This window comes from Bradyrhizobium sp. SZCCHNS2022 (genome assembly GCF_032377575.1).
In the GTDB taxonomy this organism is placed as follows: Bacteria; Pseudomonadota; Alphaproteobacteria; order Rhizobiales; family Xanthobacteraceae; genus Bradyrhizobium; species Bradyrhizobium aeschynomenes.
The window spans coordinates 911669-1022609 of sequence record NZ_JAUHHZ010000001.1; the positions used below are offsets into that span (position 1 = coordinate 911669).

The window sequence follows — 110941 nt, forward strand, 5'->3', positions numbered from 1 at the left end:
TCAAGGCCGTGGTCGACCGCGCGACCACGAAGCTCTACACCAGCCCGGAGATCGCGACGCTCTACGCGAAATGGTTCATGACCCCGGTGCCGCCGAAGGGCGTCAACTTCAACTTCCCGATGACGGCGGTGCTGCAGAAGGCGTTCGCCAACCCGAGCGATAGCGGGGATCCGAAGGCGTATTGAAGCTAACCGGAATCCGGGATGGCGTCGGGTGCTTCGCCCGGTGCCGTTCGACTTCAAGTGCAACGGAGACCCGGTCAGTCAGTCGGAAAGCGGCTGTCGGTCGCTCTGATGTGGCGCTCTTGCGTCGTTGGGGCGGCGTCGTAGATGTACAGCGTCACGGGACAACGTTGTTGGTTGGCCCAGTTGATCGCGTCACGAAGCGAAATGCTGCGCCTGATGTCGTAGTCGACGACCAGGTGCGGAGGTGCCTCGTCGGCCCAATCGGAGTCGCGACAACTGTTGTCGTGCTCGGTAGCTTCAACGATCGCGTCTACGCATTTCCAGCGGTAAGGATGCTGCCGCCGATCAATGATATTCCAGATCATCGGATTGGACCGGCATGGCGGCCGGTCGAAAGCTTGGAGGCAGAATGAACTCATTCTGCCTCCAGTCGTGATACACGTTTTGCCGCCCGCAACCAATACTCAAACCGTGGCGCCTCACTCCTTGACGATGCGCACCGCGCCCTTGGCGGCGCTGGACGCAAATGCCGCATAGGCCTTCAGCGCGGTCGAGACCTTGCGGGCGCGCGTCTTCGGTTTCCAGGCCTGGTCGCCTTTGGCCTCCATCGCCGCGCGGCGCTGGGCGAGCTCGGCATCCGACACCGCGAGATGGATGGTGCGGTTGGGGATGTCGATCTCGATCCGGTCGCCGTCCTGCACCAGGCCGATCAGGCCGCCTTCGGCGGCTTCCGGCGAGACGTGGCCGATCGACAGGCCCGACGTGCCGCCCGAGAAGCGGCCGTCGGTGATCAGCGCGCAGGCCTTGCCGAGGCCCTTCGACTTCAGATAGCTCGTCGGATAGAGCATCTCCTGCATGCCGGGGCCGCCGCGCGGGCCTTCATAGATGATGACGACGATGTCGCCTTCCTTGATCTTGTTGGTCAGGATGGCCTCGACCGCGGCATCCTGGCTCTCCATGACGCGGGCGGGGCCGGCGAATTTCAGGATCGAGGCATCGACGCCGGCCGTCTTCACGATACAGCCGTCCAGCGCGATGTTGCCGGTCAGCACCGCGAGGCCGCCGTCCTTGGAATAGGCGTGGTCGATGTCGCGGATGCAGCCCTTCTCGCGATCGAGATCGAGCTCCTGGTAACGGCGGTCCTGGCTGAAGGCGACCTGGGTCGGCACGCCGCCGGGCGCGGCCATGTAGAAGTTCTTGACGCTCTCGCTGGCCGTGCTGCGGATGTCCCAGCGCTCCAGCGCCGATGCCAGCGAGGCTGAATGCACGCTCGGCAATTCGGTATGCAGCAGGCCGGCGCGGGCGAGCTCGCCGAGGATGCCCATCACGCCGCCGGCGCGATGCACGTCCTCCATGTGCACGTCGGCCACCGCCGGCGCGACCTTGCACAGGCAGGGCACCTTGCGCGACAGGCGGTCGATGTCGGTCATCGTGAACGGGATCTCGCCCTCATGCGCCGCGGCGAGCAGATGCAGCACGGTGTTGGTCGAGCCGCCCATCGCGATGTCCATGCTCATCGCGTTCTCGAACGCCTTGAAGTTGGCGATGCTGCGCGGGAGCACCGACGCGTCGTCCTGCTCGTAGTAGCGGCGGGCGAGATCGACGATCAGATGGCCGGCCTCGACGAACAGGCCCTTGCGGTCGGCATGCGTCGCCAGCACCGAACCGTTGCCGGGCAGCGACAGGCCGAGCGCCTCGGTCAGGCAGTTCATCGAGTTCGCGGTGAACATGCCCGAGCAGGAGCCGCAGGTCGGGCAGGCCGAGCGTTCCATCACCTCGACGTCGGCGTCCGAGACCTTGTCGTCGGCGGCCGTGATCATGGCGTCGATCAGGTCGACCTTGCGCAGCTTGCCTTGAATGTTGACCTTGCCGGCCTCCATCGGCCCGCCCGAGACGAACACGGCCGGGATGTTGAGCCGCATCGCGGCCATCAGCATGCCCGGGGTGATCTTGTCGCAGTTGGAGATGCAGACCATGGCGTCGGCGCAATGCGCGTTGACCATGTATTCCGTGCTGTCGGCGATCAGCTCGCGCGACGGCAGGCTGTACAGCATGCCGTCATGGCCCATCGCGATGCCGTCGTCGACCGCGATGGTGTTGAACTCCTTGGCGACGCCGCCGGCCTTCTCGATCTCGCGCGCCACCAGCTGGCCGAGGTCCTTAAGGTGGACATGGCCCGGCACGAACTGGGTGAAGGAGTTGACGACGGCGATGATCGGCTTGCCGAAATCCTCGTTGGTCATGCCGGTGGCCCGCCACAGGCCGCGGGCGCCGGCCATGTTGCGGCCGTGGGTGGAGGTGCGGGAGCGATAGGCGGGCATCGGCGGTTCCTCGGGACTGGCAATGTTGGTCCGGCAGGCGGGGCGGCTGGCCGCGGCGGCCGGACGGGCGGCAAAAGATGCCGGAGGCATACAGCGAAGTCCTTGATGATTCGACCCTAAATTTTGCTGTTCCGGGATGCCGTGGGGGCAGGGCCGGGGGCCTCGTCGCGCTGCCGGAGGTGCCGCTTGGCCGGCGTCTTCTTCATGCTGATCGCAGTGCTGGCGCTAATCAAGCGCTTCAGCTGGGGCCGCTGCTATTCCTGGTGATGGCCGCGTCCGCGCATCTGCGCGCTGAGGAGGTTGGGGCTAGCAGCGCGTGGCTAACAACTCTTGCCGCCGGGCCACTCGATCTCGAGATGCTCGTTGTTGAAGGCAGGGTCTTCCTCCGAGCCCCGACGCCAGCAGGTCATCCCGGCCGGCAGCGTGCTCATGCGGATCTCCTGGCCGTCGGGCACCAGGCCGCCGAAGGCCAGCAGGTCGATGAAGCGGTTGACGAGGTCGATGATGGCGGCGCGGTGCTCGGCGCGGACGCTGTGGATGCTGACGTCCGGACGGCCGAACTTGCGCATGCCGCGGGTGTGAAACCACGCGCTGCCGTCCTGCTCCGGCGAGACGAAGGTGACGACGTGCTGCCGCGGCTCGCAATGTCCGACGCCGAACGCCCGCGCCCGCCACTCTGCCGGGCTCCACCATTTCAGGATCTGCGGGTCGTAGATCGCGACCCCGCCGGCATCCAGGCAGAAGGTCAGGAGACCGATGACGTCGCGGAAATAGCTCAGCGTCGGCGGATCGGTGACGTCGCCCCTGACGACGAGGCAGAAGTCCTGGGCGGCGACGACCGCGGCCAGATCAGGATCCTGTGCGACGAGCCTGCCCCAGGCGTAGCCGGTGCGAAAGCGCGACACCACCATGGGCTGGACGGTCGGGCCGTAGCCCATGAGATCGAGGCCCTCGGGGAGGCCGCGCGATCGATAGGTCCCCCGTGAGAACGGGCGATCGATGTCGACCCAGCCATAGACGACATAGCAGAGGAAGGCATTGGGGCCGCCCGCAACGTAATGCGGACGCGGCCAGTCGGTGAGCGGCGACGTCATCAGCCCCCCTCCGTGGCTTGCGGCGGGAGCGAGGCGCATAGGGTCGCCGGACCTGGGACATGCGCGCGTGCTCTTCCGGCGAGGCGCGGTCCCATTCGCTCACTCCTTGCGCAGGAAGACGTAGTCGGCGGCGTAGGCGATGCTGCGGAGCTGTCCGGCGGTCTCGCAGGCGCCCTCGAGCTTGCCGCCCGAGGTGTTGATCCGCTGCACCGCGGTGATCTCGGACAGGACGCCCTTGCCGCCGCGATGCGAGACCACGGCGAGCTTCAGCCAGTGGATGTCGTTGTCGCTGGCGCCGACCGCGGTCCCTACCACACGGCCGCCGATCATCGAGCCGTCCTGATGCTCCCAGCTCGGGCCGGCGTAATGGCGGCCGACGGTCTTGCCGTCCTCGAACAGGGTGGCGATCGGCTCGCGGAAGGCCCAGGCGAGCTTGCCGTCCTGGCCGGTCTTGCATTCGTAGACCTGGGCACCCTCGGCGTGCAGCGTCAGCGCCGGCTTCTCGCCAGCCGCGATCAGGGCATCGGGGATCGCAGTTTCGGCCGCCTGGGCAGCGCCGCCCAGGGCGCAAAGCAGCAACAACAGCGATACCGTCGGGATCTCGCGCATGGTGAATTCCCTCAAAGACAATCAAAAACGGAAACGGGTCGTGCTTATGGCACGGCCTCGCTGATCGTTGGTGATCGCGAAGGCGGAAGTGAGATCACGCGCGTGTACGTGGGTAAAATGTCCCCATACCCGCGGTGACGATGGCCGCTGTTGATTGTGGCAATCTCGGTCAGCAAGCGCGCTGCAACCTCCCGCCCTTTGCGGTGTGAAGAACGGGGAGAGGGGGAGCACTGCCGCCGGGGCTTGGACTGCATGGCACGTCCTCGGGGCCTGCACATGAAAACGGGCCGCGCTTGTGGCGCGGCCCGTGGCAAATTGGTGAAACCGAAACGCGAAAGTGGCGAAACTTACGCCGCCATCGCCTTGGTCAGGTTCTCGGCGATCTTGTCGAGGAAGCCGGTGGTCGACAGCCAGCGCTGGTCGGCGCCGACCAGGAGCGCGAGGTCCTTGGTCATGTAGCCGGACTCGACGGTGTCGACGCAGACCTTCTCCAGGGTGGTCGCGAACTTCGCGAGCTCGGCATTGTTGTCGAGCTTGGCACGGTGCGACAGGCCGCGGGTCCAGGCGAAGATCGAGGCGATCGAGTTGGTCGAGGTCTCCTTGCCCTTCTGATGCTCGCGGAAGTGGCGGGTCACGGTGCCGTGGGCGGCCTCGGCCTCGACGGTCTGGCCGTCCGGCGTCATCAGCACCGAGGTCATCAGGCCGAGCGAGCCGTAGCCCTGCGCCACGGTGTCGGACTGCACGTCGCCGTCATAGTTCTTGCAGGCCCAGACATAGCCGCCCGACCACTTCAGCGCCGCGGCGACCATGTCGTCGATCAGGCGGTGCTCGTAGGTGATCTTCTTGGCCTCGAACTTGTCCTTGAACTCCTTGTCGTACACTTCCTGGAAGATGTCCTTGAAGCGGCCGTCATAGACCTTCAGGATCGTGTTCTTGGTCGACAGATAGACCGAATAGTTCTTGGCGAGGCCCATGTTGAGCGAGGCGCGGGCGAAGTCGTAGATCGACTCGTCGAGGTTGTACATCTCCATCGCCACGCCGGCGCCGGGCGCCTTGAAAACTTCCTTCTCGATCACGGTGCCGTCGTCGCCAACGAACTTCATCGTCAGCACGCCCTTGCCCGGGAATTTGAAGTCGGTGGCGCGGTACTGGTCGCCATAGGCGTGGCGGCCGATGATGATCGGCTTGGTCCAGCCGGGGACCAGGCGCGGCACGTTCTTGCAGATGATCGGTTCGCGGAACACGACGCCGCCGAGGATGTTGCGGATGGTGCCGTTCGGCGACTTCCACATCTCCTTGAGGCCGAACTCCTTCACGCGGGCTTCGTCCGGGGTGATGGTGGCGCACTTCACGCCGACGCCGACCTTCTTGATCGCGTTGGCGGCATCGATCGTGATCTGGTCGTTGGTCTTGTCGCGGCTCTCCATCCCCAGGTCGAAATACTGCAGATCGATGTCAAGGAAGGGGTTGATCAGCTTGTCCTTGATGTACTGCCAGATGATCCGGGTCATCTCGTCGCCGTCGAGCTCGACGACCGGGTTGGTCACCTTGATTTTTGCCATGATCGATGGGGCCTTCTTGGGAACAGCGCGCCAGGAATGGAAAGCGCTTGTGAAATCAAGCGCGTCATAGCACTGCTGCATCGCGGGCGGAAGCCGAGCCGGTAGGCGCCCGGTGCCGATTTTCGTAGCCCTGCCATGCCATCGACGCCTCGCCCCCTCCCGTTTCGCGCAAACCGTAGAATTCTTGGCTAAGCCAGTTATTTTACTTGAGAATTCCCGCCAGCCGGGCCAACGGATCGGGCAGGGCGCAGCGTCGGCGCTGTTAACGTGACGTGGAAGTTGAGGGGCAATCGTGTCGGGCACCGACAAGACGAAGGTGGGACTTGAGATCGCAGGCCCGGTGGTGGTCCTGGTCGAGCCGCAGCTCGGCGAGAACATCGGCATGGCCGCGCGCGCCATGGGCAATTTCGCGCTGTCCGAGCTGCGCCTGGTCAATCCCCGCGACGGCTGGCCCAACATCGCCGCCCAGCGGGCGGCGGCGGGCGCCGACCACATCATCGATCATGTCCGGCTGTTCGACACCCTGCCGGAGGCGATCGCCGATCTCGATCTGGTATTCGCGACCACGGCGCGCTCCCACGATCAGGCCAAGCCGGTGATGGGGCCGGAGGCGGCCGCGCGGGAGATGCAGGGCCAGATCGTGGCCGGCGGCCGGGCCGGCATCCTGTTCGGCCGCGAGCGGGCGGGCCTGACCAACGAGGAGGTCGCTCGCGCCAACCGCATCGTCACCTATCCGGTCAATCCGGGCTTCGCCTCGCTCAACCTCGCCCAGGCGGTACTGCTGATGGGTTACGAATGGTTCAAGCTGGTGACCGCGGGCGCGCTGCCGTTCGCGATGCCCGAACGCTCCGAGCGCTCCAGCCAGGGGCAGATGGAGGCGTTCTTCGAGAACCTGGTGCGTGAGCTCGACCGGGTCGAATTCCTGCGGCCGGCCGAGAAGCGCGAGACCATGCTGGTCAATCTGCGCAACATCTTCTTCCGCATGGAGCCGAGCCGGCAGGACATCCACACGCTGCACGGTGTGATCATGGCGATCGCCGAGGGGCGCAAGGGGCCGGCCAAGGGCGGCGTGCTCGACAGCGAGCAGGCGACCCGCTTGCGGGCGCTGATCGCCGAGCAGGGCACGGTCGCCAACCTGCCGGATTCGCGCGGCTCGCTGCGCGGGCTCGCCCGGCTGCTCCGCCGCAACCCGACCGACGCCGAGCGCGCGTTGTGGCACGCGCTGTCGCGCGACCGCCGCTTCGCCGGCCAGTTCAAGCGCCAGACCCCTGTCGGCCGCCACATCCCCGACTTCGTCTCCTTCATCCACCGCCTCGCCATCGAGCTCGTCGGCCCCGACGAGAGCGAGGGCGTGGTCGCCGACCGCAGCGCAAGACAGGCGTGGCTGGAAAGCCGCAACTATCGGGTCACCGAGGTGAAGGCGGCTGATGTAGAGAGCAATCTGGAAGCCGAGCTGGTGAGGCTGCAGGGGCTGATCGCCGAAACCAAGTAGCCGAGCCGCTCATCGCGAGCCGCGTGGCGGCGACCAAGGGCTCCGCGCGTCCGTCCATCACGCGCAATCGTCGATTGAGTTGTCGCGTGGCTCACACGGCCCCGGCAACTTCATCCCGCGCCCGCATGCCCGAGTCTGCGATCCCGTTTACACGGGCTGAACGATGTTTGGTGAACGCAATTGCAGATTGTGGCTCATCCGATCGGTTCTGATTAGATCGCAGCACAAAGAGCAAGATCTAAGGGGGCATTCATGGCTAAGCGACGATGGCATTCGTTTTTGTGTTGTGCGTTGATCGTCGGTTCGGTCTTCGGCTTGTCGGCAGGCACCCACGCAGCGGCCGCGAAGCGTTGCACGACCGCGGCCGATCTCGGCGCCGACGAGCGCATTGCCGGCTGCACCGTCGTGATCGAGCACGGCAAGCCGGCGACGCCGCAGGTGATCGAAGCCCGTTTCGCGCGTGCCGGCGCCTACTTCAGCAAGGGAGATGTCGAGCATGCGATCGACGACTACAAGATCGTCATCGAGCAGTCCTCGGCCGGTCTTCTTGCCGCATTCGATCGCGCGGCTCCTGATCTGCGCGAGAGCGAGCCGCAGCCGGGGTCGGGTTTCGGGCGGGCATTCGGCCGCAACGGCTACCGGGCGAAGGCCTATCGCGCGCTGGGCATCGCAAGCTTCCAGGCAGGTCTCCTCGAGCAGTCGCAGGACGACTTCAGATGGCTCAGCGAGATCGATCCCAACAATGCCGAGGCGGCCCTGTGGCTGGATCTGGCCCGCCGCCGCGCTGGCCTGCCGAGCGAGCTCGCCGACCACGCGAAGCGGCTCGACATGAGCAAATGGCCGGCACCGATCGTCCGTCTCTTCCTCGGGCAGGAGACGGTAGAGGCCGTGCTTGCAGCGGCAGATCGCGGTGCTCCTGGCAGGCGCAAGGCACGGCGTTGCGAGGCGAGCTTCTTCGCCGGCGAACTGATGCTCGACCAGAGTCGCGAGCGTGACGCCATGCAATTGATCGACCGGGCTGTCGCCGAATGTCCTTGGACGTCGCGCGAACGGTCGGTCGCCGAGGCGGAGACGCGCGCGCTCCGTGTCATGCCGTAAGCGTCATGCGTCGCTCGCGCGGGAAGAACAATAGGCCCGGCAAATCCCGCGGCGACCTGATTGCCGGCCGCATGCTTAACGCGCGCGTGCGCATTTGAGTGAAAATGCCCGGTCAAATCCGCACGCCGCGGGTTACGGAACGCTCGGGTTCGAACGGTATGATCTGCGCATTGCCCTTCCATCTTTGCAGCGGTGCGGCCTTTCATCATGAACGAAACCAGATCGGTGTTGCGGGACCTCGAGGATGCGATCGCGCGGGGGACCGCCGACAGCCGGGAGCGCGCGCTCTGGCATGCGACCGACCTGCTGATCGCGGGACGGTACTGCGAGGAGGAGATCGCCACCTTCGGCGAGGTCATCGGCCGGCTGGCCGACGAGATCGAGGTCGAAGCGCGTGCCAAACTCGCTGATCGTCTCGCCAAGATCGAATATTCACCGGCCAGCGTCATCCGCAAGCTCGCCTTCGATGACGAGATCTGGGTCGCCGGCCCGGTGCTGCGCGAATCCGAACGTCTCGACGATGCCACGCTGGTCGAGAACGCCAGCACCAAGAGCCAGGAGCATCTGCTCGCCATCGCCGAGCGCAAGACGCTGAGCCCGGCGGTCACCGACGTGCTGGCCACGCGCGGCAATCGGGACGTCGCCACGGCGGTGGCGCGCAATCACGGCGCACAGTTTTCCGGTGCCGGTTTCCTGCACATGGTCCAACGGGCAGAGAACGATTCGATCCTCGCCGAGCACCTCGGCCGGCGGCTCGACATCCCGCGTCACCTGTTCCAGCAACTGATCGCCAAGGCCTCGGACGACGTCGGCAAGCGGCTGGCAGGGGAGCGGCCGGAGCTGCTCGGCGAGATCCACAGCTCGGTGGCCAACATCGCGGGCGACCTGCAATCGAAATTCGGCCCGGGTTCACGCAACTACTTCGTCGCCAAGCGCACCGTCTCGATCCAGCATCGCCTCGGCAATCTGCACGAGAGCAGCATTGCCGGCTATGCGACCGCGCACAAGGTCGAGGAGGTGACGATCGGCCTCGCGCTGCTGTCGGGCCTTCCGGTCGACGTCGTCGAGCGGGCTCTGTTCGACCGCAACCGCGAGATGCTGCTGATGCTGGCCAAGGCGTTGCATTTCGGCTGGGACACGACGATGGCGCTCGCCTTTCTCGGCGCGCGCGATCACCGCATCACGGCGGGCGAGCTGCAGGATCTGGAGCGAGACTATGCGCGGCTCGACGTGCAGGCGTCGCGCAGCGTCATCGATTTCTATCAGTCGCGCAAGAACTCCGCCAAGGGCGGACGCGAGCAGCGCGCGCTCGCGCATTGACCGGGAAGCCAAGCACGAGGTGTCGCGGATGAATGGCATGGGACTCCAACCTCGCGGTGGGCGAGGGCTCGTTCGTCGCGAAGCGCCTGCGGACCGCGCGGCGGTCGATGCGGCCTGGCATGTGCTCGAAGCGGCCAATGAGCTCGGCGATGAGGCAACCGTCGCAGCCTGCCGGCGCGTGATCGACGCAAGCCTGAATGGCGCCGTCGCGGACCACGCCGACCAGAAGCTGGTGATCGACTACTTCCGCTAGCGCGACGATGAAATAGGCAGATGAAATAGGCAGGAGCAAGTCTGCTCAGACGGCGGCGAGTTGCGAATCCGTCTTGCTGCCGCGCTTCCCCGTCTTCAGCTTCGCGGGCTCGAACAGCGCACTGGCGGCGAGGCCCGCCGTGTCGGCGACCTCCGGATTGCGCGATACCATCGCCGCGACGATCGCGCCATCGATCAGCAGCGCCAATTGATGGGCGAAGCTCTCGGGCTCCACGGCTCCCATGTCCCGGGCAAGCTTCTCGATATGCGCCAGGACCACCTTCTTGTGACGCATCGCGATGGTGCGGAACTGCTTCTGGTCCTTGTCATGCTCGCCGACCGCATTGATGAAGGGGCAGCCGTAGAAGCGTTCCTCGCTGAACCAGCTCTTCAGCGCCGGGAAGATGCGCGCCAGCTTTTTCTCGGCATCGCCGCCGCCGCTCTCCATCTCGGCAATGAACCACTCGCGCCACTGCTTGCCCTCGCTTTCGAGCACGGCGGTGACGAGCGCGGTCTTCGATCCGAACAGCTTGTAGAGCGTGGTCTTCGCCGTGCCCGCCTCGCTGATGATGGCATCGATGCCGGTGGCGTTGATGCCGTTCTTGCAGAACAGCCGCGTCGCTGCACCGAGCAACCGGCCCCGCGCGGATTCGTCATCGCCGGCGGAGATCGTCCGCGCGATCGCCTGCTTCTTGCCGGTTTGTTTGCCCGCAGCTGACTTGCCCATGTGCGCAAGCTTAGTCGCTGTGCGCGTGAGTCAGCAAGACTGCTGATGCCGTCGAGGCAGCGTTGCGCGCAATTTGATCGCGGCCGGCAGCATTCTGCATCGCACTTGGGCAGGCGCGGGGTGGGCGCTTTTCACCACGATTGCCTAAGCCGCGAGGATCATTCCGCCTTTTGAATTCCTGGGGTGCTGGCACGCTTCGTGCAGGAAACAGACCGTTCGGTATCCTCGATCCCAGGGAGAGAAATGAGATGACGGCTGTGGTTCAGAAGACGGCCCTGACGGGTTGCCTCGCACCCATCGACAAGAACGGGCTCGAACAGCTCATCGTCAACGGCAAGGCCAACCCCAAGGTCATCAAGACCCTTAAGTGCAAGACCGTGGCGGAGGGCAAGTTCCGCCACGCCAACTACATCCGCAACCTCGCACCCTACATCGTCGACGAGCCGCCGGGGCTGCTCGGGGACGACACCGCGCCGAACCCGTCGGAGGCGTCGCTCGCCGCGCTCGGTTCGTGCCTCGCCGTGGGCCTGCACGCCAATGCCGTGCATCGCGGCTGGATCGTCAACAAGCTCGAGCTGGAGCTCGAGGGCGATCTCAACATCACCGCGGTCTGGGGCACCGGCGACGTCAGCGAGAAGCCGGTCGGCTTCACCGATGTCCGCGTCAAGGTCGACATGGAATGCGAGGGCATCCCGCAGGAGGAGGTCAAGGCGCTGATCGATCACGTCAAGAAGTGGTCGCCGGTCGCCAACACCTTCACGCGTCCGGTCAATCTCGAGGTCGGGATCTGATCTCGGCTTGAACGCCCGAGCAGCGGAGGACGTCATGGGTTCACTCGGACAGCATCTGGCGGTCGATGGAGCGGGCGTGATGCCCGTGCCGTCGACCGTGGAGCAGGTGGCGGCGATCGCGCGCAACGAGCTCGCGCCGCTCGCCTCTGGCATCGACGCCGGGACGGTGTATCCGGCCGACGTGCTCCGCCGCTTCGGCGAGGTCGGGGCGTGGAGCAGCCATTTGCCCGATGGCGGCAAGGCGGATCTCAACAGCGCGATCGCCTCGATCGCGGCGATCGGCGAAGTCTGCGGCGCCTCCGCCTTCATGGCGTGGTGCCAGAACACGCTGGTCTGGTACATCGCCAATTCCGGCAACAAGGCGCTGGTCGATCGGCTGCTCGACGATGCCGCGAGCGGCAAGCTGCTCGGCGGCACCGGGCTCTCGAATCCGATGAAGAGCTTCTTCGGCATTGAGAAGCTCAAGCTCAGGGGACGCAAGGTCGAAGGCGGCTATGTCGTGCGCGGCGTGCTGCCCTGGGTCTCCAATCTCGGCCCGGACCACATGTTCGGCACGATCTTCGAGCGTGAAGATGCGCCCGGCGAGATCGTGATGTTCATGGCCGACTGCGCCGATGCGGCGGTCACGTTGCAGCCGTGCCAGCCGTTCCTGGCGATGGACGGCACCGGCACCTACGGCATCCAGTTCCGCGACCTGTTCGTGCCGGACGAATTGATCCTCGCCGATCCCGCGGGGCCCTTCGTCAGGAAGATCCGTGCCGGCTTCATCCTGCTGCAGGCCGGCATGGCGCTCGGGCTGATCAAGGACTGCATCAAGATCATGCAGGAGGTCGAGGCGCCGCTCGGCCACGTCAACCGCTATCTGCCACAGCAGCCGGTCGACTTTCATGCGCTCGCCGATGAGCTCGCAAAGGAGACTTCCGCGCTCGCCAGCGATCCGTTCAACACCGACGAGATCTATTGGCGCAAGGTCGTCGCGCTGCGCCTGCGTGCCGGCGAGGCCAGCGTCGCTGCGGCTCATGCCGCGATGCTCCATTGCGGAGCACGCGGCTATCTCAAGGGCAATCGCGCCGAACGCCGCCTGCGCGAGGCCTATTTCGTCGCGATCGTAACTCCCGCGACCAAGCAGCTCCGCAAGATGCTCGCCGACGGCTGACGCCGGCGAGAACGGCAAACCAACAAATCCCAACCAGGAGAGGCCTGCCATGACGGACGTTCTGATTACTGCCGGCGAACTCGCCGAGTTCATCAAGACCGAGCCGAGTGTCGTGATCGACACCCGCAATCCCGATGCCTACGCTGCGGGACATCTTCCCGGCGCCGTGAACGTCCACGAGATCTTCACCTATCTGGCCACGTCGACGCCGGAAGGCGTCGCGGAGCTGAAGACGAAATTCGCGGACGCCTTCGGCGCTGCCGGACTGTCGGGCGCCGAGACCGCGGTCGTCTACGAGCAGTCGATGAACTCCGGCTTCGGCCAGTCCTGCCGCGGCTACTTCCTGCTCACGATGCTCGGCTATCCCAAGGTGAAGGTGCTGCATGGCGGCTACGACGCCTGGGTCGGCGCCGGCATGCCCGTCACCACCGACGTGCCGTCGCCGGCCAAGGCGTCGTTCGCGATCGTGCCGGAGGCGGGCAGCATCCTGATCGATGCCAAGGCGATGTTGGCCGCGGTCGGCAATCCCGCGATCGCGATCCTCGACGTCCGCGACGTCGACGAGTGGATCGGCGATTCGTCCTCGCCGTATGGCAAGGACTTCTGCCCGCGCAAAGGTCGCATTCCCGGTGCGGTGTGGCTCGAGTGGTACCGCATGATGAAGCCGACCGCCGAAGGCCCGCGCTTCAAGTCGAAGGACGAGATCCTCGCCGAATGCGCCACCGTCGGCATCACGGTCGACACGCCTGTCTATCTCTACTGCTTCAAGGGCGCACGGGCCTCGAACACCTTCCTGGCGTTGAAGAACGCCGGCGTCAAGGATGTGCGGATGTATTTCGGCTCGTGGAACGAGTGGTCGCGCGACCCGTCGCTGCCGATCGAGGAAGGTCTCCCGATGCCGGCGATGACCAGCAAAGCGGCATAGAAGCTGCATGAGATGCGCGTCCGGCCGCTGAAAAATGCGGCCGGATGAGCAGTTCGGAGGCGCTGACAGCGCAGGTGTGACAAAGGGGCGCAGCACATGTCGATTTTCGATGATCCGTTCGATGCCGATTCACGGGTGAATGCCGGTTGTATTTGCGGCGAGCATCGCAGCCCGGCCGAACACGAGCACGCCATGCTGGCGTTGCGCTGCGAGCCGGTCGCGGACTCCCAGGAGAAGCGCTACGAGAACGTCGTCGCATCGGCCGTGCTGCGCGCGGTGTTTCCGGAAGCCGCCACGCGGCGCGCGTTCCTGAAGACGGTCGGCGCCGCCACGGCGCTGGCTGCGGTCTCGCAGTTCTTCCCGCTGAAGACCGCGACGGAAGCGTTCGCAGAGGCCGGCACACCGGAGAAGAAGGATCTCAAGGTCGGCTTCATCCCGATCACCTGCGCGACCCCGATCATCATGGCGGCTCCGCTCGGCTTCTATGCCAAGGCCGGGCTGAACGTCGAGGTCGTCAAGACCGCCGGCTGGGCCGTGATCCGCGACAAGACGATCAACAAGGAATACGACGCCGCCCACATGCTGGCGCCGATGCCGATCGCGATCTCGCTGGGCCTCGGCGCTCAGCCGATCCCGTTCACCGTGCCCGCCATCGAGAACATCAACGGGCAGGGCATCGTGCTGTCGATGAAGCACAAGGACAAGCGCGATCCGAAGGACTGGAAGGGCATGAAGTTCGCCATTCCGTTCGACTACTCGATGCACAATTATCTGCTGCGCTATTATCTGGCCGAGCACGGCATCGATCCCGACACCGACGTGCAGCTGCGCTCGGTGCCGCCGCCGGAAATGGTGGCGAACCTGCGGGCCGACAACATCGACGGCTTCCTCGCGCCCGACAACATCTGCCAGCGCGCGATCTATGATGGCGTCGGCTATCTCCACATCCTGTCGAAGGAGATCTGGGACGGTCATCCCTGCTGCAGCTTCGCTGCCAGCCGCGAGTTCATCACCACGGCGCCGAACAGCTTCGCTGCGCTGACACGCGCCATCGTCGATGCCACCGCCTATGCGTCCAAGGCCGAGAACCGCAAGCAGATCGCCGAAGCGATCGCGCCGGCCAACTACATCAACGCGCCGGTGACCGTGCTGGAGCAGGTGCTGACCGGCACCTATGCCGACGGCCTCGGCGGTGTGAAGACCGATCCGAAGCGCGTCGATTTCGATCCGTTCCCGTGGCAGTCCTTCGCGGTGTGGATGCTGACGCAAATGAAGCGCTGGGGCCAGATCAAGGGCGACGTCGACTACAAGGCCGTGGCCGAGCAGATCTATCTCGCGACCGACACCCGCAAGGTCATGACCGACATGGGGCTCTCGCCCCCGAAGGACTCCTACAAGTCGTTCTCGGTGATGGGCAAGAGCTTCGATCCGACCAAGCCGGACGACTATGTCGCCAGCTTCAAGATCAAGAAGGCGTCGTGATGGGGATGATGGACGCGACCCTGCTGACCACGCCACCGGTGTCGTCCCGGCGAACGCCGGGACCCATACGCCGTGACCTCGCCTGGGGCTGGGATGGCAGCGGCAATCTTATCCATCCACTGAATTCGGTGGTTATGGATGCTGGCCTTCGCCGGGATGACGGCGGTGGGCGGGGCTGCTGATGAGCACATCACTCCGTCTGCGCGCCGCTGTCGTCTCGATCGTGCTGCTCGCCGTCTTCCTCGGCGCCTGGCACATCGCCACGCGCAGCACCGGGACGGCCGCCAACATGAGCCCGGAATACGCCAAGCTGATGGGCATGACGGCGACCCAGGGCAAGTCGGCGATGCCTGGACCGCTCGATATCGGCGCCAAGCTGTGGGAGCATCTGCGGCGACCGTTCTACGACAATGGCCCGAACGACAAGGGGCTCGGCATCCAGCTTGCCTTCTCGCTCGGGCGGGTCATGCTCGGCTATCTCATTGCGGTCGCCATCGCGATTCCGCTGGGCTTCCTGATCGGCATGTCGCCCTTGATGAGCAAGGCGCTCGATCCGTTCATCCAGATCCTCAAGCCGATCTCGCCGCTCGCCTGGATGCCGCTGGCACTCTACACCATCAAGGATTCCGGCCTGTCGGCGATCTTCGTGATCTTCATCTGCTCGGTGTGGCCGATGCTGATCAACACCGCTTTCGGGGTCGCCAGCGTGCGCAAGGAGTGGATCAACGTCGCGCGCACGCTCGAGGTCGGGAATTTCCGACGTGCCTTCACGGTGATCCTGCCGGCGGCGGCGCCGACGATCCTCACCGGCATGCGAATCTCGATCGGGATCGCATGGCTGGTCATCGTCGCGGCCGAGATGCTCGTCGGCGGCACCGGCATCGGCTACTTCGTCTGGAACGAGTGGAACAACCTCTCGATCACCAACGTGATCATCGCGATCCTGCTGATCGGCGTCGTCGGCATGGTGCTGGACCAGCTCCTCGCCCGCGTGTCGCGGCTCGTGACGTTTCCGGAGTAGGGCGTGCCATGACCGACAAGTTCATCTCCATCGAGGGGGTCGCCAAGCGCTACGACGGGGCGCGGAGCACGACGATCTTCGAGAACCTCTGGCTCGCGATGGCGCGCGGCGAGTTCGTCTGCGTGATCGGGCATTCCGGCTGCGGCAAGACCACGGTGCTCAATATTCTCGCCGGGCTCGACGCGCCGAGCGAGGGCGCGGTCATCGTCGACGGCCAGGCCATCGAAGGCCCCAGCCTCGACCGCGCGGTCATCTTCCAGAGCCATGCGTTGCTGCCGTGGCGGACGGTGCTCGGCAACGTCGCCTATGCGGTCTCCTCGAAATGGCGCAAATGGGATCGCGCCAAGGTCAAGGCGCATGCGCTCAAATATATCGAGCTGGTCGGCCTCGCCGGCTCCGAGCACAAGCGTCCCTCCGAGCTCTCCGGCGGCATGAAGCAGCGCGTCGGTATCGCTCGCGCATTGTCGATCACGCCGAAGATCATGCTGATGGACGAGCCATTCTCCGCGCTCGACGCACTGACCCGCGGCACCCTGCAGGACGAGGTCCGGCGCATCTGCGTCGAGACCGGGCAGACCGTGTTCATGATCACGCACGACGTGGACGAGGCCATCTATCTTGCCGACAAGATCGTGCTGATGACCAACGGACCCGGCGCGGTGCTGGCCGAGATCGTCGAGAACCCGCTGCCGAAGGACCGGCTGCGCGGCGATCTGCATCGCCACCCGCTGTATTATTCGTTGCGCAACCACATCATCGATTTCCTGGTCAGCCGCAGCAAGACCTTCACCGCGGAGACGCCGGACCACGATCCGCGCAAGGTGCCGGTGGTGAAGATCGGCCGGACCGAGCCGACGATCGTGGCGTCCAAGGCGGCCGACAGCGACGCACCGCAGGCGGTGGCGCGCTGACGCTCAGAAGAAACCCATCAACGAAGGCCCATCAAGGGAGACCAAGCATGAAGCGATCCGACCTCACCGAGAAGCTGCTCGACATCAAGCGCGAGAAGGGCTGGAGCTGGAAATACATCTGCGAAAAGATCGGCGGCTATTCCGAGGTGCTGATCGTCGGCGCCATTCTCGGCCAGATGAAGCTGACCAAGCCGCAGGCCGCCAATGCCGGCGAGCTGTTCGGTCTCTCCACGAGCGAAATCTCGATGTTGAACGAGACGCCGATGCGCGGCGAGGGCATTCAAATGCCGCCGACCGATCCCTTGATCTACCGCTTCTACGAGCTCGTGATGATCAACGGTCCGGCCTGGAAGGAGCTGATCCAGGAGGAGTTCGGCGACGGCATCATGTCGGCGATCGATTTCGACATGGTGATGGAGCGCCTGCCGAACGCCAAGGGCGACCGCGTCAAGATCACGATGTCGGGCAAGTTCCTGCCGTACAAATACTATGGCGCGAGCGGCAACGTGCCGGAATACGGATTCAAGGAAGAGTAGGAGAGGGGCGAGTAGCGAATAGGGAGTAGCGAATAGGGGTTCTCCACTATTCGCTACTCGCCCATTCGCTATTCGCCTGCTTTCACTGTCCCGCCTTGACCTGGGCCACGGCAGTCGCCAGCAGCTCGCTCATCTTCGCGCGCACATCCGCCTCGGTGACGGCCGCGCCCTTGGCGGTGAGATCGCCCAGCACCTTGCGCAGCACGTCGGCGTCGCCGGCCTCCTCGAAATCGGACGCGACGACCTCCTTGGCGTAGGCATCGGCGTCAGCGCCGGACTTGCCGAGCTTTTCGGCAGCCCACAGGCCGAGGAGCTTGTTGCGGCGGGCTTCCGCCTTGAACTTCAATTCCTCGTCATGGGCGAATTGCTTCTCGAACGCGTCCTCGCGCTTGTCGAACGTGGTCATGGTCGGAACTTCCAGTGTTGCCGAAAAGGGTTAACCGCGGAGGCGGTTGCGGGGCGGTGGCCGCACGCCTAAATAATTGGAACACCTTGTCAATACAACGGGCACGAGGCCGCAGGGAAGGGCGGTAAAACTCCTCCTCCGGGGTCTGGATCGATTGTGCTCGGGACACCAATGGGATAGGTTTCCCACAGGCCCGGTTCTTGTTCTGTTTCCTATGGATCCAGGCCCTCGCGGCAGCTCCGTCGTGGTCCTGTCCAAAGTCATCCGGAGCCCACCAATTTCATGGATTTCAACAAAACACGGTACATCCCAATGAGCCGTCGGCGTCGCATTTATGAAGGCAAGGCCAAGGTCCTTTACGAAGGTCCCGAGCCGGGCACCCTGATCCAGCACTTCAAGGACGACGCCACCGCCTTCAATGCCAAGAAACACCAGGTGATCGAAGGCAAGGGCGTCCTCAACAACCGGATCTCGGAGTACCTGTTTCAGCACCTCAACGACATCGGGGTGCCGACCCACTTCATCCGCCGTCTCAACATGCGCGAGCAGTTGATTCGCGAGGTCGAGATCGTTCCGCTCGAGGTCGTGGTGCGCAACGTGGCGGCGGGCTCGCTGTCGCAGCGCCTCGGCATCGAGGAAGGCACCCAGCTGCCGCGTTCGATCATCGAATTCTATTACAAGAACGACCAGCTCAACGACCCCATGGTGTCGGAAGAGCACATCACTGCGTTCGGCTGGGCGACGCCCCAGGAGATCGACGACATCATGGCGCTCGCCATCCGCGTCAACGACTTCCTGACCGGTCTCTTCCTCGGCATTGGCATCCGCCTGGTCGACTTCAAGATGGAATGCGGCCGGCTGTTCGAGAACGAGATGATGCGGATCATCGTCGCCGACGAGATTTCCCCCGATTCGTGCCGGTTGTGGGACATCAAGTCGAACGAGAAGCTCGACAAGGACCGCTTCCGTCGTGATCTTGGCGGCCTTCTGGAGGCCTATACCGAGGTCGCCAAGCGGCTCGGCATCCTCATGGAGAACGAGCGCCCGGCGGGCTCCGGCCCGGTTCTGGTCAAGAGCTAAAGGAATCAGAGACGTGAAAGCGCGTGTCACGGTGACACTGAAATCCGGCATCCTCGATCCCCAGGGAAAGGCGATCGAGGGCGCCCTCAAATCGCTCGGTGTCGACGGCGTCGCCAGCGTGCGCCAGGGCAAGGTGTTCGACATCGAGCTCGCCGGCGCCGACAAGGCCAAGGCGGAGGCGGCGTTGAAGGCCGCCGCCGACAAGCTGCTCGCCAACACGGTGATCGAGAATTACCGGGTGGAGCTGCTCGGGTAGGGGAACTCTCGGGGTAGGCAATGACTGCGGTCACCAACGAGCTGATGTACGAAGTCTTGAAGTCGATCCAGGCGCGGCTCGCGCAGGTCGACGGAAAGATCGACGAGCTGAAGTTGGCTGAACAGGCGTCGCGTACTGCCCAGATCGCTCTTCGTCAGGAGATCACTGGCATTCACCAGGAGCTCTCCGGGATTCATGCCACTTTGGTTCGCCACGAGGGCCGTCTCGATCGTATCGAGCGGCGCCTCGAACTCAACGATGTGCCGACGCTATGAAATCCGCCGTTCTCGTCTTCCCCGGCATCAACCGCGAACGCGACATGGCGCGCGCGCTGCGCATGATCTCCGGCCATGAGCCGGCGATGGTCTGGCACGCCGAGACCTCGCTGCCCAAGGGCACCGATCTCGTGGTGGTCCCCGGCGGCTTCTCCTATGGTGATTATCTGCGCTGTGGTGCGATCGCGGCCCGCGCCCCGGTGATGGACGCCGTGCGCGATCACGTCGCCAAGGGTGGCCTCGTGCTCGGCGTCTGCAACGGCTTCCAGATCCTGTGCGAATCCGGCCTGCTGCCGGGCGTGCTGATGCGCAACGACCGGCTGAAGTTCATCTGCAAGGACGTGCACCTGCGCGTCGAGCGCTCGGATTCGCCGTTCACCCGCGGCTACAATGCCGGCCAGGTCATCCGCGTGCCGGTCGCCCATGGCGAGGGCAACTATGCGGCGGACGAGGAGACCTTGAAGCGGCTCAATGGCGACGGGCGCGTGCTCTACCGCTATTGCTCGGCCGATGGTGAGGTCGGTGACCTCAGCAACATCAACGGCGCGGCGCATTCCATCGCCGGAATCGTCAACGAGAACGGGAATGTGCTCGGCATGATGCCGCATCCCGAGAATCACGTCGAGGACATCATGGGCTGCACCGACGGCCGCGGGCTGTTCGCCGGCCTCGTCGCGCATCTCGACCGCGCCGCCTGATCACCTCGCAACGCCGTCACGTGTCGTTCGGCCGCTCGCCGGCCGGACCCACAAACGACCGATTGGTGATCGAGGTTGCGGGACGTTCCTCCATCTCCCAGACGTCCTTGACGTCCGCCCCTGCCTCGATCCCGACGGTGCCCTGATGTCGACGCTGCCCCTCACTTGGCGCGCCTTGCGCTGGCTGCTCTTGTCCGCGTTGCTCTCGGTTGTCCCCGGCATCGGCGCGGCTCGGGCTGAGACACCGGCGGCAGCGCCCTCGGCCGCCGCGGCGCCGTTCGCGGTGAGCGGCTGGAAACCGCAGCGGCCGAACGGCGCCGACGTGACCTTCTTCCTGTGCGAGGACGCCAAATGCGGCCCCGGCTCGAAGGTGAGCTATCGACTCTACCCGCCCAACACGACCATGACGATCGAGCAATTCCGCGCGTCTCAGGAGCAGACCATCAAGCTGCTCGACCGGCGCGTGCCCGGCCAGACCACCACGATTCTCGGCGTCGATGGCGACAAGGGCACCGGTGTGCCGCGGGTGTTTCGTGTCAGGCGCCTGAAGGTGGCACCTGACGGGACCCGGGAATATCAGGTCAGCGGCGTGCTGTTCGGGGTGAAGGGCAGTGCGAGCCTGATCAGCTCGGCAGATAGCGAGAAAGGCAGCACCACCAACTTTGCGCAGTTTGCCATTCCCGTCCTGGTTCTGCTCGGGCTGCCGCCGCGGCAGTGACTGTAAGCGCGGCGGTTCGCGGAGCGGCGCTTCGCATCTTTGCCGATGCGGTCCTCGGCGCTCGGTGAAGGCGCCGTTCATCGAAATCGTTCCGCGCGATTTTTCTGAGCCGCCCGGCAACGCCGAGCGGCTGTTCGCGTTGTCCGCCCGCGAATGGGGCAGGGAACCAAGGAGGTTCTCTCATGACGACGAAACATTGGCTGGGAACGGCCGCAATCATTCTGGCGATCGGCACGGCATCCGGTGCTGCATCGGCCCAATCCGAGATGAAGCGCGAGGGCGGCCCCGCCGCTTCGTCGGCGCGCGAGGCGACGCGTCCGGCCGCGGAGGCGAAGGGCGAGGCCAAGGGTGAGGTGAAGAGTGGCGCTGCGGCCGCCGAGCGCGCAGGGTTCGAGGCGAAGCAGAGCGCGCAGGAGCAGCGCCGCGGCGAGCCTTCGCCGGCTGCAGGACGCGAGCAGGCGCAGGAACGATCGTCCGAGCGTTCGGCGCATGACGCCAAGCAAAGCGCCGAGAGCAAGGGCGGTGCAGCCGCCGAGCGCGCCCGCGATGCCAAGGACAGCGCCGAGTCGAAGTCGGCCACCGACAGCAAGCAGGCCGACAAGCAAGCAGACGGCAAGACCAAGGCCGAATCCAAGGCAGAGTCCAAGGCAGAGTCCAAGGCGCAGCAGGACCGTGCTGCGGAATCCAAGGCGGGCGGCAAGTCCGACCGCGAAGCGGATCGCAGCGACCGTAACGGCCCCGACAAGGACAAGACCCGGCAGAGCCAGGACGAACGCAAGACCGGCACGTCCGACAAGGCTGCGGACAAGACCGTCGACAAGCCGGACAACGACCGCAACAAGCAGGCCAATCAGCCCGGTGGCGCGGACACCAAGAGCTCGACTGCGCAACAGAACCCGCAGACTGGTCCGGGCGGCGCTGCTCCGCAGACCGGAGAGGCCAACAATCAGGCCCAGCCGAACGGCAACCGCACCAACGCCCAGGTTCAGGTCAACGACCAGCAGCGAACGCAGGTCGTCGATCGGTTGCGCCGTGATCGCGATCTCGACCGCGCGCGCACCGACATCAACATCCGCATCAATGTCGGCGAGCGCCTGCCGGAGCGCGTGCGGCCCCGTCCGCTTCCGACCGACATCATCGCGATCGTGCCGGAATATCGCGGCTACGAGTACACCGTCGTGCATGATGAGATCGCGATCGTCGATCCGCGCAGCCGCGAGATCGTCGATGTGATTCCGCAGAACGGCGTGCGTGCCGACCGGGGCTATGACCGCGGCGGCTATGGCGTGAGCTCGACCCGTATCGTGCTATCGGATGATCAGCGCCAGATCCTGCGTCGCGCGGCCACCGAGACGGGCACCGTGGGCTCGACGACATCGTCGTCTTCCACCTCGTCCGGCTCGAGCTGCCTGAGCCTGCGCCGCGTGCCGGACGAACTCGCCCGGGCCAATCCGGAGCTCGCGAACTATCAGTATCTGGCGATCGGCGAGCAGGTCATTCTGGTCGACCCGCGGGATCAGAAGGTGGTGCAGGTCATCGACCAGCAGCAGTAACACCCCGCGGCGAGTCCGCGGGTTCGAGGGCGGGAGCGCGACGCGCTTCCGCCCTTTTTTGATACAAAGGATGGCGTTCCGTACGACCATCGAACGTGCCGCGCGTCCTTGGTTTGAACCCTCTGTTGTCCGGACGCGTCAAACTGGCATCGTCGATCGGATCGGCGCGGAGGGCGGGATTGTCGGCCGCGCGCGGCCACGCTATCAACGTCGGCGTGTAAAGCCGTGAGTGGGGGATCTGCCGTGCCCGTCGCACTTGTCGTACTGCTGCTCGACATTTCGCTGATCTACCATGCATCGCGCACCGGGCGCATGCAGCCCTGGGCCTTCATCATCCTGATGGTGCCGATGATCGGCGCGCTGGCCTACATCGTGGTCGAGCTGATCCCCGAATGGCTCGGCAGTCACGACGTGCAGAAGGCGCGCAAGCGCGTCGCCAACAAGCTCGATCCCGAAAAATACTATCGCGAGTTGTCGGATCGCGTTGCCGTGACCGACACGATTGCGAACCGCGCCGCGCTGGCCGAGGAATGCGTGGCCGTCGGTCGCTATGACGAGGCCGAGCAGCACTACGACCACATCCTCAGCCTGCCGATGGGCCACGAGCCGCTGTTCGCCCTCGGCAAGGCCAGGGCCCAGTTCGCGCGCCGGCGTCCCGCGGATGCGCTGGCGACGCTCGACGAGCTGCAGAAGACCTGGCCGGACTACAATTCGTCCGACGCGCATCTGCTCTATGCGCGCGCCTTGCAGGACGCGGGCCGCACCGACGAGGCGATCGAGGAATATCAGGCGCTGCTGGACTACGCGCCGAGCAGCGAAGCCAAGGCCCGCTACGGATCGCTGCTCAAATCAGTCGGTCGCGTCGACGAGGCCAAGGTGGTCTTCACGGAGCTCCTGATCCAGATGAAGCGCTCCCCGCGCCACGTCCGGAAGGCCCAGGCCGAGTGGATCGCCGTCGCCGAAAAGCAGATCGCGGGGTAGCGGGGGCGGTTGGCGACGAACGCTCCGTCCACGCGTCATTCCGGGACGCGCGCAGCGCGAGCCCGGAATCCATACTCACGAACGGGCATTTGTCGCGAGCTGCGCGTGGCGCCGATCTCCGTCCCAACCACCGCTCGGGGTTATGGATTCCGGGCTCATTCGCGCTGCTTCAAAATGGCTTCGCCATTTTGTGCGCGAATGCCCCGGAATGACGGCGAGCTATTGGCTCCCGCTACGGCGAGCTCGCCGCCTCCGGCGTCCGCCGCTTCACCCGCTTGATCGTGCCGGAGAACGAGAACAGCGGCTTGGTGCCGGAATGCAGCATGCCGCGCAGGAAGATCAGCGACGCGCCGGCGCGGGTGACCTCGCCGGTGGCCTCGATCAATTCACCCTCCCGCGCAGCGTCGAGGAATTCGGAGGAGAACGACACGGTCACGCCCGGCCCCTGCAGGATGGGCGCGGCAAAGGCGAACAGGCAGTAGTCGGCGAAGGTCATCAGGCAGCCGCCATGGACGTTGCCGGCGCCGTTGAGGTGCTTCTTCTCGACCCGGAAGGCGCAGCGGATCGAGCCGTCCTCCTCCATCCGGTGCCAGAACGGGCCGGTGTGGGATTCGTAGCTGTCGCGCATCCAGGTGCGCCAGCCGGCGAACTCGCCTGATGTGGCGATGTGGATACCGGGGCGGTTCTCGAAGGCGGAACGGGACAGGTCGTGCACGTGTGGGGGCCTTTAATTGTTGATTTACCGTCTTAAATCCGATCAGTCGCCATTCTGCAAATATCCCACGGGGCGGTCCGGGCCAAAGCTCTGGACAGGGCGGAATAGGGCCGTAAAAGGCCTTTTCCCACTTGGCCTCTGTATCTATGAAGCAGGGTTCAAGGGACCAGCGGCCCACGGGCAAAGGCATCTCTCCATGCGCAATGAACCGCAGATCACCCCCGAGCTCGTCGCCGCCCACGGCCTGAAGCCGGACGAATATGAGCGCATCCTGAAGCTGATCGGGCGGGTGCCGACCTTCACCGAGCTGGGCATCTTCTCGGCGATGTGGAACGAGCACTGCTCGTACAAGTCGTCGCGCATCCATCTGCGCGGGCTGCCGACCAAGGCGCCGTGGGTGATCCAGGGCCCGGGCGAGAATGCCGGCGTGATCGACATCGGCGACGGCCAGGCCGTCGTGTTCAAGATGGAGAGCCACAACCACCCGAGCTACATCGAGCCGTACCAGGGGGCCACGACCGGCGTCGGCGGTATCCTGCGCGACGTCTTCACGATGGGCGCACGCCCGATCGCGTGCCTGAACGCGCTGTCGTTCGGCGCGCCCGAGCATCCGAAGACCCGGCATCTGGTGTCCGGGGTGGTGGCCGGCATCGGCGGCTATGGTAACTCGTTCGGCGTGCCGACGGTGGGCGGCCAGACCCGCTTCCATACCCGCTATGACGGCAACATCCTGGTCAACGCCATGGCGGTCGGCCTCGCCGACGCCGACAAGATCTTCTATGCGGCCGCTTCCGGCGTGAACATGCCGATCGTCTACCTTGGCTCGAAGACCGGCCGCGACGGCATCCACGGCGCGTCGATGGCCTCCGCCGAGTTCGACGATTCCTCCGAGGAAAAGCGCCCGACGGTGCAGGTCGGCGATCCCTTCGCCGAGAAGCTGCTGCTGGAGGCGTGCCTCGAGATCATGGCCGCCGATTGCGTGATCGCGATCCAGGACATGGGCGCGGCGGGCCTGACCTGCTCGGCGGTCGAGATGGGCGCCAAGGGCGACCTCGGCGTCGACCTCGACCTCAATTGCGTGCCGACCCGTGAGACCGGCATGAGCGCCTATGAGATGATGCTCTCCGAGAGCCAGGAGCGCATGCTCATGGTGCTGAAGCCCGAGAAGGAAAAGGAAGCCGAGGCGATCTTCCGCAAATGGGGCCTCGATTTCGCCGTCGTCGGCTACACCACGCCGAGCAAGCGCTTCGTCGTCAAGCATGGCGGCGACGTCATGGCCGACCTGCCGATCAAGGAGCTCGGCGACGAGGCGCCGCTCTATGACCGCCCGCATGTCGCCTCGCCGGCGCTGCCGGTGATCCATGCCCGCGAGGTCAAGGCGCCCCTGGACATCGTCCCGGCGCTGGAGAAGCTGATCGCGACGCCGGATCTGTGCTCGAAGCGCTGGATCTGGGAGCAGTACGACCACGTCATTCTCGGCAACACCGTGCAGCGCCCCGGCGGCGACGCTGCGGTGGTGCGCGTGCAGGACGGGCCGAAGGGCCTGGCGCTGACCGTGGACGTCACGCCGCGCTATTGCGAAGCGGACCCGTTCGAGGGCGGCAAGCAGGCGGTGGCCGAAGCCTGGCGCAACATCACCGCGGTCGGCGGCCGGCCGCTCGCCATCACCGACAATCTCAATTTCGGCAATCCGGAGCGGCCCGAGATCATGGGCCAGTTCGTCGGCTGCCTGAAGGGCATCTCGGAAGCCTGTCGCGCGCTCGACTTCCCCGTCGTGTCCGGCAACGTCTCGCTCTACAACGAGACCAATGGCCGCGCGATCCTGCCGACGCCCTCGATCGGCGGCGTCGGGCTGCTCGACGACTTCACCAAGTCGGCGAGCATCGCCTTCAAGGCCGAGGGCGAGGCGATCCTCTTGATCGGCGAGACCCATGGCTGGCTCGGCCAGTCGGTCTATCTGCGCGACGTCTGTGGCCGCGAGGAGGGCGCCCCGCCGCCGGTCGATCTCGCCGCCGAGAAGCGCATCGGCGACGTGGTCCGCGGCATGATCCACGCGGGCACCGCGACCGCCGCGCACGATCTCTCTGACGGCGGTCTTCTGGTCGCGCTCGCCGAAATGGCGATGGCCTCCGGCATCGGCGCGCGCCTGCTGGCTTCACCTGCTTCCATCGTGCCGCATGCCTATTGGTTCGGCGAAGACCAGGCCCGTTATCTCGTGACGGTGCCGGAGACCGAAGCCGGCCGCGTGCTCGCCAAGATGCGCGGCGCCAGCGTGCCGTGCACGCGTATCGGCACCACCGGCGGCACCGCGCTGGCTATCGCCGGCGAGGCTTCAGTCGAGGTTGCCGCGCTCAAGACGCGGTTCGAAAGCTGGCTGCCGAGCTACATGGGCGGTCGCACCGCATAACCCACCGCTGTCGTCCCGGACAAGCTATGACGGCGCGGGGCGCCGTCATAGCGCCGATCCGGGAACGATATTCCGTGACCGGAGTGGCTGGGCAGGCTGCTCGTTGACCTGCGCCAACAAAAAGGTCCTGTGGTTATGGGGCGCTGCGTCCGCAGGGACGACAGTGGAGTTTGTTGCGAGCGCCGTGGCCTTTCCCAGCGCGTCATTGCGAGCGAAGCGACGCAATCCAGGGCTCCGGCGGGACCCAGGAATGCTTCGTCGCTTTGCTCCTCGCATGCCGTTGAGAATGCCTACAGCACGCTCTTCGCACCGGGGATCTGCCTGAGTACCCAGGTCGCACCCCAGCTCAGCAGCACGCTGCCGACGAATGCGATCGTCGCCTTGGCGACGGCCGGCAGGTTGAGATCGAACAGCCAATACTGGATCCACAGCACGATGGGGTAGTGCACCAGGAACATGCCGTAGGCATCGGCCTGCATGCGGTCGAGCACGGAGAATTCCGAGCGGCGGTGGTTGAGGAAGTAGGACAGGATCGCGAACATCATCGCAGCGCTGAAGATCACGAACAAGAAGCCGTAGGCGGCTTCGTACCATTGCGGCAGCTCCGGCGGGTTGCCCAGCACCTGACGCTTGATCGTGATCAGCACCCACAGCAGCGCGTAGGGCACGATCGTGACCACGATCCAGGCGCCGAGGCCCCGCTGCGACATCTGCCCCTCTGCGGCCAGCAGGCCGCGCTCGAAATTTGCCGCGCCGATGCCGGCGCCGACATAGAAATAGGCAGCATAGAGCAGGATGCGGCTGGCCTGCACCGAGAACGGCCCGGCCTCGAACCAGTGGGTCGGCCCGAAATAGAGCCGGGACGGAATGTACAGCAGGCCCGTGATCAGCAGGAAGACGAAGAAGAAATCGCGCGGTTGGTCGAAGGCCCGCAGCGACAGCCGGTTGATCGGCTCGAGCAGGCGCGGCGAGAGTCTGTAGAGCAGTGCGGCCGATATGTCGAAAGCCAGCAGCACCCAGATGAACCAGATCGGACCGCTCGGCCACGGACCTTGGGTGACCGTCTTCCACCAGAAGGCGGAGAAGGTGGCCTCCGGATTGGCGCGCAGCTCGATCGCATAATAAGCGAGGGGAATGACTGTCAGCGCGGCGACGGCGAACGGCAGACCGAGCCGCAAGAGCCGGTCGCGCAGGTGCTGCATCATCGACTTGTGAGCAAGCCCAGACCAAACGAACAGCCCCGACAGGAAGAAGAACATGGCCATGAAGAAGCTGTCGGTGGCCAGCACGATGCCGTCGAAGCCGAGGAAGGAGGTCGAATCGGTGTGCCCGAAATAGGTGTAAGGAATCACGGCGTGATGCAGCAACACCACCAGCGTGAGGAACGTGCGGGCGTGGTCGAGCGCAGCGTTGCGCGCCCGCGCCCGCGGGCGGGCCTGAAGCTCCACCTTGGCGGCAGCCGCCGATTGCGTAACCGATATGACCATATACCCCCCAGCGCCGCTGCTGCCGTGCCCGCTTAGCCGATGATACTCCTGCATCGTCTCGCTGCGGAGGCGTGATGCGAACGTCGATTCCAAGGCTGCGCGAGCGACAATGAATCAGCTCGTGTGATTTTGGCGCCGCCAGCGCTGGAGCGTTGGCCCCGAGCAGGCGCATGACGGCGCCGGAATACCAGATGTCGTCGTCGGTGCTGCAAATCAGCAAGCGCAGCGGCCCGCAAGCCGTTTTCTCAAGCTTCGCCGATTATTCACACCCGATCTCGATACGAACGGACCGGCTACGAAGTTACGGACCGGGCCGCTCGAAGTTGCGTAAATTCCAGGCGGTTTGAATGGCCCAAGGAACCGGTTCCCGGCGGCGTCGTTAGTGAGGCGAACGCGCCGGGGACGGCGCTGCACCGGAGGACCATACCGTGACTCTTCTCAAATGGGCGCTGCTGTTCTTCTTGATTTCGGTGGTCGCCGGCATCCTCGGCTTCACCGGAATCTCGGCAGCTTCCGCGGACATTGCGCGGATCCTGTTCTACATCTTCCTGGTGATCTTCCTCGTGCTCCTGATCCTCGGACTGACGATCTTCAGGGTGTAGCAAGTCATCGGATTGGATTTCCAGATCGACCGCTGCACCGGTGTCGCCAGCGGCGGTCGATCAGTTCAGCATCACTCGACCGCGACTTCCTCGATCCGCACCTTGTCGGGGTAGAATGCCAGATAGCCTGCAATCTCGGCCATCGCGGGGAAGGGCGTCTCGTAGCTCCAGATCGCATTCTCCAATGTCTTGTCGCCCGCGACGATGCTGAAATAGCTGGCGTCGCCCTTGTACGGGCAATGGGTGATGCGATCGGTTTTTCTGAGCGCGTCCATCGCGGCATCGGTCCGCGGGACATATTGAACAGCCGGATAGCTCGCTTCCTTCAGCGTGAGTGCGCCCGTGGTGTCGGCGATGACGACGCCATCGGCGAGCACCCGCACGCGCTTCGGGTTGCGGGCGATGCTGATCGGGTGGTCCGGCCCTGGAAGCTTCATGTCATACCCCTCAATGTCGAAACCGCCGACGCCATAGCCCCTCGCCATCCCCTTCTCGGGTGCGTCACCCGGTCCCGGGTCCGTTCTCCGGTCCCGGTATATAGTGGTTCCGAACGTGACCTCGAAACCCGTCCGCGCTAGTTTCGGCCATCACGGTCGCGCGAGAACGCCTTGATTCGTACCGTTCGACGGGCCACTAAGGGGAGCTGCAGCCGCGGCCCGCCGACAGAAGGAGATGCACCGGGATGCCCATGGATGCCCACGATATCGAACAGATGATCAAGGCCGCCATCCCCGACGCCCAGGTGACGATTCGTGATCTCGCCGGGGACGGCGACCATTACGCCGCGACCGTGATCTCCGAGGCCTTCCGCGGCAAGTCCCGCGTGCAGCAGCACCAGCTCGTCTATCAGTCGCTGCGCGGCCAGATGGGCGACGTTCTGCATGCGCTTGCGCTTCAGACAGGGGTGCCCGACCAGCGCTGATCAAGGCCGCAGACGGCAGCACGCATCCGGGGGAAGATGGCGTTGGACAATCCGCGTGGTGCGCTGTTCCGCGTGCTCGAGCCGAATCGGCACAGCCGGGTCACGTTCGTCGAGCTGTTCTTCGATCTGGTCTTCGTCTACGCGGTGACGCAGATCTCGCATCATCTGATCAGCCATTTCACGCCGCTGGGGGCCGCGCAGACGGCGGTGCTGTTTCTCGCGGTGTGGTGGGTGTGGGTCTACACCGCCTGGGTGACCAACTGGCTCGATCCCGAGAAGGCGCTCGTGCGAGGCCTGTTGTTTGCCTTGATGCTGACGGGCCTCGTGCTGTCGATGTCGATCCCGCGCGCGTTCGAGGACCGCGGTCTGTGGTTCGCGATCGCCTACGCCGCTATGCAGGTCGGCAGGACCGCCTTCTGGTTCACGGTCACGCCGCCGCAGCGGGCGCCGGTCCGCCGTAACGCCGCTCGTATTCTGTCCTGGCTCAGCGCCTCAGCCGTGCTCTGGCTGCTCGGCGGACTTGCCGAAGGGCCGGTCCGGATGGCGCTCTGGTGCGCCGCGCTCACGCTCGAATACATCTCGCCTGCTGTGCGCTTCTGGATACCGGGCCTCGGCGCGTCGACCGCGGAAGACTGGATGGTCGAGGGCGGCCACATGGCGGAGCGCTGTGCGCTTTTCATCATCATCGCGCTCGGCGAATCGATCGTCGTCACCGGCGCGACCTTTGCGGAGCTCGATTGGACCGGCGCCAACATCGCAGCCTTTGCCTGTGCCTTCGTTGGAACAGTCGCGATGTGGGCGGTGTATTTCAACCGCGGCGCCGAGGCTGGCTCGGAGATGATCTCGCGCTCCAGCCAGTCCGGGCTCATCGCGCGCTCGGCCTACACCTATCTGCACATGCCGATCGTCGCCGGCATCATCGTGTCGGCGGTGGCCGATGAGATCGTGCTCAAACATCCGCTCGGCCACAATGACGTCAAGACGGCCGCGGTGCTGATTGGAGGACCGTTCGTCTTTCTGGTCGGAACGATCCTGTTCAAGCGCGAGGTTCGCGGGTTTCTTCAACTGTCACATGGCGCCGGGCTGCTCGCGCTGGCAGGCCTCAGCTGGTTCGCGACCGAGCTGTCGCCCCTGGTTCTCTCGGCGCTGACGAGCGCGCTGCTAGCGATCGTCGCGGTGTGGGAAACGCTCTCGCTTCGCGCCAAGCCAGAGCCTCACGCTTCGGCGACGAGCGCCTGAACCGAGAACATCTTCTCAGCGTCGGTCCACACCGTCTGGACCTTCCAGCCTGAGCCGCGCGCCAGCGCGCCGAAGCGTTCGATGCTGTATTTGTAGCTGTTCTCGGTGTGAATGCTTTCCCCGGCGCGGAACGAGATCGTCGTTCCCAAAAGACGCACCGCCTGCGGCTTCCGTGCGATGAGATGCATCTCGATGCGGTGCTGCTCGCGATTGTAGATCGCACGATGGACAAAGGCCGACAGGTCGAAATTGCCGCCGAGCTCACGATTGATCCGCAGCAGCAGATTGAGGTTGAAGCGCGCCGTCACGCCGGCCGCGTCGTTGTAGGCGGCATGCAGCACGCGCTCATCCTTCTCGAGGTCGACGCCGACGATCATCAGCGCCCCGACGCCCAGGATCTCGCGCGCCGAGCGCAGAAAGCGGCAGGCCTCGTGCGGCTCGAAATTGCCGATGGTCGATCCCGGAAAGAAGCCGACCTTCGGCTTGCCTTCGATGGCGTCCGGCAATTTGAACGCCGTCGTGAAATCGGCGATCACCGGATGGACGGCGAGATCGGGGAAATCGCGGCGCAGGCTGTCGGCCTGTGCCGTCAGGAAATCGCCGGAGATATCGACCGGCACATAGGCCGCAAAGCGGCAGCTTTCCAGCAGCAGCCGCACCTTGGTGGTGGCGCCGGCGCCGAACTCGACCAGGGCCGCATCTCCCGGAATGATCCTGGCGATGTCGGCGCCGCGATCCCTGAGAATGCCGAGCTCGGTTCTCGTCGGGTAGTACTCCGGCAGCCGTGTGATCTGCTCGAACAGGTCCGATCCGGCGGCGTCATAGAAATATTTCGGCGACAGCTGCTTGGGCTGCTGCGTGAGACCTGCGACCGCCTCCTGCGCGAAGGCCGACGTCTTGTCGTCGGGCAGATGGGCGTCGGACAAAGCGTTGACGTGCACGTTCATGATACTCTCCTGGACGCGCACAGGCGCGACTCTCGGGCCTTGCTGCCGGCGGTTCAGGCGTAGTCCGCGAGCCGGAGGCCCGTGAACTGCCAGCGGTGGTGCGGATAGAAGAAATTGCGGTAGCTGACGCGGCTGTGGCTCGCCGGCGTTGCGAGCGACGATCCGCGCAGCACCAGCTGATTGACCATGAATTTGCCGTTATACTCGCCGAGCGCGCCTTCGATGGCGCGATAGCCCGGGTAGGGGCTGTAGGCGCTCCGCGTCCACTGCCAGACAATGCCGAAGGCGTCGTTGAGCTGATGGCCGCGCGCGGCGACCTCCCATTCCATCTCGGTCGGCAGGTGCCTGCCGGACCAGCGTGCGAAGGCGTCGGCCTCGTAGTAGCTGACGTGGCAGACGGGTGCGTTCGGATCGACGGATTTCAATCCGCCAAGCGTCATCATCCGCCACTCGCCTTCGACCTTGTACCAGTGCCCTGGCGCCTGCCAGCCTTCGCGGCTGGCTGCGGCAAAGCCGTCCATGAGCCAGAGCGTCGCCGTCGCATAGCCGCCGTCCGCCATGAAGGCGAGCCAGTCGGCGTTGGTGACGAGATTGCGCGCCAGCTTGACTGGGCCGACAAGGGTCCGGTGGGCCGGTCGTTCATTGTCGAAATGGTAGCCGTCACCGGCATGCCCCACCGTGTGGATGCCTTCGGGGAGACTGACCCACTCCTCGCTTGCGCCCGTCGGGGTCGGAAATGTCCAGGACGGATCGTAGGCGGGGGCGATCGGATTCTGCGCGAATGCATGCAGGATGTCGGTCAGCAACAGCTCCTGATGCTGCTGCTCGTGGTTGAGACCGACTTCGACGAGCGGCGCGATGGCGGCCAATGTGTCCGCATCGGCGTTGCGCAGGAAGTCCACCATCGCGGCATCGACATGCCGCCGATAGGCGGCGATGTCGGCCACCCCCGGCCGGGTGATCAGCCCGCGCTCGCCCCGCGTATGACGTGGGCCCGCGCTCACGTAGTAGGAGTTGAAGAGAAAGGCGTAATCCGCATGAAAAGGGGTGTATCCTCGGCAGTGTTGGCCCAGCACGAACTGCTCGAAGAACCACGTGGTATGGGCCCGATGCCATTTGGCCGGACTGGCATCCGGCATCGACTGGATGACCTGATCCTCCGGACTTAGCGGCGCCGCACGGCGCTCGGTCTCGCCACGAACGGCCAGAAAAGCCTCGATCAAGCTCTCGCTCTGGGGGGCCGAGCGGGAGGTCTGTCGCACGTCTGTGATGGAAAGCGGGGCCGTGGCGGAGGCTGAACTGGTCACGAGGGTCTCCGTATGCCTGCAGAAAACGACGTTCGGCGGAACAAGTTCCTTTGGACGGTTCGTCCTAAATAGGGGCTTGGTTACGGGATGAAACCCTCGTTCCGGCTATAATATTGCTGCCGTCAGGCTATCGTCCGGCAGGATGGCGGGGCTGCGCGCGGATCCTCGGCATTTTACTTTGGCTGAACAACGGTTTGCGCTACATATAGGACAGTGACCCGTCGAGCCGGGACGACCTGCAACCTGGCGCGATCAGAGCGGCACCGAGCCCCAGGCGTTCCTTGAGGCGCCCTAGAGGAAGCGAAGATGAGCATCGAGCAATTCATTGACAACGAAGTGAAGTCGAACGACGTCGTCCTGTTCATGAAGGGGACGCCGCAGTTTCCGCAGTGCGGATTTTCCGGCCAGGTCGTGCAGATCCTCGACCATGTCGGCGTCGGCTATAAGGGCCTCAACGTCCTGGAATCCGCGGAGCTGCGCAACGGCATCAAGACGTTCTCGAACTGGCCGACGATCCCCCAGCTCTATGTGAAGGGCGAGTTCGTCGGCGGCTGCGACATCGTCCGCGAGATGTTCCAGAGCGGCGAGCTGCAGCAGCTGTTCACCGACAAGGGCATCCCGGTCGGCACGGCGGCGTCCGCCTGAGCTATCCCGTCCGCAGCAGCAGACATCACGGCGTTGACGCCATCATCAACGCCGTGAACTGGTCATTGCTCAGCAGACGGCCGCCGAGCTCGGCGCGCGTCGCGAGCGATGTGCACCGATTGATCTAGAGGCGCTCGTGCCTTGATCCTCATGCGCCGCGCACGATCTCCCTGACATGTCCGATCGTTTCCTCGATCATCGCGGCTGACACATCGAGATGCGTGCAGGCGCGGATGCGGCCATCCATCATCGCCAGCAGCACACCGCGTTTGCGGAGTTCACTCACCATCTTGTCGCCGGAGACGCCTGTACCGTCCGGCTTGAAGAACACCAGATTGGTCTCGGGCTCCTGCACCTCGACGCCCTGAATCTGTGACAGCCCTCGGGCCAGCGCGCGCGCATTGGCGTGATCCTCGGCCAGCCGGTCGACGTGATGATCGAGCGCGTAGATGCAGGCGGCCGCCACCACGCCGGCCTGACGCATCGCGCCGCCGAGGCGCTGCTTCCAGCGCCAGACCTCGTCGATGAAGGCCGCGCTGCCGGCGAGCACGCCGCCGATCGGCGCGCCCAGACCCTTGGAGAAATCGATCCAGGCCGAATCCCAGCCGGCGGTCATGCCGGAAGCCGAAATGCCAGTGGCGACGGTGGCATTGAGCAGCCGCGCGCCGTCCATATGCGTCGCCATGCCGTTCGCCTTGGCGATCGCAACGATTGCGTCGAGATCGGCCTTCTTCCAGATCGTGCCGCCGCCGATATTGGCGGTCTGCTCGACGCTGACGACGGTCTGCGGCGGCTGGTAGCGGGAGCGCGGATGCAGCGCGGCGCGGAACGTCTCCGGCGTGAACTGGCCGTCGGGGCCCTTCAGCTGCGTCACCTGGAAGCCGCCGAGCGCGGCATGCGCGCCACCCTCGCGAGAGATGATGTGCGCGGTCTCGTGCGCCAGGATCTCGTCGCCGGGGCGACAGTGCACCAAGGTGGCCGCGACGTTGCACATCGTGCCCGACGGCATCAGCACCGCCGCCTCCTTGCCGAGCAGCGCAGCGACGCGGGCGGTCAGCTCGTGCACGGTCGGATCGTCGCCGATCTGCTCGTCGCCGACCTCGGCACGCGCCATCGCCTCGCGCATCGCGGCCGTGGGACGCGTCTGCGTGTCGGACAGAAGATTGACGCGCACGGGCGGCGCCTTGGGATCGCGCGGGGGCGGGGTGTAATACATCGGCAGTCCTCGTTCGGCTTTCACGTGAGGACCTTACCCAACTCGCATCGCTCCCGCAAAAAGCTCCTCCTCGATCAGGCCGCGCGCGGCGGATTGAGCCAGATGTCCGGCCGCCGCAACGGCCGGGCTTCGATCGGTTCGGCCACCAGCGCCGGCGCTTCGCTGCAATCGAATACCCAGGACTCCATCGGGCTGCGCCGCGAGGGTGAAAGAACCAATGACGCGCCCGGGCGCTGCCGTTTGATGTTCCAGCCCATGTTCACCGCGGCCCAGCCGACGAGCATGGTTTGCCACTCGTCAGCGGGTTCGGGAGAATTGTCGAGACAATGGAGAAGTTCGAGCGCGAACGGATCGTAGCGAAGTTGCGCGTCGGCAAAGGTGAGCCCGGTGCCGAGATGGCGGATCACATGGGCTGTCGCATCGGACTGGACGTGCCAGCAGGAGCGTTCGAGAAGGTCGAAGACGGTCGACGGATAGAGGCCGTCGTTGAAACGGTAGCGGATCCCCGAAAGCCGCGCGCGTAACGGTGAAGCGCGCAACGGCGGCAGAGGTGGAGCACCGACCGCATCGGCCGGCAACGCACCGAAGATGATATTGCGCCTGTTGAACTCCATGGCGAACGCCCCGCTACTTTACAACTGCGGGCAGTGAATCACGGGTCGGATTCGCTGTCAGCCCCAGGTGAGGCGATTCGGTGGCAAGTGTGGCATTCGGGAATCGGTTCGCCTCATCCGAAAACCCAAAGCAGACGTCCAAAAACAAAGGCCCCGGCGCGTGCCAGGGCCTTCGGATTATCAAATGTGGGCGGAGCAGCGCTCCGTCAAGATCAGCGCGAGTAGAACTCGACGATCAGATGCGGCTCCATCTGCACCGCGAACGGCACGTCCGACAGCGCCGGGATGCGGATGAACTTCGCGGTCATCTTGGAGTGATCGACCTCGATGTAGTCGGGCACGTCGCGCTCGGCGAGCTGGCTGGCTTCCAGCACCACGGCGAGCTGCTTCGAGGCTTCCTTGACCTCGATCACGTCGCCCGGCTTGACCTGGTAGCTCGCGATGTTGACCTTGCGGCCGTTCACCTTGATGTGGCCGTGGTTGATGAACTGGCGCGCGGCGAACATGGTCGAGACGAATTTCGCGCGGAACACCACGGTGTCGAGACGGCGCTCGAGAATGCCGATCAGGTTCTCGCCGGTGTCGCCCTTGAGACGGCCAGCCTCGACATAGATGCCGTGGAACTGACGCTCGGAGATGTTGGCGTAGTAGCCCTTCAGCTTCTGCTTGGCGCGCAGCTGCACGCCGAAGTCGGAGAGCTTGCCCTTGCGGCGCTGGCCGTGCTGGCCGGGGCCGTATTCGCGGCGGTTGACGGGGCTCTTCGGGCGGCCCCAGATGTTCTGGCCCATGCGGCGATCGATCTTGTACTTCGCCTCACTGCGCTTAGTCATCGCGTCCTCTTCAGTCTTTCGTTCGGGTTTGAGGAAACGCGCCCTCCTGTGTGTCCCGGGAACCGGGTCCACCGACAGGCCCATCCCCAAAGCATGAAGGGAGAAGGCCACGGGTCGCGAAACGCAACGCGGGCCGAAAGCGGCCCGCGAGCAGGGCGGTTCTTAAGGGAGAAACCGCTGACTTGTCAAACCGTAACCGCCGATTTTGCCGGCAAATCACCCCTGCGGCCTCCCGACGGAGGTGATTTTCGGCCGTTTCCCCTCGCAGTCCCGGTCGATCCCCGCCAATCCCGGCCCGAGAGCCGATGAAGCCCTCAGCTCGGCCGCGATCTCGCCGTTCAGCACCTCTTCGAGCCGGATCGCGGTCCTGGCGATCATCGCGCCGTCGGTCACCCGGTGATCCCAGCGGATCAGGATGTCGATGGTCTGGTCCGGCCGGACGACGTCGTAATTGATGATGAACGGCCCCGGGCTCAGGGCGTGCAGCCGGCCGCCTCCGCAGGCGGCGATGCTGGTGACGGAGAAATTGCCGAACCAGTTGGCGCGCTGGCGGCCGAAATTCAGCCCGACCCACCAGGCGAAGCGGCGCAGCGGGAGCGGTAACCGGGTCGCCCGCATGATCTTGCGGAACATGGCGACATCCTCGACCGGCGCCTCCTTGCCCTGCCGGATCATGGCGTCGATCTCGGCCAGCGACATCGTCTCCGGCCCGGAGACGCGCTGGGGCAGCACGCAATCCTCACCATTCTCGACCCGGGCGATGGTGACGGTAGCCACGCTGCGCGGCAGCTCGTAGAAGCAGCGCCGCGGCCAGCCGGTGTAGAGGGTGCGCAGCACCGGCTCGTCGCGGGCGATCAGCGCGAACGCCTTGACGAAAACAGCGGCGAAACCGGGCGGACGGACGGCCGCTGCGCGGGCGTCCAGCAGCGGACCGATCCGGACCGCGCGGGCCACGGACACGAACGGCACGTCGCGCGAGGCATGCATCAGATCGATGATCAGACGGCGGTGCAGCGAAATCGGCCTGGTCGTTCCGCGCATCCTGAAACCTGTCGCTCCCCGTTGGTTCTGATTGGCCTGAGCCGGGTCCCGGCGGCTGCTGCTGTTAACACCGCGAGCCGGGTTACGGAAGCGCCGGTCTATGGCGCGGGCGAGGCGAGCGGCTTGGTCTTGTCGACCACGTAGACGCCGAGCACCTTCAGCCCCTTGTCGCCGTGAACCTTGGCGTCATGAACGACGCCGGCCGGGATCTGGAACGAATCCCCGGCCTTGAGGTGCCGGTCCGGCTGCCCCTCGACGATCAGCTCGGCCTCGCCCTCCAGGATGTAGGCGGTCTCCACACCCGGGTGGGTATGCCGCCCCGCGGCGCCGCCCGCCGCGACCTCGGCCATCGCCTGGACGATGGTATAACCGTCCGGAAAGTCGGTCTTGTTCAGCACGGTGCGCTTGATCGCCGGCTGCTGTGCCAGCGCGGCGCCGAGCCCGAGCACGGCCAGTGACAGGCCGAAAATCGTCTTCTTCATCATGAGCTTCTCCCCTAATGTTGTTTTTCGTTCGGAACGTGAAGCGCGAGCATCCGACTCAGCGTTTGATCCCCTCGAAGCTTGCGGCAATCCCGCGCTGGAACAAGGACCAATCGAATCCGAGCGCCAGCGCGAGGTAGCCGCGTTCGATCATCGCATTGGCCTGCTCGGCCGAGCGCGCCGCGCCGCCGATCGGCACGCCGGATCTGAGGATGCCGGCCTCGGCGCGGGCGATGAGCGATTTGACCGTGGGATCATCGAGTTGTCCGCGCTTGTTGATCGAGGTGGCCAAGTCGCCCGGGCCGATCACCGCGATGTCGATGCCGGGGGTGGCCATGATCTCGTCGATGCGCTCGACCGCCTCGACATGCTCGATCGTGACCATGCAGATCATGTCGTCGTCGGCGGTCGCCATGTACTCGGCCATCGACACGTTCCAATGGAACGGCGCGTGGAACGGGCCCCAGAGACGGTCGCCGCGCGGCGGATAGCGCACGCTGCGCACCGCCTTCTCGGCATCGCTGCGGCTCGAGATCATCGGGAAGTTGATACCGAGCGCGCCCAGGTCCATCGGCGCTTTCGCCAGATGCGGCTCGTTGGCGGCGATGCGCACCAGCGGCACGCAGGGCGTCCCCGCCGTGGCCGTGATCATCGCATGCGCGGTGGAGAGGTCGATCGGCCCATGCTCGAGGTCGACGATGATCCAGTCGAGCTGCTGCGCCATGATACGCACGGTCTGGATGCTCGGGATGGTCGCGATGGCGCCGAAGGTCGGCCGCTTGTCGCGCCAGGCCTGCTTGAGGCGGTTCAGCGGTTTGGGAGCGGCGGACATCGGGTGTCTCCGTCAGGCCGGCACGCGGCCGCCGAAAAACGGCATGAGCGCCCGGCTGAGCTGATGCGGCTTGTTCGAGGTGAAGATCATCGTGGCGCCGCCGTGATCGACGCGGTCGGACTGCGGGCCGAGCAGATCGACGACGCGGCGCGCGATCGCCGGCGCCGGATCGATCCAGGCGACCGGCCAGGGTGCCAGCCTCTGCAGCCGGTCGAGCAGCAGCGGATAATGCGTGCAGGCGAGCACGACGGTGTCGGTGCGGGCGCCGGCGTCGTCGGCATCGCCGGTGAAGCAGGGCGCGATCTCGGCCGCGATCGCGGCGTCGCTGACGCTGGTTCCGCTCAGCGCAGCCTCCGCCAGCGAGGCCAGCTCCGGCGAGCCGACCAGCGTCACGGCGCAGCCCTGCGCGAAATCGCGAATGAGCGCATGGGTGTATTCGCGCTGCACGGTCGCCCTGGTGCCGAGCACGGAGACGCGCTTGGTCTGCGATTGGGCGCAGGCCGGCTTGATCGCCGGCACGGTGCCGACGAAGGGCGTGGTGTAGGCGGCGCGCAGCGGCGCCAGCGTCTGCACCGAGGCGGTGTTGCAGGCGATCACGATCAGGTCGGGCTGGTGTGCCGTGATCAGTTCGCCCATCAGCGGCACCACGCGCGCGATCAGCGCCGGCTCGCTGTGATGGCCGTAGGGAAAGAAGGCGTCGTCGGCGACGTAGACGTAATGCGCATCGGGCCGCGCCCGCACCACCTCGCGCAGCACGCTGAGGCCGCCAAGGCCGGAGTCGAATACGAGAATCGTCGGGCGGTTTGTCACGTCGCGAGTGTACCGGATTGGAAAGGGCGGTTCAGTCGGTTTTTCTGCGGGATTTGGCGGGAGTAGGGCGTCTCGGTGTGTTCCGGTGGCGGGAGCGAAGGTTCAAACATGCATCCGTGAGCCGCGCTGGCCGCCGCAAATTCAGTGTCATCCCGGCGAATGCCGGGATCCATACCCACCGGCGGAATTTGTTGCGCAAGGCTGGCAGCTCCATCGTGCCTCACACGACTGCCGCGGAGTCTGCGTCCCGGGTCGGCGCCGCGCCGCCGCTGTCGCGTCGCCGCAGCTTGCCCGGACGACAGCGGAGGGTGGAGCAGCGAGCTGACGTCTCTCGGGAAAACGGAAGCTGCTCGCCACAAAACCCGGTGTCATCCCGGCGTACGCCGGGATCCATAACCGCCGGCGGAATTTGTTGCGCAAGGCTGGCCGCTCCATCGTGCGCCACACCACCGTCGCGGAGTCTGGGTCCCGGGTCGGCGCCGCGCCGCCGCTGTCGCGTCGTCGCAGCTTGCCCGGGACGACGACGGAGTGTGTCGGCACGGCATCTCATCCTCGCACCCGCTGTCGCGTCCGAGTGTTGCTCGTCTCATCGCCCTCTCGAAAATGAGGGCGCGGGGAAGGCCGGGTGCCGGTCGCACCCATGGCCCGCCTGCAACAAAAAAGCAGGCGGCAGTCACCACAGGTACGGGCCGGATCATCCGGCCTTCCCCGCGCGATGGCTCTACGGCTTATACGTGATCTCCCCGGGGACCGGCTTTTGACCCCGTCGCCTTGCGCGCTCGTCCAGACTTTGCGACGCAGACTTGGTCTCGGCACCGGGAGACCAGGACCACACGATTTCGCCGTGCGCATCGGATCGTTCGTCGGCATGATCGCTCACGCTGCAACCCGATACGCCCACCGCATCCCGCACTCCACGCTCGTGACGATCGCGATGCGCCCCTCAAGTGAGGCGGGACGCGAGACCATAGCATGGCATTCGGGAAAACGGAATAGAAATCTTCGTCTGCCGTGCTGATCTGGCGATCGCTTCGTAACGATTTGGAAAATCTTATTTTAGGGTTGTCGTGATAGCGCCTTGCGTCTGCGCACCCGGACATACTTGCTGGCGAATTGAAAAAGGGGGGGGCTGCGGCTGATAGGGCGATCGCAACGCCGGTCGACAAGCCCGGAGGTTCATTCGGACGATTTCGCTTTGGAAGAACGGTTGCGAAGTTTGAAGGTGACTGCATGACGATTAGATTTGATCCGGACCTGCGACGTTCAACGCATGTGGAAAGCGGTCTGGCCGTTCAATGGGTGCGCGACGCGCCTCCGATGGAACGCTCGACGCACTTCAAGTTGCTTGTCGGCGGAGTCGAAGTGCCGTTTACCGCCTCCTACGATTACGGCGAGGACAAGATCAAGAAAGCAAATCCCGATATCGGCGCTATTGAACTCGATCGCCTTTCCACGGCGCTGTGGGAGAAGAACTACCGAGCAATCGATATTGAGGCCAATTTCGACAAGCAGATATTCGTGGAGGTTTGGCAAGACTTGGTTTTGCAGGGCCACAGTAGCTATCGGATTTCGACCTACTACACGGCAATTCGGACGCCCCACGCCACCGAAAAGAACGAGTGGAAGTGCCAAGGATGAGCCCTGAATCTGACTATTCGTCGCCTCCGCCAGAGAAGATCTTCGAGCCGACGAGTGTCGACGAATTGCTCGAACTGACGGCTTTCCTCCAGGCTGACGAAGCGGCCCGACGGGTATTCGAGCGTGCCGGCATGCATGGCGATTTCACAACCGAAGAAGTCAACGCAATCGAGCTGGCGCTGGCCGATTTCGTTGCCCGCAGGAGCTGGCGGGCACGAGGTCTCAAGGTCACCAGATTCGTTCATGATTTCTGCGGAAAGGTCCCGTTCCCGCCGCTCGACGCCACGCGTGATCCTATGCTCTTGAATCTTGCGGTCACGCTCGCGCGATGGATTGGCGCCGGCGCGATTTCCGGTGCCGACGATCCGGCGGCTCGCGCCTTCCTGGAGGATCGGTTCTTTCAACGGGCGGGCGATCGCAGCGGCATCCTCACCAAAAAAGCGAGGGCGGAAGAGGTGATGTGGATGGCACGCGATTTGATGGCCAACTCTGCCTATTGGGGCATCATCAAGGAGGTCATCAAGAAGGGCGAATTTGCTGCCGTAGACGACGACCTTCTGAGGGATGTCGTGACGCCACTCGAGGACGCGATCACGGTCAAGTATGGGCTGATCAATCGCGGCTATCTCGGCGCGCACAGTCTCTTGCGCGCCATTGCGATGGGTAAGATCGAAAGTTTGGATTCGCCGGAGGCGTGGCAGTCCATTCGCGCACGCAAGATGTTTGTGCAGGACTGAAGGACACGAGCGATGGCTCCGGAACAGTGAATGATTGCTGATACCGGCGCGCCTCGCTGTTCCCGATGTGCCGCATCAGATCACTGAACATGGCAACGACCGCGCGCGGACTTTCGTTGGTGAGCCGGGAGGCCGCTTTTTGGCCCTTAGCAGCGTTCATGAGTGAAGGCTCAAGCAATGGACACTGTCTACGTGATCCTGCTGATCACGACGCTCGTTCTGAGGTTCGTCGCAACCATCCTATGGAGGCAGCGTGGCCTAGGAGCGACGTTGTGGTCATTCGCAACTTTAAACTGATATAAGTTGGCGGTTCGTGTTCTTCTCAATCGCGATCACCTTCAGCCTCACCTGAGGACTTCACAGCCTCGAGCAGCGACGGTGATAGGGTTCGCGAAGGGCTCAGAATCGCTTCCTTGATTGGAAAAGGATGATCACAGGGCATGACGAAACGTCGGCGGCGAAACAAGGGCGGCGATAAGCAAAGCAAGGGTGACCGGGAACCAGGCGCGCCCGGTACGCTGCGAGGGTACGCAACGGGCGAGCTTTGGGAAGACCGATATAAACGTGTGCGTCCCGAAGCTTATGCTCCTGTACCGTTCGCGGAGTTTGGTGCCACTACGGAGCAAGATGTCGCGGCGCTGACGCAGGCCTACTTGGACGATTCTCGGATGACGGCCATGTTCGATGTGGTCGGGACGCATCAAATTTTGTCGGATGCCCAGCAGCGAGAAGTCGATGCGTTCAGCATCCACAATTCGACAATCGATTGGAGCGACTACGATCCGGAGCTGGTTCCTGTTGCGGTGGCGCTGGCCCGTCGTGTGAATGCCCGACAGATTCCCGGAACGTCTTCTGCTGAAGCCGATGAGTTCATTCGTGACAGGTTTTTCGCGAGACCTGACAGTCACTCGGCGCGCATTCCAGCGGTGGAATTCGGTCATTACCCTCCCGCCGCGGAGTTGCTGGACGCTGCGCGATTTCTCTGTTCGCAGGAACGTTACCGGACTTTCATCTTCGACAGATGGGAAAACTGGAGCGAGCAACACAGCCAAGAATTCCTCGATGAGTTCGTTGTGTACATGTACGGAGTACGCGACGCCTACATTCAAACTCACGGTCTGCGTGTGCGTAGGGATTTTTGGGGGGATGTTTCGGGCCTGATGGAGATGCTACGGACCGGGGAGTTGAGTTCGCTCGATGAGCCGCGTGCCCTGAATCTCATTCGAGATCCCTCAAATTCATTCTTTTCGCGTGAGGCGGTGAAAAACACGCCGCGAAAAACGGACAGCTAGGTCACGCATTCAATGACAATTGGTCATTGTCAACGCCAACTCATTTCTCAACATGTTTCCCCGGGAGGCGAGAAATTACGGTGACAGCGCTGGACTGCACCCCTCAAGGGAGGCGGGATAGCGAACCATAGCATCCTGATTTTATCGCGTTTCAAAGTCCTCTGGAGCGGGATGAGCTGCTCCGCTTCGACCAACGGCAGCATCTGAATAATATTAGTCTTGACTAATGAATTAGTGATGGCTACTGTTTCGGCATGGTCGAAACCGAAACCATCACCACCGTCATGCGCGCCTTGGCCGACCCGACCCGCCGGGCGGTGTTCGAGCGCATCGTCGACGCCGACGAGATCACCGTGGTCGAGCTGACCCGCGGCAGCTCCGTCACGCAGGGCGCCATCTCGCAGCATCTGAAGGCCCTGAAGCAGGCCGGTCTGGTCTGTGAGCGGCCCGAGGGGCGCAAGGTCTACTACCGCGCCGAGCCGCGCGGCCTCGCGCCGCTGGCCGACTGGATGAGCCATTACGGCGCGTTCTGGCGCGACCGCTTCGCCGATCTGAGGAAACTGCTGAAGGACATCGACCCATGAATCAAAACGTGAAGCCGGACACCCAGGCCATCGTGGTGGAGGAGATCTTCCCGCATGCGCCTGATGTCATCTGGAAGGTGCTGACCAATGGCGAACTGATCGGCCGGTGGCTGATGGCGCCCACGGGGTTCGAGGCCAAGGTAGGAACGCGCTTCACCTTCCAGACCAGGCCGGCCGGCGAATGGGACGGCACCATTCATTGCGAGGTGCTGGAGGTCGTGCCGAACGAGCGGCTGTCCTACGCCTGGAAGGGCGGTCACGCGGGCAATGTCGGCTACGGCGCGCCATTGGAAACCGTAGTCACCTTCAGCCTTGCCCAAGCGGCGAGCGGCACGCGCCTGCGCCTCGTCCATTCCGGCTTCGTGCTTCCCGCCAACGAGACCGCGTATCGCAAGATGGGCGAGGGCTGGAAGACGGTGGTCAAGAAGCTCGATCAGCTCGTCACCGACGAGACATCGTTGCAGCGGCCGCATTGAAGCAACGGAGAGCTCACATGACAAACGTCTATGCCGGCGGCTGCGCCTGCGGCGCGGTGCGCTATGAGATCAAGGGGGAGCCCGCGGTGATGCTGGACTGCCAATGCCGGCAATGCCAGCGCGACAGCGGCACCGGGCATCAGTCGCACCTCACCTTCGTCGCGGCGGAGGTGAAGGTCGACGGCGAGGTGTCGCACTGGCAGACGACCGGCGACGGCGGCACTGTGAAGCGGCGCGCGTTCTGCCCGACCTGCGGCTCGTCGATGCACATGACGTTTCCGGCGATGCCCGATGTCTTCATCGTCACGCCGGCAAGCCTGGATGATCCCGGCCAGTACAAACCGCAACTGGTCTCCTGGACCGCGGCAGGCTATCCGTGGGATCATCTCGACCCGGCGCTGCCGACCTTCGACAAGATGCCGCCGCGGTGAGTGGGGTGCTGCGGTGACAGGTCTGGATTATCGCCGCAGTCCTGTCGCGCATGACGTTTGATCTGTCGGACCAGACTGCTTCCACGTCGTCATGGCCGGGCTTGTCCCGGCCATCCACGTCGTTCGGCGCACTCCGATGGACGTGGATGCCCGGGCCTTCGCCGCGCCGAAGCGGCTTCGGCCGCGCAGGCGGGACAAGCCCGGGCATGACGGAGTAACAAATTGGCCGTGGTTCCTGCCGCGATGGGCTCATTCTTCTATGCGACGGACCTGACTTTGCCGAATCCTTCCTCCCAATGAAATTCAACGAGCCACAGACCCAAGACCCTCGCGCGGACGTTTAAGCTCCGGGACCGAAGCCGGTGTCTTGGAGATCCGCATGGCGCCAGAGCCTGCACAATCGACCGTCTATTTCGACGGCTCCTGCCCGCTGTGCCGGGCGGAGATCGGCTACTACAGCCGCACCGATCAGGCCGGCGCGCTGTGTTTCGTCGACGTCTCCAAACGGGGTGCTGAGACACCGGAGGGCCTGACTCAAGGGCAGGCGATGGCGCGGTTTCACGTGCGCGCCAGTGATGGGCGGCTGCTCTCGGGCGCCGCCGCCTTCGTCGAGGTATGGCGCCGCCTGCCGCGCTGGCGCTGGGCGGCGCGGGTGGCGTCCCTCCCGGGCGCGCTGACCGTCCTGGAGCTCGGCTACCGGCTGTTCCTTCCAGTGCGACCGTTCATCTCGCGCAGTCTCGGGCGTATCCTGCAGCGTGAGAAGCAGGAGGGACGCGGAGCGTGACCGGGGATGCTGGCGGTGAGATGTCGCGCTTGATCGATTGGTTCTTCCGCAATCGCGAAACCGGCGAGATCACCATCGCGCAGATGCCGAACCCGGCGCTGTGGATCGTGCTGGTGGGAAGCGTGGTTGGCTGGATCTGGCACCCACAAGGGCGAATGGGCGCCAATCTCGATTGCCTGGTCAAAGCCAGTCTGGTCGTCTGGGCGATCGATGAGCTCGCGCGCGGCGCCAATCCCTGGCGGCGCTGCCTCGGGGCGGCTGTGCTGATCTATGAGGTCGCGACCGTGATGTGACGAACCCTCGCTGTGCGCGGCGATCGGCCTTCCGACGCGTTATGACGATAAGGCCGCAGCCGACAGACAATCGTGAGCTGTTCGTCGGTCGTTGCGTAGCGTGGGCAAAGCGCCGCCGCCAGCGGCGTGTGCCCACCGTCGGGCGGCAGGCGCGGCAGTGAGATGGTGGGCAGGGCGCCATGACGAGCTGGTTGTGACGCGATGGCGCGGCCTAGCCGCGCCCGGCGCGTCAGTCCTCGTCGTGCTCGGCCTCGTCGAGCTCCTCCAGCTCCTCGCTGGCGTGGTCGATCACGTCGATGGCCTGCTGGACCTCGACGAGGCTCTTCACCGCAGTTTCGGTGTCGCCCTTCTTGTAGCCGGCCGCAACGGCCTTGGCCAGATTCAGGCGCAGCTCGACCAGCACGTTGCGCGCGGTCAGGAAGATTTCGAGGTCGTTGTCGGCCATGTTGCTCCTCGTCAAGGCTATGTCCATCAATTGGTAGCCCGGGCGTATGGCGGGCATATGTCGGATCGGGTGGGGATCCGCATGACGGCTGTCGTGTCGCTCACCGCGCGCAGCGCTTGGCTGTGTCCGAGCGTCCGCGGTGCCCCTCCGTCCGGGCGGCCGAGCCGCCGCGATCAGCGCGGGCTGACGAGGGCGGCTGGCTTTGCACATCCTCGGAGACATGCTGGTGGCGTCCCTTCTTGGCAGCGCTGCCTCGGCGGCGTGCTGATCGACGTGATCGCAGCCGTCGAATGGACATGAACCGGTGTGAGTTCAGGCGCTGGGGATGTCTCGTGCTTGACCTGCATCAACTGACGCGGGCGGCTGCTGACCGATGGTCGGGGCGCCGTCCGGTGTCACGGGAACGGGACTGGAACGTGCGACGCGTGCTGCCACGGCAGGAACAACGGTTTGACGAGTCCGACTACCATCAACGAGGCGAATGCTGCCGAGCATCCGGGCACCGCCCCGGTGTTTCGCGCACGCAAGCTCTCCAAGACCTATCGCATGGGCGAGGTCGAGGTGCATGCGTTGCGTGACGTCGATCTCGACATTTACGAGGGCGAGTTCGTGGTGCTGCTCGGCCCCTCCGGCTCCGGCAAGTCGACCTTGCTGAACATCCTGGGCGGGCTCGACAGTCCGACGTCTGGCGATGCGCAGTGGCGCGATCATCAGCTGGTTGGCGCCGATGACGCCGAGCTCACGCGCTACCGGCGCGAGCATGTCGGCTTCGTGTTCCAGTTCTATAATCTGATCCCGAGCCTGACCGTGCTCGAGAACGTCCAGCTGGTCACCGAGATCGCCGACCGGCCGCTCGACCCGCTGGAGGTGTTGAAGCTCGTCGGCCTCGAGAAGCGGATCGACCACTTTCCCTCGCAATTGTCTGGCGGCGAGCAGCAGCGGGTCGCAGTGGCGCGCGCCATCGTCAAGGCGCCCGATGTGCTCTTGTGCGACGAGCCGACTGGCGCGCTCGACTACGAGACCGGCAAGGTCGTGCTGGCTGCGATCGCGCGCGCCAATCAACGGCTCGGCACCACCACCATCGTCATCACCCACAATGCGGCGATCGCCGGCATGGCCGACCGCGTGCTGCGGCTCGGCGGTGGCCGCATCGTCGGCGAGACGCGCAATCCGCGGCGGCTCTCGGCCGAGGAGGTGACGTGGTGAGCCTGCTCAACCGCAAGCTCTGGCGCGACGTCGGCGCCATGCGCGGGCAGGTGATCACGATCGCGCTGCTGGTGGCCGCGGGGGTCGCCGTGTTCGTCGGCTCGATCTCGACCTATCAATCGCTGCGCGACGGCTGCGAGCAGTTCTATGCGCAGGCGCGGTTTCCGCAGGTCTTCGTCACCTTGAAGCGCGCGCCGCTGGCGCTGGTCGCGCGGCTCAACGCCATCGATGGGACCATCGCGGTCGAGCCGCGCATCGTGCGCGAGGTCATCGTCGACGCGCCGGCCGCGTCGCAGCCGGTGTCGGCGCGCCTCGTCTCGCTCAGCCGCGCCGGCGACGAGCCGCTGGCCCGGCTGCATCTGCGCCGCGGCACGGCGCCCGGGCCGGGTGATGCGCGCAGCGCCGCCGTCAACGAGGCCTTTGCCGAGGCCAACGGGGTGAAGCCGGGTGACGAAATCCGCGTGCTGCTCAACGGCCGGCTGCAGGCGTTCCGGGTCTCCGGCATCGCGCTGTCCTCGGAATATGTCTACGCCGTGCGGCCGGGATTGCCGATCCCGGACGATCGCCTCTACGCCATCCTGTGGGTCGACCGCAGCGCGGCCGAGGCCGCCTTCGACATGAAGGGCGCGTTCAACGACGCGGCGGTCGCGCTGGCGCCGGGGGCCGATGCGCAATCCGTCATCGCGGAACTCGACCGGCTGCTCGAGCCGTACGGCTCGATCGGTGCGATCGCGCGGCGCGACCAGCCGTCGAACCGGTTTCTCGAGGACGAGCTCAACCAGCAGAAGGTGATGTCGATCACCATCCCCATCATCTTCTTCGGCGTCGCCGCCTTCCTGCTCAACAGCGCGCTCGGGCGGCTGGTCGCGGCGCAGCGCGAGCAGATCGCGGCGCTGAAGGCGCTGGGGTTTCCGACCGCGGCGCTGATGCTGCATTATCTCGCGCTGATGCTGGTGATCGTGCTGATCGGCTCGCTGCTCGGCATCGCTGGCGGCTTCGGCTTCGGACAGGCGATGATCGCGAGCTATCACGGCTTCTTCCGCCTGCCGGAGCTGCCGTTCCGGCTTGCGCCCTGGGCGATCCTGGCGGGCATCGCGATCAGCGCCGCGGCCGGCTCGCTGGGCGTGATCACGGCGCTGCGGGCCGTGGTTGGCCTCGCGCCGGCGGAGGCGATGCGGCCGGCGATGCCGCTGGGCTTCCGTCGCTCCTGGATCGAGCTGATGATGCCCGGCGGCGCGCGGCACGCGCGGCGGATGATGATGCTGCGCAATGTTGCAGGGCGGCCATTCCGCTCGCTTTTCACCGTCGTCGGGATCGCTTTCGCGGTACCGATGATGGTGCTCGGGATCTTCTGGCGCGATGCGATCGGCGAGATGATCGAGCTCCAGTTCAATCTCGTCGAGCGCGGCAACGCCACCATCACCTTTCCGCATCCCGTGGATCGTGGCGTATTGCGCGATCTGGCGCGGCAGCCGGGCGTTCTCCTGGCCGAGGGCCAGCGTATCGTGCCGGTGCGGCTGCGCGCCGGCCACCGCAGCTATTTGACCTCGGTGATCGGCCTCGCGGCGGCGGACGAATTGCGCCGGCCGCATGATGCCGCGCGCCGTCCGATCGTGGCGGCGCCCGACGGCATCACCTTGACGCGGCGGCTCGCCGAGCGGCTGGCGCTCGGCGCCGGCGACCTCGTCACCGTCGAGGCGATGGAGGGCCGGCGGCGGCGGCGCGACGTGCCGGTCAGCGCCATCGTCGACGAGGCGATCGGGATGGCATCCTACATGGACATCGACACGCTCAACCGCTTCACCGGCGAAGGCGCGGTGATCTCGGCCGCCAGCCTGCATGTCGACCCGGCGGCGCTGGCCGCCCTCGGCACGCGGTTCAAGAGCCTGCCGATGATCGAGTCCGTCTCGATGAAGGCCTATGCCGTCGCTTCCTTCATGGACAAGATTGCGGGCCTCGTGTTCGTCACTGCGGGCATCCTCACTGGCTTCGCTGCGATCATCACCGTCGGCGTGGTCTACAACAGCGCCCGCATCAGCCTGCAGGAGCGGGCGTGGGAGCTCGCCAGCCTGCGCGTGCTCGGCTTCAGCCGCGGCGAGGTCGCGGGCATCCTGTTCGGCGAATTCGCGCTGGAGATCGCAGTCGGGATTCCGCTCGGCCTGCTGCTGTCGCGCGGCATCATCGCGCTGATCGCGCGGCTGCATTCGAACGAGAGCTTCCAGATCCCCGGCGTGATCGCGCCGCGCACCTATCTGATCGCGACCGCGGTGGTCTTGGCCAGCGCCGCGATCAGCGCCATCATCGTCCGCAGGCGGGTCGACCGGCTCGATCTGGTCGCCGCCCTCAAGACCAGGGAATGAGCATGCGTCCCGTGTTGCGCCGTCTCGTCATCGTGTCAGCTGGTCTCGCGGTCGCCGCGGTCGTGGCCTGGATGATGATGCCGAGCCCGGTGCCGGTGGAGACGGCTGTCGTCACCAAAGGGCGGTTCGTGGCGACCGTCGATGACGACGGCAAGACGCGGGTGCGCCAGCGCTATGTCGTGGCCGCGCCGCTCGCCGGCCGTCTCGGACGCATCCGCTTCAAGGCCGGCGACCAGGTCAAGGCCGACGAATTGATCGCCACCATCATGCCGGCGCCGGCGCCGCTGCTCGATCCGCGCGCGCGCCGCGAGGTGGAGGAGCGGCTCGGCGCGGCCGAAGCGAATGTCGAGCGCGCCAAAGCGGTGGTGGCGCGGGCGCAGGCGCAGAGCGCGCAGGCGAGTGCCGACCTGGCACGCACCACGGCGCTGGCCGCGAGCGGGGCGGCGTCGGCGCAAGCCAAGGAGCGCGCCGAGCTTGCGATGCGGATCGCCGAGCGGGATCTGCGCGCGGCCGAATATGTCGACCATGGCGCCGGGCACGAGCTCGATCAGCTCCGCGCGATGCTGGCGCGCTACGGCAGCAGCACCGATGCCGAAGTGCCGGCCGGCAGCTGGAACGTGACGGCCCCTGTCGGCGGGCTCGTGCTGAAATTGATCCAGGAAAGCGAGACGATGGTGCAGCCGGGATCGCCACTGCTCGAGCTCGGCGATCCCCGCGATCTCGAAGTGGTCGTGGACGTGCTCAGCACCGATGCGGTGGAGATCCGTCCCGGCGCCGACGTCACGATCGATCGCTGGGGCGGGGCGGGGCGCCTGTCGGGCCGGGTTCGCCGCGTCGAGCCGGCGGCCTTCACCAAGATCTCCACGCTCGGCGTTGAGGAGCAGCGCGTCAACGTGCTGATCGACATCGTCTCGCCGGCCGAGCAATGGCAGCGGCTCGGCGATGCCTATCAGCTCGACGCGCAGATCGTGGTCTTCACGCAGGACGATGCGACCATCGTGCCGACCGGCGCGCTGTTCAGGCGCGGCGACGACTGGTCGGTGTTCGTGCTGAAGGACGGCCGTGTCGAGCTGCGCAAAGTGCGGATCATCCGCCGCTCCGGCCGCTTCGCGGCCGTGGCCGAGGGCGTCGCCGGCGGCGATGTCGTGATCATCTATCCCAGTGACCGCGTCGCTGACGGCGTGAAGGTTGAGGCACGCTGATCTGCGATACCCGCGGAAGCGTCCTCAGCGCTGCGATGCCAGCTGCCGCAGCTTTGCGTGCCGCGCCAGTGCGTGCGCGATCAGTTCGTCCATCAGCGCCGGCTGGGGCAGGCCGGTGGCCTCCCACATCTTCGGGTACATGCTGATGTTGGTGAAGCCGGGCAGGGTGTTCACCTCGTTGACGTAGACCTCCTCGCCCCTGACGAAGAAGTCGACACGCGCGAGACTCTCGCAGCAGAGCACGCCGAACACCTCGACGGCCATCTTGCGGATGCGTGCGGCCAGAGCCGGCTCGACCTGGGCCGGGACGTGCAACGAGGCGCCGGAGGCGTCGGTGTATTTCGCCTCGTAGGAGTAGAAGCCGTGGCTGTTCGCCGGCACGATCTCCCCGAGCTCCGAGGCTTTGACCTCGCCGTCCGCGTGCTCCAGCACGGCGCATTCGATCTCGCGCACCGGCGCGATGCAGCGCTCGATCAGGATCTTGCGGTCGAAGCGCAGCGCGAGCTTGCAGGCGGCATCGAACTCGGCCGCGTTGCGCGCCTTGGAGATGCCGACGGAGGAGCCGAGATTGGCCGGCTTGACGAACAGCTCGGACGAGCCGACGGCGCGAACGGCGTCGTCGTAGCTCACCGGCACGGCCGCCGTCATGGTGACGAATGGCACGATCGGCAGGCCGGCATCGCGCAGCAGCCGCTTGGCGGCGTCCTTGTCCATCGCCACGGCCGAGCCGAGCACGCGGCCGCCGACATAGGCGACATCGGCGAGCTCCAGCGCGCCCTGCACGGTGCCGTCCTCGCCATTCGGGCCATGCAGCACCGGAAAGATCACGTCGAAGGTGAGTTCGCGCGGCGCGGCGGCGCCGGTGTCGATGACCAGCGCGCGGCCCTGGCCGGCGGGCAGCAGCACGATGGCAGGTGCGTCCGCCGGCACGGTCAAGGCGGCCGAGGTGGCGTCATTGGCCGCGTCGGCGAGCACCCAGCGCCCCTCGGGGGTGATGCCGATCAGGGTGACGGCGTAGCGGCCCGCATCGAGCGAGCGGAAGATGTTGGCGGCCGATGCCCGGGAGACGTCGTGCTCGGCCGAGCGCCCTCCGAACAGGATCGCCACGCGCGTTTTCGTCTCTGTCATCGTCATCAGGTCCTGGCCTTGCGGTGCGAGACCGTAGCGCGCCGGGCCCGCGCGTGGCAATTCCGGCTGCGCCCCTCACGCGGACGCCGTCAGCGCCGGGGCATCGGATCGTCCGAGCACGTCGAAGTCGTGCCGCCGGCATGCATGCAGCTGCGATAGAGCGGCGGCGCGATGAAACGGCCGGACCAGATGCCGCGGCTGCCGCGGCGCGCGGCGAGCTGGTCGGACGTATAGGCGCCATGAGAATATTGCGGCTCCTCGATCGCGAGCCCGCGCGACACCAGGAATTGGCCGAGATCGGTACCCCCGGCCGCGCAGCGCGCGACGATGCGGCCGTAGCGGTCGCCTTCGATCGGCGCGCAGCGCGCGGTCTTGCCGCGTGTGAAGGCGTCCAGCGTGTTGGCGGCCAGCGCGCCACAGCGATATGCCTTGCGGTCGCGCCCGCGACAGAGCTGCGCGCTTTCGGGCGCATCGACGCCCCACAGCCGGATGCGCTCGCCGCGGATGTCCAGCGTATCGCCATCGACGATGCTGACGCGGCCGATCAGGTCGCGCGCGGAGGCGGGAGACGCCGTCGCGAGCAACAGCGCGACGCAGGCGAGGTGGGGGAGACGAGATCGCAAGATGGCATCCGCGGAAAAGAGGTTGTCGTGTCGCCGCAGCGAATCGGACGCTGCGCACGATCTGACATAACAGAGCCTATTCGTGCGATTGTGTGGCTGTGTGATACGAGCGCGACGACCGCGGGCCACGCGCATGCGCGGTCATAGCGGTGCGGGTCGAGGCCTCAGCGCTCGCCCAGATTGGCCGCACGCGCGGCGCGCTCGACCTCGGCCGCCAGCGTGCTCAGATGTTCGGCAAGACGCGCGAACAGCTCGCGCTTGTCACGATCGGTGGCGAGATCCCGGATCAGCGCGCATTCTGCCGCATCCGCCCGCAGCTTGTCCGGCTGGGTGATCAACTCTGACATGTTTCGCTTCCCTGCCGCGCCGGCAAGATTTCGAAACAACGATGACTCCGCATTGTTCCGCGTCTGCTGAAAAATTTGCTCATCGCCAGATTCGAATACCTTTCGGCGTTCGCGATCGGTCGCTGCGCGTCCGGATCGTTCGTCTATCGCTCACCAGGCCACCACATCGACGCCGGATGCGCGGCCGAGATCTTGGTCTCGCGCAACGCCACCAGCGCGCTGCGCTTGTAGGGATGGCCGCGCCGCCGCGAGCAATCCTGGCAGCGCATGTAGCGTTCGAGCTCGTGGATCGGCGTCGTCTTGGGCCGTCTGATGATGTCCAGCGCGACGGTCTGATTGGTGTCGCAGCCGAGGCAGCGCACTTCGAGATAGTAGTAGCCCGCGTTGAGCGCATCGCCGAGCAGCGGTGACGGCTGCGCCGGTCCCTTGTAGCCGAGCATGCGCTTGTTCCATGCGTCGCATGCGAGACGATCGGCTTGCTTGCGGGCGCGCGCAGCCTGCTCCTGCGCGATGCGGATGCCGGCGCCATAGAGTCTCTCGCGCGATTTGGTCGTCATGATCGCCATGATCGACGCTGCCGCGCTCAGCGGCAAGCCGCTAGGATTAGCGCGCGCGACGCGAGCGGATACAAGGTGTTTTCCGAGCGGCGTCAAGATACCGCCGTCGCCGGGCGCGTTCGGGAATCGACGATGTGCCGCGCGCGTCGCGCGAGAGGTCAGTGGCGTGGCGTCACATTCACAGTCTCGACGTGGCCCGTCTTGCACACACAACTCACGCGGCGTGTGCAGTTGGATTGCGAGATGTTTGCCTCGAGCTACGGCGCTCCGACGGTGACGGGCGGCCCGCGCCGTCCACGCGGCGGCACGATGAGTTCCACCAGGCGCAAAAAGAGCGCAGTTAAACGCAACCGCGCTGGAAAGGTTCCAAAAATATTGCTGCCACTCGGCAGTTCCTTCAGCTTGTTCCAGCAGGCCCTCGGCGATAGAGGTTGCTCTCGGGGTCAATCGTGCGCGCGGGTCAGAGTTTCTCGAGTTGGATCGTTCGACGCAGAACGTGGTCGCTGACCACGTTCCTGCTCACGGCTGTGGTCGTCGCGATCTGCGCCGGCTGTCGCGTAGCGCTCGATTCAGCCGGCTCAACCCTGTCCTACGCGCCGTTCTTTCCCTCGGTCTTGTTTGCGACGCTGCTCGGCGGGGTGCCGGCCGCCGTCTTCGCTGCCTGGCTGTCGGCCACCGTCGTGTTGATCGGCTTCACCGACCGGCCCGACCATTCGGAGGCGGTCAATCTCGTCGCGTTCCTGGGCGCCTCGGCCCTCGTCATCTGGCCGGCCAATCTGTGCCGCAACGCGCTGCTGGAGCTGAAGCGCAACGAGCATGCGCGCGACTTGCTGATGGGTGAGCTCAGGCATCGCGTCAACAATCAGCTCGCCTTGTTCCAGTCGATCGTCCGGTCGAGCCTGTCCGGTGAGGACCGCGACAAGGGCGAAGCGATCGCGCTGCGGCTCGACGCGGTCGCGCGGGCCAACACGTTGGCCTGGTCGAGCCAGCGCGTCATGACCTTGCGCATGCTGCTCGAGGCCGAGCTGCAGCCCTATCGCGCCTCCGGTGCGGTGAGCGTGGAAGGCACCGACGTGCCATTGGGGCCGGAGGCCGGGCGCAATCTCGCGCTGGTGTTTCACGAGCTTGCGACCAACGCCGTCAAATACGGCGCGCTGCGCGGCGATGGCGGACGGCTCGAGGTTCAGCTCGCGCAGGACGGCGGCCGCAACCTCGTGAGCTGGCGCGAGCTCAACCCGCGTCCGGTCGCGCCGCCGCACGGCGAAGGCTTCGGCACGCGCATGATCCGCGCGAGTCTCGCCGCGATCGGCGGCAGCATCGAGCAGGATTTTCGTGATGAGGGGCTGCTCTGCCGGATCCGGTTCGAGCCCGGCGTGTGAGACGCCCGCCGCGACGTCGCGCTGCCGGTCGCTCGCGTGATCAGCTCGCCCCGATGTTGCGGAACCCGAGCGCGAGCAGGCAATGACGAGGCGGCTAGTGCGCGCAGGTCCTCATCGACGCTGCGAGGCAGCGTCACGTCGGACATGGCTCACATGCGAAACGGTCGGACAGCTGCCGCGTATGTGGTCAATGGATCGACGTGACATGATGCTGCTGGGCGGACTGCTGCTGATCGCGATGGTCGTCACCTGGGTCGGCACGGAGTATGTGCTGAATCACGTCGTGATCCCCCTGATCGACGATGACCGGCTGGCGCGCCCCGACCTGCCGGCGCCCTGACCAGATGCGAGCGATGCGCGCAACACGTTGCGTTGGTTGTCCGCGTGGCGGAACGCTGCTCGGCTTGATCGCTGGCGCGAAACGCTCCACCATCGGCCAACGAAGAACGCGGCGCGTGTCGGGCAGGAGACATCTGATGAAGTGCTATGAGCTGCAGGGGCCGGGCGGCATCGATGCGCTGGCGCTGGTCGACAAGCCCGTGCCGAGACCCGGGGCGGGCGAGGTGCTGGTGCGGCTGACGGCGGCGAGCATCAACTATCGCGACCTGCTCACGGTGAGAGGCGGCTACGGCTCGCGGCAGAAATTTCCGCTGGTGCCGTTGTCCGACGGCGCGGGCGTGGTCGAGGCGGTCGGTGAGGGCGTCGCGGCGCTTGCGACTGGCGATCGCGTCATCGGCAGCTTCTTCGAGAGCTGGACCGGCGGCGAGCCGAGCGAGGCGAAGATGCGCGCGGCGCTGGGCGGCGCCGTCGACGGCACCCTGAGCGAGTATCGGATCTTTCCCGCGCAGGCGCTGGTGCGAACGCCGGCGCATCTCACCGACATCGAGGCCGCGACCCTGCCTTGTGCCGGCGTCACCGCCTGGAGCGCCGTGATCAAGCTCGGCGGCATCAAGCCCGGTCAGACCGTGCTGACGCAGGGCACCGGCGGCGTCTCGATCTTCGCGCTGCAGATCGCCAGGATGGCCGGCGCGCGCGTGATCGCGACGTCGTCGAGCGAGACCAAGATCGCGCGGCTGACCTCGCTCGGGGCGGATATCACGCTGAACTACAAGACAACGCCGGACTGGGGCAAGAAGGCCCGCGAGATCACCGGGCAGGGCGTCGACCTCGTGGTCGAGGTCGGCGGCGTCGGCACGCTCAACGAGTCGATCCGCGCGACGAAGATCGGCGGCACCATCGCCTTCATCGGCGTGCTCGCCGGCGCACCGGCTTCGGAGCTGCGCCTGCCGCTGATGGTGATGCAGCAGCAGCGGCTGCAGGGCGTCACGGTCGGCGCGGTCGACGATCTCCAGGCGCTGGCGAACGCGTTCGCGCTGCATCAAGGGAAGCCGGTGGTCGATCGCGTGTTCCCGTTTGCTGAGGCGCGTGAGGCTTTCCACTACCTGGCCGGCGGCGCACATCTCGGCAAGGTGGCGATCGCGATCGGGTGAGGCGCGCCCCGGTCGACCCGGGAGACCGCCTCCGCATGTCGCCGCGCTATGCGGGCTGGAACTGTGTCCACCGTCATTCCGGGGCGCGCGTCAGCGCGAGCCCGGAATCCATAGCCACGGAAGGCCATGTGACGCGAGATCGCCGTGGCGCTTGTCTTCGCCACACAACGGCTCGTGGTTATGGATTCCGGGCTCGTCGCTGCGCGCCGCCCCGGAATGACGGCGGAGAGGGTGGGGCCGCCGTCATCCGACTAAAGCATGATCCGGAAAAGTGCGCAGCGGTTTTCCGAAAAGATCATGCGCAAACAACAACCTAAAGCGCGATGACGATTCATCCCGAACTCATCGCGCTTTAGCGGCGCGGCTGCTGCGGCTCACGCGCCGGCAGCGTCATGGCGACCACGCCGAGGACGATGCAGGCGAGGCCCACCCAGGCCGTCGGTGCGAGGCGCTCGCCGAGGCCGGCCACGGCGATCGCAACACCGATCGGCACGCGCAGATAGGATTGCGCGGTCGCGCCGACCGAGCCGAGCGTCTGCAGGAGACGGAAGTAGATCACCATGGCGGCTGCGGTCGAGACCGTCGCGAGCGCGGCCAGCGCCAGCAGCGAGCGCGGCGAGGGCGCCAGCGTCCAGGGACGGTCGACGACGAGGGCGAGGGGGATCAGGACCACGGCGCCCGACAACAGCGACCCGGCGGCCGGCAGCATCGGGTCGAGTCCCTTGAAGCTCTTTCCCATGATCGCAGCGCCGGCATAGCAGAGGGTGGCCGTGACGATTGCGAGCTCCGCCCACAGCTCGCGGCCGAGACCGTGCAGCGCCTCGACCCCGACGATGAGGCAGGTGCCGACGAGACCGGCCGCGACGCCGGCGAGCTTGCGCGAGGTGACGGGTTCGTGGCGGGTGACGAGCGCGGTCAGCAGGAAGGTGAAGATCGGCGAGGTCGCGTTCAGGATCGTGGCAAGGCCCGCTTCGACGGTGCGCTCGGCCCAGGCGATCAGCGTGAACGGAACGACGCTGTTGAAGCCGGCCTGAATCATGAAGCGGCGCCAGATCGCCGGGTCGCGCGGCCATGCGAGGCGGCGGCTGCGGATGATCGTTGCGAGCAGCAGCCCCGCAATCAGGGTGCGCGCCGCGATCAGGGTCAACGGCGGGATGGTCTCGACGCCGATCTTGATGAACGTGTAGGAGGCGCCCCACAGGGTGGAAAGCAGAACCAGGAGGGCGAGGTCTCGGGTGAGGTCGGAGCGGCGCTGCATGTGGCCTCGCGGGCAGGAGATGGTTTCTCCTAGCCGGGACGTCGCGCTCGACGTTTCGATGCGAAACGAACCGTTCCGTTGGTACGTGAAGCGCGCACCATTGCGGCGGTCGCGCGGAGCCCCTGGATCGCGTCGCTTGCGCTCGCGATGACGGAGCTCTTGGAGCGTTCGGTGCCCGCCACAGCCGCCATTGCGAGCGGAGCGGCGGAGCGAAGCAATCCAGAACGCGGCTCGACAGCAATTATAGGCTGTAGTGTTGCGGAACTTCTCGCGACGACCTCATCGCGAGAAGCGCTGTTCGGCTCGATCAGTTCGCCGGCATGCTCTTCTCGACCAGCTTCACCCAGTAGGAGGCACCGGCGCTGAGGATGTTGTCGTTGAAGCGGTAGGCCGGGTGGTGGCACTCGTTGCCGGGGCCCATGCCAAGGAACACGAAGGCGCCGGGGCGGGCTTCGAGCATGAAGGCGAAGTCCTCGCCGCCCATCAGCGGAATGGCGCGATCGTTGACGCGTTCGTTGCCGGCGACCTCGCGGGCGACGTCGGCGGCGAAGGCGGCCTGCGCCGGGTGGTTCATCGTGACGGGATATTTGCGCTCGTAGATCGCCTCCGCCGTGCCGCCATAGGCGCGGGCGGTGGCTTCGGCGACTTCGACGATGCGCTTCTCGACGAGATCGCGGATCTCGGGATCGAGCGTGCGCACGGTGCCGAGCATCTCCACCGTCTCGGGGATGACGTTGAAGGTGGTGCCGCCATGGATCGAGCAGATCGAGATCACCGCCGACTTCAAAGGATCGACGTTGCGCGCGACGATCGATTGCAGCGCGTTGACGATCTGCGAGGCGATCAGGATGCTGTCGATCGCCCGGTGCGGGCCGGCGCCGCCATGGCCGCCCTTGCCGGTGACCTTGATGTGGATCGCATCGGCGGAGGCGAGCATCGCGCCGGGCGAGATCTCGAAATGGCCCTCGGGCACGCCCGGCATGTTGTGCATGCCGTAGACCTCCTGGATGCCCCAGCGCGTCATCAGGCCGTCGTCGACCATCGCCTTGCCGCCGGCGCCGCCTTCTTCGGCGGGTTGGAAGATGACGATCACGGTGCCGTCGAAATTGCGCGTCTCGGCGAGATATTTCGCCGCGCCCAGCAGCATCGCGGTGTGGCCGTCATGGCCGCAGGCATGCATCAGGCCGGGCGTCTTGGACGCGTAGGGCACGCCCGAGGTCTCCTCGATCGGCAGCGCGTCCATGTCCGCGCGCAGGCCGATGGTCTTGCCGGAGGCCGACTTGCGGCCGCGGATCACGCCGACCACGCCGGTGCGGCCGATCCCCGTCACCACCTCGTCGCAGCCGAACTCGCGGAGTTTGTCGGCGACGATGCCGGCGGTGCGATGCACTTCGTAGAGCAGCTCGGGATGCTCATGGAAGTCGTGCCGCCAGGCGGCCATTTCGTCCGACAGTGCGGCGATGCTGTTGAGGATGGGCATGAGAGAGGAACTGCTCGCTGTTGGATGGGTGACGCTGCGGCAGGCGCGGCGAGGCCGCGCCAGCGCGATCGGGCGACTATGGCCCGGTCCAAAAAGCGAGGCAAGGCAGGCGCCGCCATGGCGCCATGCAGTGATGCGCGGTCACCGCCGACGCATCGTCACGACACGTTCCGGATTTCGGAACGTCACGTCAGGCAAGTGGAGCAGGCACCGGCACGCGTGGGTATTTGTGCTCGTGCGGCACCACCAGGCGGAAGGCCAGCAGCTTCGGCTCGTTCCAGACGGCCAACGGGGTGCCGCAGATGCCGCAATCCGTCCGGCCGGGAGCGCCAGTGAGGGTGGTCGACTCCGCGACCTCGTAGGCGGCGTGGCAATGGGGGCAGGTCAAGCTGGATATTTTCATAAACTCATTCTGACAAACAGCGCGGGCAGAGGCTTTGAACCAGATCAATGCGGCGCATGAACGGCCTCATCGGTCATGGCGGTCACGCTTCCTCGGGCTGCCATGGTGTCGGCGTCTTGGTGAACTCGCGCCACGCTCTGCGCAGCGGCTCCTCGATGCTGGCCATCGCATGCGCATGCCAGCCGGTGATCGCGGCGGCAGCCATGGCCGCGTCGGTGGAGGTGGTGCCGAGCGTATCGATCACGCCGGCGGTGACCGCCATGTCGTTGTAGTAACCGAGCTGCTCCTGCAGGCCGGCGAGCGACCTCGCATATCTCCGCGCCGGCTTGCTCCGGCCGTAGAGCGGCAGCAGGAAGTCGATGCTGTAGCGCAGCTTCTTCAGCGCGAGCCGCAGCCGGTGGCGGCGCTCGGCCGGCAGCTTCTTGAAGCGGCGGCCCCGCTTGAGCACCTTATGATGCCGCTCCGATAGGATGTGGCCGGCGAAATCGACCGCGGGTCCGGCGAGCCGCGCGAGCTCATCCGGAGACACGTCGTTGCGCCAGCCGCGGGTGGCGATCCAGGCGCCGAGCCCGAGCACGAAGACGGCGCAGCGGCGGTCGGCGAGCGCAATGCGCAGCTTGCGATAAGCGAGGTCGCGCTGCCGCTCCGCCAGCTCCCGCAGCGTGCCGAAGCCGGCGACCGTCGCGCAGGAATCCGCGATCTCGGGCAGCGTCTGGGTCAGGAAGACGTCGAGGTCGCGGGCGGCAGAGAGGCTCTGCGCCAGCCAGCGCGCATCTGCCTCGAGACCATCGAGTGTCGCGGAGGTGCCGAGCGGCCGCATGATGTGAAGCGCCGCGCGCAGCCGGCGCAGCGCCACGCGCAGCTGGTGCACGCCTTCCGGATCGCGGCCGTCCTCGGCCGCCGGCAGGGCCTGCAACAGATGATGCAGGCTGCCGCGAAGGACGGTGGCGAAGGCCTCGTCGAGCGAGAGGGCGGGATCGAGGTTCGGCCGTGGCGGCTTGTCGGCGCCGGGCGGACGGCCGGCGGCCAGGTCGAAGCCGCGCGCCGATTTGCTGCGGATCGACGGCCTGATATCGCCATGCTCGGCCAGCCGTAGCGCGGTGTCGTAGATCGCCGCCGCGTTGCCGCTCTTGAGCTCGAGCTCGATCTCGCTCACGATTTCGCTGTGATCGCCGGCCTTGATGACGCCGCTGTCGAACGCGATCTCGATCGTCGCGCCCGGCACGTCGAGCAGGCGCGCGTGGCGATGCACATCGGCGGTGAACACCGCCTGCAGCTTCGCATCGGTCAGAGCGTCGCGCAGATCCTCGGGCAGCAGCGCCGCAGCCAGCGCCAGATCCGGCTCCAGCGAAGCGACGCTCGCCTCCCATTCGCCGCGCTTGAGCGGATCGTCGCTGTGCTGCGCCTTCACGGTCTGCACGAAGCGCGATCCGCTCTGGCGGACCCGCAGCGTGAAGCCGTTCTTCCAGAGCGTGTGCCGCGGCGTGTCGTAGTAGACCGAGGTCAGATGCCTGCGTGAGCCCTTGTTGCGCGCATGCGCGGTGACGATCGGGGCATTGTTGAAGCCGGCAAGGTGCTCGGGCGCGACGAGCAGCTTCAGCTCGATCTCATGGCCGGCGCCGGCGTCCGGATCAGGAAGCGTGGGGGTGACTGCGTCGGCGCCTCGTTCGTCGATGGTCGCGGTGGTCTGCTGGCTTGGCTGCGCCGCCGCGTCGTCATGGCCTTGGTCGCCGCTCGCGGACTCACCTGAAGCCGGCGCGCCGAGCGCCCGGTCGCTTGCGTGCAACGACGCCGTTGCGTTCGAATCGGGCATTTGTCGAGTCTGTAACCGTTTGATGACAGTCATCTCTCGTATATCCGCAGCCCATCACAAGCGACAGTGGCATTTCTCGCAGGACACTGATGCCGCTCGGCATCGCCGACCCATCGGTCGCATTTTTTGTTGCCGCTTCAATGACAAGTGCGGCAGGTGCGACCGATCGCGCGCGTGAAGATCGGTCTCGCGCGTCGTGTCACATGCGAGCGGGTTCCAGCTGGAACTTCAGATCCAGCCCGTGAGCATGAAGCGCGTGGCGAGAAAGATCGCTGCGGCTGCCGTGGCAAGGCTCGCCGCCGTCAGCATCCCTCGATTGCGCCGCGCCATGGCACGCGAGCGCTCGCGCGGATCCTGCACTGCATCGAACGACGTGCGCCGGCTGCGCCGATGGCGAACCGCCTGGACCCAGAAGGCCAGCGCCGCGACGCCTGCGGCCAGCGCGAACACGGTCGACACGCCGGCGGCAAAGCCGAGATCGACGCCGACGCTCTCCAGCATCGCGCGCAGATGCACGGCAAGGCGCGCCAGCAGCATGGCGGCATAATCCGCTGCCGCCGCGCCGGTGTAGAGCAGCACCGCGGTCCAGACGACGGCGGCCATCGCAATCAGCATCGACACCAGCACGGCGAGGCCGTCGGCTGCCATGAAGCCGATCGAGGCGGCGATCAGCGCCAGCGCGGGCATCACATTCCCCATGGGAATGGGAAGGATGATGGTGACGGCCATCAGCAGCAGCGGCAGCGCCAGCAGCATCCGCGCGGTGCGGCCGGTCAGCCAGGCCAGCCGATCCTCGCGCAGGCCGCGCTCGGCGTAGCCGGCCCAGTCGAGCCCGGCGCGGATCACCTTGCGCAGCAGCCGCTGCGGCACCGGCCGCTGCCGTATCGTCTGGGGCAGCCATAGCCGCTCGGCGCCGAACAGGATCTGCAGCGCGACCAGCGCGACGAAGGTGCCGAACACCATGCCGAACGGGCCGGGCAGCGGGATCAGCGCCGGGATCGTCAGCAGCAGCAGGGTGAGGCCGAGACCTTCCGACTCCAGCCGGTCGAACAGCTCGCCGACCGACGGCTCCTCCGACCGCACCGTGCGCGCGATCGCGAGCAGCCGCCGGCTGATCGGGCCATTGTGACGGCGCGGACCGGATGCGACCTCATCATTGGATACGGCATCGTTCATCGCCACGCCATCACCTCTCGCTTCTCACTTCATCTGCTCGACCGCGGGACGGGTCTTCCACAGCGAGTAGGCGATACCCGCGCCGAGCAGGCCGAAGGTGATGCCCAGCGAGATGGCCGGCGGAAACTTCTCCAGCCCGAGCAGGTCGGCCAGGAAGATCTTCGAGCCGATGAAGATCAGCACCGCGGCCAGCGCCAGCTTCAGATACTGGAAGCGGTCGACCATCGCGGCAAGCGCAAAGTACAGCGCACGCAGGCCCAGGATCGCGAAGATGTTCGAGGTGTAGACCACGAACGGGTCGGTCGAGATCGCGAAGATCGCGGGCACCGAGTCGACGGCGAAGATGACGTCGGCGAACTCGATCAGGATCAACGCCAGGAATAGCGGCGTCATGAACCAGGTCAGCTTGCCCTCGGCATTCTTCTGACGCACGAAGAAGCGTTCCTCATGCAGCTGCTCGGTGACGTCGAAGCGACGGCGCACCCAGGCCAGAGCGGGGTTGGAGCCGATGTCGTGCGGCTTGTCCTTGAACACCAGCATCTTGATGCCGGTCGCGACCAGGAACAGTGCGAAGACATAGAGGATCCAGCTCGCCTGGGCGACGATGGCGGCGCCGAGGCCGATCATGATCGCGCGCAGCACGATGACGCCGACGATGCCCCAGAACAGCACGCGATGCTGATAGGCGCGCGGGATCGCGAAATAGCTGAAGATCATCGCGATGACGAAGACGTTGTCCATCGCCAGCGCCTTCTCGATGGTGAAGGCGGTCAGATAGGCCGTGCCGGCTTCGCTACCGAGCTGCCACCACACCCACGCGCCGAAGACGAGCGCGAGCACGATGTAGACGGCGCTCATCACCAAGCTCTCGCGCACCGAGATTTCGCGCGTCTTGCGGTGGAGGATACCGAGATCGAAAATGAGAAGGGCGAGCACGATTGCGAGAAAGGCAAGCCACATCCAGACAGGCTTGCCGGCAAACGCGATGAACAGGAAGTCCACGACGGGTCCTCTTTTACGCCGGTGCGATTGATGTCGTCAGGTCCGACATCGTGAAAGCACCGGCAGCTTCACCAGAGGGGCCCGGACCAGGGGTCTCCTCGCGCACATAGGTGGCGCCGGATCGGGTTTCAAGAGCCGGTCGTCGTCGACCGACGTTCAGCAAGATGAACGATCCGGTGCGACAGAGTGTCTGCTGCCTTGCAGCCGTGCGGCCGCGAACTAATTCCAGAGGGCCGGAGATCCGGGCCCCTCTGATAGTCTGCAAGGCTCGCGTGCAGGACTATGATGTCGGACTCTCTTTCGTGACAGATGTCGCTGGCGGTATTTCGCTCTCCGGAGCGAAGCCGGCAGCCCGTCTTGGGAGTTTGATGAGATGCAGCCACACGCGCCGCTTGCGGCGATCGATCTTTGCGGCCCGGGCGCCGGACCCTTTCGTCGAGACAACGTCCAGAACGCCTCGCAACTGCCGGCGGATCAACGACGCGGCAACGGCGATCGTGATGGAACTCGGACGCTTGCTCGGACCTTTGTATGGAACCCGCGCCTGATGTCCAGTGCGCGCTGGTATATTGTGTACGGGAGCATGCCGTGACCACGGGGGGTGACCAGGTATTGATCGCGAAGGCGGCGCCATCGCGACCGGGAGTCGCAACGCGCCGGCTCCTGATGATCATCAACCGCGGCAGCCGCTCCGGCGGAGAGGCCGCTGGCGTCGCCGTGTCGCGGCTGAGCGCGGCCGGCTACGACCTCGTGATCTCGGCCCCGCATAGTCCGCGCGAGGTCGCGCCGTGGATCGAGGCCCATGCCGACGACGCGGAAGCCGTCGTCGTCGCCGGCGGCGACGGCAGCCTGAACGCGGCCGCGCCTGCGCTGGTCAAGACGGGCCTTCCGCTCGGCATCATTCCAGCCGGCACCGCCAACGATCTTGCCCGTACGCTGGGGCTGCCGGACGACATGGAGGCGGCCGTCGACGTGATCGCGGCTGGCTGTCGTCGCAAGATCGATCTCGGCGAGGTCAACGGGCATCCCTTCTTCAATGTTGCAAGCCTGGGGCTCAGCGCCGATCTCGCCCGTCAGTTGACGAAGGAGACGAAACGGCGGTTCGGCCGGCTCGGCTATGCGATCACGGCGCTCAGGGTGCTGGCCAACGCGCGGCCGTTCCGCGCGATGATCGTGTCGTCGGACGGGGCGGTGCGTGTGAAGACGCTGCAGATCGCGGTCGGCAATGGTCGCTACTATGGCGGCGGAATGGCGGTCGATCACCGCGCGGAGATCGACGATTCCCATCTCGATCTCTATTCGCTGGAGATCGGCCGCGTCTGGAAGCTGCTGGCGATGGCCTACGATTTCCGCAAGGGCCGGCACGGCCTGTGGCAGGAGGTGCGCGCCTCGCGCGACACATCGTTCGAGATCCGCACGCGCCGTCCGCGCCCGATCAATGCCGATGGCGAGCTCGTCACCTTCACGCCGGCGCGCTTCAACGTGCTGCCGCGCGCCGTCACGGTGTTCGTCCCCGAGGGCACGGGGCAGGGCCGGACCTGACGCGGTGCAGCCAGGCGCGGCACGTCGTTTTCATCGATCACATCTCGAGAGACCCATGACCAAGCAGACCCGCTTCAATCTCTGGTACGCAATCGTCGCGATCTTCGTCGCGATGATGATCCACAATGCGTGGACGAGCTATCGCCAGGTCGCCGTCATTCCCTACAGCCAGTTCCAGGACCTGCTGTCGGCCGGCAAGGTGAAGGAGGTCGGCGTGTCCGAGAACTATCTCGAAGGCACGCTGAAGGAGCCGCTGCCGGGCGGCCAGACGCGGTTCGCGACGACGCGCGTCGATCAGGAGTTCGCCAAGGAGCTGTCCAAGGCCAACGTGACCTTCACCGGGCGGGTCGAGAGCAACATTCTCGGCGACATCCTCTCGCTGGTGATGCCGATCGCGCTGTTCTTCGGCGTCTGGTACTGGCTGTCGCGGCGGATGATGGGCGGCGCCGGCGGGCTGGGCGGCGGGTTGATGCAGATCGGCAAGAGCAAGGCCAAGGTCTACGTCGAGGCCAACACCGGCGTCCGCTTCGAGGACGTCGCCGGGGTCGACGAGGCCAAGGACGAATTGCGCGAGATCGTCGCCTTCCTGAAGGATCCGAAATCCTACGGCCGGCTCGGCGGCCGCATGCCCAAGGGCGTGCTGCTGGTCGGCCCGCCCGGCACCGGCAAGACGCTGCTGGCGAAGGCCGTGGCGGGCGAGGCGGGCGTGCCGTTCTTCTCGATCTCGGGCTCGGAGTTCGTCGAGATGTTCGTCGGCGTCGGCGCGGCGCGCGTCCGCGACCTGTTCGAGCAGGCGCGCGCCAAGGCGCCGGCCATCATCTTCATCGACGAGCTCGATGCGCTCGGACGCGCGCGCGGCATGGGCCCGTTCGCCGGCGGCCATGACGAGAAGGAGCAGACGCTCAACCAGCTCTTGGTCGAGCTCGACGGCTTCGATTCCTCGACCGGCCTCGTGCTGCTGGCCGCGACCAACCGGCCGGAGATCCTCGACCCGGCGTTGCTGCGCGCCGGCCGCTTCGACCGCCAGGTGCTGGTCGATCGTCCGGACAAGCCGGGCCGCATCCAGATCCTCAATGTGCATCTGAAGAAGGCCAAGCTCGCGGCCGATGTCGATCCGGAGAAGGTGGCGGCGCTGACGCCGGGCTTCACCGGCGCCGATCTCGCCAACCTCGTCAACGAGGCGACCTTGCTGGCGACGCGGCGCGGCGCTGACGAAGTGACGCTCGACGATTTCAACAACGCCATCGAGCGCATCGTCGCGGGCCTGGAGAAGCGCAACCGGCTGCTCAATCCGAAGGAGCGCGAGATCGTGGCCTATCACGAGATGGGCCATGCCATCGTCGCCATGAGCCTGCCCGGCACCGATCCCGTGCACAAGGTCTCGATCATTCCGCGCGGCGTCGGCGCGCTCGGCTACACCATCCAGCGCCCGACCGAGGACCGCTTCCTGATGACGCGCGAGGAGCTCGAGAACAAGATGGCGGTGCTGCTCGGCGGCCGCGCCGCGGAGCTCGTGGTCTACGGCCATCTGTCGACCGGCGCCGCCGACGACCTGCGCCGCGTCACCGACATCGCCCGCTCGATGGTGACGCGCTACGGCATGTCGGAGAGCCTCGGCTCGGTCGCCTATGAGCGCGACAATCAGTCGTTCCTGGCGCCGGGCGCCTCGCGCAGCGCTGATTATGGCGAGGCCGCGGGCGATGCGATCGATGCGGAGGTCCGCGCCATTGTCACCTCGGCTCTCGATCGCACCCGCAAGCTGCTGCAGGACAAGCGCGATGTGCTGGAGCGCGCCGCCCGCCGGCTGCTGGTCAAGGAGACGCTGGACGAGAGCGAGCTCGCCGCGATCCTGAAGCAGGACGCGCGCGCCGGTGATCTGGTGGCCGCGGCCACGCCGATGTAGTTGGTTGCATTCTGTCGGCGCATCATCGATGGCTCACGTGCCACGTCTTGGATGCGCAATACAGCGTCCTCCCCTTGCGGGAGAGGGCGCTGTACGGCAGCGCATCGCTACCGCCGCGGCCACATCCGGGCCAGGGTCTCGTCCTTCTTGATGAACTCGTGCCACAGCGTGGCTGCGATGTGCAGGCCGACCACGAGGTAAACCACATAGGCCAGGGTATCGTGCGTGATCTCGCCGGCATGGGCGATCGCCTTGTCGCCGGCGAACAGGCGCGGCCAGCTGAAGGTCCAGAAATAACGCAGCGAGTAGCCGCCGGCCGACGAGAACATGTAGCCGGTAACCGGCATGACCAGCAGCAGGGCATAAAGCGCCCAATGATTGAGTTGGGACAGCGCGCGGACGACGGGGCCGAACGCGGCCGGCGGCGCCGGTGCTGTCGTCGTTGCACGAACCATGACGCGCAGGATCGCCAACATGAACAGCGTGATGCCGAGCGATTTGTGAATCTCCAGCAGCTCGCGCCGCGGTGAGGTGCCCGCCGGCTGCAGGCCGCAATAGAGCCCGATCAGCATGGCCGCAATGAACAGCAATGCGGTCGCCCAATGGATCCGTCGCAGCAGGGGATCATAAGCGGTCTCGGTCGGCGGCACGTGCAGGTTCTCCAAGGACAGTTGAAACGCCTGTTGCATAAGGCACCTCGTCGCCGCTGTCGGCTCACAATTCGCTGACGTGAGCGGGCGGACGCGCGGGGCAACGTCGTGCTCTGATTCTTGTCGTGGTTGGTGCAAGCGAGTCCTTCGCAAGGACAAGCAGGACGTCGTCATGCTTGGAAAGACGACATCCAACAAGCGTGACGACGTCACGCTGCGGCTGGTGCGCGGCACGGGCTGGCGTTGGCGCAGGGAGACGCTAGGATGCAGGCTCAGATCTCTTGCGAGGAGTGCCATGATACGACGAAGCTGGACCGGATGGGCGTCACGCCTGGCGCTTGTCGCCGTGACGCTGGGGGCCGCAGGCGCCGACGCCGCCGAGCGCACGATGTCCTGGGACAATGGCTGCCGGTTTACGGTCCGGTACGATCCTGCCAAGCACGACGAGACGCGGCTGCGCAACACCGTGCGTCTGCTGTTCGGTCCGTCCGATTTCGACTCGCCGGGCACATTGCCGGCGTTCGATCCGAAGGCGGTCGCAGCGCTCGACGCCGACAAGATCGATCGCGCCTGCAAGGCCACGCTCGACGCCGCCGCGCGGCTGGAGTTCATCGCGCTGGCCGGTGTCGACGACTACCGCCGCGCCAAGATGGCGGAGCTGAAGGACAGTTGCGATTTCGACCTGGCGCACACCCGCGGCTTCAAGACGCCCTCGGCGCTGCGCGACTATCAGCCTGCCGCCGCCTGCGCGCGGTTCGTCGACGCGATCGAGGGCAAGACCGACCTGCAGCAGATGTTTCGCCAGACCGTCGACAAGGGCTGCGCCAACAACGCCAGTCCCAAGGCCTGCGTCGCCCGCTACGCGGCCGAAGCGCAGATGGCGGACGGCCAGGAGCGCATGCGGATCTATCTGGTCAATTTCGGCTGGAGCAACTGCGCGATCAACTACAACCTCCGCAACACCGGCGAGAAGAAGATGGAGGCGATGCGGAGCGCGCTCGAGACCCAGTTCCGCAAGATGTTCAAGGTCAAGCAGGACAAGTGCGAGGAGGCGGACTGACGTGCAGTCCGCCCCCCGAGGCGCGCTCAGCCCTCGCCGAACACCCGCTTGAAAATCGTGTCGACGTGCTTGAGGTGGTAGCCGAGGTCGAACTGCTCATCGATCTCGGCATCGGTCAGGTACTTCTTCACGTCGGCATCGGCCTTGAGCAGGGTGCGGAAGTCGCCTTCGCCGCGCCACACCGGCATCGCGTTGCGCTGGACGAGCTTGTAGGAATCCTCACGGCTCGCGCCCTTCTGGGTCAGCGCGATCAAGAGGCGCTGCGAGTGGACGAGGCCGCCGAGCTTGTCGAGGTTCTTCTCCATGTTGGCCGGGTAGACCAGCAGCTTCTCGATCAGGCCGGCGAGGCGCACCAGCGCGAAGTCGAGCGTCACGGTCGCATCGGGGCCGATCATGCGCTCGACCGAGGAATGCGAGATGTCGCGCTCGTGCCAGAGCACGACGTTCTCCATCGCCGGCGTCACATAGGCGCGCACCATGCGGGCGAGGCCGGTGAGGTTCTCCGACAGCACCGGGTTGCGCTTGTGCGGCATCGCGGAGGAGCCCTTCTGGCCCTCCGAGAAGAACTCCTCGGCTTCCAGCACTTCCGTGCGCTGCAGATGGCGGACCTCGGTGGCGAAGCGCTCGACCGAGGAGGCGATCACGCCGAGGGTGGCAAAGAACATCGCGTGGCGGTCGCGCGGAATGACCTGGGTCGAGACCGGCTCCGGCGTCAAGCCCATCGCCTTGGCGACGTGCTCCTCCACGCGCGGATCGATCTGGGCGAAGGTGCCGACGGCGCCGGAGATCGCGCAGGTCGCGACCTCCTTGCGCGCCGCGACCAAGCGCTCGCGGGCGCGCGTGAATTCGGCATAGGCATAAGCGAGCTTGAGGCCGAAGGTGACCGGCTCGGCATGGATGCCGTGCGAGCGGCCGATGGTCGGCGTCATCTTGTGCTCGAAGGCGCGCTTCTTCAGCGCGGCGAGCACCTTGTCGAGATCGGCGAGCAGCAGGTCGGCGGCGCGGGTCAGCTGGACGTTGAGGCAGGTGTCGAGCACGTCGGACGACGTCATGCCCTGGTGCACGAAGCGCGCCTCGGGGCCGACGATCTCGGCGAGATGCGTCAGGAAGGCGATGACGTCGTGCTTGGTCTCGCGCTCGATCTCGTCGATGCGGGCGACGTCGAAGGTGGCGTCCTTGGCCTTGGCCCAGATCGTCTTGGCCGCGTCCTTCGGGATCGTGCCGAGCTCGGCCAGCGCGTCCGCCGCATGCGCCTCGATCTCGAACCAGATCTTGAACCGGGTTTGCGGTTCCCAGATCGAGGCCATTTCGGGACGGGTATAGCGGGGGATCATCGACGGCGCTCCAGGCGGGAGGGAAGGTGGGCGGGACCATCGCGTCCGCGCCAGCATTTTACGCCGTGCTCTACCAGAGCCGCCGGGGCGATACAAACGGCGGGTTTCGGTCCCCGATGTCACCGTTGGTGGTACTATATAACCAAAATAAAAAATGGTGCTGACAGATATTGAAATCTGTCAGCGCGATGGTGTATGTCAAAGCCATGATCAATTAGCACTGTCTGACCTCTGGGGTTCAGCGGCTTCAACTGCGAAGGACCGCTTCGATGAAGATTGAAAAGCGATTGTTGCACTCACAATTTCAGGACTGGCTGAATCTCCAGGTTGCCCGTCACCTGGAGGCGCAGGCCGCCAAATTCCGCGCCCCGTCTCGCGAATTGCCCGAGACGATCCAGATCAAGGCGCACACGACGGACGCCGATATGGTGCACGCATGAATGAGGCCGTGGTTCTGACATCCGAGCGCATCCTCGAAGTCACCGAGGACGTGTTGCGCCGTTACGGGCTCGCCAAAGCGACGGTCGTCGACGTCGCGAGAGCGCTCGATGTCAGCCACGGCTCCGTCTATCGTCACTTTCCAAGCAAGGCGTCGCTGCGCGAGGCGGTGGCGAAACGCTGGCTCGAGCGCGTCAGCAGGCCCTTGGCGCAGATCGCCGCCGAACCGGGGCTGGCGCCGGCGAAGCTGGAACGCTGGCTGCGCGAGCTGTTCGACGCCAAGCACAAGCGTGTGTGCGAAGATCCCGAGATGTTCGCGACCTACCTGACGCTCGCCCGCGAGGCCTGCACGGTGGTGAAGGCCCACAAGCAGGACCTGATCACCCAGGTCGAGGGCATGATCGCCGAGGGGGTCGCCCAGGGCGCGTTCGAGGTCGATGATCCCAAGACCGCGGCCGCCGCGATCTTCGATGCGACGCGCAGCTTTCATCACCCCGCCCACGCCGACGAATGGGCCGATTGCACCTGCTCGACCCGGGTCGATGCGGTGCTGACCTTGTTGTTGCGCGGCCTGGCAAAGCGATAGCTGCGCTCATCCGGGTTATGGAGTCCATGTAGGGTGGGCAAAGGCGCAAGGCACGATATGAGTTCGTGCCGAGATGCCGCGCGCCGTACCCACCATCGATCGGCATGTTCCGCGGCGAGACGGTGGGCACGGCGCCCCTGCGATCTCGCGCGAGGAAACGGCACGGCAGCGCCTTTGCACACCCTACAGATCCGCCGGGCTGCCCCTCAACGTGAACCGCGCCAATGGCGCGTCGACTAAGATTCGGAAAACTCTTCCACCGACGTCCTAGCCCATGCAGGCTTTGCGAAATTCGGCCGGTGTGACGTTGAGCTTGCGGCGGAAAATCCGGTTGAGGTGACTCTGGTCGGAGAAGCCGCAGAGCAGGGCGATCTCCTTCAGCGCAAGCCGGTCCTTACGCAGGTGCTCGCATGCGCGTTCCACCTTGCGATTCAGGACGTAGGTATGCGGCCGCATGCCGTAATGCGCATGGAATTTGCGCGCGAACTGCACCGGCGTGCAGTTGCAGATGCCGGCCAGCTCCTCCAGCGTGATGTTCCTGCCGATGTTCTGCTCGATGTAGTCCTCGATCAGCCGGGCGTGGGCCGGCCGGAAGCGTCCCTGCGAACAGGGCAGTTTGAATTGCACCGAGGCATAGCTTCGCAGGATGTGCACGCTCGCCTGAAGTGCCAGGGCATCGTAGCACAGCCGGCCGCCTGGGCCGCCGTCGGAGATCTCCTGCACCATCCGGTCACTGATCCAGGTCAGGACCGGATCGTCGATGCGGAGCAGGTCGTGGAGTTCGATTGTCTCGGCATCGCGATCGAACGCCTCGCTCGCGGTCTTCGCCATCAGGCTCGGCGCGATATAGAAATGGGTGACCTCGACGTCGCTGTTCCAGCGCCAGTTCGACGCTTCCGCACGCGTCAACAACGTCGTGACGCCGCGGCCGACATGATCCTGCTTCCACGCGCCGGTCACCCGGCGGTTCATCGACGTGGTCCCTCCGCGGTAGACGACAACTAAGAAGTTCTCGGAAGGCGGCACCCAGATATCGGACGGCGCATAGCGGAAGACGCGGAGCCGAAAGTCCGCCTTTCCGATTGCCGAGCTGTCCAGCATCAGCTCGCCGGGAGCGTAGCGCGGCAGCTCCTCGACGCTGATCAAATGGCCCATCGCGCGAGCCTCCCTTGATTTTTTTATGGCGCGATTGATCGCTGCTGCTTCTCATTGGCCTTGCGGCGGAGCCAGCATAGGCCGGTTTCGCGGTTTGCCAAGCGAGCTTTGTTGCGACTTGCGAGCACAGCTGGCGCGTGCGCCGCACCGTTCAAGAAATCGTCCGTTTCGTCCAAGCCCCGACGGGTCGCCGGCCCATAGCCTGCGCGGGCGACAACGAAAACGCAGCCCCCGTCCGATGACACACGGACGAGGAACGGCGGCGTGCGCCCTGAAACAAGGATGAGGAGGACCAGATGACGGAAGCCGCTGTGAACGCCAAGGGAGACGCTTCGCATGTGACGACCAGGCTCGATGCGGTCGTGATCGGAGCCGGCGTTGCCGGGCTCTATCAGCTCTATCGCCTGCGCGAGCAGGGACTGAGTGTCCGGGCCATCGACGCCGCGTCGGGCGTCGGCGGGACCTGGTACTGGAATCGCTATCCCGGCGCCCGCTTCGATTCGGAAGCCTACATCTATCAGTATCTGTTCTCCGAGGAGCTCTACAAGGGCTGGAGCTGGAGCGAGAAGTTCCCGGCCCAGCCGGAGATCGAACGCTGGCTCAACTACGTCGCCGACCGGCTCGATCTGCGCAAGGACATCCAGTTCGGCACGACGGTCGTTCGTGCGCAGTTCAACGAAGCGACGCAGCGCTGGCTGGTCACGACCGACAAGGGCGAACTGATCGATACCCAGTTCCTGGTCACCTGCTGCGGCATGCTGTCGGCGCCCCACGTCTCGTTTCCCGGCCAGGACACGTTCGAGGGAGACCTGTTCCATACCGCGCGCTGGCCGAAGCAGCCGGTCAGCTTCGCCGGCAAACGCGTCGGAATCATCGGCAATGGCGCGACCGGCATCCAGGTCATCCAGACCATTGCCGGCGAGGCCGGTCACCTCAAGGTCTTCGTCCGCACCCCGCAGTACGTCATTCCGATGAAGAACCCGAAATACGGCGCTGACGACGCGGAGGCCTACAAGTCGAAATTCAAACACCTGACGGAGCGCCTGCCGCACACCTTCACCGGTTTCGAGTATGATTTCGAGCATGCCTGGGCCGACCTGTCGCCGGATCGGCGTCGCCAGGTGATCGAGGAGTGCTGGGAGGACGGCTCCCTCAAACTGTGGATTTCGTCCTTCGCCGAGCTGTTCTTCGACGAGGCGGTCAATGCGGAGATCTCCGAATTCGTGCGCGACAAGATGCGCGAGCGGCTGAAGGATCCGAAGCTGTGCGACCTGCTGATCCCCGCAGATTACGGCTTCGGCACCCACCGCGTGCCGCTCGAGCAGAACTTCCTCGAAGCCTTCCTTCGTCCCAACGTCGAGATCGTCAGCGTCAAGACCAATCCGATCGAACGCGTCACCCCGAAGGGCATTCAGATGGCCGACGGCACCGTGCACGAATTCGACATGATCGTCCTGGCGACCGGCTTCGACGCCGGCACCGGTGCGCTGACGCGGATCGATATTCGCGGGCGCGACAATCGATCGCTCAGGGAGGATTGGAGCAGGGACATCCGTACCACGATGGGCCTGCAGGTGCACGGCTATCCCAATCTGTTCACGACCGCAGTGCCGCTCGCTCCCTCAGCAGCGCTGTGCAACATGACGACGTGCCTGCAGCAGCAGGTCGAATGGATCGACGACTGCATCAAATATATGCGGTCGAAAGATCTCAAGGTCATCGAGCCAACCCGGGAGACGGAGGATGACTGGGTCGCGCATCACGACGAGACCGCCAATGCGACGCTGATCGCCAAGACGAATTCCTGGTATCTCGGCTCGAACATCGCGGGCAAGCCGCGGCGGGTTCTGTCCTATTGCGGCGGGGTCGGGGCCTACCGCCAGAAATGCGACGAGGTCGCCGCCAGCGGCTACCAGGGCTTTGCCATGCATTGAGCCGTCGGCAGATGCCGGCATTGGGACACAAGCCAAGAAACACGAGGGAGGACTACCATGAGCACGAATTTCACCGCGGCGGCCGATGCCGTTCTCGACGGTGTCGTCACATCCTCACCGCGCGTGCCAGGCGTGGTCGCGATGGTGACGGACCGCGATCGCAACATCTACCAGGGCGCAGCGGGACAACGCCGTCTCGACCGGCCTGAGCCGATGACCGCCGACAGCATCTTCGCCATCTTCTCCACCACCAAGGCGATCACCGGCACGGCCGTGCTGCAACTGGTCGAGGACGGCAGGCTGGACCTCGATGTGCCGGCGAAGCGTTACGCGCCGGAGATCGGGACTTTGCAGGTGATCGAGGGCTTCGATGCCAAGGGCGATCCGATCCTGCGTGCGCCGAAGCGCGACATCACCACGCGCATGCTGATGACGCACACGGCGGGACTGAGCTACGACTTCATCAGTCACACCTACAACCGGCTGGCGCAGGAAAAAGGTCAGCCAAGCGTGATCACCGCGACCAAGGCCTGCCTGATGACGCCGCTGCTGTTCGATCCCGGTGACCGCTGGGATTACGGCACCAACATGGACTGGTGCGGTCAGATCGTCGAAGCCATCACCGGCCGGCGGCTTGGCGAGGTGCTGAAGACGCGCGTGTTCGAGCCGCTCGGCATCAAGGACATGTTCTTCGAATTGACCGATGCCATGCGCAGCAGGCTGGCCGGTATCCACGCGCGCACCGCCGATGGCTCGCTGACGCCGATGGATTTCGAACTGCCTGCCGAGCCCGAGGTGCACATGGGCGGCCACGGCCTCTATGGCACGGTCGGCGACTACATGCGCTTCATCCGCATGTGGTTGAATGACGGCGCCGGTGAGTTCGGCCGGGTGCTGAAGGCCGAAACGGTGCGCATGGCGGAAAAGAACCATCTCGGCGACAACAAGGTGACACCGTTGACCGGAGTCATTCCCGAATTGTGCAATGACGCGGAGTTCTTCCCCGGCCAATCCAAGTCGTGGGCGCTGAGCTTCATGATCAACGAGGAGCAGGCGCCGACGGGCCGTCCGGCCGGTGCGCTGGGCTGGGCCGGGCTGGCCAATCTGTTCTACTGGATCGACCGGCAGAACGGATTCGGCGGCTTCTGGGCGACGCAGATCCTGCCCTTCGGCGACCCGACGTCGTTCGTCGGCTACATGAATTTCGAGACGGCATTCTACCAGAGCCTGCGCCAGCGCATGGCGAGCTAGGCCGAACAACGCGATCGCGCGCGCCGTGCCACCGTCGTGCAGCGAACTCTTCCGCTGGACGGTGGGCACGGCGCCATTGCGATCCCGCCCGCGGCGATGGCACGGCGGCGCCTTTGCCCACTCTACAGATCCGTCAACCCGCTGGTCACCGCGAGCCGCACCAACTGCGCATCCGTCTGCAATCCCGTCTTGGCCTTCACCAGGTAGTGATAGTTCTGCACCGTCTTGACGCTGAGGTGCAGATTGGTGGCGATCTGCTCGGTGGTCAGGCCCGATGCGAACTGGCGCAGGATTTCGATCTCACGCTCGCCGAGCCGGTCGAGCACGGTCTGCTGCGGATCGAGGCTGTCGGCGGCCAGCACATGGGCGACGTCGTCGCTGAGCGCGCGCTCGCCGTTGATTACCATGCGGATGGCGCGGACCAGCGCCGACGGCTCGCTGCTCTTGGTGACGAAGCCGCTGGCGCCGGCCGCGAACGCCGCCTTCACCAGCGGCGCCTCGCCATGCATCGAGAACACGAGGATGCAGGCGCGATTGTCGCGAGCGCGGATGTTGCGGATCGCCTCCAGCCCGCTGGCGCCCTTCATCGAGATGTCGAGCACGACCACGTCGGGCGCATGCGCCTTGAAGGCGGCATAGGCCGCTGCGGCGCTGTCGGCCTCGGCGATGACGCGAAAGCCGTCCTGGCTCTCCAGCACGCGGCGGTAGCCTTGTCGGACCACCGGGTGGTCGTCGACCAGCAGGATCGAAATGCCTGTGCGCTCGCGCATCCCCGTTGTCTCAGGCGGCCAGTGGAATTGTCGCGGAGACGCTGAGCCCGCGTGCGGCCGGTCCGATCGACAGCGAGCCGCCGACCGCGGCGATGCGCTCGCGGATTCCGGTCAGGCCGAAGCCGCTCGATTGCGCCAGCAATGTCGCATCGCCGCCGCCGTCATCCTCGACTGAAATCAGCAGCGCACTGTCGGGCCCGGAGCGCCGCTCGACCCGCAACGACACCTCGCTCGCACTGGTGTGGCGCAGGGCGTTGGTCAGGCACTCCTGCGCCATCCGGTAGGCGGTGACCGCGACCGGGCCCTGGATGTCGGCGAGATCGCCGTGGAGGTCGAGCCGGATCGCGGGCCGCGCGGCGTGCTGATAGTTCTCGGTCAGCGCGATCAGGCCGGCGGCGAGTCCGAGCTCCTCGGTGAGCGGACGGCGCAGTCGGCTCAAGGTGCCGCGCAGGCACGCCATCAGATGGCTGACGGACTGCGTGATCATGCGCGCATCCTGGGCGACCTGATCGTTGCGGCCATGGCCGGCGCTCTCGATCGTCGAGGCAAAGGCGAGGATCGCGGTCAGGTTCTGGCCGAACTCGTCGTGCAGCTCGCGCGCCAGCGCGCGCCGCTCCTCGTCGCGGATGTCGAGCAGGCGCTCGGTCAGCGCGGCGCGCTGCTCGTTGGCCTGCGCCAGCCGGTCGCCGAGCTCGCCTACGGCGCGGCCGATCATCGCGAGCTCCATCGAGCGGAAGCGCGGCAGGGCCGGGTGGTGCTCGCCCTCGGCCATCCGCTGCAGCGCTGAGACGATGCTGCGCGCCGGTGCCAGCGCATGCGCGATCGCCAGCGAGGCGAGCACGCCGATCGCAATGGCCATCGCCAGCGCGACGCCGAAGCTGTCCTGGATGCGCAGCCAGGCGAGCTGGATCGCCGCATCGGGATCGGCGATGGCGGACACGGTTCCTGCCGTGGTCGCCCGCGCACTGATCGCCTGCGCCACTGCGGCGTGATCGCCGAGGATCGTTTCGACCAAGCCTGAGAACCAGCGCGGCGGCACCGCACCGAGCCCCTTGCTCTGGCCGCATAGCGGCCTCTCGAAGGCAGCTTCCGGCTTGAACTGTACGCAGATGCCGGGCGCGATCAGCTTCATCGTCTCGGTCGTGCGCCAGTCCGGCACCGGCAGCAGATGGTCGCGCGTGCGGTTGCTGCGCAGCAACAGCTCGCGCCAATACAGCGCCTCCAGCGCCTGTGATACGCGCTCCGCCGAGGCCGCGGTGGCGCGGTCGACGCTGCGATAGGCATCGACGGTGACCCATATGGCCGCGGCCGCGAGGCAGAGCAGAACGATCAGCGCCAGGCGCGCGATCAGCTGGAGCACGAGGCGCATGCGATCCTCTCCACGGGCTTTTGCCGCAGCGTAACAATGGGCCGGTGCTGCGCCAAGCAAATGCACTGCAGCAGGCGAAAGATTGGGAAAATTTCCCGACAGGCCGGAGGCAGATGTCTTTGGACGCTGTTCCGCCGCTCTGCTTAACTTCGATGCCAAGCGCCGGATGCAACGGCGGAGCAATGGGGAGTGCATGCATGAGCGTGGTCGGCAGTGCGGAGAGAGTGGAACCTGCGCGCGACGCGGCCGAGCGCGGGCCGCTGCTGCTCTGGATGATCTTCACTGGCCTGACCGTGTTCGCCGCCGTCGTGCTGTGGCGTTACGGCTACTTCCATCTGATGGTCGCCTCGGACCGGACCTACATTTCAAGCGTCGTCGCCGTGCTCTATCTGGTGACGTGCTGCCACTGCTTCTGGCGCACCAGGGCGATCGCGCGCGAGGCGGATGCTGCAAGGCGCTGCCGCGCCGTCCTGATCGGGCCGGATGCGGCGCGCGCGCTGGAGCCTGACGCGCAACTGCTTCCCAACGGACTCGTCACCAATCACATCCGCAGCCTCGTCACCAAGGCTCGGACGCAAGGGACAGGGCGGCTCGACCAGACGCTGCTGCTGCGCACGCTGGCCGACCGCCTTCGCGGCTCGAACGGATTCGGCGGCTTCGCGTCGGATACGCTGATGAAGCTCGGCCTGCTCGGCACCATCATCGGCTTCATCATCATGCTGGCGCCGATCGCCGGCCTCGACGTCAACGACAAGCTGGCGATGAAATCGTCGATGGGCCTGATGAGCGACGGCATGGCGGTGGCGATGTACACCACGCTCGCCGGTCTCGTCGGCTCGATCCTGGTACGCATCCAGTACTACATGCTGGACGCAGCGACCGGCCGCGTGTTCTCCGACGCGGTCATGCTCACCGAGACGCGGGTGACGCCGCGGCTCGAACGGGCGATGGAGCGCGCGCCGGAGCAGGGCGCATGATGGACGATTTCGGGCTCTATCCGCGCGAGGAGCAGTTCGATCCGTTCAGCGTGATGCTGTTCAAGGCGCTGCAGATCGTCGCGTTCTTCTTCTTCATCGCGGTGCTCGCGATCTCGCCCGACGCGAAGGACGGCAAGGTCGACAGCAAGGCCGAGTTCCTGATCACGATGGACTGGCCGGACAATCATCCCGACGATCTCGATCTGTTCGTGCAGGACCCCGTCGGCAACATCGCCTGGTACCGGCACCGCGAGGCCGGCTTCCTCACGCTCGATCGCGACGACCGCGGCGGCGCCAATGATTTCATCCTGGTCAACGGCTTGAAGATCCCGTCGCCGATCCGCGAGGAAATCGTGACGATCCGGGGCATCGTCGCCGGCGAGTACACCGTCAACATCTCGCATTTCCAGAATGTCAGCGGCGCGCCGGTCGAGGCCAAGGTGAAGGTGCAGAAGCTCAACCCGACGGCGCAGGTGATCTTCGACGACAAGGTCGTGCTCGATCATTCCGGCGACGAGAAGACGGCATTGCGCTTCAAGCTCAATGCGGAGGGCAAGGTGATCGACGTGCAGCGGCGGCCGAAATCGCTCTTGGAGACCTTCCGCAACGTCCGCGCCAACGGCGCCGACCTCGATCCCCAGACCGGCGTCAGGATGATCAGGCGATGATGAGCAGCCTCCAGACCGTCATCGTCACGCTGTCCGTGTGCTACGCCCTGATCGGCGCGCTGCTGCTGCTCGTGCTGGTGTATGCGCGGCTGCCGTGGCAGGTGAAGGCCGTGGCGGTGGTCGTCACCAGCGCGTTCTACGTCGGCAGCTTCGTCGGCGCCCGCGGGCTGCTCGGCTGGGCCAGCGTCGACCGGTTGCCGAAGGCGTTCAAGGTGCTGCAGGTGCGGATCGTCGATCCGCACAGCGTCGACGGTGATCCCGGCGCGGTCTATCTGTGGGTCGAGACGCTTGACGAGGACAACCGCCCGAGCGGCGTGCCGCGGGCCTATCGCATTCCCTTCAGTGACAAGCTCGCCGAGAAGGCGCAGCACGCCGCCGACCAGATCGCCGCAGGTCATCCGCAAGGCGGCCGAGCCGCCGATTTCGGCACCGGCGACGGCGGCGTGATCGACGCCGCGCGCGAATACATCCTGCCCAAGACCATCATCGAGACCGCCGGCGGCGATCCCTCGACCGGCGAGTTCAAGGCCGCGAAGAATGCCGGCGACGGTGTCTCCTTCACGCCGCTGCTGCCGCCGCGCATGCCGCCGAAGGACGAGCAGTAAAGGACAAACGGCGCGAGCCGTTGCAGTCACGGCACATCCGATGTCTCACCGCCGTCATTGCGAGGAGCGTCAGCGACGAAGCAATCCAGAGTCGCGACCGGCGCCCTGGATTGCTTCGCTGCGCTCGCAATGACGGTCGAGAGAGCGATCACAGGCCGATGGGCATACGCTTGCGGAGCGCGGTGAAGGAGGCGCGCTCGCAATACGGTTGGCGGTGCGCGGTGAAATTGCAAAAGCCGGTCGTTCACGCTAGGGTCCGGATCATCTGTTGGCCCGCCCGAATTCGCGATTTCATTGTTGATCGAATGATCGAGGGAGCTTCGCGATGCGTAAGCTGATGATTGCGTTCTTGGCCGTCATGTCCTGGCCGGCCGGACCGGCCCTGGCCTGGTGGGACGAAGGCCACATGCAGATCGCGTATCTGGCCTACAAGAAGCTGACACCAGCGGCGAGGGACCGGGCCGACGCGCTGCTCAAGCTCAATTCCGATTATGCGAGCTGGATCGCCGGCGCTCCCGCAGGGCAGGAAAAGCTCTACGCCTTCGTGCGCGCGGCAACGTGGCCCGACGACATCAAGATGAAGCCAGACTATTATGACGACCAGGTGAGGGACTCCACGGCCAAGCAGCTCGTACCGTATGGCCATCTGAAGCATACGCATTGGCACTACAAGGACGCGCTGTTCTCGGCCGACGACACGCCGCTGCCGCGTCCGGATCCGGTCGACGCGGTGTCGCAGCTCAAGCTGATGATCGCCAAGCTGCCCGCAAACACCGACGCCTCCGAGCCGCTGCGGTCGTACAGCCTGAGCTGGATGATCCACCTCGTGGGCGATCTGCACCAGCCACTGCACGCCGTCGCCCGCTACTCGGCCGCGCTGCCGGACAAGGGCGGCGACCGCGGCGGCAACGAATTGCAGGTCGTAGCCGCCAACGGCGAGACGCAGAATCTGCACGCCTATTGGGACGGCATCTTCGGCGGTTATTCGACGGTGTTCGGCGCGATCTTCGATGCCGACCAGCGCGGCGGCCTGTCGACCGTCACGCCTGATGCCGGCAAGGCACAGATCATCGATCCCGCGGTGTGGGCGCAGGAGAGCTTCGAACTCGCCAAGGCCGTCGCCTACGCCCCGCCGGTGCGCGCCGACAAGCAGCCGGTCGAACTCACGCGGGAGTACGAGACCAACGCCCGCGATCTCGCCCGCAAGCAGGCCGCGCTCGCCGCCGCGCGGCTCGCCAACCTGCTCGAGGTGCTGTTGCGGTAGAGCCGCCTGCGCCTCACGGCGCCCGCGTCGGACGAACGACGATCTCGTTCACGTCGACATCGTCGGGTTGCTCGATGGCATAGCGCACGGCGCGGCCGATCGCGTCCGGCTGCAGGGCAATCGCGCGGTAGCTGCGCATCATCTCGGCTGCGGTCTCGTCCGTGATGGTGCTGGCGAGTTCGCTCTCCACCACGCCCGGATGGATGCAGGTGACGCGCAGCGTCTCATTTTCCTGCCGGAGCCCGTCCGAGATCGCCCGCACGGCGTGCTTGGTCGCGCAGTAGATTGCGGCGGTCGGCACGACCTGCAGGGCGCCGATCGAGGCGATGTTGATGACGTGTCCGGAGCCGCGGGCCAGCATGCCGGGCAACACCGCCGCGATGCCGTTCAGCACGCCCTTGATGTTGACGTCGACCATGCGATCCCACTCGTCGACCTTCATCGCGGCCATCGGCGATAGCGGCATGATGCCGGCATTGTTGATCATGACGTTCACGTGCCCCCACAATTCGCGCGCCGCCTCGGCAAAGGCCGCGACATCGGCGCGGTCGGTCACATCCAGCGCCCGAACCTCGGCGGTTCCGCCGGCCGCGCGCAACTCGGCGGCCAGCGCCTCCAGCCGGTCCAGGCGGCGCGCGCCCAGCAGCAGCCGCGCGCCCGTGGCGGCCAGCTCTCGTGCGATCCCCGCGCCGATGCCGCTCGACGCCCCGGTAATCAGGATGACCTTGTCCATGTTCAACTCCCGTCGGTTGGTGACGGGCGGAAGCTAGGTGGCCGGCATTGTCACGACAATTTGCCCAATGATTGCCTCGGTGGTAAGAATATCTAACCAATGCGGATCGACAAGAACATCATCGAGCTGTTCGTGGCGGTCGCCGATGCCGGGAGCTTCCGCCTTGCCGCGGACCGGCTGGGCGTGACGCGGTCTGCCGTCAGTCAGGCGATGGGCAGGCTGGAGGACCATCTCGGGATTTCCCTGGTCAGCCGGACGACCCGCAGCTTCAGCCTGACCGAGGCGGGACGCCGGTTCTATGCGGATGTCGCGCCGGCGATCGGCGCGCTGAATGCCGCCGCCGAGCAGATCGGCGACAAGGCCGGGCCGCCGTCCGGCCTGCTGCGGCTGGCCGTGTCCTCCATCGCCGAACGCTTCATCTCCGGGCCATTGCTGGCCTCGTTCATGCAAACCTATCCCGCGATCGAACTGGACGTCACCATCACCGACGACACCTTCGACATCGTCGCCGAGCACTACGACGCGGGGGTGCGCCTGGGAGAAGTCATCGCGCAGGACATGATCGCCGTCCCGGTGTCCGGAGATCAAAGGCAGCTGGCCTTTGCCGCACCGAGTTATCTGGAAGCGCACGGCGCCCCGGCGCACCCGCGCGATCTGATCCATCATGCCTGCATCGGCTGGCGGCCCGCGCCGCTGGCCGCGCCCTATCGCTGGGAGTTCACCGAAGCCGGCAGAGACTTCAATGTCGAGGTCAAGCCCAGCCTGACGACCAACGACATGTTGTTGATGATCCGCACCGCATGCGCGGGCGGCGGCATCACCTTCGGCACGGAGGAGACGTTCCAGCCCTACGTCGCGCGTGGCGAGCTGGTGCCTCTGCTCGAAAGCTTCGCGGCGCCGTTTGCCGGATTCTACCTGTACTTTCCGAGGCGTCGGAACCTGGCGCCCAAGCTCCGCGCGCTCATCGATCATGCGAAGCGGGGACCATGACAGCAGCGTGCGTAGCCTGGATGAGCGCAGCGATATCCGGGTTCACCGACGCAGCGCGTGAGATCCCGGATGTCGCTGCGATCGTCCGGGCTACGACGCTGCCACATGCCTGTCCGGTGCGTTTTCAGCCGCTGTTCAGCGGGCTGGAAGCCCCCGTTGATCGCATTTGTCAGCTGGTTCAAACGACCATTCGCATTAAGAGATGAACCTTGCGACAATTGCCGGCAACTCATGAGCGAAGCGCCAATCCCGGTCCTGCGCGAGCAGGGCGGCGGTATCGGTGGCCAGCATCATAGCAGCAGGGACGATCCGCATGCCCTACATCATCGTGCTGATTGCCGTCATCGGCATCGTGGTTCTGCAGCTGACCGGTGCGATCCCGATGGACGCCGTCGGTGGGGGGCTCGTGATCGCGGCGGTGACGTTTGCGGCCGTCCTGTCCATTGCCATCCACGAGGCATGGACTAAGAAGCGGGGCGTGCTCGGCTGGATCGTGAACATCGTCGTCTCGCTGCTCGGCGCCTTCTTTGCCGCCCAGCTCGGCGGTCCGCTCGTGGCGATTCCGCTCCTGGGTCTCGCGGGTGGGGGCAGCAGCTCGCTGGCGGCCGCAGGAGGCGGTGTGATGTCTGCTGCGCTCGCCCTCATGATGATTGTCACGATTGCCGGTTCCGCAGGCGCGCTGTGGCTCGTGAACCGGCGGCGATGAGTTTGCCGACGCCGCTGCGCCGAAGTCGGTCCAGCGACTAGGCTCGCGGCGTCGCGAGCCAGTCCCGCCAGAACTGCTCCTGTGCCGCGACCGAAGCAGGGACGACATCCGGCCCCTCGGAAAAGATGTCGACGAGATCTTCCCGTCGGGCGTGTCGGCCCGTCGTCATCCTGTAGGCCTTGAGACCCTGACCCATGTCTCGCGCCATCCCCGACGGGTACACGTTCAGACTTGCGCCATAGCAGAATGGCATGAACCCATTTTCGCCCAGCACGTTCCGCAGATCAGAGCGCCTGGAAGAAATCGGTTGCAGCGCTTTCGATGCTTCGATCCCTGTAGTCGCACCTGAGTCGACAGAGGTTGTCATCATCAAGCAAGGTGAAGACCGCTGTTTCACCATCGTGGCCGCCGACCAGGCGCAATCTGTGCTGCTCTTCCATGCTCGATCCTTTACACGGATGATCTAGACTAGATGACGGCGGCGATTGTCGGCAATGGGCCCATCGCTCAGATCTGAGCCCGATCCCGTTGTCGGCCATCAGGGTGCGACGCCGCCCATTCTCGTGCGGCCGTGCAGCTTTGCATGGGTGTCCGGGGGATGGGGCCGCAGCCGGCGACGTCGAGGGGGCCCCCTGCGATGGCCCGTGACCGGCTGAAAGTTTCCATTTCCTTTTTTCAGAAATCATGCTATACGCCACCATCCCGTCCCGAGCAGAGGGCGTAGCGCGCGATCGTCACGACACGTGGGGCGGGGATGCGATGGACGCTGGGCTGGCGTGAGACGAACGCTCAAGCCTGCGGACGTGAAGTCGTGTGGTCCTGGCATCCCGAAGCTGGTGCTAAGCTGCTCGGAGATAATCCGAGCGGCGACGGTGGCCAAAAAGCCGGTGCACCGGGGAGATCACGATATAAGCGTTAAAACCGTCGCGCGGGGAATGCCGGATGTTCGGCTGAACCTGTGGTGACTGCCGCCTGCTTTTTTCTGCAGGCGGGCCATGGGTGAGGCCTTCACCCGGCATTCCCCGCGCCCTCTCGTTCTTCGATGGGGCACAGCGATCGCAAGGCTCGGGCGAGATCCGCCGCGAGATCGAGAGGTCGTGTCGCTGATCGATCGACCCCGGTCAAAAAACTCCTTGCTCCGGTCCGTCCGGTTTGATGTTGCTCAAATTCCGCGCGAAGCCCACTTGTACGGTGGAACCGGGAGGATACGGGTGCTGCTGGCGATTTTCACCGACATCCATGCCAATCGGCAGGCTTTTGCGGCGTGCCTGGAGGCGGCGCGCGGGCGCGGCGCCGAGCGCCTGATCTGCCTGGGCGACATCGTCGGCTATGGCGCCGATCCGGAATGGTCGGTCGACACGGTCATGGAGATCGTGGCCGAGGGCGGGCTGGCGGTGCGCGGCAATCACGACAATGCGGTCTCGACGGCCAGCGAGAGCATGAATGCGGAGGCGCAGGCGGCGATGGAGTGGACGCGCGGCCGGCTCAGCGCCGAGCAGCGGCGCTTTCTCGCCGAGTTGCCGATGAGCGTGGGTGACGAGGACCGGCTGTTCGTGCATTCGGAGGCGTCGAGCCCTCAGCGCTGGCGCTACATTCAGAGTTCGGCCGATGCCGCACGCAGCATGATCGCGACCGAGGCGCAGGTCACGTTCTGCGGTCACATCCATCGTCCGGCGCTGTACTCGATGTCCGCCACTGCGAAGATGACGAGCTTCACACCCACTGCCAACATGCCGATTCAATTGCTGCGCGGCCGGCAATGGCTCGCCGTGGTCGGCTCGGTCGGTCAGCCGCGCGACGGCGATCCCGCTGCATCCTTCGTGACCTTCGACACCAGGACGCGCGAGCTGACCTATTGCCGCGTGCCCTATGACGTCGACGCGGCGGCGCAGCGCATTCGTGACAACGGCCTGCCGCCCTGGCTGGCGCAGCGGCTCTCGATGGGGCGTTAGAGCATGGCGAGATCGAAGCTCCAGCCGGGCGTCGTCATCGACGGCTTCACCGTCGGCGAGTGCGTGCATTCCGGCGGCATGGCGACGCTGTGGAGCGTCACGCGCCCGGACATCGACCGCCCCATCCTGATGAAGGTGCCGCGCGTCTCCGAGGGCGAGGACCCTGCGGCGATCGTCAGCTTCGAGATGGAGCAGATGATCCTGCCGAAGCTGTCCGGTCCGCATGTGCCGGCGTGCTTCGGGACCGGCGATTTCGCCACGCAGGCCTATGTCGTGATCGAGCAGATCCCTGGCGAGACGCTGTACAAGCGGTTGCCCGAGCTGCCGCTGCCTTATGAGGAGGCGCGGGTGCTGGTCGCGAAGATCGCCACCGCGCTCGCCGACCTGCACCGGCAGCACGTGATCCATCACGACATCAAGCCGTCCAGCATCATGTTCCGCCCCTCGGGGGAGGCGGTGCTGATCGACTACGGCCTGTCCTGCCACAAGCACCTGCCGGATCTGTTGCAGGAGGAATTCCGCCTGCCTTACGGCACCGCGCCCTACATGGCGCCGGAGCGGATGATGGGCACCCGCAGCGATCCGCGCAGCGACATCTTTTCGCTCGGTGTGCTGCTCTACTTCTTCACCACGGGCGTGCGCCCCTTCGGCGAGACCGAGACGCTGCGCGGCATGCGGCGGCGACTGTGGCGCGATCCCTATCCGCCGCGGCAGCTCAAGCCGGACTATCCGCCGTGGCTGCAGGAGATCGTGCTGCGCTGCCTGGAGATCGAGCCGGTCTGGCGCTATCCGACCGCGGCACAGCTCGCCTTCGACCTCGGCAATCCCGACCAGGTCAAGCTGACGGCACGCGCGGAGAAGCTCAAGCGCGATCCGATCACCACGGTGTGGCGGCGCCGCTTCAATCGCGGGCTGGTGCAGCCGGAAACGAAGCCGTCCGATGTCGCCGTGCAGATCGCTTCGAGCCCGATCGTGGCGGTGGCGATCGACACCTCGGAGGGTGGCGAGGAGCTCAACGGCGCGCTGCGCGTCACCGCGCAACGCATCCTCGCCACGTTGCCTGCAGCGCGACTCGCCTGCGTCAACGTCCTCAAGCTCGGCCGCCTGACCATCGACCGCACGCTGGACGAGGCCGGCAACAACAAGCACATCGACCGCATGGTGGCGCTGAAGCACTGGGCGACGCCGCTGAAGCTCGATGCCAGCCGGCTGACGGTGCACGTGCTCGAAGCCGTCGACCCGGCCGCCGCCATCGTCGAGTTCGCCGAGGTCAACCAGGTCGACCACATCATCATCGGCGCCCGCCGCGACTCCGTGCTGCGCAGCCTGCTCGGCAGCGTCTCGGCCAAGGTCGCCGCGGAGGCGGGCTGCACCGTGACCGTGGTGCGCACGCGCGCGGCCGCGCGGGAGATCGATGATGAAGAGGATGATGCGCCGGCGAAGGTTGTGTCGGGGGGATAAGGCTGGGAAGATTGTTCGGCTGCAACCTTGGTGAGGACGGCAACCCGGCGATAGCCGATGCTCCCCGCAACGACGGGGCAACAGGGGCGCTCCGTTTTCTCACCTCACCGGAACGGCCGCAGCTTCATATGCCGGTTGGAGTCCTTGTAGAGCAGATAGCGGAAGCGGCCGGGGCCGCCGGCGTAGCAGGCCTGCGGGCAGAAGGCGCGCAGCCACATGAAGTCGCCGGCCTCGACCTCGACCCAGTCGCGGTTGAGCTTGTAGACCGCCTTGCCCTCGAGCACGTAGAGGCCGTGCTCCATCACATGCGTCTCCAGGAACGGGATCACCGCGCCGGGCTCGAAGGTGACGATGTTCACGTGCATGTCGTGGCGGACGTCGAGCGGATCGACAAAGCGGGTGGTGGCCCAGCGGCCGTCGGTGCCGGGCATGCCGACCGGCGCGATCTCCGCTTCATTGGTCACAAAAGCCTCGGGCGCCGCGATGCCCGGGACGGCCTCATAGGCCTTGCGGATCCAATGGAAGGTCGCGGGCGCCGCGCTGTCGTTTGTGAGTGTCCATTTGCAGGACGGCGGCAGGAAGGCGTAGCCGCCCTTGGCGAGGCGATGCGTGGTGCCGGCGATGGTCAGCGCGATCTCGCCGCCAACGACGAACAGTACGCCCTCCGCCTCCGGATCAGGCTCCGGCTGGGTGCTGCCGCCGCCGGGCGAGACCTCGACGATGTATTGCGAGAATGTCTCCGAGAAGCCGGAGAGGGGACGCGCGATCACCCAGGTCCGGGTCTTGTCCCAGAACGGCAGCGGCGAGGTGACGATGTCGCGCATCACGCCCTTGGGGATGACCGCATAGGCCTCGGTGAACACGGCGCGGCCGGTGAGCAGGTCGGTCTGCGGCGGGTGACCGCCCTGCGGCACGAAGTAGTTCGGCTTGTCCATCATCGTCTCTCCTGCGCGCGGATGCTCGATCCGGCGCGCCATCAGTCAGGGGATGCTGAGCAACAGCGGCTGGTCGAGCCACAGCTCCTCGAGATTGTCGGGGCTCATGCGGTCGACCACCATGAAGCGCGAGGCGTCGTCGAACACCAGCAGCGGATGGTGCCAGACATTGCGGGCGTAGTTCACGCCCTGGCGCCCCGTCGCGGTGAAAGCCCGGTAGCTCGTGGCATCGTGCGGGTCGGCGCAGACCAGCACCAGCCAGGGCCGGTCCTGCAGCGGCATGAACAGCTGGGTGCCGAGCGGATGGCGTTCCATCAGCTTGATTTCGATCGGCCGCGGCCGCGGTTTCGCTTCGAACAGGCTGATATTCACGGGGACGGCACCGGACGTGACGTCGATCGCGGCGAGCCCGTTGCAACGGCGGGCAAAGCCCTGATTGATCTCGATCAGAGCCGCGCCATCGGTCTCGACGACGTCGCCGAAGGCGGCGAACGCGGCCTTGGTCAGCGGCTGCGGCGTGAGCGTCTGCATGCGCCGTCGACCGTCTCAGATCGCCTCGCCGCGCGCCGACGCTGCGGCATCGCGGATCGCGGCGATGTTGCTGCGATAGGCTTCGGTGGTGCCGCCCTTGAACACCGCGGAGCCGGCGACGAACGCGTTCGCCCCGGCGGCCGCGAGCGCGCCGGCATTGTCGCGGCCGACGCCACCGTCGACCTCGATGTCGATCGGGCGGCCCGCAGTCATCGCGCGCAGGTCCTGCACCTTGCCGATCGCCGAGGCGATGAAGGCCTGACCGCCGAAGCCGGGGTTGACCGACATGATCAGCACGAGGTCGACGAGGTCGAGCACATATTCGATGACGTTGAGCGGCGTCGACGGGTTGAGCGAGACGCCGGCCTTCTTGCCGAGCGCGCGGATCGCCTGCAGCGAGCGATGCAGATGCGGGCCGGCCTCGGCATGCACCGTGATGTGGTCGCAGCCGGCCTTCGCGAACGCCTCGAGATAGGGATCGCAAGGTGTGATCATCAGATGGGCGTCGAAGATCTTGGTCGTATGCGGACGCAGTGCCTTGATGACGTCAGGGCCGTAGGAAATGTTCGGCACGAAATGGCCGTCCATGACGTCGAGATGGATCCAGTCGGCGCCGGCGGCATCGACGGCGCGCACCTCTTCGCCCAGCTTGGAGAAATCCGAGGCCAGGATGGACGGCGCAATGACGAGCGGACGCGGCGTGAAGGACTGGGTCATGAGCATCTGTTCCAGGGCGATCGGGGATGTCGCCGTATCATGCAGGGGCCGGTCCGGCAACGCGAGCGGGAAAAATCTGCCGGGCGCGGCATGAAGTGCCGGGCGACTGGCATGGCAACATCGCGAAATATCCGGACATATCAGCAGTTTGGCGCTGGCACGGGGATTGCGACGAGCTACGGCAGGTTTCCCGTCGCCGTGTTTGCCACGGCCGTCTCGGAGTTTCGCCATGTGGTTCGCATTGGGGGCCGCCTCGTCGGTCCTGGAAGGCCTGCAGTCGCTGGGATCGACCAAGTCCGGATCGGGCAAATCCGGCAATCCCGGCGGCGGCCTGTTCAGTCTCGGCGGCAATGCTGCGAGCGGCTCCGGCAATTTCAGCCCGTGGTCCAGTTCGGGCAGCAGCGGTTCCGGGCAGATCGCGCCGGAGACGATGAGCGCGCTGCTGGCGGCGCAGAGCCAGTCGGGCTCGTCGTCGGACGCGGCGACCAATCCGCTGCAGGATCTGTTCTCGCAGATCGACGGCGATGGCGACGGGCAGATCACGAAATCCGAGTTCGAGACCGCGCTCGGCGCCGGCGGCACCAACATCGCCAATGCCGACAAGGTGTTCGGCAAGCTCGACGGCAACAGCGACGGCAATGTCAGCATGGACGAGCTGACCTCGGCACTGCAGGGCGCGCGTGGTCGTCGTGGCCATCACCATCATCAGGAGGCTGGCGCGAGCGCCGGCTCGGGCAATTCCGCGGGTGCAGGGGCGGATGCGCTGATGCAGGCGCTGTCGGGCGCGTCGAGTTCGTCGTCTACCAACAGCGACGGCTCGACGACCACCACCATCACCTATGCCGACGGCTCCAAGATGACGCTGTTCACGCCGGCCACCACCGCAGCTTCCAATGCCGCGACCTCGTCCTACAACATGATCGAGAAGCTGATGCAGCATCAGTCGATACGGCTGCGTGGTTCATCCACGACCGCGGTGAGCGCGTAAGCCTCGCAAGCCGCTCAGCTGCCGAAGCGGTCCTGCCAGGACGGCAGGGCGCCGGCGAACGGCAGCCGCCTGGCGTGATAGACGCCGCGCGCGATCGCACGCGCCAGCACGTTGGCCGCGACCATGCCGAGCTCGCTCAGCTCGACCAGCGGCTCCACCGGCTTGGCGCAGGTCGCCGCCGCGAACACGATGTCGCCGTCGAGCGGCAGGTGGACCGGATAGATCGCCCGTGCCATGCCGGTCTGCGCCATCATCGCCAGACGCTTCGCCTGCGCCTTGGTCAGGATCGCATCGGTCACGACCAGCGTGATGGTCGTATTCTCGGACGCCGACGGGGCAGGGCCGCCCTTGATGCGCATCGCCAGCATGTCCGGCGTGAACGTGGCGGGCAGGCCGCGGCCGCCGAACTCATCGTCGACCTCGTAAGGCGCAGCCCAGAACCATGGGCCATCGCCGACCGTGACGCTGCCGACCGCGTTGACCACCGCGATCGCCGCGACCTTGATACCGCCGCGCGTCGTCGCCGAGGCCGAGCCGAGCCCGCCCTGCAGGTTGGCCGTGGTGGCGCCGAGCCCGGCCCCGACGCTGCCCAGCGCGAACGTCGTGTCCGCCGCGGCGGCCGCTGCGTGGCCGAGCTCGCGATAGGGCGCATAGCGGCCCCAGGCCTTGTTGCCGCCGTTCAGCAGATCGAACACGATCGCGCCGGGCACGATCGGGATCAGCGCGTCGCGCACGGCAAAGCCGCGGCCCTGCTCGGCGAGCCACGCCTGGATGCCGCTCGCAGCTTCCAGCCCGAACGCCGAGCCACCCGACAGCGCAATGGCGTCGATCCGCTCGACCGTATTGACGGGATCGAGCAGCGCATCCTCGCGCACCCCGGGTCCGCCGCCGCGAATGTCGATCGCGGCCACCGCCGGCTGGTCAAACAAAATCGCGGTCACGCCGGAGGCGAGCGCTGCATCGTCGGCGTGGCCGACGCGTACGCCTGCAATGTCGGTGAGAAGATTCTGCACGGCCATTCTCGCGATGGGGACGTTGGCGGACCGATAGCTCAGCTGGCGAGGCGGCTCAAGGCAAGTCCGAGTTGGTCCAAGCCAGTGGCCATGATCAGCGCTGCGATGACCAGGCGGTCCCATGACCCGGTCGGTGAAACCCGGAGGTCGCTTCTTGCGCTCGTCCGCTCTACGACCTCACTTCTCCAGCGCGATGCGGATCATGCGGGCGAGTTCCGGCTTGCGGTAGGGCTTGGCCAGCAGCAGTACGCCGGCGTCGAGGCGGCCGTGGTGCACGATGGCGTTTTCGGTGTAGCCGGACGTGAACAGCGTCTTCAGCGACGGATGTCGCGCGCGGGCGGTATCGGCGAGCTGGCGGCCATTCATGGCGCCGGGCATGATGACGTCGGTGAACAGCAGATCGATCTCCGGATGGCGTTCCAGCACGTCGAGCGCCTCGGCAGCGTTGGCGGCGGCGAGGGTGGTGTAGCCGAGGCTGGCAACCTGGGTGACGACGTGCTGGCGGACCATCGGATCGTCCTCGACGATCAGGATCGTCTCATTGCCGCCGCTCGTGTCGAGCGCGCGCTGATTCGTGGCTGTCGTCGGCATCGAAGCCGAGCGCGGCAGGTAGAGCTTGATCGAGGTGCCGTGCCCGACCTCACTATAGATCTTGATGTGGCCGCCGGACTGCTTGACGAAGCCGAACACCATGCTGAGGCCAAGGCCGGTGCCCTTGCCGACGCCCTTGGTCGAGAAGAAAGGGTCGAACACCTTGTCGAGATAGGCCGGCGGGATGCCGCTGCCGGTGTCGCTGACCGCGACCATGACGTAGTCGCCGACCGCGACCTCGTTGTTGGCGTCGGCATAGTCCTGATCGAGGGCGACGTTCGCGGTCTCCAGCGTCAGCTTGCCGCCTTGCGGCATCGCATCGCGCGCATTGAGGGCGAGGTTGACGATCGCAGTGGCGAGCTGGTTCGGATCGGCCAGCGCGGTGCAGGGATCGAGACTGAGGATGCGTTCGATCTCGATGTGCTCGCCGAGCGTCGGACGCAGCAGGGCGGCGGTCTCGTTCATCAGCGCGTTGACGTCGAGGTCGACCGGCTGAAGCGGCTGCTTGCGCGCGAAGGCGAGCAATTGCCGGGTGAGATGCGCGCCCCGGTCGGCGGAATCGTCGATCAGCTTGGCGACGGATGCGAGCTCCGGCCGCCCGGCGACGGCGTCGGAGAGGATGGAAATGCTGCCGGTGATGACGGTGAGGATGTTGTTGAAGTCGTGGGCGACCCCTCCGGTGAGCTGGCCGACCGCCTCCATCTTCTGCGCCTGGCGGAATTGCGCCTCGGCGGCGCGCTTTTCGGTCAGGTCGCGGCCGACGAAAAAGTGGCGCTGCACCGGTTCCGACCAGCTCGCCATCCAGTTCAGGACGACGCCGCGTCCTTCCTTGTGCAGCAGCTGCGCCTCGAAATTGTGGATGTCGCGGCCGCGGCGGCAGTCGCGCATCTGGCTGCGAACGGTCTCCAGCTCGGGCGGGTAGACGAAGTCGCTGGCGTTGCGGCCGACCATCTCCTCGGGCCGATAGCCGAGGATGCCCTGTGCGCTCGGGCTCACCTGCATCAAATCGCCGCGGGAGTTCGCGATCAGGATCAGGTCCTGCGAGGTCTCGAAGATGCGCCGCCGCTCCTCCGTCTCTCGATTCAGCGCGTGGCGTGTACGTTTGCTCTCGGTGATGTCGCGCGCGACCTTCGAGGCGCCGATCACGGTGCCGCGGGCGTCGTGGATTGGGGAGACGCTGAGCGACACCTCGATCGCGTGGCCGTCCCTGTGCCGACGCACTGTCTCGTGATGCTCGATCTTCTCGCCGCCGCCGATCCGCTCGAGGATGCCATCGACCTCGGAGCGCCGCTCGGCGGGGACGATCAGGCCGATGTCGTTGCCAAGCGCGTCGTCGGCGCCGTATCCGAACAGATGCTCGGCTGCGCGGTTCCATGACGTGATCTTGCCATGCAGGGTGAGTGTGATGATGGCGTCATTGGAGGACTCGACGACGGCGCTGAACAGTCTCTCGCGCGCGATGAAGCGGGCCCGCTCGCTTTCGTTCTGCCGGCGCTGCTGCCGCAACAGGCGCGTGAGGCGCGTCTGCAGTCCGACATTGTCGGCGAGCAGGACGCCGAGCACGAAGCTCGCCGCCAGCAGGCCGTAGATGCGGCCCGCGTAGTAGCCGAGATCGAATCTTGCGGCATTGAGCATCGATGACAGCGAAAGGTCGAATAGCCAGGCGCACAGCACCACCATGACCCAGAGATCGAGAATGGTGTGCGGGCCGCGCCACGCCAGCACGGCCAACGCCACGAGCGTCACGCACCAGATTGAGCCGACCACGACCTTCAGGGCCGTTGTCGCCGTACCGTCGTGGATCAGCGCGGGAAGCGATGAATCGAAGGCGATCACCGTCCAGGTCAGCGCAGCGAGAACGATCGCCACGCCGAGGATTGCGAACGACAGCGCCGCGGCGACCGAGCTGACGGGCGCGAGCCGGCGGCGCGTGTGCAGCGCATAGGCGAGGACGAAGAACGGGAACCCGCCATGCCAGATCATGTAGATCCAGACTGCGCTCTGCGGTCCGGCGCCGAGCAGCCCGGTCTGTGAGTAGAGCCCGGGAAAGACCAGAGTGTGCAGCAGCGCCGCCGGTGCGGTGAACAGATATCCAGAGGCCAGCCACAGCAGCGGGCGCGAGCGCAGCAGCACGAATTGGGAGAACAGCAGGAACGCGGTGATCAGGTCATTCAGTGCCAGCGCCGACTGATAGCTGGCGACAAACGCCGGCGTTGCCGGCAGCTGGACCTTGGCGAAGGGAGCGGCGGCGGCAAAGAGCAGGGCCGAGACGACAACCGCAGCCAGTGCTGCGACACGGTCCCGATGCGTTGCGGTGGTCGTCGATAGAAGAACTTCGCCAGTATCCTCGATGCTCTGCATCTCCAAAGTCCTGCGCCCTGTCATCAACGTGCAACTCGGCACGGAGACGATGGTGACGCGAAAAAATATGCTATTCTAATAAAGGTTGTATGTTACCAATATGTAGCGTTCTGTTGAATGAGTCGCGCGTTGGAGTAACTGCACCTTTACCGCAACCGGGATAAATATACCCGTAGTTGTAGCTGATTTCTTTTTATGTTGTAGGCTGTCCAACGAAAAATTTCTGGAGATTTTGATGCCACGGATTCTTGTGGTGGACGATCAAAAGGACGTCCGGGCCATGATTAGCATGGTGCTGCGCGTCAATCAGTTCGATGTGGTCGAAGCGGGAACCGCTCCGGCCGGACTGCAATTGTTCCGCGACCAGACGTTCGACGCCGTGATCGTCGATATCTATCTCGATGACTCCAACGGTCTCGATCTGGTCAGCGGGATGCGTGCGCTGGTTCCCGATGTACCCGTCGTGGCCGTCTCCGGCATGAGCGCGTTCGACGGGGCCGCGATGTCGGAGGAGTTGACCCGGGTCGTCTATCTGCAGAAGCCGTTCCGGCCGGCAGAATTGATGCGCGCGGTCGAGGCAGCCCGCTCGGCCGTGAAGAACACGCGCGCAGCGCCTCTGTCGGTCTGCGCAGGCTGATCGATTGCGGAATTCGGTGCCTCGCCTTCAATCAGGCTTGGCGACGAAGCGCGAAGTCGCCCGTAATCAGCTGAAGAAAAACGCCCCGGTCATCGACCGGGGCGTTCCATTTTGTGGATCACTTTGATCTGAGATCAGGAGCCTTTGCCGCCGAGCTCGGCGTAGGCGCCCTTGGCGTCCCACTTGTAGACGACGTAGTCGATCTGCTTGATGTCGCCCTTGGCGTCGAAGCCGAGCTTGCCCAGCACCGTGTCCCACTCGCCGGCCTTGATGGTGTCCATCACCTTCTTGGCATCGGTGGTGTTGGCCTTCTTCACCGCCTGCGACCAGACCTGGATCGCGGCGTAGGTGTAGAGCGTGTAGCCCTCGGGATCGATGTTCTTGGCCTTGAACTTGTCCACGATCGCCTTGGCGGTCGGCTTGTTGCGCGGCTCGGGGCCGAAGGTGAACAGCGTGCCTTCCGCGGCCGGACCGGTGATCGAGGCGAACTCCTTGTCGTTCATCGCGTCGCCCGCCATCAGGATCGTCTTGAGGCCCTGGTCGCGCATCTGACGCAGGATCAGGCCGGCTTCCTGATGATAGCCGCCGACATAGACGAGGTCGATGTTCTCACGCTTCAGGCGTGAGACGATCGCGTTGAAGTCCTTGTCGCCCTTGTTGTACGACTCGAACATCTTCTCGGTGACGCCAGCCTTGTTGAGCGCCTTCTTGGTCTCGTCCGCGAGACCTTTCCCGTAGGTGGTCTTGTCGTTGAGGATCGCGATGTTCTTGCCCTTGAAGTTCTTCGCTATGTAGTTCGCGGCCACCAAGCCCTGCTGATCGTCACGGCCGCAGACGCGCGCCACGTTCCACAGCTTGCGCTCGGTGAACAGCGGGTTGGTCGAAGCGGGCGTGATCTGCAGCACGTTGCTGTCGGCATAGGCCTCGGAGGCCGGGATCGACGACGACGAGCAGAAGTGCCCGGCGACGAACGGAATGCCGGAGCCGGCGAGCTTCTCGGCGACCGAGCGGGCCTGCTTGGGATCGCAGGCGTCGTCACCGACTTGGAGGGCGAGCTTCTTGCCGAGCACGCCGCCTGCGGCATTGAGGTCGGCGACCGCCATCTCGGCGCCGTTCTGCATCTGACGACCGAACGCCGACTCGCCGCCGGTCATCGGGCCGGCCACGGCGATGGTGATGTCTTCGGCGTAGGCTGCGGTCGAGAGCGCCAGCGACGCGCCCAGAGCCAGGCCGATGAGTTTGAGTGGTTTCATGAGAAATCCTCACAGGGGGTAGGTCGACACGGAGACGGCCCGAACGGCGGGCCGCAGACCGCGCGCATTGTGGCTGATTTTCCGCCGAAGTCACCGGCATTTTTCGGGCAAATCGACGAAGGGCTAAGGCCATTTCTGCCGGCCTGCCGGGGGCTCGATGGTCGCCTAGTGGCGGCCGCCCTCCAGATAGGCGGCGCGGATCTCCGGCCGCTGCAACAGCTCGGCCCCGGTGCCCGACAGCGTGACCAGTCCGTTGACCAGCACGTAGCCGCGGTGGGCGAGCTTCAGCGCATGATTGGCGTTCTGCTCCACGATCAGCACGGTCAAACCGTCCTGGCGGTTCAGTGTCCGGATCGCGTCGAAAATCTGCCGGGCGATCAGAGGGGCCAGGCCGAGCGAAGGCTCGTCGAGCAGCAGCAGCCGCGGCCGGCTCATCAGCGCGCGCCCGATCGCCAGCATCTGCTGCTCGCCGCCGGACAGCGTCCCGCCGCGCTGGTCGATGCGCTCCTTCAGCCGAGGGAACAGCGCGAACACGCGCTCCAGCGTGCCGGCGCGCTCGGCCTCGGTGGTGTCGCCGGCGTCGGCGCCCATCTGCAGGTTCTCTGCGACGCTCATGCGCGGGAAGATGCGGCGGCCCTCCGGCGACTGCGCGATCTTGAGCCGCGCGATCTGGTGCGTCGGCACCTGCGTGATGTCGTGGCCGTCATAGACGATATGACCGGAGCTGGCGCGCGGGCGGCCGAAGATCGACATCATCAGCGTCGACTTGCCGGCCCCGTTGGCGCCGATCAGCGCGACGATTTCGCCGGATTTGATCTCGAGGTCGACGCCCTTGAGCGCTTCGATCTTGCCATAGGAGGCGCGCAGGTTGCGGATGGCGAGCAGGGACGTACTCACGCCTCGGCCTCCATCACGGCTGCGGCCTCTTCCTCGTCGGTGCCGAGATAGGCGGCGATGACCTTGGGATCGTCGCGGATCTCGCGCGGCGTGCCCTCGGCGATCTTGACGCCGTAGTCCATCACAACGACGCGGTCGGAGATTTCCATGACGACGCTCATGTCATGCTCGATCAAGAGGATCGATGTGCCGTGGTCGCTGCGGATCGAGAGCAGGAGCTCGCTCAGCGCGGCGCTCTCGCGCGCGTTGAGGCCGGCGGCGGGTTCGTCGAGACAGAGCAGGGCGGGCCCGGTGCACATCGCCCGTGCGATCTCCAGCCGCCGCTGGTCGCCGTAAGCGAGATTGCCGGCCGCATCATCGGCCCGGTCGATCAGCCCGACGCGCTTCAGCCAGAACACCGCGGCATCGATCGCGCTCTGCTCGGCGGCGCGCCAGGACGGCACGCCGAGCAGCCCGAGCAGCGTGAAGCCCGACGCACGCATCAGAGCGTTGTGTTGCGCCACCATCAGGTTCTCGAGCGCGGTCATGCCCGGAAACAGCCGGATGTTCTGGAACGTGCGCGCCACCTTGGCCTGCTTGGAGATGTTGAAGTCCTTCAGCTTCTGCATCTCGAATTGCATACCGTCATCATGCGTCAGGCGGATCACGCCGGAGGTGGGCTTGTAGAAGCCGGTGATGCAGTTGAACACGGTGGTCTTGCCGGCGCCGTTGGGGCCGATCAGCGCCGTGATCTGCTGGCGCTGCGCGGTGAACGACAGCGCGTTGACGGCGACGATGCCGCCGAAGCGCATGGTGAGATTTTCGAGTGCGAGGATCGGAGCGGAGCTCATCCGTGGCCTTCCTTGACGAGGTCCGAAGAGATGCTCTTGGATTTTTCGAGAAATACGGTCGGTGCGCGATGGCCGACGATGCCGCGCGGGCGCCAGATCATGATCAGCACCATGGCGAGACCGAACACCAGCATGCGATAGACCTCGAGGCTTCGGAACAGCTCGAAGCCGCCGATCATGGCGAGCGCGGCGAGCGCCACGCCGAGCTGCGATCCCATGCCGCCGAGCACGACGATCGCGAGCACCAGCGCCGATTCCTGGAAGGTGAAGGACTCCGGGCTGATGAAGCCCTGGCGGGTGGCGAAGAAGGCGCCGGCGAAGCCGCCGAACATGGCGCCGGTGGCGAACGCCGTGAGCTTGGTCGTCGTGATGTTGATGCCGAGGGCGCGGCAGGCGACCTCGTCCTCGCGCAGCGCTTCCCAGGCGCGGCCGATCGGCAGCCGGCGCAGCCGGATGGTGACCCAGTTGGTGAGCAGCGCCAGCGCCAGGATCAGATAGAACAGGAAGACGATGCGATGCGTCGGCGAAAAGGGAATGCCGAGCATGGCCGCGAGGCCGCCTTCGCCCGGCGTCAGCGGAATGCCGAACAGGCTCGGCCGCGGAATGCCGGAGATGCCGTTGGGGCCGCCGGTGACATCCTGCCAGTTGATCAGCACAAGGCGGATGATCTCGCCGAACGCAAGCGTGACGATCGCGAGATAGTCGCCGCGCAGCCGCAGCACGGGGAAGCCGAGCAGCACGCCCCAGAATGCGGCGAGGATGCCGGCCAGCGGCAGGCAGATCCAGAACGACAGGCCGAAGGTGGTCGACAGCAGCCCGTAGGAATAGGCGCCGACCGCGTAGAACGCGACATAGCCGAGGTCCAGCAGGCCGGCCAGGCCGACCACGACGTTGAGGCCCCAGCCGAGCATCACATAGGTGAGCACCAGGATGCCGAGATCGAGAATGTAGCGCTGATTGTAGAAGATCACCGGCACGAGGAAGGTGAAGATCAGCAGCGCCGGCGCGAGATAGCGGCCGGCGACCGACAGGCCGCTCTGCACCGAGGAGGGCACGAAGCTGCCGAGGCCGCCGCGCGGACCGAGCCACAGCCGCAGGAGCTCGACAATGATCGAGCCGACGAAGACCGCCGCGACCAGGCTGGCGAGGTCCCCGAAGCGCGTCCAGTATTCGAGCTGGCCGCTTTGGCCCGCTTCGGTCCGGACGCCGATCATCAGCGAGAACAGGCCGAGTGCGACGAGGGCGCTGAGGAAGGCCTTTTTGAGGATGAAGGCGGCTCCGACCGGTTCGGAGCCATTCGACGAGGCGGGATGGGACGCGCTCACACGGGCTCCGTCTTCAGACTTTTTCGACTTCGGGCCGGCCGAGCAGGCCGGTCGGCATGAAGATCAGCACCACGATGAGGATCGAGAATGCTGCGACGTCCTTGTACTCCACGGAGAAGTAGGCCGACCAGAACGTCTCGATCAGTCCGATCGCGAGGCCGCCGAGCATCGCTCCCGGCAGCGAGCCGATGCCGCCGAGCACGGCCGCCGTGAACGCCTTGATGCCGGCGACGAAGCCCATGAAGAAATCGACCAGGCCGTAATACAGCAGGTACATCATGCCGGCGACGGCAGCGAGCGCGGCGCCGATCACGAAGGTCATCGAGATGGTGCGGTCGACGTCGACGCCGAGCAGCGCCGCCATGGTCTGGTCCTGCTCGCAGGCGCGCATGTCGCGGCCGAGCCGCGTGCGCGACACCAGCCAGGTGAACAGTCCCAGCAGCACGATCGTGGTGATCACCACCACGATCTGAATGTTGGAGAGCTGAACGACGAAGCCGCTCTCGCCCTCGTGCAGCGTGTAGCCGCCGGTGACGATCGGCGGCACCGGCTTGACGCGTGCGCCCTGCGACACCTGGGAGAAATTCGTCAGCACGAACGACATGCCGATGGCCGACAGCATCGGCGCCAGCCGGAAGGAGTGGCGCAGCGGACGATAGGCGATGCGCTCGATGGTCCAGCCATACAGCGCGGTGATGGCCATCGCCACCAGCAGCACGATCAGCAGGATGACCGGGACAGCGGTCAGGCCGATCGAGACGAGCACCAGGAACGAGATCAGCGCGATGAAGCCGCCGATCATGAAGACGTCGCCATGGGCGAAATTGATCATGCCGACGATGCCATAGACCATGGTGTAGCCGATGGCGATCAGGCCGTAGATCGAGCCGAGCACGAGGCCGTTGATGAGCTGCTGCGCGAAATAATCCATGAACTGCCGTTATTGAGACTGCCGTTGTCCTGACTGCCGAGACCGGTTCGCAACGCGGCGGGGGCCTTGCGGCGCGGGGATGGTACCTGGACCTCGCCCGCGCCAAAGGCGACGCGTGGTCAAGTACTAACAGCTAGGAACCGTCTGCCGCAACAGCGTGCAGTGCCGCAATTGAGGGCTTATCCCGCCTGCTTTGATGGCGCGGTTCCGTTGCCCCCGTTGCGGCACATCATTGCCACGGAACAATCGCCAGGGAACGCGGCACTCAGGCAACTGGGGGAGCGTTCCCGCATTGGTTGTCGTGCCATTGCCATGAGGGAGACGGGCATGAGCAGCCTGACCGACCAAAACCAGGGTCACCAGAACCCCGGCCAGAATCAGCAGGGCCAGACGCAGGGCAAGCCGATCCGGCAGGAGCCCGGCGAAAGCCGGCAGCCCGGGCAGGAGGGAACGAGGGCGCAGGTTGAAAACGGGTCTGACGGCTCGAGCGATCCGTAAGCTCAGCTCACGTCCCTGGTCGCGCTTAGGCGCGCCAACCGATCCCGGCCGGCCGCCCCGTTAAGGTAAACAAAGGGTTTAAATTGCCGGCTGCATTTGCCGCGCGTTAGCTCGTCTGGAACTGCGGGACGCAAAGGCGGACGAACATGATCAAGAACTGCGTGATCAGGAACTGGCGGCTGAGCTGCGTCAATGGCGTGCTGCTGGCGCTGTATTTCGTGCCCGCCTGGACCGCCATCGCCTTCCAGATCATGGTCTCGCCGATCCAGGCGCTGTTCGCACGGCCCAATATCGCGATCGCGCTGTTCATCAGCGATCATCTTCACCTGTCGGGCCTCGAGACCGTCCGCGCCGCCTGGCTGCTCGCGCTGGCGCGACTGACGGTCGCAGGCTTCTTCGCGATGTTCCTGGTCCTGATCCTGGTTCCGCGGGTGCGAAAGGTGGCGGGCTATGTCGAAGCGTTGTCGATCGGACTCGGCCTTGGCAGCATGCTGACGTTCTTCAGCATGATCATGGCCGCGAAGGTCGGCGAGACGCAGGCACTGCGCCTTCATGCAACCGAGCTGCTGATGCTGCTGGGCACCGCGATCGTCATGCTGGTGGAAAAGCCGGCGACCCAGCCCACGGCGTCCCCAGCGGCGGCATCCGCTCCGTCGAACGGCATGGAGCCAGGGGTGGCCAACAGCGCCGCCGCCGGCGCCAAATTCTGATCGACTGCCGCGGCAGCCCTGAGGCTGCGGGCAGGGGGGCGCCTATCCCGAAGCGCGGATGCACTCAGCGCTGGGTCAGGAAGCCCAGCACGGCGTCATTGAACTGGCCCGCGACTTCGACGTTCGAGATGTGTGCGGCATCGACGATGGTCATGCTGGCCCCGGGGATCCGGCTGCGAATCGCTTCAGCCATCGCGATCGGTGTCGATTTGTCATAGCGGCCTGCGACGACGAGAACGGGGCTCTTGATGGCGGGCAGGTCCTCGCGCAGGTCAAGCGCGCGCAGTGCCGCGCAGCAGGCGAGATAGCCCTCGACAGGCGTCGCCGCCAGCATTGCCTTCATGCGATCGGCCACGTCCGGATTGGCATCGCGGAACTCCTGCGTCAGCCAGCCGGCGATGACCGTGTCCGCGATGCCCGCGAGTCCATTGTCCTGAACCGCCTTGATGCGGGCGTCCCAGATGGCCGGATCCGGGTAGTAGCAGGTGGTGTTGGCGAGCACGAGCTTGCCGACCCGCTCGGGGGCATGCGCCGCGAGCCATTGCCCGACCATGCCGCCCATCGAGACCCCGCACCAGTGCACCTTCTCGATGTTGAGGTCGTCGAGAATCGCCAGCGCATCGCGGCCGAATCGCTCGATGGAGTAGGGGCCGGGGGCGACCGTCGACTTGCCATGGCCGCGCCGGTCATAGCGGACCACACGGAAAACCTGCGTGAAGCTCCGCATCTGCGGCTCCCACATTTGCAGGGTGGAGCCAAGCGAGTTCGACAGCATCAGGGTCGGCCCGCCGTCGCGGCCCTCGACGGTGACGTTCAACAGACAGCCGTCGGCGTCGATCATCGGCATGGGCGCAATCCTTGTCGCAGGCGGCGGTCAACGCCGGAGGAATCGTGCAGATTTGATGGCGAACTAACCATTGCGGGCGCCGTCTGCCAATCAAAACCCGCCGGCCAGGAGACCCGGAATGCTGCGGTGCTCCCGCGTTTCTGCAACGCTTGACGGCGCTGCTTGCCCTTCCTTTTAGGCGTTCGGTGCTTTACTTGAATGCCTCTAACCGCGCCAATCGGGGGGAGATGCTCATGGCAATGACGATGACGGGCGAGGTCCAGCTGGCGGCTCCGCGTGAGGCCGTCTGGGCCAAGCTGAACGATCCTGAGGTGCTCAAGGCCTGCATCCCCGGCTGCGAGGAGCTGGAGCGCACCGAGGACGGCGGCTTCCGTGCCGTCGCCAAGATGAAGGTCGGACCGGTCTCCGCGCGCTTCAAGGGCAAGGTCACCCTGAGCGATCTCGATCCGCCGAACGGCTACAAGATCTCCGGCGAGGGCGAGGGCGGTGTCGCCGGATTCGCCAAGGGCGGCGCCGTCGTCGGGCTGGCCGAGAAGGATGGCGGCACGCTGCTGAGCTACAATGTCGACGCCCAGATCGGCGGCAAGCTGGCGCAGCTCGGCCAGCGCCTGATCAATGGCGCGGCCAAAAAGCTCGCCGATGAATTCTTCGCGAACTTCGCCAAGGCCGTTCAAGGCTGACCGCAATCGACCCATGCGCTGTCCGGGGCGAGGTTGCCCGTCGCGGAGAGCGTCAATATGATGGTTTTCGACCGATTTTTGCTGGGCTGCGCTGCAGTGCAACGCTGTGCGCGGAATATAGAGAGTCCTGAATGGCCAAGATTTCCATGATTGTGAACGGTAATCCCGTCACGGCGAACGTCGACCCGCGGACGCTGCTGGTGCAGTTCCTGCGCGAGAATCTGCGCCTCACCGGCACCCATGTCGGATGCGACACCTCGCAGTGTGGCGCCTGCGTCGTGCATCTCGACGGCAAGGCGGTGAAGTCCTGCACGACGCTCGCGGTGATGGCCGACGGTCACGAGGTCCGCACGATCGAGGGGCTCGCTGCCGATGGCGCGCCGCTGCATCCGATGCAGGAGGCCTTCCGCGAGCACCATGGTCTGCAGTGCGGCTTCTGCACGCCGGGCATGATCATGACCGCGGTCGACCTCGTCCACCGCAAGGGCCACGAGCTCAGCGAGGAGACGATTCGCGAGGAGCTCGAAGGCAACCTCTGCCGCTGCACCGGCTATCAGAACATCGTGCAGTCCATTGCCGCCGGCGCCAAGGCGATGGCCAAATCGGACCTCGCCTAACAGCCGGACCCCGCCTCAGCCGCCCGCCGCGACAGGACATTCCCCCATGTACGAATTCAAATATCACCGGCCGGCCACCGTGCGCCAGGCCGCGAATCTCCTCACCAAGAACGAGGACGCCAAGCTGGTCGCCGGCGGCCACACGCTGGTCCCGGTCATGAAGCAGCGGCTCGCCAGCCCGCCGCATCTGGTCGATCTCTCGCATGTCGAGGGGCTCGACACGATCGAGGTCAAGGGCCGCAACCTGGTGATCGGCGCCATGGCGCGCCATGCTGATGTCGCGAACTCCGCCACCGTCGGCGAGGCGATCCCGGCGCTGGCGCATCTCGCCGGCCTGATCGGCGACCCCGCGGTGCGCCATCGCGGCACCATCGGCGGCTCGATCGCCAACAACGATCCGACCGCGGACTATCCGGCGGCGTGCCTCGCGCTCGGCGCCACCATCGTCACCAACAAGCGCAAGCTGAAGGCCGAGGAGTTCTTCCAAGGCCTGTTCACGACCGCGCTGGAGCCGGATGAGATCATCACCAAGGTGAGCTTCCCGCTGGCGAAGAAGGCGGCTTACGTCAAGTTCCGCAACCAGGCTTCGCGCTACGCCCTGGTCGGCGTGTTCGTCGCGCGCCGTCCCTCCGACGTGCGCGTCGCCGTCACCGGCGCCGGCGGCAACGGCGTGTTCCGCGTCACCGCCTTCGAGGAAGCGCTGCAGAAGCGCTTTTCGCCGAAGGTGTTGGAAGGCATTCCCGTCTCGGCCGAAGGCCTCAACAGCGACATTCACGGCAGCGCCGAATATCGCGCCCACCTGATCGGCGTGCTGGCGCGCCGCGCGGTCGATGCCGCCAATGCCGAGGCCAAGGCCTCGACGGCCTCGTCGGAAGCCGCCGAGCCCGAAGCTCCGGCGTCGTGACGTCGAAGGAAGCAGTCTCGCCATGAGTGCTCCGGCCCTGCCAGCATCCGTCGATGCGATGCTCGAACTGTTGTCCTCGCGCGGCTATCTGGCCGAGCGATCGCTGGCGACGGTGACCTTTCTGTCGCTGCGCATGGGCCGGCCGCTGTTCCTCGAAGGCGAGGCGGGCGTCGGCAAGACCGAGATTGCCAAAGTCCTGTCGGCCGCGCTCGGCCGCAAGCTGATCCGGCTGCAATGCTACGAGGGTCTCGACGTCGCGTCCGCCGTCTACGAGTGGAATTCGGCGGCGCAGATGATCGCGATCCGGCTCGCGGAAGCCGGTGGCGACGTCGACCGCGATCAGCTCACCTCCGACATCTTCGCCGATCGCTATCTGATCAAGCGCCCGCTGCTGCAGGCGCTGGAGCCGGATGTTGCAGGGAGCCCGGTGCTTCTGATCGACGAACTCGATCGCGCCGACGAGGCGTTCGAGGCCTATCTGCTCGAGATCCTCTCCGACTTCCAGGTCACGATCCCCGAGTTCGGCACCGTCAAGGCGCCACATCCGCCGATCGTCATCATCACGTCGAACCGCACCCGCGAGATCCACGACGCGCTGAAGCGGCGCTGCCTGTATCACTGGGTCGACTATCCCTCCGCCGAGCGCGAGCTCGCGATCGTCAAGACGCGTCTGCCCGGCATCTCGCAGCGGCTGTCGCAGCAGATCGTGCGTTTCGTGCAGGCGTTGCGCAACCAGGACTTCTACAAATCGCCGGGAGTCGCCGAGACGTTGGACTGGGCGACGGCTCTGACCGAGCTCGATGCGCGCTCGCTGAATGCCGAAGTCGTCGGCGACACGCTGGGCGCGCTGCTGAAGTATCAGGACGACATCGCCCGCATGCAGGGCGATGCGCTGAACAAGGTGATCAAGGACGCGACCAGCGAGACGTGAGCCGAGGTCGTGCAACAATAAAGCTCGTCATTCCGGGGCGCCCGGAGGGCGAGCCCGGAATCCATACTCACGATCGTGGTTATGGATTCCGGGCCCATGCTTCGCATGTCCCGGAATGACGACCTCGGTTTGAGGCGCGTCTGAACTGACGAGGGGATCAGGCCATGCCCACCAGCATCAATCACCTCGCGCCGCCGACCGGCGGCATCGCCGATAACATTGCGGGCTTTGCGCGTGCGCTGCGGGCCGCTGGTCTGCCCGTGGGCCCCGGCGCCGTCATCGACGCCATGACCGCGCTCGAGGTCATCGACATCGGCAAGCGGCCCGATGTCTTCACCACGCTGGAATCGATCTTTGTCAAGCGCCACGAGCACGCGCTGATTTTCGCCCAGGCCTTCGACCTGTTCTTCCGCCCGGCCGAGGAATGGAAGTCGATGCTCGATTCGGTGCCGTTGCCGGATCACGCCAAGAAGAAGCCGCCGCCGGCCTCGCGCCGCGTCCAGGAGGCGATGTCGCAGCCGCAGATGCATGAGGAGCCGAAGGCGCAGGAGCAGGATCTGCGGCTGTCGGTGTCCGACCGCGAGGTGCTGCAGAAGAAGGACTTTGCGCAGATGAGCGCGGCGGAGATCGCCGAGGTCGCGCGCGCCATCGCCAAGATGCGGCTGCCGCAGGCCGAGCTGAAGACCCGCCGCCACACCACAGATCCGCGCGGCCACCGCATCGACATGCGCAAGACCTTGCGCCAGGCGCTGCGCACCGAGGGCGAGATCATCAACTTCCATCGTCTCGGGAGAATCGAGAAGCCGGCGCCGATCGTGGCGCTGCTCGATATCTCCGGCTCGATGAGCGAGTACACCCGCCTGTTCCTGCATTTCCTGCATGCCATCACCGACGCCCGCAAGCGCGTGTCGGTGTTCCTGTTCGGCACCCGGCTGACCAATGTCACGCGGGCGTTGCGGCAGCGCGATCCGGACGAGGCACTGGCGAGCTGCTCGGCCAATGTCGAGGACTGGGCCGGCGGCACGCGGATCGCGACGTCGCTGGAGACCTTCAACAAGCAATGGGCGCGGCGCGTGCTCGGGCAGGGCGCCATCGTGCTTTTGATCTCCGACGGGCTGGAGCGCGAGGCCGACAGCAAGCTCGCCTTCGAGATGGACCGGCTGCACCGTTCCTGCCGGCGGCTGATCTGGCTGAACCCGCTGCTGCGCTATTCCGGCTTCGAGGCCAAGGCGCAGGGCATCAAAACCATGCTGCCCCACGTTGACGAATTCCGCCCGGTACATAACTTGACCTCGATCGAGGCCCTGATCTCGGCGCTGTCGGCGCCGCTGCCGCCGCATAGCCGCAGCGCGATCCGGCCCGCCGCCTGATCAGTCCGAAGGAGATTGCCATGCTCGACCGCGACGAAGACATCCTCAAGGCCGCCGAGGACTGGCACAAGGGCGGCCATGGCGTGGCGCTCGCCACAGTGGTCGAGACCTGGGGCTCGGCGCCGCGGCCGGTCGGCTCCAACCTCGTGATCAATGACGAGGGCACGTTTTTGGGCTCGGTGTCCGGCGGCTGCGTCGAGGGCGCCGTGGTCACCGAGGCGCTCGACGTGATCTCCAGCGGCCAGCCGAAGATGCTGGAGTTCGGCGTCGCCGACGAGACCGCCTGGAATGTCGGCCTGTCCTGCGGCGGCACCATCCGCGTATTCGTCGAGAAGGTGGGCTGAGGCATGGACCTTCGCACACTGGCCGAGCTCAATGCCGAGCGCGCCGCGCGCCGTCCGGCGATTCTCGTGACCGACGTCGCCTCCGGCGAGCAGCGCCTGGTCAAGGCTGCGGCGATTGCCACCGATTCCCTGGCGGACGAGCTCGCCAAGCATCTGCGCATGGGCAAGAGCGGCATGGTTGAAGCCGCCGGCAAGCGGCTGTTCCTGAACGTCTACGCGCCGACGGCCAAGCTCGTCATCATCGGCGCCGTCCATATCAGCCAGGCCTTGGCGCCGATCGCCAGGTCGCTCGGCTACGACGTCACCGTCGTCGATCCGCGCACCGCCTTTGCAAGCCCCGAGCGCTTCCCCGACGTGCCGCTGATCGCCGAGTGGCCGGACGTGGCGCTGCCGCCGCTCAACGTCGATCACTACACGGCCTTCGTCGCGCTGACGCATGATCCGAAGATCGACGATCCGGCGCTGCTGCACGCCTTCTCGCGCGACTGCTTCTATATCGGCGCGCTGGGCTCGCGGAAGACCCACGCCAAGCGCGGCGACCGCCTGCGCGCGCAGGGGGCGACTGATGCCGACATCGCGCGCATCCACGCGCCGATCGGGCTCGCCATCGGCGCGGTGTCGCCCTCGGAGATCGCCGTTTCCATCATGGCGCAGATCACCGCGACGTTGCGGCTGCCGGCCAAGGAGAAAGAGCAGGCGGCATGAAATTCGGTCCTGCCAGTCCAGCCGAGGCGATCGGCGGGGTGACCGTTCACACCCTGCGCAAGGGGTCATTGGTGCTCAAGAAGGGCACGCTGATCGGTCCCGCCGAGGTCGAGGCGCTGGTCGGGCAAGGCGTCAACGAGATCGTCGTGGTCCGGCTCGAGGCCGGCGACGTCTCGGAGGATGAAGCCGCCGCCGATGTTGCCAAGGTCGTGGCGGGCGAGGGCATCCATGTCGATCGCGCCTTCACCGGGCGCGCCAATCTGTTCGCGGCGCAGCCCGGCGTGCTGATGATCGACCGTGCCGCCGTCGAGCGCATCAATGGGGTCGACGAGGCCATCACCTTTGCGACCCTGCCGGCTTTCAAGCCGGTGGTCGAAGGCGAGATGGTCGGCACCGTCAAGCTGATCCCGTTCGGCGTCGAGGGCCGCCTGCGCGATGCGGCCGTGGCTGCGGCCGGCAAGGGGGCGCTCAGCATCGCGCCCTATGTCGTCAAGCGCGTCGGCGTGGTCTCGACCATGTTGCCGGGTCTCGCACCCAAGGTGATCGACAAGACGCTGCGGGTGACCGCCGAACGCCTGGCGCCGGCCGGCGCGGGCATCATCGCCGAGCGCCGCGTGCCGCATGAGCAGGCCGCGCTGGCCGCCGCAATCAACGAGCTGCTGGCGCTCGGGGCCGAGCTCGTGATCGTGTTCGGCGCCTCCGCCATCGCCGACCGCCGTGACGTCATCCCCGCCGCCATCACCGGCATCGGCGGTGCGATCGAGCATTTCGGCATGCCGGTCGACCCCGGCAATCTGCTGTTGATCGGCAGCGCCGGCGGCGTGCCCGTGCTGGGCGCTCCCGGCTGCGCACGCTCGCCGGCCGAGAACGGTTTCGACTGGGTGCTGATGCGGCTGCTGGCCGGCATCAAGGTGACACGCGCCGAGCTCACGGCGATGGGTGTCGGCGGCCTGCTGATGGAGATCGTGACGCGGCCGCAGCCGCGCGCCAAGCCGGAGGCGGCCGTGGACGAACGCAAGGTGGCCGCAGTGGTGCTCGCCGCGGGACGCTCGACCCGCATGGGCGGACCGAACAAGCTGCTGGCCGAGCTCGACGGCAAGAAGCTGGTGCGGATCGTCACCGAGCAGGCGCTGGCCTCCCGTGCCTGCGAAGTGATCGTCGTGACCGGCCATCAGGCCGAATTGGTCGAGAACGCGCTGTCCGACCTCGACGTCCGCTTCATCCGCAATCCCGACTTCGCCGGTGGGCTTGCCAGCTCGGTGAAATCAGGCGTTGCCGAGGTGCCCGAGGGCGTCGATGGTGCGGTCGTGTGCCTGGGCGACATGCCTCTGGTGTCGTCGGATCTCCTTGACCGCCTGATCGCCGCCTTTGCGCCCGATCGCGGCAATTTGATCGTCGTCCCCGTGTCCGAGGGGCGCCGCGGCAATCCCGTCCTGTGGTCGCGCCGCTTCTTCGCCGAGTTGATGACGCTCGACGGTGACGTCGGCGCCCGGCATTTGATCGCCAAGCACACCGAGGCCGTCGCCGAGGTGCCCGTCGACGGCGACGGTGCCTTTCTCGACATCGACACACCGCAGGCGCTCGAGGCCGCGCGGCGGGTCTGATCTTTGCCGTCTGCGGGACTCTCACCTCGTCATTCCGGGGCGCGCAGAGCGCGATCCCGGAATCCATACCCCCAGCAAGCCGTGTGAGGCACGCTGGTCGTGAGCATCTCGCCTCACGACATCGTCCTGTGGCTATGGATTCCGGGCTCATTCGTGCTGCTCCAAAATGGCTTCGCCATTTTGCGCGCGAATGCCCCGGAATGACGCCGGTCAGAACCCGCACCTCAATCTCTCATTCACCAAGTTTCAACGACCCCCGGCTAGATTTGCCTTATTGGGCCTCGGGGGAGGAAAAAGTGATCATTTCGACCGCTGCGCGTCGTCTCGCGCTGTTTGCATTTGGCTTGACCGTGATCGTCGGCGCTGCGCGTGTGGCGAGTGACGGCGCCATCAGCCCGGCGCATGCCGCCGGAGCCTTCGCCATCGGCCAATGCGCCGCCTACGGTCAGGCTTTCGATTATCCGGCGGAGCATCTCGCCAAGGCGGCGGCGCTCAAGCAGTGCAAGGGTGAGTGCACGGCCGTGACGATGAAGAAGGCGTGCGCCGCATTCGCGGTCGATCTGGCGAATCCGTGCGGCGCCCACGGCTACGCCGTCAGGCCGAAGATCTCGGCCTCGCTCAACGACGCCACCCGGGAGTGCTACAAATATGGTGGCAAGGAATGCGTCATCCGCGCCTGGGTGTGCGACGCCAAGGGCTGATGGTCCTTACGGCTGCGTAGCGCGCCCGGTTCCCGCACGCTTCAGTTTCAATCAACGCTTCACGCCCGGATTAGCTCGGCTATTCTGGGCGTCCGCATTTTTGGAATTGGACGTGACATGCAATTCGACACCAAGATCGCGCTGATCATCCGCAACGATCTCGAAGCCTGGCAGAAGCTCAACGTCGCGGCATTCCTTGCCAGCGGCATTGCGGCCGCGTTCCCCGAGTGCATCGGCGCGCCCTACGAGGATGGCTCCGCGACGAGCTATCACGCGCTGATCGGCCAGCCGATCCTGATCTACGGTGCACCGGACAACGCAGCCTTGGCACGTGCGTTGGATCGTGCGTTGTCGCGCGATGTGAAGCCGGCGCTCTACACCGAGGACATGTTCAAGACCACGCATGACGAGGCCAACCGTGAGGCGGTGAGGGCTGTGGCGCGCGCCGATCTCAATCTGGTGGGCTTGGCGTTTCGTGCAGAGCGCAAGGTGGTCGACAAGGTCGTCGATGGGTTGAAGTTTCACACATGATATCGAGGGATGCGTCGACTTTGCAGCTGTCATGAAACTGTTACATGCTGCGCATCAAAGCAGCACTCTTATTTGACACCGATCAAGACCGACACCGTTCAGCGTCGTTAGTTTGCGCCTCAACATGAGGAGCAGACAGATGCAGACCATGAAAGCCGCAATCGTCAAAGCCTTCGGCAAGCCGCTCGTCATCGAGGACGTTCCGGTTCCCGTGCCGGGGCCAGGCGAGCTCCTCGTCAAATTGAAGGCCTGCGGCGTTTGTCACACGGACCTTCACGCCGCCTCCGGAGACTGGCCGGTGAAACCCGTGCCGCCCTTCATCCCCGGGCATGAGGCCGCGGGCATCGTCGCCGCGCTCGGGGCCGGCGTCACCGACTTCAAGGTCGGCGATGCCGTTGGCGTGGCGTGGCTGCATGATGCCTGCCTGCGCTGCGAATATTGCGAGACCGGTTGGGAAACCTTGTGCGAGCATCAGCACAACACCGGCTACAGC

The 110941-nt window shown here is 65.7% G+C and carries 117 protein-coding genes (2 of these 117 cut by a window edge); 70 read left to right on the top strand and 47 right to left on the bottom strand.

The window, feature by feature from the left end:
* A protein-coding gene (locus tag QXZ94_RS03935; protein WP_315719319.1) for an amino acid ABC transporter substrate-binding protein crosses the window boundary here: on the top strand, positions 1-185 show its end. 724 nt of this gene lie to the left of the window's left edge; the window shows 185 of its 909 coding nt (coding positions 725-909); the start codon falls outside the window, past its left edge; it ends in the stop codon at positions 183-185.
* A gap of 74 nt (positions 186-259) precedes the next feature.
* Here the strand turns inward: QXZ94_RS03935 and QXZ94_RS03940 are convergent, their stop codons facing one another.
* From QXZ94_RS03940 to QXZ94_RS03960, 5 genes are all read right to left on the bottom strand, one after another.
* A complete protein-coding gene (locus tag QXZ94_RS03940) occupies positions 260-604 on the bottom strand; it encodes a hypothetical protein (protein WP_315719320.1) in 345 nt (114 codons plus the stop codon).
* A gap of 60 nt (positions 605-664) precedes the next feature.
* Positions 665-2506, bottom strand: a complete 1842-nt coding sequence (gene ilvD / locus QXZ94_RS03945; protein ID WP_315719321.1) for a dihydroxy-acid dehydratase — start codon at positions 2504-2506, stop codon at positions 665-667.
* Between the two features lie 320 nt (positions 2507-2826).
* Positions 2827-3600, bottom strand: coding sequence for a hypothetical protein (locus tag QXZ94_RS03950; protein ID WP_315719322.1), 774 nt, complete (start codon positions 3598-3600; stop codon positions 2827-2829).
* 99 nt (positions 3601-3699) lie between these two features.
* Complete coding sequence (locus tag QXZ94_RS03955) at positions 3700-4209, bottom strand: DUF3455 domain-containing protein (protein ID WP_315719323.1); 510 nt, start codon at positions 4207-4209, stop codon at positions 3700-3702.
* A gap of 347 nt (positions 4210-4556) precedes the next feature.
* Positions 4557-5771 (bottom strand): NADP-dependent isocitrate dehydrogenase, encoded by a 1215-nt coding sequence (locus QXZ94_RS03960; RefSeq protein WP_172131025.1) that lies wholly within the window; start codon positions 5769-5771, stop codon positions 4557-4559.
* 292 nt (positions 5772-6063) lie between these two features.
* Here QXZ94_RS03960 and QXZ94_RS03965 point away from each other — a divergent pair, with 292 nt between their 5' ends.
* From QXZ94_RS03965 to QXZ94_RS03980, 4 genes are all read left to right on the top strand, one after another.
* A complete protein-coding gene (locus QXZ94_RS03965) occupies positions 6064-7263 on the top strand; it encodes a TrmJ/YjtD family RNA methyltransferase (RefSeq protein WP_315719324.1) in 1200 nt (399 codons plus the stop codon).
* A 252-nt stretch (positions 7264-7515) separates the two neighbouring features.
* On the top strand, positions 7516-8361 hold the full coding sequence (locus QXZ94_RS03970) for a hypothetical protein (protein ID WP_315719325.1): 846 nt from the start codon (positions 7516-7518) through the stop codon (positions 8359-8361).
* Between the two features lie 207 nt (positions 8362-8568).
* Positions 8569-9681, top strand: a complete 1113-nt coding sequence (locus tag QXZ94_RS03975) for a DUF2336 domain-containing protein (RefSeq protein WP_315719326.1) — start codon at positions 8569-8571, stop codon at positions 9679-9681.
* Between the two features lie 37 nt (positions 9682-9718).
* Positions 9719-9934, top strand: coding sequence for a hypothetical protein (locus QXZ94_RS03980; protein ID WP_315719327.1), 216 nt, complete (start codon positions 9719-9721; stop codon positions 9932-9934).
* A gap of 45 nt (positions 9935-9979) precedes the next feature.
* Here the strand turns inward: QXZ94_RS03980 and QXZ94_RS03985 are convergent, their stop codons facing one another.
* Entirely contained in the window at positions 9980-10660 is a 681-nt protein-coding gene (locus tag QXZ94_RS03985) for a TetR/AcrR family transcriptional regulator (protein WP_315719328.1), read from the bottom strand.
* A gap of 248 nt (positions 10661-10908) precedes the next feature.
* Here QXZ94_RS03985 and QXZ94_RS03990 point away from each other — a divergent pair, with 248 nt between their 5' ends.
* The 7 genes from QXZ94_RS03990 (at position 10909) to cynS (ending at position 17482) form a co-directional block, all read left to right on the top strand.
* Positions 10909-11451, top strand: a complete 543-nt coding sequence (locus QXZ94_RS03990; protein ID WP_172113730.1) for an OsmC family protein — start codon at positions 10909-10911, stop codon at positions 11449-11451.
* Positions 11452-11485: 34 nt separating this feature from the next.
* Complete coding sequence (locus QXZ94_RS03995) at positions 11486-12607, top strand: acyl-CoA dehydrogenase family protein (RefSeq protein WP_315719329.1); 1122 nt, start codon at positions 11486-11488, stop codon at positions 12605-12607.
* Between the two features lie 49 nt (positions 12608-12656).
* Positions 12657-13532 (top strand): sulfurtransferase, encoded by an 876-nt coding sequence (locus tag QXZ94_RS04000; RefSeq protein ID WP_315719330.1) that lies wholly within the window; start codon positions 12657-12659, stop codon positions 13530-13532.
* Between the two features lie 96 nt (positions 13533-13628).
* Complete coding sequence (locus QXZ94_RS04005) at positions 13629-15014, top strand: CmpA/NrtA family ABC transporter substrate-binding protein (protein ID WP_315719331.1); 1386 nt, start codon at positions 13629-13631, stop codon at positions 15012-15014.
* A gap of 181 nt (positions 15015-15195) precedes the next feature.
* A complete protein-coding gene (ntrB, locus tag QXZ94_RS04010; protein ID WP_315719332.1) occupies positions 15196-16035 on the top strand; it encodes a nitrate ABC transporter permease in 840 nt (279 codons plus the stop codon).
* 8 nt (positions 16036-16043) lie between these two features.
* Entirely contained in the window at positions 16044-16946 is a 903-nt protein-coding gene (locus QXZ94_RS04015) for an ABC transporter ATP-binding protein (RefSeq protein WP_315719333.1), read from the top strand.
* A gap of 47 nt (positions 16947-16993) precedes the next feature.
* Positions 16994-17482 carry a cyanase gene (gene cynS / locus QXZ94_RS04020; RefSeq protein WP_315719334.1) on the top strand — a complete coding sequence of 163 codons (489 nt, stop codon included), beginning with the start codon at positions 16994-16996 and terminating at the stop codon, positions 17480-17482.
* An 82-nt stretch (positions 17483-17564) separates the two neighbouring features.
* Here cynS and QXZ94_RS04025 read toward each other — a convergent pair whose 3' ends face one another.
* Positions 17565-17888, bottom strand: a complete 324-nt coding sequence (locus tag QXZ94_RS04025) for a DUF1476 domain-containing protein (RefSeq protein ID WP_315719335.1) — start codon at positions 17886-17888, stop codon at positions 17565-17567.
* 312 nt (positions 17889-18200) lie between these two features.
* Here QXZ94_RS04025 and purC point away from each other — a divergent pair, with 312 nt between their 5' ends.
* The 7 genes from purC to QXZ94_RS04060 all read left to right on the top strand — a co-directional run bounded on the left by purC (position 18201) and on the right by QXZ94_RS04060 (position 23449).
* Positions 18201-18968, top strand: coding sequence for a phosphoribosylaminoimidazolesuccinocarboxamide synthase (purC, locus tag QXZ94_RS04030; RefSeq protein ID WP_008974302.1), 768 nt, complete (start codon positions 18201-18203; stop codon positions 18966-18968).
* A 13-nt stretch (positions 18969-18981) separates the two neighbouring features.
* On the top strand, positions 18982-19224 hold the full coding sequence (gene purS / locus QXZ94_RS04035) for a phosphoribosylformylglycinamidine synthase subunit PurS (protein WP_315706343.1): 243 nt from the start codon (positions 18982-18984) through the stop codon (positions 19222-19224).
* Positions 19225-19244: 20 nt separating this feature from the next.
* Complete coding sequence (locus QXZ94_RS04040) at positions 19245-19499, top strand: hypothetical protein (protein WP_315719336.1); 255 nt, start codon at positions 19245-19247, stop codon at positions 19497-19499.
* Positions 19496-20197, top strand: coding sequence for a phosphoribosylformylglycinamidine synthase subunit PurQ (gene purQ / locus QXZ94_RS04045; protein WP_315719337.1), 702 nt, complete (start codon positions 19496-19498; stop codon positions 20195-20197). The genes QXZ94_RS04040 and purQ overlap by 4 nt, the downstream gene beginning before the upstream one ends.
* A 145-nt stretch (positions 20198-20342) precedes the next feature.
* Positions 20343-20915 (top strand): hypothetical protein, encoded by a 573-nt coding sequence (locus QXZ94_RS04050; protein WP_315719338.1) that lies wholly within the window; start codon positions 20343-20345, stop codon positions 20913-20915.
* A 266-nt stretch (positions 20916-21181) separates the two neighbouring features.
* The gene (locus QXZ94_RS04055) at positions 21182-22468 is read left to right on the top strand and encodes a DUF1236 domain-containing protein (RefSeq protein WP_315726079.1); all 1287 of its coding nucleotides are present in this window, start codon (positions 21182-21184) and stop codon (positions 22466-22468) included.
* 243 nt (positions 22469-22711) lie between these two features.
* The gene (locus tag QXZ94_RS04060) at positions 22712-23449 is read left to right on the top strand and encodes a tetratricopeptide repeat protein (protein WP_315719339.1); all 738 of its coding nucleotides are present in this window, start codon (positions 22712-22714) and stop codon (positions 23447-23449) included.
* A 232-nt stretch (positions 23450-23681) separates the two neighbouring features.
* Here QXZ94_RS04060 and QXZ94_RS04065 read toward each other — a convergent pair whose 3' ends face one another.
* Positions 23682-24164 carry a PaaI family thioesterase gene (locus QXZ94_RS04065; RefSeq protein WP_172131011.1) on the bottom strand — a complete coding sequence of 161 codons (483 nt, stop codon included), beginning with the start codon at positions 24162-24164 and terminating at the stop codon, positions 23682-23684.
* Positions 24165-24360: 196 nt separating this feature from the next.
* On the opposite strand from QXZ94_RS04065, the gene purL reads away from it, so the two are divergent.
* Positions 24361-26571 (top strand): phosphoribosylformylglycinamidine synthase subunit PurL, encoded by a 2211-nt coding sequence (gene purL, locus QXZ94_RS04070; RefSeq protein ID WP_315719340.1) that lies wholly within the window; start codon positions 24361-24363, stop codon positions 26569-26571.
* Positions 26572-26861: 290 nt separating this feature from the next.
* Here the strand turns inward: purL and QXZ94_RS04075 are convergent, their stop codons facing one another.
* Entirely contained in the window at positions 26862-28058 is a 1197-nt protein-coding gene (locus QXZ94_RS04075) for an acyltransferase (RefSeq protein WP_315719341.1), read from the bottom strand.
* Positions 28059-28228: 170 nt separating this feature from the next.
* On the opposite strand from QXZ94_RS04075, the gene QXZ94_RS04080 reads away from it, so the two are divergent.
* Both QXZ94_RS04080 and QXZ94_RS04085 read left to right on the top strand, forming a co-directional pair.
* Complete coding sequence (locus QXZ94_RS04080; RefSeq protein ID WP_315719342.1) at positions 28229-28405, top strand: hypothetical protein; 177 nt, start codon at positions 28229-28231, stop codon at positions 28403-28405.
* Positions 28406-28486: 81 nt separating this feature from the next.
* Positions 28487-28660 (top strand): DUF1328 domain-containing protein, encoded by a 174-nt coding sequence (locus QXZ94_RS04085; RefSeq protein ID WP_315719343.1) that lies wholly within the window; start codon positions 28487-28489, stop codon positions 28658-28660.
* 71 nt (positions 28661-28731) lie between these two features.
* On the opposite strand, the gene QXZ94_RS04090 is transcribed toward QXZ94_RS04085, so the two are convergent.
* The gene (locus QXZ94_RS04090) at positions 28732-29097 is read right to left on the bottom strand and encodes a DUF427 domain-containing protein (RefSeq protein WP_315719344.1); all 366 of its coding nucleotides are present in this window, start codon (positions 29095-29097) and stop codon (positions 28732-28734) included.
* Between the two features lie 245 nt (positions 29098-29342).
* On the opposite strand from QXZ94_RS04090, the gene QXZ94_RS04095 reads away from it, so the two are divergent.
* Both QXZ94_RS04095 and QXZ94_RS04100 read left to right on the top strand, forming a co-directional pair.
* On the top strand, positions 29343-29582 hold the full coding sequence (locus tag QXZ94_RS04095; RefSeq protein ID WP_315719345.1) for a BolA family transcriptional regulator: 240 nt from the start codon (positions 29343-29345) through the stop codon (positions 29580-29582).
* A gap of 36 nt (positions 29583-29618) precedes the next feature.
* The gene (locus QXZ94_RS04100; protein ID WP_315719346.1) at positions 29619-30821 is read left to right on the top strand and encodes a low temperature requirement protein A; all 1203 of its coding nucleotides are present in this window, start codon (positions 29619-29621) and stop codon (positions 30819-30821) included.
* Here the strand turns inward: QXZ94_RS04100 and egtD are convergent.
* Both egtD and egtB read right to left on the bottom strand, forming a co-directional pair.
* Positions 30797-31768, bottom strand: coding sequence for an L-histidine N(alpha)-methyltransferase (gene egtD / locus QXZ94_RS04105; RefSeq protein ID WP_315719347.1), 972 nt, complete (start codon positions 31766-31768; stop codon positions 30797-30799). The two genes, QXZ94_RS04100 and egtD, sit on opposite strands and share 25 nt — an antisense overlap.
* A 53-nt stretch (positions 31769-31821) precedes the next feature.
* On the bottom strand, positions 31822-33075 hold the full coding sequence (egtB, locus tag QXZ94_RS04110; RefSeq protein WP_315719348.1) for an ergothioneine biosynthesis protein EgtB: 1254 nt from the start codon (positions 33073-33075) through the stop codon (positions 31822-31824).
* Between the two features lie 306 nt (positions 33076-33381).
* Here egtB and grxD point away from each other — a divergent pair, with 306 nt between their 5' ends.
* Entirely contained in the window at positions 33382-33720 is a 339-nt protein-coding gene (grxD, locus tag QXZ94_RS04115) for a Grx4 family monothiol glutaredoxin (RefSeq protein ID WP_006609190.1), read from the top strand.
* Positions 33721-33868: 148 nt separating this feature from the next.
* Here the strand turns inward: grxD and QXZ94_RS04120 are convergent, their stop codons facing one another.
* The 7 genes from QXZ94_RS04120 to murI form a co-directional block, all read right to left on the bottom strand.
* Positions 33869-34936 carry a threonine aldolase family protein gene (locus QXZ94_RS04120; protein ID WP_315726081.1) on the bottom strand — a complete coding sequence of 356 codons (1068 nt, stop codon included), beginning with the start codon at positions 34934-34936 and terminating at the stop codon, positions 33869-33871.
* 74 nt (positions 34937-35010) lie between these two features.
* Positions 35011-35550: a hypothetical protein gene (locus QXZ94_RS04125; RefSeq protein WP_315719349.1), complete on the bottom strand. Its 540-nt coding sequence runs from the start codon at positions 35548-35550 to the stop codon at positions 35011-35013.
* A 212-nt stretch (positions 35551-35762) separates the two neighbouring features.
* Entirely contained in the window at positions 35763-36380 is a 618-nt protein-coding gene (rpsD, locus tag QXZ94_RS04130; RefSeq protein ID WP_006609185.1) for a 30S ribosomal protein S4, read from the bottom strand.
* 216 nt (positions 36381-36596) lie between these two features.
* Entirely contained in the window at positions 36597-37421 is an 825-nt protein-coding gene (locus QXZ94_RS04135; protein WP_315719350.1) for an acyltransferase, read from the bottom strand.
* A 98-nt stretch (positions 37422-37519) separates the two neighbouring features.
* Positions 37520-37906, bottom strand: a complete 387-nt coding sequence (locus QXZ94_RS04140; protein ID WP_315719351.1) for a cupin domain-containing protein — start codon at positions 37904-37906, stop codon at positions 37520-37522.
* A gap of 55 nt (positions 37907-37961) precedes the next feature.
* Positions 37962-38735 (bottom strand): HpcH/HpaI aldolase family protein, encoded by a 774-nt coding sequence (locus QXZ94_RS04145; protein WP_315719352.1) that lies wholly within the window; start codon positions 38733-38735, stop codon positions 37962-37964.
* A gap of 12 nt (positions 38736-38747) precedes the next feature.
* Positions 38748-39545, bottom strand: a complete 798-nt coding sequence (gene murI / locus QXZ94_RS04150) for a glutamate racemase (RefSeq protein ID WP_315719353.1) — start codon at positions 39543-39545, stop codon at positions 38748-38750.
* Positions 39546-40775: 1230 nt separating this feature from the next.
* Here murI and QXZ94_RS04155 point away from each other — a divergent pair.
* The 8 genes from QXZ94_RS04155 (at position 40776) to QXZ94_RS04190 (ending at position 45780) form a co-directional block, all read left to right on the top strand.
* Entirely contained in the window at positions 40776-41183 is a 408-nt protein-coding gene (locus QXZ94_RS04155) for a hypothetical protein (RefSeq protein WP_315719354.1), read from the top strand.
* On the top strand, positions 41180-41920 hold the full coding sequence (locus QXZ94_RS04160; RefSeq protein ID WP_315719355.1) for a hypothetical protein: 741 nt from the start codon (positions 41180-41182) through the stop codon (positions 41918-41920). Before QXZ94_RS04155 ends, QXZ94_RS04160 begins: the two co-directional genes overlap by 4 nt.
* Before the next feature lie 440 nt (positions 41921-42360).
* Positions 42361-43212: a hypothetical protein gene (locus tag QXZ94_RS04165; RefSeq protein WP_315719356.1), complete on the top strand. Its 852-nt coding sequence runs from the start codon at positions 42361-42363 to the stop codon at positions 43210-43212.
* A 254-nt stretch (positions 43213-43466) separates the two neighbouring features.
* Positions 43467-43796 (top strand): metalloregulator ArsR/SmtB family transcription factor, encoded by a 330-nt coding sequence (locus QXZ94_RS04170; RefSeq protein WP_315719357.1) that lies wholly within the window; start codon positions 43467-43469, stop codon positions 43794-43796.
* On the top strand, positions 43793-44272 hold the full coding sequence (locus QXZ94_RS04175; protein ID WP_315719358.1) for an SRPBCC domain-containing protein: 480 nt from the start codon (positions 43793-43795) through the stop codon (positions 44270-44272). Before QXZ94_RS04170 ends, QXZ94_RS04175 begins: the two co-directional genes overlap by 4 nt.
* Before the next feature lie 17 nt (positions 44273-44289).
* Entirely contained in the window at positions 44290-44703 is a 414-nt protein-coding gene (locus tag QXZ94_RS04180) for a GFA family protein (RefSeq protein WP_315719359.1), read from the top strand.
* A 379-nt stretch (positions 44704-45082) separates the two neighbouring features.
* On the top strand, positions 45083-45487 hold the full coding sequence (locus tag QXZ94_RS04185; RefSeq protein ID WP_315719360.1) for a DUF393 domain-containing protein: 405 nt from the start codon (positions 45083-45085) through the stop codon (positions 45485-45487).
* A 20-nt stretch (positions 45488-45507) separates the two neighbouring features.
* Complete coding sequence (locus tag QXZ94_RS04190; protein WP_315726083.1) at positions 45508-45780, top strand: hypothetical protein; 273 nt, start codon at positions 45508-45510, stop codon at positions 45778-45780.
* A 229-nt stretch (positions 45781-46009) separates the two neighbouring features.
* Here the strand turns inward: QXZ94_RS04190 and QXZ94_RS04195 are convergent, their stop codons facing one another.
* On the bottom strand, positions 46010-46225 hold the full coding sequence (locus QXZ94_RS04195; RefSeq protein WP_315719361.1) for a hypothetical protein: 216 nt from the start codon (positions 46223-46225) through the stop codon (positions 46010-46012).
* Between the two features lie 546 nt (positions 46226-46771).
* Between QXZ94_RS04195 and QXZ94_RS04200 the strand changes: the two genes are divergently transcribed.
* From QXZ94_RS04200 to QXZ94_RS04210, 3 genes are read left to right on the top strand one after another with little or no spacing between them, the layout of a single operon-like run.
* Positions 46772-47431, top strand: coding sequence for an ABC transporter ATP-binding protein (locus QXZ94_RS04200; protein ID WP_315726085.1), 660 nt, complete (start codon positions 46772-46774; stop codon positions 47429-47431).
* The gene (locus QXZ94_RS04205; protein WP_315719362.1) at positions 47425-49791 is read left to right on the top strand and encodes an ABC transporter permease; all 2367 of its coding nucleotides are present in this window, start codon (positions 47425-47427) and stop codon (positions 49789-49791) included. The genes QXZ94_RS04200 and QXZ94_RS04205 overlap by 7 nt, the downstream gene beginning before the upstream one ends.
* 2 nt (positions 49792-49793) lie before the next feature.
* Positions 49794-50993 (top strand): efflux RND transporter periplasmic adaptor subunit, encoded by a 1200-nt coding sequence (locus QXZ94_RS04210; RefSeq protein WP_315726087.1) that lies wholly within the window; start codon positions 49794-49796, stop codon positions 50991-50993.
* A gap of 24 nt (positions 50994-51017) precedes the next feature.
* Here the strand turns inward: QXZ94_RS04210 and QXZ94_RS04215 are convergent, their stop codons facing one another.
* The 4 genes from QXZ94_RS04215 to QXZ94_RS04230 all read right to left on the bottom strand — a co-directional run bounded on the left by QXZ94_RS04215 (position 51018) and on the right by QXZ94_RS04230 (position 53648).
* Positions 51018-52121, bottom strand: a complete 1104-nt coding sequence (locus QXZ94_RS04215) for a D-alanine--D-alanine ligase family protein (protein WP_315719363.1) — start codon at positions 52119-52121, stop codon at positions 51018-51020.
* A gap of 89 nt (positions 52122-52210) precedes the next feature.
* Positions 52211-52747 carry a thermonuclease family protein gene (locus QXZ94_RS04220; protein WP_315726089.1) on the bottom strand — a complete coding sequence of 179 codons (537 nt, stop codon included), beginning with the start codon at positions 52745-52747 and terminating at the stop codon, positions 52211-52213.
* A 161-nt stretch (positions 52748-52908) separates the two neighbouring features.
* Entirely contained in the window at positions 52909-53091 is a 183-nt protein-coding gene (locus tag QXZ94_RS04225; protein ID WP_315719364.1) for a hypothetical protein, read from the bottom strand.
* 143 nt (positions 53092-53234) lie between these two features.
* Entirely contained in the window at positions 53235-53648 is a 414-nt protein-coding gene (locus QXZ94_RS04230; RefSeq protein WP_315726091.1) for a hypothetical protein, read from the bottom strand.
* Positions 53649-54097: 449 nt separating this feature from the next.
* On the opposite strand from QXZ94_RS04230, the gene QXZ94_RS04235 reads away from it, so the two are divergent.
* From QXZ94_RS04235 to QXZ94_RS04245, 3 genes are all read left to right on the top strand, one after another.
* On the top strand, positions 54098-55027 hold the full coding sequence (locus QXZ94_RS04235) for a sensor histidine kinase (protein ID WP_315719365.1): 930 nt from the start codon (positions 54098-54100) through the stop codon (positions 55025-55027).
* A 205-nt stretch (positions 55028-55232) separates the two neighbouring features.
* Entirely contained in the window at positions 55233-55367 is a 135-nt protein-coding gene (locus tag QXZ94_RS04240) for a hypothetical protein (RefSeq protein ID WP_315719366.1), read from the top strand.
* 136 nt (positions 55368-55503) lie between these two features.
* The gene (locus tag QXZ94_RS04245) at positions 55504-56517 is read left to right on the top strand and encodes an NAD(P)-dependent alcohol dehydrogenase (protein ID WP_315719367.1); all 1014 of its coding nucleotides are present in this window, start codon (positions 55504-55506) and stop codon (positions 56515-56517) included.
* A gap of 352 nt (positions 56518-56869) precedes the next feature.
* On the opposite strand, the gene QXZ94_RS04250 is transcribed toward QXZ94_RS04245, so the two are convergent.
* From QXZ94_RS04250 to QXZ94_RS04275, 6 genes are all read right to left on the bottom strand, one after another.
* Positions 56870-57775 carry a DMT family transporter gene (locus QXZ94_RS04250; RefSeq protein ID WP_315719368.1) on the bottom strand — a complete coding sequence of 302 codons (906 nt, stop codon included), beginning with the start codon at positions 57773-57775 and terminating at the stop codon, positions 56870-56872.
* A 307-nt stretch (positions 57776-58082) separates the two neighbouring features.
* Positions 58083-59255, bottom strand: a complete 1173-nt coding sequence (locus tag QXZ94_RS04255) for a M20 aminoacylase family protein (RefSeq protein ID WP_315719369.1) — start codon at positions 59253-59255, stop codon at positions 58083-58085.
* Between the two features lie 190 nt (positions 59256-59445).
* Positions 59446-59658, bottom strand: a complete 213-nt coding sequence (locus QXZ94_RS04260; RefSeq protein ID WP_315719370.1) for a hypothetical protein — start codon at positions 59656-59658, stop codon at positions 59446-59448.
* A gap of 82 nt (positions 59659-59740) precedes the next feature.
* The gene (locus QXZ94_RS04265; protein ID WP_315719371.1) at positions 59741-61471 is read right to left on the bottom strand and encodes a CHAD domain-containing protein; all 1731 of its coding nucleotides are present in this window, start codon (positions 61469-61471) and stop codon (positions 59741-59743) included.
* A gap of 228 nt (positions 61472-61699) precedes the next feature.
* The gene (locus QXZ94_RS04270; protein WP_315719372.1) at positions 61700-62653 is read right to left on the bottom strand and encodes an exopolysaccharide biosynthesis protein; all 954 of its coding nucleotides are present in this window, start codon (positions 62651-62653) and stop codon (positions 61700-61702) included.
* Positions 62654-62671: 18 nt separating this feature from the next.
* The gene (locus QXZ94_RS04275) at positions 62672-63649 is read right to left on the bottom strand and encodes a TerC family protein (RefSeq protein ID WP_315719373.1); all 978 of its coding nucleotides are present in this window, start codon (positions 63647-63649) and stop codon (positions 62672-62674) included.
* 588 nt (positions 63650-64237) lie between these two features.
* Here QXZ94_RS04275 and QXZ94_RS04280 point away from each other — a divergent pair.
* Together QXZ94_RS04280 and ftsH are read left to right on the top strand one after the other, a co-directional pair.
* A complete protein-coding gene (locus QXZ94_RS04280) occupies positions 64238-65191 on the top strand; it encodes a lipid kinase (protein WP_315719374.1) in 954 nt (317 codons plus the stop codon).
* A gap of 55 nt (positions 65192-65246) precedes the next feature.
* Positions 65247-67094 (top strand): ATP-dependent zinc metalloprotease FtsH, encoded by a 1848-nt coding sequence (ftsH, locus tag QXZ94_RS04285; protein ID WP_315719375.1) that lies wholly within the window; start codon positions 65247-65249, stop codon positions 67092-67094.
* 107 nt (positions 67095-67201) lie between these two features.
* Here ftsH and QXZ94_RS04290 read toward each other — a convergent pair whose 3' ends face one another.
* A complete protein-coding gene (locus QXZ94_RS04290; RefSeq protein WP_172113875.1) occupies positions 67202-67744 on the bottom strand; it encodes a cytochrome b in 543 nt (180 codons plus the stop codon).
* Positions 67745-68039: 295 nt separating this feature from the next.
* On the opposite strand from QXZ94_RS04290, the gene QXZ94_RS04295 reads away from it, so the two are divergent.
* Positions 68040-68804, top strand: a complete 765-nt coding sequence (locus QXZ94_RS04295; protein WP_315719376.1) for a hypothetical protein — start codon at positions 68040-68042, stop codon at positions 68802-68804.
* A gap of 26 nt (positions 68805-68830) precedes the next feature.
* On the opposite strand, the gene purB is transcribed toward QXZ94_RS04295, so the two are convergent.
* Positions 68831-70138, bottom strand: coding sequence for an adenylosuccinate lyase (purB, locus tag QXZ94_RS04300; RefSeq protein WP_315719377.1), 1308 nt, complete (start codon positions 70136-70138; stop codon positions 68831-68833).
* A 269-nt stretch (positions 70139-70407) separates the two neighbouring features.
* Between purB and QXZ94_RS04305 the strand changes: the two genes are divergently transcribed.
* Together QXZ94_RS04305 and QXZ94_RS04310 are read left to right on the top strand one after the other, a co-directional pair.
* The gene (locus QXZ94_RS04305; protein WP_315719378.1) at positions 70408-70578 is read left to right on the top strand and encodes a hypothetical protein; all 171 of its coding nucleotides are present in this window, start codon (positions 70408-70410) and stop codon (positions 70576-70578) included.
* The gene (locus QXZ94_RS04310) at positions 70575-71162 is read left to right on the top strand and encodes a TetR family transcriptional regulator (protein WP_315719379.1); all 588 of its coding nucleotides are present in this window, start codon (positions 70575-70577) and stop codon (positions 71160-71162) included. The genes QXZ94_RS04305 and QXZ94_RS04310 overlap by 4 nt, the downstream gene beginning before the upstream one ends.
* 267 nt (positions 71163-71429) lie before the next feature.
* Here QXZ94_RS04310 and QXZ94_RS04315 read toward each other — a convergent pair whose 3' ends face one another.
* On the bottom strand, positions 71430-72317 hold the full coding sequence (locus QXZ94_RS04315) for an AraC family transcriptional regulator (protein WP_315719380.1): 888 nt from the start codon (positions 72315-72317) through the stop codon (positions 71430-71432).
* Between the two features lie 296 nt (positions 72318-72613).
* Here QXZ94_RS04315 and QXZ94_RS04320 point away from each other — a divergent pair, with 296 nt between their 5' ends.
* Both QXZ94_RS04320 and QXZ94_RS04325 read left to right on the top strand, forming a co-directional pair.
* A complete protein-coding gene (locus tag QXZ94_RS04320) occupies positions 72614-74251 on the top strand; it encodes an NAD(P)/FAD-dependent oxidoreductase (RefSeq protein WP_315719381.1) in 1638 nt (545 codons plus the stop codon).
* Positions 74252-74308: 57 nt separating this feature from the next.
* Entirely contained in the window at positions 74309-75502 is a 1194-nt protein-coding gene (locus QXZ94_RS04325) for a serine hydrolase domain-containing protein (RefSeq protein WP_315719382.1), read from the top strand.
* Positions 75503-75624: 122 nt separating this feature from the next.
* Here QXZ94_RS04325 and QXZ94_RS04330 read toward each other — a convergent pair whose 3' ends face one another.
* Both QXZ94_RS04330 and QXZ94_RS04335 read right to left on the bottom strand, forming a co-directional pair.
* Positions 75625-76272, bottom strand: a complete 648-nt coding sequence (locus QXZ94_RS04330; protein ID WP_315719383.1) for a response regulator transcription factor — start codon at positions 76270-76272, stop codon at positions 75625-75627.
* A 10-nt stretch (positions 76273-76282) separates the two neighbouring features.
* Positions 76283-77641, bottom strand: a complete 1359-nt coding sequence (locus QXZ94_RS04335; protein WP_315719384.1) for a histidine kinase — start codon at positions 77639-77641, stop codon at positions 76283-76285.
* A 197-nt stretch (positions 77642-77838) separates the two neighbouring features.
* Between QXZ94_RS04335 and QXZ94_RS04340 the strand changes: the two genes are divergently transcribed.
* The 4 genes from QXZ94_RS04340 to QXZ94_RS04355 all read left to right on the top strand — a co-directional run bounded on the left by QXZ94_RS04340 (position 77839) and on the right by QXZ94_RS04355 (position 81155).
* Positions 77839-78618, top strand: a complete 780-nt coding sequence (locus QXZ94_RS04340) for a MotA/TolQ/ExbB proton channel family protein (protein WP_315719386.1) — start codon at positions 77839-77841, stop codon at positions 78616-78618.
* On the top strand, positions 78615-79286 hold the full coding sequence (locus QXZ94_RS04345; RefSeq protein WP_315719387.1) for a hypothetical protein: 672 nt from the start codon (positions 78615-78617) through the stop codon (positions 79284-79286). Before QXZ94_RS04340 ends, QXZ94_RS04345 begins: the two co-directional genes overlap by 4 nt.
* Positions 79283-79891 carry a hypothetical protein gene (locus QXZ94_RS04350; RefSeq protein ID WP_315719388.1) on the top strand — a complete coding sequence of 203 codons (609 nt, stop codon included), beginning with the start codon at positions 79283-79285 and terminating at the stop codon, positions 79889-79891. Before QXZ94_RS04345 ends, QXZ94_RS04350 begins: the two co-directional genes overlap by 4 nt.
* Before the next feature lie 325 nt (positions 79892-80216).
* Positions 80217-81155 carry a S1/P1 nuclease gene (locus QXZ94_RS04355; RefSeq protein WP_315719389.1) on the top strand — a complete coding sequence of 313 codons (939 nt, stop codon included), beginning with the start codon at positions 80217-80219 and terminating at the stop codon, positions 81153-81155.
* 13 nt (positions 81156-81168) lie between these two features.
* On the opposite strand, the gene QXZ94_RS04360 is transcribed toward QXZ94_RS04355, so the two are convergent.
* Positions 81169-81888, bottom strand: a complete 720-nt coding sequence (locus tag QXZ94_RS04360; protein ID WP_315719390.1) for an SDR family oxidoreductase — start codon at positions 81886-81888, stop codon at positions 81169-81171.
* A 99-nt stretch (positions 81889-81987) separates the two neighbouring features.
* Between QXZ94_RS04360 and QXZ94_RS04365 the strand changes: the two genes are divergently transcribed.
* From QXZ94_RS04365 to QXZ94_RS04385, 5 genes are all read left to right on the top strand, one after another.
* Complete coding sequence (locus QXZ94_RS04365; protein WP_315719391.1) at positions 81988-82878, top strand: LysR family transcriptional regulator; 891 nt, start codon at positions 81988-81990, stop codon at positions 82876-82878.
* A 313-nt stretch (positions 82879-83191) separates the two neighbouring features.
* Positions 83192-83584, top strand: a complete 393-nt coding sequence (locus QXZ94_RS04370; protein ID WP_315719392.1) for a hypothetical protein — start codon at positions 83192-83194, stop codon at positions 83582-83584.
* 251 nt (positions 83585-83835) lie between these two features.
* Positions 83836-84051, top strand: a complete 216-nt coding sequence (locus QXZ94_RS04375; RefSeq protein WP_315719393.1) for a hypothetical protein — start codon at positions 83836-83838, stop codon at positions 84049-84051.
* Positions 84052-84795: 744 nt separating this feature from the next.
* Positions 84796-85536 (top strand): metallophosphoesterase family protein, encoded by a 741-nt coding sequence (locus QXZ94_RS04380; protein WP_315719394.1) that lies wholly within the window; start codon positions 84796-84798, stop codon positions 85534-85536.
* Positions 85537-85539: 3 nt separating this feature from the next.
* Positions 85540-86997 carry a bifunctional serine/threonine-protein kinase/universal stress protein gene (locus QXZ94_RS04385; RefSeq protein ID WP_315719395.1) on the top strand — a complete coding sequence of 486 codons (1458 nt, stop codon included), beginning with the start codon at positions 85540-85542 and terminating at the stop codon, positions 86995-86997.
* 104 nt (positions 86998-87101) lie between these two features.
* Here QXZ94_RS04385 and QXZ94_RS04390 read toward each other — a convergent pair whose 3' ends face one another.
* The 3 genes from QXZ94_RS04390 to rpe are packed head-to-tail and all read right to left on the bottom strand — an operon-like array spanning position 87102 to position 89180.
* A complete protein-coding gene (locus QXZ94_RS04390) occupies positions 87102-87932 on the bottom strand; it encodes a bifunctional allantoicase/(S)-ureidoglycine aminohydrolase (RefSeq protein ID WP_315726094.1) in 831 nt (276 codons plus the stop codon).
* Between the two features lie 45 nt (positions 87933-87977).
* A complete protein-coding gene (locus QXZ94_RS04395; protein WP_315719396.1) occupies positions 87978-88463 on the bottom strand; it encodes an ureidoglycolate lyase in 486 nt (161 codons plus the stop codon).
* A 15-nt stretch (positions 88464-88478) separates the two neighbouring features.
* Entirely contained in the window at positions 88479-89180 is a 702-nt protein-coding gene (gene rpe / locus QXZ94_RS04400; protein ID WP_315719397.1) for a ribulose-phosphate 3-epimerase, read from the bottom strand.
* 229 nt (positions 89181-89409) lie between these two features.
* Between rpe and QXZ94_RS04405 the strand changes: the two genes are divergently transcribed.
* Positions 89410-90168, top strand: coding sequence for an EF-hand domain-containing protein (locus QXZ94_RS04405; protein ID WP_315719398.1), 759 nt, complete (start codon positions 89410-89412; stop codon positions 90166-90168).
* Positions 90169-90182: 14 nt separating this feature from the next.
* On the opposite strand, the gene QXZ94_RS04410 is transcribed toward QXZ94_RS04405, so the two are convergent.
* Both QXZ94_RS04410 and QXZ94_RS04415 read right to left on the bottom strand, forming a co-directional pair.
* Complete coding sequence (locus tag QXZ94_RS04410) at positions 90183-91181, bottom strand: P1 family peptidase (RefSeq protein WP_315719399.1); 999 nt, start codon at positions 91179-91181, stop codon at positions 90183-90185.
* A 177-nt stretch (positions 91182-91358) separates the two neighbouring features.
* Complete coding sequence (locus QXZ94_RS04415) at positions 91359-94133, bottom strand: PAS domain S-box protein (protein ID WP_315719400.1); 2775 nt, start codon at positions 94131-94133, stop codon at positions 91359-91361.
* A gap of 235 nt (positions 94134-94368) precedes the next feature.
* Between QXZ94_RS04415 and QXZ94_RS04420 the strand changes: the two genes are divergently transcribed.
* A complete protein-coding gene (locus QXZ94_RS04420; protein WP_315719401.1) occupies positions 94369-94770 on the top strand; it encodes a response regulator in 402 nt (133 codons plus the stop codon).
* A gap of 134 nt (positions 94771-94904) precedes the next feature.
* Here the strand turns inward: QXZ94_RS04420 and QXZ94_RS04425 are convergent, their stop codons facing one another.
* From QXZ94_RS04425 to QXZ94_RS04445, 5 genes are all read right to left on the bottom strand, one after another.
* Positions 94905-96023 (bottom strand): branched-chain amino acid ABC transporter substrate-binding protein, encoded by a 1119-nt coding sequence (locus QXZ94_RS04425; RefSeq protein ID WP_172113801.1) that lies wholly within the window; start codon positions 96021-96023, stop codon positions 94905-94907.
* A gap of 165 nt (positions 96024-96188) precedes the next feature.
* On the bottom strand, positions 96189-96920 hold the full coding sequence (locus tag QXZ94_RS04430; RefSeq protein ID WP_315719402.1) for an ABC transporter ATP-binding protein: 732 nt from the start codon (positions 96918-96920) through the stop codon (positions 96189-96191).
* A complete protein-coding gene (locus QXZ94_RS04435; RefSeq protein WP_315719403.1) occupies positions 96917-97750 on the bottom strand; it encodes an ABC transporter ATP-binding protein in 834 nt (277 codons plus the stop codon). Before QXZ94_RS04435 ends, QXZ94_RS04430 begins: the two co-directional genes overlap by 4 nt.
* Complete coding sequence (livM, locus tag QXZ94_RS04440) at positions 97747-99075, bottom strand: high-affinity branched-chain amino acid ABC transporter permease LivM (RefSeq protein ID WP_315719404.1); 1329 nt, start codon at positions 99073-99075, stop codon at positions 97747-97749. The genes QXZ94_RS04435 and livM overlap by 4 nt, the downstream gene beginning before the upstream one ends.
* Positions 99076-99088: 13 nt before the next feature.
* Positions 99089-100006 carry an ABC transporter permease subunit gene (locus QXZ94_RS04445; protein ID WP_172113805.1) on the bottom strand — a complete coding sequence of 306 codons (918 nt, stop codon included), beginning with the start codon at positions 100004-100006 and terminating at the stop codon, positions 99089-99091.
* 327 nt (positions 100007-100333) lie between these two features.
* Between QXZ94_RS04445 and QXZ94_RS04450 the strand changes: the two genes are divergently transcribed.
* A complete protein-coding gene (locus tag QXZ94_RS04450) occupies positions 100334-100504 on the top strand; it encodes a hypothetical protein (protein ID WP_315719405.1) in 171 nt (56 codons plus the stop codon).
* A gap of 146 nt (positions 100505-100650) precedes the next feature.
* Positions 100651-101214, top strand: a complete 564-nt coding sequence (locus QXZ94_RS04455; RefSeq protein WP_315719406.1) for a hypothetical protein — start codon at positions 100651-100653, stop codon at positions 101212-101214.
* A gap of 64 nt (positions 101215-101278) precedes the next feature.
* Here QXZ94_RS04455 and pcaD read toward each other — a convergent pair whose 3' ends face one another.
* Positions 101279-102061 (bottom strand): 3-oxoadipate enol-lactonase, encoded by a 783-nt coding sequence (pcaD, locus tag QXZ94_RS04460; RefSeq protein WP_315719407.1) that lies wholly within the window; start codon positions 102059-102061, stop codon positions 101279-101281.
* 233 nt (positions 102062-102294) lie between these two features.
* Here pcaD and QXZ94_RS04465 point away from each other — a divergent pair, with 233 nt between their 5' ends.
* The 11 genes from QXZ94_RS04465 to adhP form a co-directional block, all read left to right on the top strand.
* Positions 102295-102741 (top strand): carbon monoxide dehydrogenase subunit G, encoded by a 447-nt coding sequence (locus tag QXZ94_RS04465; RefSeq protein WP_315719408.1) that lies wholly within the window; start codon positions 102295-102297, stop codon positions 102739-102741.
* 131 nt (positions 102742-102872) lie between these two features.
* Positions 102873-103358 (top strand): (2Fe-2S)-binding protein, encoded by a 486-nt coding sequence (locus QXZ94_RS04470; protein ID WP_006612357.1) that lies wholly within the window; start codon positions 102873-102875, stop codon positions 103356-103358.
* Between the two features lie 46 nt (positions 103359-103404).
* Complete coding sequence (locus tag QXZ94_RS04475; protein ID WP_315719409.1) at positions 103405-104262, top strand: xanthine dehydrogenase family protein subunit M; 858 nt, start codon at positions 103405-103407, stop codon at positions 104260-104262.
* Between the two features lie 22 nt (positions 104263-104284).
* Positions 104285-105193 carry a MoxR family ATPase gene (locus tag QXZ94_RS04480; RefSeq protein ID WP_315719410.1) on the top strand — a complete coding sequence of 303 codons (909 nt, stop codon included), beginning with the start codon at positions 104285-104287 and terminating at the stop codon, positions 105191-105193.
* Positions 105194-105357: 164 nt separating this feature from the next.
* A complete protein-coding gene (locus QXZ94_RS04485) occupies positions 105358-106563 on the top strand; it encodes a VWA domain-containing protein (RefSeq protein WP_315719411.1) in 1206 nt (401 codons plus the stop codon).
* A 20-nt stretch (positions 106564-106583) separates the two neighbouring features.
* Positions 106584-106907 (top strand): XdhC family protein, encoded by a 324-nt coding sequence (locus tag QXZ94_RS04490; protein WP_315719412.1) that lies wholly within the window; start codon positions 106584-106586, stop codon positions 106905-106907.
* A gap of 3 nt (positions 106908-106910) precedes the next feature.
* Entirely contained in the window at positions 106911-107612 is a 702-nt protein-coding gene (locus QXZ94_RS04495) for an XdhC family protein (RefSeq protein ID WP_315719413.1), read from the top strand.
* A complete protein-coding gene (locus tag QXZ94_RS04500; RefSeq protein ID WP_315719414.1) occupies positions 107609-109216 on the top strand; it encodes a molybdopterin-binding/glycosyltransferase family 2 protein in 1608 nt (535 codons plus the stop codon). Before QXZ94_RS04495 ends, QXZ94_RS04500 begins: the two co-directional genes overlap by 4 nt.
* Before the next feature lie 296 nt (positions 109217-109512).
* Positions 109513-109917, top strand: coding sequence for a DUF4189 domain-containing protein (locus QXZ94_RS04505; protein ID WP_315719415.1), 405 nt, complete (start codon positions 109513-109515; stop codon positions 109915-109917).
* A 117-nt stretch (positions 109918-110034) separates the two neighbouring features.
* Positions 110035-110448, top strand: a complete 414-nt coding sequence (locus QXZ94_RS04510) for a DUF2000 family protein (protein ID WP_315719416.1) — start codon at positions 110035-110037, stop codon at positions 110446-110448.
* A 139-nt stretch (positions 110449-110587) separates the two neighbouring features.
* Positions 110588-110941 carry the beginning of an alcohol dehydrogenase AdhP gene (adhP, locus tag QXZ94_RS04515; RefSeq protein WP_315719417.1) on the top strand. It continues 672 nt past the right edge of the window, so 354 of the gene's 1026 nt are visible here — the first part of the coding sequence; it begins with the start codon at positions 110588-110590; its stop codon lies beyond the right edge, outside the window.

Excerpts from the sequence above, each read along its gene's own strand:
- QXZ94_RS03940 (WP_315719320.1), bottom strand. The coding sequence starts at position 604 with ATGAGTTCATTCTGCCTCCAAGCTTTCGACCGGCCGCCATGCCGGTCC.
- ilvD (WP_315719321.1), bottom strand. The coding sequence starts at position 2,506 with ATGCCCGCCTATCGCTCCCGCACCTCCACCCACGGCCGCAACATGGCC.
- QXZ94_RS03950 (WP_315719322.1), bottom strand. The coding sequence starts at position 3,600 with ATGACGTCGCCGCTCACCGACTGGCCGCGTCCGCATTACGTTGCGGGC.
- QXZ94_RS03955 (WP_315719323.1), bottom strand. The coding sequence starts at position 4,209 with ATGCGCGAGATCCCGACGGTATCGCTGTTGTTGCTGCTTTGCGCCCTG.
- QXZ94_RS03960 (WP_172131025.1), bottom strand. The coding sequence starts at position 5,771 with ATGGCAAAAATCAAGGTGACCAACCCGGTCGTCGAGCTCGACGGCGAC.
- QXZ94_RS03970 (WP_315719325.1), top strand. The coding sequence starts at position 7,516 with ATGGCTAAGCGACGATGGCATTCGTTTTTGTGTTGTGCGTTGATCGTC.
- QXZ94_RS03975 (WP_315719326.1), top strand. The coding sequence starts at position 8,569 with ATGAACGAAACCAGATCGGTGTTGCGGGACCTCGAGGATGCGATCGCG.
- QXZ94_RS03980 (WP_315719327.1), top strand. The coding sequence starts at position 9,719 with ATGGGACTCCAACCTCGCGGTGGGCGAGGGCTCGTTCGTCGCGAAGCG.
- QXZ94_RS03985 (WP_315719328.1), bottom strand. The coding sequence starts at position 10,660 with ATGGGCAAGTCAGCTGCGGGCAAACAAACCGGCAAGAAGCAGGCGATC.
- QXZ94_RS03990 (WP_172113730.1), top strand. The coding sequence starts at position 10,909 with ATGACGGCTGTGGTTCAGAAGACGGCCCTGACGGGTTGCCTCGCACCC.
- QXZ94_RS03995 (WP_315719329.1), top strand. The coding sequence starts at position 11,486 with ATGGGTTCACTCGGACAGCATCTGGCGGTCGATGGAGCGGGCGTGATG.
- QXZ94_RS04000 (WP_315719330.1), top strand. The coding sequence starts at position 12,657 with ATGACGGACGTTCTGATTACTGCCGGCGAACTCGCCGAGTTCATCAAG.
- QXZ94_RS04005 (WP_315719331.1), top strand. The coding sequence starts at position 13,629 with ATGTCGATTTTCGATGATCCGTTCGATGCCGATTCACGGGTGAATGCC.
- ntrB (WP_315719332.1), top strand. The coding sequence starts at position 15,196 with ATGAGCACATCACTCCGTCTGCGCGCCGCTGTCGTCTCGATCGTGCTG.
- QXZ94_RS04015 (WP_315719333.1), top strand. The coding sequence starts at position 16,044 with ATGACCGACAAGTTCATCTCCATCGAGGGGGTCGCCAAGCGCTACGAC.
- cynS (WP_315719334.1), top strand. The coding sequence starts at position 16,994 with ATGAAGCGATCCGACCTCACCGAGAAGCTGCTCGACATCAAGCGCGAG.
- QXZ94_RS04025 (WP_315719335.1), bottom strand. The coding sequence starts at position 17,888 with ATGACCACGTTCGACAAGCGCGAGGACGCGTTCGAGAAGCAATTCGCC.
- purC (WP_008974302.1), top strand. The coding sequence starts at position 18,201 with ATGAGCCGTCGGCGTCGCATTTATGAAGGCAAGGCCAAGGTCCTTTAC.
- QXZ94_RS04040 (WP_315719336.1), top strand. The coding sequence starts at position 19,245 with ATGACTGCGGTCACCAACGAGCTGATGTACGAAGTCTTGAAGTCGATC.
- purQ (WP_315719337.1), top strand. The coding sequence starts at position 19,496 with ATGAAATCCGCCGTTCTCGTCTTCCCCGGCATCAACCGCGAACGCGAC.
- QXZ94_RS04050 (WP_315719338.1), top strand. The coding sequence starts at position 20,343 with ATGTCGACGCTGCCCCTCACTTGGCGCGCCTTGCGCTGGCTGCTCTTG.
- QXZ94_RS04055 (WP_315726079.1), top strand. The coding sequence starts at position 21,182 with ATGAAGCGCGAGGGCGGCCCCGCCGCTTCGTCGGCGCGCGAGGCGACG.
- purL (WP_315719340.1), top strand. The coding sequence starts at position 24,361 with ATGCGCAATGAACCGCAGATCACCCCCGAGCTCGTCGCCGCCCACGGC.
- QXZ94_RS04075 (WP_315719341.1), bottom strand. The coding sequence starts at position 28,058 with ATGGTCATATCGGTTACGCAATCGGCGGCTGCCGCCAAGGTGGAGCTT.
- QXZ94_RS04080 (WP_315719342.1), top strand. The coding sequence starts at position 28,229 with ATGACGGCGCCGGAATACCAGATGTCGTCGTCGGTGCTGCAAATCAGC.
- QXZ94_RS04090 (WP_315719344.1), bottom strand. The coding sequence starts at position 29,097 with ATGAAGCTTCCAGGGCCGGACCACCCGATCAGCATCGCCCGCAACCCG.
- QXZ94_RS04095 (WP_315719345.1), top strand. The coding sequence starts at position 29,343 with ATGCCCATGGATGCCCACGATATCGAACAGATGATCAAGGCCGCCATC.
- QXZ94_RS04100 (WP_315719346.1), top strand. The coding sequence starts at position 29,619 with ATGGCGTTGGACAATCCGCGTGGTGCGCTGTTCCGCGTGCTCGAGCCG.
- egtD (WP_315719347.1), bottom strand. The coding sequence starts at position 31,768 with ATGAACGTGCACGTCAACGCTTTGTCCGACGCCCATCTGCCCGACGAC.
- grxD (WP_006609190.1), top strand. The coding sequence starts at position 33,382 with ATGAGCATCGAGCAATTCATTGACAACGAAGTGAAGTCGAACGACGTC.
- QXZ94_RS04120 (WP_315726081.1), bottom strand. The coding sequence starts at position 34,936 with ATGTATTACACCCCGCCCCCGCGCGATCCCAAGGCGCCGCCCGTGCGC.
- QXZ94_RS04125 (WP_315719349.1), bottom strand. The coding sequence starts at position 35,550 with ATGGAGTTCAACAGGCGCAATATCATCTTCGGTGCGTTGCCGGCCGAT.
- rpsD (WP_006609185.1), bottom strand. The coding sequence starts at position 36,380 with ATGACTAAGCGCAGTGAGGCGAAGTACAAGATCGATCGCCGCATGGGC.
- QXZ94_RS04135 (WP_315719350.1), bottom strand. The coding sequence starts at position 37,421 with ATGCGCGGAACGACCAGGCCGATTTCGCTGCACCGCCGTCTGATCATC.
- QXZ94_RS04140 (WP_315719351.1), bottom strand. The coding sequence starts at position 37,906 with ATGATGAAGAAGACGATTTTCGGCCTGTCACTGGCCGTGCTCGGGCTC.
- QXZ94_RS04145 (WP_315719352.1), bottom strand. The coding sequence starts at position 38,735 with ATGTCCGCCGCTCCCAAACCGCTGAACCGCCTCAAGCAGGCCTGGCGC.
- QXZ94_RS04155 (WP_315719354.1), top strand. The coding sequence starts at position 40,776 with ATGACGATTAGATTTGATCCGGACCTGCGACGTTCAACGCATGTGGAA.
- QXZ94_RS04160 (WP_315719355.1), top strand. The coding sequence starts at position 41,180 with ATGAGCCCTGAATCTGACTATTCGTCGCCTCCGCCAGAGAAGATCTTC.
- QXZ94_RS04165 (WP_315719356.1), top strand. The coding sequence starts at position 42,361 with ATGACGAAACGTCGGCGGCGAAACAAGGGCGGCGATAAGCAAAGCAAG.
- QXZ94_RS04170 (WP_315719357.1), top strand. The coding sequence starts at position 43,467 with ATGGTCGAAACCGAAACCATCACCACCGTCATGCGCGCCTTGGCCGAC.
- QXZ94_RS04175 (WP_315719358.1), top strand. The coding sequence starts at position 43,793 with ATGAATCAAAACGTGAAGCCGGACACCCAGGCCATCGTGGTGGAGGAG.
- QXZ94_RS04180 (WP_315719359.1), top strand. The coding sequence starts at position 44,290 with ATGACAAACGTCTATGCCGGCGGCTGCGCCTGCGGCGCGGTGCGCTAT.
- QXZ94_RS04185 (WP_315719360.1), top strand. The coding sequence starts at position 45,083 with ATGGCGCCAGAGCCTGCACAATCGACCGTCTATTTCGACGGCTCCTGC.
- QXZ94_RS04190 (WP_315726083.1), top strand. The coding sequence starts at position 45,508 with ATGTCGCGCTTGATCGATTGGTTCTTCCGCAATCGCGAAACCGGCGAG.
- QXZ94_RS04195 (WP_315719361.1), bottom strand. The coding sequence starts at position 46,225 with ATGGCCGACAACGACCTCGAAATCTTCCTGACCGCGCGCAACGTGCTG.
- QXZ94_RS04200 (WP_315726085.1), top strand. The coding sequence starts at position 46,772 with ATGGGCGAGGTCGAGGTGCATGCGTTGCGTGACGTCGATCTCGACATT.
- QXZ94_RS04210 (WP_315726087.1), top strand. The coding sequence starts at position 49,794 with ATGCGTCCCGTGTTGCGCCGTCTCGTCATCGTGTCAGCTGGTCTCGCG.
- QXZ94_RS04215 (WP_315719363.1), bottom strand. The coding sequence starts at position 52,121 with ATGACAGAGACGAAAACGCGCGTGGCGATCCTGTTCGGAGGGCGCTCG.
- QXZ94_RS04225 (WP_315719364.1), bottom strand. The coding sequence starts at position 53,091 with ATGTCAGAGTTGATCACCCAGCCGGACAAGCTGCGGGCGGATGCGGCA.
- QXZ94_RS04230 (WP_315726091.1), bottom strand. The coding sequence starts at position 53,648 with ATGACGACCAAATCGCGCGAGAGACTCTATGGCGCCGGCATCCGCATC.
- QXZ94_RS04240 (WP_315719366.1), top strand. The coding sequence starts at position 55,233 with ATGATGCTGCTGGGCGGACTGCTGCTGATCGCGATGGTCGTCACCTGG.
- QXZ94_RS04245 (WP_315719367.1), top strand. The coding sequence starts at position 55,504 with ATGAAGTGCTATGAGCTGCAGGGGCCGGGCGGCATCGATGCGCTGGCG.
- QXZ94_RS04250 (WP_315719368.1), bottom strand. The coding sequence starts at position 57,775 with ATGCAGCGCCGCTCCGACCTCACCCGAGACCTCGCCCTCCTGGTTCTG.
- QXZ94_RS04255 (WP_315719369.1), bottom strand. The coding sequence starts at position 59,255 with ATGCCCATCCTCAACAGCATCGCCGCACTGTCGGACGAAATGGCCGCC.
- QXZ94_RS04260 (WP_315719370.1), bottom strand. The coding sequence starts at position 59,658 with ATGAAAATATCCAGCTTGACCTGCCCCCATTGCCACGCCGCCTACGAG.
- QXZ94_RS04265 (WP_315719371.1), bottom strand. The coding sequence starts at position 61,471 with ATGCCCGATTCGAACGCAACGGCGTCGTTGCACGCAAGCGACCGGGCG.
- ftsH (WP_315719375.1), top strand. The coding sequence starts at position 65,247 with ATGACCAAGCAGACCCGCTTCAATCTCTGGTACGCAATCGTCGCGATC.
- QXZ94_RS04295 (WP_315719376.1), top strand. The coding sequence starts at position 68,040 with ATGATACGACGAAGCTGGACCGGATGGGCGTCACGCCTGGCGCTTGTC.
- purB (WP_315719377.1), bottom strand. The coding sequence starts at position 70,138 with ATGATCCCCCGCTATACCCGTCCCGAAATGGCCTCGATCTGGGAACCG.
- QXZ94_RS04305 (WP_315719378.1), top strand. The coding sequence starts at position 70,408 with ATGAAGATTGAAAAGCGATTGTTGCACTCACAATTTCAGGACTGGCTG.
- QXZ94_RS04310 (WP_315719379.1), top strand. The coding sequence starts at position 70,575 with ATGAATGAGGCCGTGGTTCTGACATCCGAGCGCATCCTCGAAGTCACC.
- QXZ94_RS04315 (WP_315719380.1), bottom strand. The coding sequence starts at position 72,317 with ATGGGCCATTTGATCAGCGTCGAGGAGCTGCCGCGCTACGCTCCCGGC.
- QXZ94_RS04320 (WP_315719381.1), top strand. The coding sequence starts at position 72,614 with ATGACGGAAGCCGCTGTGAACGCCAAGGGAGACGCTTCGCATGTGACG.
- QXZ94_RS04325 (WP_315719382.1), top strand. The coding sequence starts at position 74,309 with ATGAGCACGAATTTCACCGCGGCGGCCGATGCCGTTCTCGACGGTGTC.
- QXZ94_RS04330 (WP_315719383.1), bottom strand. The coding sequence starts at position 76,272 with ATGCGCGAGCGCACAGGCATTTCGATCCTGCTGGTCGACGACCACCCG.
- QXZ94_RS04335 (WP_315719384.1), bottom strand. The coding sequence starts at position 77,641 with ATGCGCCTCGTGCTCCAGCTGATCGCGCGCCTGGCGCTGATCGTTCTG.
- QXZ94_RS04340 (WP_315719386.1), top strand. The coding sequence starts at position 77,839 with ATGAGCGTGGTCGGCAGTGCGGAGAGAGTGGAACCTGCGCGCGACGCG.
- QXZ94_RS04345 (WP_315719387.1), top strand. The coding sequence starts at position 78,615 with ATGATGGACGATTTCGGGCTCTATCCGCGCGAGGAGCAGTTCGATCCG.
- QXZ94_RS04350 (WP_315719388.1), top strand. The coding sequence starts at position 79,283 with ATGATGAGCAGCCTCCAGACCGTCATCGTCACGCTGTCCGTGTGCTAC.
- QXZ94_RS04355 (WP_315719389.1), top strand. The coding sequence starts at position 80,217 with ATGCGTAAGCTGATGATTGCGTTCTTGGCCGTCATGTCCTGGCCGGCC.
- QXZ94_RS04360 (WP_315719390.1), bottom strand. The coding sequence starts at position 81,888 with ATGGACAAGGTCATCCTGATTACCGGGGCGTCGAGCGGCATCGGCGCG.
- QXZ94_RS04365 (WP_315719391.1), top strand. The coding sequence starts at position 81,988 with ATGCGGATCGACAAGAACATCATCGAGCTGTTCGTGGCGGTCGCCGAT.
- QXZ94_RS04370 (WP_315719392.1), top strand. The coding sequence starts at position 83,192 with ATGCCCTACATCATCGTGCTGATTGCCGTCATCGGCATCGTGGTTCTG.
- QXZ94_RS04375 (WP_315719393.1), top strand. The coding sequence starts at position 83,836 with ATGAACCCATTTTCGCCCAGCACGTTCCGCAGATCAGAGCGCCTGGAA.
- QXZ94_RS04385 (WP_315719395.1), top strand. The coding sequence starts at position 85,540 with ATGGCGAGATCGAAGCTCCAGCCGGGCGTCGTCATCGACGGCTTCACC.
- QXZ94_RS04390 (WP_315726094.1), bottom strand. The coding sequence starts at position 87,932 with ATGGACAAGCCGAACTACTTCGTGCCGCAGGGCGGTCACCCGCCGCAG.
- QXZ94_RS04395 (WP_315719396.1), bottom strand. The coding sequence starts at position 88,463 with ATGCAGACGCTCACGCCGCAGCCGCTGACCAAGGCCGCGTTCGCCGCC.
- rpe (WP_315719397.1), bottom strand. The coding sequence starts at position 89,180 with ATGACCCAGTCCTTCACGCCGCGTCCGCTCGTCATTGCGCCGTCCATC.
- QXZ94_RS04405 (WP_315719398.1), top strand. The coding sequence starts at position 89,410 with ATGTGGTTCGCATTGGGGGCCGCCTCGTCGGTCCTGGAAGGCCTGCAG.
- QXZ94_RS04415 (WP_315719400.1), bottom strand. The coding sequence starts at position 94,133 with ATGCAGAGCATCGAGGATACTGGCGAAGTTCTTCTATCGACGACCACC.
- QXZ94_RS04420 (WP_315719401.1), top strand. The coding sequence starts at position 94,369 with ATGCCACGGATTCTTGTGGTGGACGATCAAAAGGACGTCCGGGCCATG.
- QXZ94_RS04425 (WP_172113801.1), bottom strand. The coding sequence starts at position 96,023 with ATGAAACCACTCAAACTCATCGGCCTGGCTCTGGGCGCGTCGCTGGCG.
- QXZ94_RS04435 (WP_315719403.1), bottom strand. The coding sequence starts at position 97,750 with ATGAGCTCCGCTCCGATCCTCGCACTCGAAAATCTCACCATGCGCTTC.
- QXZ94_RS04445 (WP_172113805.1), bottom strand. The coding sequence starts at position 100,006 with ATGGATTATTTCGCGCAGCAGCTCATCAACGGCCTCGTGCTCGGCTCG.
- QXZ94_RS04450 (WP_315719405.1), top strand. The coding sequence starts at position 100,334 with ATGAGCAGCCTGACCGACCAAAACCAGGGTCACCAGAACCCCGGCCAG.
- QXZ94_RS04455 (WP_315719406.1), top strand. The coding sequence starts at position 100,651 with ATGATCAAGAACTGCGTGATCAGGAACTGGCGGCTGAGCTGCGTCAAT.
- pcaD (WP_315719407.1), bottom strand. The coding sequence starts at position 102,061 with ATGCCGATGATCGACGCCGACGGCTGTCTGTTGAACGTCACCGTCGAG.
- QXZ94_RS04465 (WP_315719408.1), top strand. The coding sequence starts at position 102,295 with ATGGCAATGACGATGACGGGCGAGGTCCAGCTGGCGGCTCCGCGTGAG.
- QXZ94_RS04470 (WP_006612357.1), top strand. The coding sequence starts at position 102,873 with ATGGCCAAGATTTCCATGATTGTGAACGGTAATCCCGTCACGGCGAAC.
- QXZ94_RS04475 (WP_315719409.1), top strand. The coding sequence starts at position 103,405 with ATGTACGAATTCAAATATCACCGGCCGGCCACCGTGCGCCAGGCCGCG.
- QXZ94_RS04480 (WP_315719410.1), top strand. The coding sequence starts at position 104,285 with ATGAGTGCTCCGGCCCTGCCAGCATCCGTCGATGCGATGCTCGAACTG.
- QXZ94_RS04485 (WP_315719411.1), top strand. The coding sequence starts at position 105,358 with ATGCCCACCAGCATCAATCACCTCGCGCCGCCGACCGGCGGCATCGCC.
- QXZ94_RS04490 (WP_315719412.1), top strand. The coding sequence starts at position 106,584 with ATGCTCGACCGCGACGAAGACATCCTCAAGGCCGCCGAGGACTGGCAC.
- QXZ94_RS04495 (WP_315719413.1), top strand. The coding sequence starts at position 106,911 with ATGGACCTTCGCACACTGGCCGAGCTCAATGCCGAGCGCGCCGCGCGC.
- QXZ94_RS04500 (WP_315719414.1), top strand. The coding sequence starts at position 107,609 with ATGAAATTCGGTCCTGCCAGTCCAGCCGAGGCGATCGGCGGGGTGACC.
- QXZ94_RS04510 (WP_315719416.1), top strand. The coding sequence starts at position 110,035 with ATGCAATTCGACACCAAGATCGCGCTGATCATCCGCAACGATCTCGAA.